Consider the following 114,887-nt stretch of genomic DNA (forward strand, 5'->3'; position numbering starts at 1 on the left):
ACCAGGACTTGTCGGACAGCGGCGGCGAACTCCAGTGGCCGCCGGACGGATCCGGGTTCAGGTTGACGCCGACGAAGCCGTATTCCCTCACGCATTTCTCCAGCTCGGCGATCGACGTGCGGATGTCCGCCCCCGGCGACTGCGGCAGCATGGCCGCGCCGATGAAGTGCTGCGGGAACAACTGCGCCACGCGATGGCAGAGCTCGTTGCAGATCGCCGCCCAGGTCTGGCTGGTGTTCAGGTCGCCGATGTGGTGCGCCATGAAGGAGGCGCGCGGCGAGAAGATGGTCAGGTCGGCGCCGCGCTCTTTCATCAGGCGCAGCTGGTTGCCTTCGATCGACTCACGCAGTTCGTCGTCGCTGATCTTCAGCTCCGACACCTTCGGGCCCAGTTCGGGCGTCTTCAGATGGGCGATCTGGCGGTTGCGCCACTCTTCCAGCGCCTTGGGCGCGGTCGTGTAGTGGCCGTGGCAGTCGATGATCATGCGGAATTCTCCTGAAAAAAAAGCGGCAGGCCGCCCACCGGGACGGCCACGCCGCGCAAACTAGAATCGATGGTTGATGCCCACCGTGTAGGCCAACTGGTGGCCCACGCCCGCGGTGTTGAGCGTGGTGACCACGGCCTGGCGATACTTGTTGTAGTCGGCTTCCACGTACAGCTTGGTGCGCTTGGACAGGTAATAGTCGAGGCCGACGATGGTCATGTTCTTGCTCTGCGCGCGGTCGGTCGAGACCGCCGTCTTGTAGAAGCCGCCGGTCAGCTTCACGCGGTCCGAGAACGAATAGCTGGCGCCGCCGAAGATGTTGCGCGTCACGGTGTTGGCCGCGGTGGCCGGCATCTGGATGGTGTCGATCATGTAACCGCCGGAAAGCGCGAACTCACCGAACTTGTAGGAGATCCCGGTCAGGTAGTAGTCCTCGTTGCGGAAGGCGGTGCCGACCTGGACGAAGCGGCGGTTGTATGACGCGCCCACGGTCAGGTCGCCGGCGTAGTACTGCAGGCCCACGCCGCGCGCCGAGCCGTTGTTGAAGCTGCCGGCGTTCTCGCCGAAGGAGTTCTCCAGTTCGAACTTGAAACCGCCGAATTCGCCGGTGTACTTCAGGTCGTTGGAGAAACGCGTGCCGCTGGAAGCCTGGGTCAGCGGGATCAGCGAGGTGTAGTTGAAGTGGAACGGGTCGTAGTCGGCGATGAAGTCGTGCGCGATGGTGTACTGGCGGCCCATGTCGATGGAGCCCCAGCCGGCCTTGATGCCGACGAACGACTGGCGCTGGAACAGCGTATTGGTGGTGTTGTCCAGGCCACCGGTGGCGAGGTTGAAGCCGTTCTCCAGCAGGAAGTGGGCGTCCATGCCGCCGCCCAGGTCTTCCTTGCCGGCGATGTCGATCTTGTTGGAACTGTTCCAGCCGTTCGATCCCATGTACAGCTTGCTGCCGCCGGCGTTGTTGGCGTTGCTCAGGTAGCGCACGCCGCCGTCGACAGTACCGAAGATGGTGACGCTGGATTGCGCATGAGCGGCCTGCATGGCCGGTGCGGCAACGGCGACGACGGCACAGGCGCGGATGATTTTTTTCATGTGAGTCTCCCCCCGCATGCCTGCCGGCATACGGCTAAGTGGTTGTTGGATTGTGTTGTTGGTGAAACTTGGATGGAGCGGCGTTCAGTGCCGCGCCATGACGCTCTTGATGGCGACTTCAGGTTCGATGTAGCCGGCGGCGAGTTCGCTCTGCAGGCGGTCGCGGTCCAGCGCCTTTTCCCAGCGCGCCACCACCACGGTGGCCACGGCGTTGCCGGTGATGTTGACGAACACGAAGGCCGAGGACAGCAGGCGATGCACGCCCAGCACCAGGGCGATCGAGGACACCGGAATCGCATTGGTCGAGGCCAGCGTCGCGGCCAGCACGGCGATGGCTGAACCAGCCACCCCTGCCCCGCCCTTGGAGGTGATCAGCAGCACCAGCAGCAAGGCCAGTTGCTGCTCCCAGCCCAGCGCGGTATTGGTGGCCTGCGCCAGGAACACCGCGACGGCGGCGAAATACAGGCAGGTGCCGTCGTGATTGAACGAGTAGCCGCCCGGCAGCACCAGGCCGACCACCGACTTCTCACAGCCCAGTTGCTCCAGCTTGCGCAGCAGTTGCGGGAACACGCTTTCGGAAGAGCTGGTGCCCAGCACCAGCAGCAGCTCGGAGCGGATGTAGCGCATCAGCCCGAGCAGCGAGAACCCGCTGAAATGGCACACCGGCCACAACACCAGCACGAAGAACAGCAGGCAGGTCAGGTAGAACTCTCCCACCAGCTTGCCCAGCGCCACCAGCGAGCCGACGCCGAATTTGCTGACGGTGAAGGCGATGGCGCCATAGGCTGCGATCGGCGAGATCTTCATGGCCAGGCCGATGATCCAGTAGACGCCCTGGGCGAAGCTGTCGAGCACGTTGAGCATCGGCTTGGCGCGCTCGCCGGCGGCGGCCAGGCCGAAGCCGAACAGCACCGACACGAACAGGATCTGAAGGATGTCGCCGTTGGCGAACCCCGACACCATGGTCTTGGGAATCAGGTTGAGCAGGAAGGTGCTGGTCGAGACGAAGTGGCTGGCCTGCGTGATGTAGCTGCTGGCCGCGCCCTTGTCGAGGGCGTTGACGTCGATGTTCATGCCCACGCCGGGCTGCAGCACGTTGATGGTCACCAGGCCGATCACCAGCGCGATCGAGGTCACCACCTCGAAGTAGATCAGCGCCTTGATCGCTACGCGGCCGACCTTCTTCATGTCGCCGGCGTTGGCGATGCCGCTCACCACCGAGCAGAAGATCACCGGGCCGACCACCATCTGGATCAGGCGGATGAAGGCGTCACCCAGCGGTTGCGATGCGTTGCCGATGTTGGGCCAATAGTGGCCGACGACGACGCCGATGACGATGCCGGCGAGAACCTGGAAGGATATGTCGCGATAGAACGGCTTCTTCGGTTTCTGTCGTGGGACGGGCAGGTCTTTCATGTCCACGTTGGAGCTCTCCTCAATAAGATGGTCGGTTTTTTCCATATCGCTCTTGATGGCGACTTGGGATGGGCCGCAGGCTGGCGCCTGCGTCCCGCGGTTCTGCTCAGCGCGCGTCGGCGCCCAGGTATTCCAGGCTGTCGGCGAAGATTTCGTCCACGCTGATCTTACGCGGCAACAGCTGCTGCCGCTCGCAATGGCGGATGATCATGTCCAGCGCGCCGCGCATGGCCTCGATGCCGTCCGGCACCCGCTTGCGCGCAGCCACCGGGTCGGGCGTGGCGTCCTTGCCCAGCCGCAACAGCCGGTAGACATCGCGCACCGCCTGCGGATGGGCTTGCGCTACGTCGCTGCGCATCACCGCCACATGGTTGGTCGGGTAGAAGCCGTGCTGGGCGTACCACAGCTTGTCGGCCGCGGCCGGATCGGGAATCAGCGGCGCGATGTCTTCATGGCTGGGCAGGTCGTTGCCGAAAATGGCGGCGTCGATCTCGCCGTCCAGCAGCATCTGCAGCATTTCCTTGCCGGCCGGCGCGCGCGTGACGAAGGCCGGATCGCGGTATTGCTCCAGGTGGCCGCCCTCGAAGGTGATCCATTCGATGCGCTCGCTGGCCACGCCGTAGGTGCCGTCCAGGATGGCGCGCACCCACATGCCGGTGGTCTGGGTATAGGCGCGCACGCCGACCCGCGCGCCGGGCAGGTCGATCACGCCCAGCGGACCGCGCTTGCGGTTATAGACGATGCAGCCCTGCTGCAGGCGCGCCGCCAGCACGGTGGGCAGCATGATCAGCGGCTTGCCGTAGGCCTTGGCCTGCAGGCAGGTGACGATGGCCATCTCGCTCACGTCGTAGGCCTGGGTGCGGGCCATCGGCGCGAAGGCGCGGTGGATGGGCTCCACCACCTGGCAATCCAGGCTCAGGCCGGGCACGCTGATCGCGCCGCTGATCAGGCCTTCGGTATGCGGATATTTCTTGAGCGCCGCGTTCAGGTGCAGCACGCCGTTTTCCAGTTTCATTGGCCGGCTCCCATGCGGGTCAGCTCGGGATAGATGGAGCGCGCGGTGTCGCCGAAGATCCATTTGCGGTCGGACTCGGACAGCAGCGCCAGGCCTTCCTGCGCCTCGGCCAGCAGCGACTTCAGCGAGCCCTCGGCCGAGGGGAAATTGGAGCCCCAGGCGATGCGTTGCGCGCCGAAGGCTTCCAGCACCCTGGGGAAGAAGGCCTGCGGCGTGGACAGCCCGCGGCCTGCTTCGGTGATGGTGCGGTTGGTGAGCTTGAGATACACGCCTTCATGCCGGGCCAGTTCGAACAGCGACTGCGCCGACGCGTACGGCGGGCCTCCGGCCAGATCGGGGCGCGCCAGGTGGTCCAGCAATACGCGCACCTTGGGGAACAGGCCCAGCATCTTCTCGAGCGCCGGGATGCCGGCCGCGGTCATCTGCAGGCAGATCGAGATGCCGTTGGCCTGGGCGTACTCCCACACCGGGAAGGAGCGCGGATCGTCCAGCCAGTTGGCCTGGCCGGGCATGGTGGTGCCGGTCAGGAACAGGCGCAGGCCGGACAGGCCGGACGACATCCAGTGCCTGAACTTGTCCACCGCATCGGGCGCCAGCACATCGATCGAGAACACGCCGCGGAAGCGGTCGGGATGCGCGTTGACGGCGTCGAGCACATAGCGGTTGTCGTTGCCGTAGGCGGTGGAGGCCTGCACCACCATCGCGTGGGCGATGCCGGCCTCGTCCATCGCCGCCAGCAGGTTTTCATAGTCGGCCGGACGGTGCGCCGACCAGTCCGACTGCTTGCCGCCGACCGGCGCCAGCGGATAGCGCTGGTGGTCGGAGGAAATGGCGTGGGTATGTGTATCGACGATGTCGTACATGGTTAAGCTCCAATATTCTCTTCGCTGCAAAAACAGGCAAAGTGTATTGAAGCGGGCTCCAATCGGCTAATTTCAACTGCGCCACATTCCATAAATTTATATTAAGCTTAACCTCCCGAAATACGATTCCGATCCGTGAGGAGAGCATGTCCGAAGAGAACCTGCGCCTGCGCCGCCTGGCGCTGTTCGACGCCGTCTGCCGCGAAGGCGGCATCAGCCACGCGGCCGAAGCGGTCGGCCTGACGCAGCCGGCGGTCAGCCTGGCCATCAAGAAGCTGGAAGAAGCGTTCGGCGCCGTGCTGTTCGAGCGCGGCTACGGCGGCAGCGACCTGACGCAGGAAGGCATGTTGCTGCAACGGCGCGTGCGCCGCATGCTGGAGCAGATCGAAAGCGCGGTGGCCGAGCTGCTGGCCGGCGGCAAGTCGCGCGCGCATGACGCCGCCTCGGTCTGCCGCCACCTGACCGACGCCCAGGTGCGTTGCCACATCGCCATCGCGCAGCTCGGCTCGGCCGCCGAAGCCGCACGCCAGCTGGGCATCTCGCAGCCGGCGGTGCATCGCGCCGCGCGCGAACTCGAGGCCACCGTCGGCGCCACGCTCTATCGCCGCCGCGTGCACAGCGTGTCGGCCAATCCGGTCGGCGTGGAGTTCGCGCGCCGGCTGGCCATCGCCCTCAATGAAATCAGCCAGGCCGCGATGGACCTGGTGGCCGCGCGCGGCCTGGCCAGCGGCCAGGTCTCGGTGGGCGTGCTGCCGCTGCTGCCGCAGCGCCTGCTGGCGCGCACCATCGGTCGGCTGCAGGAGGAATATCCCAACGTCGCGGTGACCATCCGCGAAGGCGCGCATGCCCGGCTGCTGGAAGACCTGCGCTTCGGCAAGCTCGACATCATCGTCGGCGCATTGCGCGAACCCCGGCTCGACGGCGGCGTGGCCGAGACCGAACTGTTTACCGATCCCTATGCCGTGGTGGTGCGGCGCGGCCACGCACTGGCCGGCCGCCGCAAGATTTCGCGCAAGGACCTCACCGCCTACGGCTGGGTGGTGCCGCAGCAGGACATGCCGCGCCGCACCGTGGTGGAGCTGATGCTGGCGACACTGCCCACGCGCCCGCGCGTGGTGGTGGAGACCAGCTCGCTGGCGATGATGATGGCGATGCTGGAAGAAAACGACTGCATCTCGCTGCTCTCGCGCTCCCACATCCTGTACGGCAATTACCGCAACGACGTGGTGGCGCTGGATATCGTGCCGCCCAAGGCGGAACGCACCGTCGGCTACACCACGCGCGCCGACTGGCTGGCAACCCCGGTGCAGCAGGCCTTCATCGAGCACCTGCGCGAGCAGAGCCGGATCGATCACTGAACGGCTCGGCTCAATTAATTGCATAATAATAGTTACAATCGCGCAGCCGCCCTGTCGTCGGCCCATCGCCGACCAACCTGAGAATCCACATGAAATCCACATGACACACGCCGCATCGCACCCGCTCGACCACCTGGTCTGGAACGCCCTGACCGGCAGGCAGGCGCATCTCGCCGTGGGTTCGCCGCGCGCGCTGCGCTTTCATCCCGACGTCGCGCCCTTCGCTGCGCTCTCCGAGACCTCCCCGCAGGCGTTCCAGGAGCTGGCTGCGCTGCTCGGCCCCGACGGCTTTGCGGTGATGCCGGTCCTCGCGCCGTTGCCGCAGGCGATGGAGATCGATGTCGAACCGGTGGGGGTGCTGTGCCAGATGGTGGCCGCCGATCCGCCGCTGGGCGACAACGGCGGCGGCGGAGATGCGCTGGCGCTGGTGCTGGGAGAGGCAGATGTGCCCGAGATGCTGGAGCTGACCGCGCGGACCAAACCCGGCCCGTTCGCCCGGCGCACGCGCGAGATGGGCCGCTACATCGGCATACGCGACGGCGCACGGCTGGTCGCCATGGCCGGCGAGCGCATGCAGGTGGAGGGATATACGGAGATCAGCGCGGTCTGCGTGGATGAAACGCATCGCGGGCAAGGCCTGGCCGCGCGGCTGATGAACCAGCTGCGGCGCGCCATCCTGGCGCGCGGCGATGCGCCCTTCCTGCACGTCTTCGAGCACAACCACGCGGCGCTGGCGCTGTACGAAAAATCCGGTTTCGTCACGCGCCGGCGCTTCCATCTCTGCCGGGTCACGCCTGCGGCCGGCCGCTAGGCCATCGCCCATGCACGCCTCAAGCCTCCTGGCGCCACTCCATGATGCGCGGCAGGCTGCTCTCGATCCAGTCGGCCAGCGCTTCGACGCGATCGGCGGCCTCCTGGCCCAGCGGCGACAGGGTGTAGTCCACGTGTGGCGGCACCACGTCGTAAGACTTGCGGATGATGAGCCCGTCGCCTTCCAGGTCCTGCAGCGTCTGCGCCAGCATCTTCTCGCTGATGCCGCCGATCTTGCGGCGCAGGTCGCTGAAGCGGTGCGTGCCGGCCAAAAGCGCCACCAGCACCAGCACGCCCCAGCGGCTGGTGATGTGTTTGAGCACTTCACGCGACGGACATTCGGCCGAAAACAGCTCGCCGCGCCGCATCCGCTCTTTCAGGGAAACATGCTCGGACAAGGGAACGGCGCTGGGTCGTGGTTTTTTCATGCGACGATTTTACACTAACTTTTTTGTACGTACTTACTAAAAGTTAGTTTAACCGGTAACCTGCGCTTTCTTTCACTTCACAGAACAGGAATCGCCATGATCGTCGTCACCGGAGCCACCGGCCAGCTGGGCCGCCTCGTCATCGCCGCATTGCTCAAGACCGTTCCCGCCAACCGGATCGTCGCCGCCGTGCGCAATCCCGCCAACGCCGGCGACCTCGCCGCGCAGGGCGTGCAGGTGCGGCGCGCCGACTACACCGACGCCGCCAGCCTGGACGACGCGCTGCGCGACGCCACCCGGGTCTTGCTGATCTCGTCCAACCAGATCGGCGAACGCCTGGCGCAGCACCGCGCCGTGATCGATGCCACCAAGCGCGCCAAGGTACAACTGCTGGCCTACACCAGCGTGCTGCGCGCCGCCGTCTCGCCGCTGGGACTGGCCGGCGAGCACCGCGACACCGAGCAGGCGATCAGGGAGAGCGGCGTGCCCGCCGTCATCCTGCGCAATGGCTGGTACACCGAAAACTACACCGCAGGCCTGGGCAATGCGGTGGCCGGCGGCGCCATCTACGGCAGCGCCGGCACAGGCCGCATCTCCTCGGCCGCGCGCCGCGACTATGCCGAAGCGGCGGCCGTGGTGCTGAGCGGCGAAGGCCATGCCGGCAAGACCTATGAGCTGGGCGGCGATACGGCGTACACGCTGGCTGAGCTGGCGGCGGAAGTGTCGCGCCAGAGCGGCAAGGATGTGCAATACCGCGATATCCCGGAAGGCGACTACAAGGCCGCCCTGCTCGGCTTCGGCCTGCCGGAGGAACTGGCGGCGCTGCTGTCGGATTCGGATGCGCAGGCGGCCAAGGGCGCGCTGTTCGAGGAAGGACGCCAACTGTCGGCGCTGATCGGACACCCGACGACGGCCTGGAGCGAGACGGTGGCGCAGACGCTGAAAACGCTCTGAGCACGGATCTTCCCCGCAATGAAAAATGCCGGCGCATTGCGCCGGCATTTTTTCTTCATGCGTATCTTCCGCGTGCGCTCAATGGTTGCGCTGCGGCTGGTCGTCGGGTTCGGCGCCGGGATGCGCCGCCAGGCGGCTCAGTGGCAGGCCGCGCCGCAGGTGGCGACGAAGCCTTGGACGACGCGGTTGAACATCGCCGGGTTGGTGACGTTCATGCCGTGCGAAGCGCCGGCGATGGTTTCGCGCGCGGCGCCTGCGATCCATTGCGCCAGCATCGCCACGTTGTCGCGGTACATGCGCGGGCTCTTCTCGCCGTCGATCAGCAAGGTCGGGCATTTCACGCGCGCGGCCATGGCCTGTGTATAAGATGGCAGCGGATCGAGGAACTGCTTGGGCAGCGTGCCGGCGTTGTCGGTGGCCATGGTGCGGAATCCCTGCGGGCTGCGCTTCCACTGGCCGGGCACGCTGACCGAATCGACGAAGAGCTCGAGACCGGCATCGATCTCGCCCGCCTCCACCAGCGCGGCGACCTTCTCGCGCAGGCGCGCGGTGGCCGCCGGCAGCGGCGCCACGGGCGTCTGGTCGAGCTGCAGCGCGCCGCCCGGATCGGCCAGCGTCAGCGACTTCACCAGGTGCGGATGCTCGCAGGCCAGCTGGAACGCCACGCTGCCGCCGCGCGAGTGGCCGACCAGGTGCACCGGGCCGAGATTGAGCGTCTCGATGAATTCGGCCAGTTCGGCGACGTGCTGCTTCCAGCTGAAGGTGCGCGCCACGCGGGCGTCGGCCAGCGGCCAGTAATGGCTCAGGCTGACCGAAATGCAGTGGAAGTTCTTCGACAGGACGGCCATCTGGCCATTCCAGTAACGGTAGTCGCACAGCGAGCCATGCACGAACAGCATCGGTTCTCCCGCGCCTTTGGCCACGAAGGGAACGGAGATTCCCGAGGGCAGCGTTGCAAAGCAGACATCAGGATCTACAAGGGTTGGCGAGGCGAGGCGTGCGTTCATGGCGATTGGGCGATTTCCTTTTTGCGTAATATGCCCGATGGGATTGCCCAAGAAAATCGCGTAATATTGATCCTTACTATCAATTTTTCTGATACATATGAAATCCCTCGACCTGGACGTGCTGGCGATGATGGTGGCGGTGGCCGACACCGGCAACATCAGCCGCGCCGCCGATGTGGTGAATCGGACACAATCGGCGGTGAGCATGCAGATCCGGGCGCTGGAGAACTCGCTGGGCAAGGAGCTCTTCATCCGCCGGCCGCGCAGCGTGGTGCCCACGCAGGACGGCGAGATCCTCTTGACCTACGCCCGCCGCATGCTGGCCCTGCGCGAAGAGGCGTGGGCCGCGGTGGTCAGGCCCGACGTCACCGGGCGCGTGGTGCTGGGCGTGCCGGACGACTACGCCTCCTCGCTGCTGCCGCCCATCCTGAAGAAATTCTCGGCCACCTATCCCAAGGTCGAGATCCAGGTGGTCGGCCTGCCCAGCGTGGCGCTGGCGCCGATGGTCAGGGACGGCTCGGTCGACCTGGTCTGCGGCACGCGGGTCAAGGGCCTGTCGGGCGAATTCATCCGGCACGAGCCCATGGTCTGGGCCGCCACGCCGGGCGCCAGCGAGATCTGGAAGGAGCGGCCGCTGCCGATCGCGGTGTTCCTGCCCGGCAGCGTGGCGCGCGAAAACGCCATCCGCAGCCTGGAGCTGGCGAAGATCCCCTACCGCACCTCGTATGAAAGCCCGAGCCTGATGGGCCTGCTGAGCATGGCCGAGGCCGGCCTGGCGATCGCGCCGCTGGCGCGCTGCGCGGTCCCGCAGCATTTCACGCAGCTGGGGCAGAACCAGGGGTTGCCGGAAATCGGCTCGCTGGAGGTCGTCCTTGCGCGCAGCGCCAAGTCCAAGCGCCCGCCCTGCGAGTTCCTGGCAGAGAAGATCCTGTCCGAGCTCAGGCGCTGAGGCGCCCTTGCCGATGCGGCATGATGCCGTCGCCGCACGACCCTGCGCACCACCAGGGACGGCAGAACATAGTAAGCTCCCAAAAATTGAAAGACGCCGGCTTTTTTGGCCAAGCCGGCCGCAACCGAATTGCCGAACTATTTATTAAGTCGAGCCGATGTATTAGCATCGCGCAATACCCGTCATCAGGGAAGCGAGATCCGATCGTGCTTCACCTGCCTTACTCTCCTGCGCTTTTATCTTTATCAATACCATGACACAAAACCTCTCAGCCGCCGAGCAACTCCTGCGTGACGCCGCACGCGAATACCACCGCACCCCGACGCGCGGCAAGATCGAGGTCCGCGCGACCAAACCCCTGTCCAACCAGCGCGACCTTTCGCTGGCCTATTCGCCGGGCGTGGCCTATCCCTGCCTGGACATCGAAGCCGATCCGCTGAAGGCCTTCGACTACACCTCGCGCGGCAACCTGGTGGCCGTGGTCAGCAACGGCACCGCCGTGCTGGGCCTGGGCAACATCGGCCCGCTGGCGTCCAAGCCGGTGATGGAAGGCAAGGGCTGCCTGTTCAAGAAATTCGCCGGTGTCGACGTGTTCGACATCGAACTGGCCGAGACCGACCCGGACAAGCTGGTCGAGATCATCGCCGCGCTGGAGCCGACCCTGGGCGGCATCAACCTGGAAGACATCAAGGCGCCCGAGTGCTTCTACATCGAGCAGAAGCTGTCGGCGCGCATGAACATCCCGGTCTTCCACGACGACCAGCACGGCACCGCCATCATCTCCTCGGCTGCCCTGCTGAACGGCCTGGAACTGGTGGGCAAGGACATCGGCGCGGTCAAGGTCGCCGTCTCCGGCGCGGGCGCGGCGGCGATCGCCTGCGTGGAAGTGATGATCGGCCTGGGCATCAAGCGCGAGCACGTCTTCATGGTCGACAGCAAGGGCGTGATCTATGAAGGCCGCCCGGGCGGACTGGACGCCTCCAAGCAGCGTTACGCCGTCAAGACCGAGGCGCGCACCCTGGCCGACGTGGTCAACGGCGCCGACGTGTTCCTGGGCTGCTCCGCGCCCGGCGTGCTGACCGCCGAGATGGTCAAGACCATGGCCGACAAGCCCATCATCCTGGCGCTGGCCAACCCGGAACCGGAAATCCGCCCCGAGCTGGCCAAGTCGGTGCGTCCGGACTGCATCATCGCCACCGGCCGTTCGGACTACCCGAACCAGGTCAACAACGTGCTGTGCTTCCCCTACATCTTCCGCGGCGCGCTGGACTGCGGCGCCACCAAGATCACTGAAGCCATGAAGCTGGCCTGCGTGCGCGAGATCGCCGACCTGGCCAAGGCCGAGACCAGCGCCGAGGTGAGCGCCGCCTATCCCGGCAAGGAACTGGTGTTCGGTCCCGACTACCTGATCCCGACCCCGTTCGACTCGCGCCTGATCCTGAAGATCGCCCCGGCCGTGGCCAAGGCGGCGCAGGAATCGGGCGTAGCCACCCGCCCCATCAAGGACTTCGCCGCCTACCGCGAAGAGCTGACCCGCTTCATCTACCAGACCGGCATGTTCATGCAGCCGGTGTTCAACACCGCCAAGCTGGCGCCGCAGCGCGTGGTCTACGCCGACGGCGAAGACGAGCGCGTGCTGCGCGCCGTGCAGTTCGTGGCCGACGAGCAGCTGGCCGCGCCGATCCTGATCGGCCGTCCGGACGCCATCGAAGCCGGCATCAAGAAGGCCGGCCTGCGCATCAAGCTGGGCCAGAACGTGCAGTGCGTCAATCCCGACACCGACCCGCGCGTGGCGCAGTACGCCGCGCAATACCAGGGCGGCGGCGAAGCCGACGTGCGCGCCAGCCGCAGCCTGCTGGCCGCGCTGATGGTCAAGGCCGGCGACGCCGACGCCATGCTGTGCGGCCTGGACGGCAACTACGACGGCCACCTGGCCCATGTACAGAACGTGATCGGCCTGAAGGACGGCGCGCAGGAATTCGCCGCCCTGAACGCCGTGCTGCTGCCCGAGCAGACGCTGTTCATCACCGACACCTACGTCAACGACACGCCCGACGCCGAGCAACTGGCCCGCATCGCGCTGGCCGCTGCCGAAGAAGTGCAGCGCTTCGGCGTGCCGCCGAAGGTGGCCTTCCTCTCGCACTCCAACCGCGGCAGCTCGTCGCGCCCGTCCGCCCGCAAGATGGCCGAGGCGCACCAGCACTTCCGCAAGATGGCGCCGCAGATCGAGTCCGAAGGCGAACTGCACGGCGACGCCGCGCTGTCCGAAAAGATCCGCGCCAACGCCGGCATGGCCGAAAGCGCGCTGACCGGTTCGGCCAACGTGCTGGTCTGCCCCAACCTGGACGCGGCCAACATCCTGTTCAACGTGCTCAAGACCAGCAGCGGCCAGGGCACCACGATCGGCCCCATCCTGCTGGGCGCGGCCGCGCCGGTGCACGTGCTGACGCCGTCGAGCACCGTGCGCCGCGTCATCAACATGACCGCGCTGGCGGCCGCCAAGGCCCAGGACAGCGAAAACAAGCGCGGCGCCTGATCTCGGCCCGCGCCGATGCCGGCCCCGGGCTTGCGGGCCCGGCGTCGGCTTGATTGGCTTGATCGGCTTGTCTGTCCGGCGTTTGCCGGGTCTGGAAGGAGACGTGAACCGGCGGCTTGCCCGCCGGTTCACAAGTTACGGGCCTGCCTTGCAGTCACCCGGTGATTCCGGGATCCCGTCGGGAATCCCTCTCCAGCGCCGTCAAGCGGCACCCCTCCCACCTCAGTCAATGGCAATTCGCCCTGCAACATGACAGGACGAATCGGCAAGCCGCGCGTCGGCGCTGTGCAATACAAGCGGAATCGAACGCGAGAGGACCTCGCGCACGGCGAGGTGCGTGCAGGCACGCTTTGAATGGAATCCGGAAGCCCCCGCTTGCGGCGTGCGCCGCCCTGGCCGGGCCATGAGGGCGCCGCGGCCAGGACGGCAACAACCGCCGTCCCGGCCGGGCAGGATCAATACTTGAACTTCGCCGTCAACAGGAAGGTGCGCGGGCTGCCGAAGGTGATCAGCGTCGCCGCCGGCGTGGTGCCCTGGATGTACTCCTTGTCGAACAGGTTCTTGATGCTGAAGTTCAGGCCCCAGGAATCCGCCTCATAGCCGGCATTCACGTCGAACACGTTATGCGATGCGAGCGCGACGTAGCTGGTGCCGCGTTGCGAGGTGCGTGCGCTCTGGAAGCGCGAACCCGCGCCCACGTTCCAGCCCATCTTGTTGGGATTGAAGTAGTACTGGGTGAACAGGCCGACGGCGTTGCGCGGCACCAGGTTGATGCGTTTGCCGATATCGCTGGTGGTCAGGCTTTGGGTGGTCTTGGCGTAGGGGATGTAGCTGTAGGACGCCGACACGTTCCATTGCCGGGTCACCGAGGCCGTGGCTTCGGCCTCGAAGCCCTTGGTGACTTGTTCGCCGGTCTGCACGGAGTAGCCCAGGGTGGCATCGGCTTCGGTCACGTTCTGGCGGCGCAGGTCATAGACGGCGACATAGCCTTGCAGGCGCTGGTCGAAGCCCTGGAACTTCAGGCCGGCCTCGGTCTGCTTGCCGGTCTCGGGTTTCAGCAGGGTGCCGTTGGCGCCCAGGTCGGTGCCCGGCATGAACGAGGTCGAGTAGCTGACATAGGGCGCGAAGGCGTCGTTGATGCGGTACATCAGCGAGGCGCTGCCGGTGAATGCCGTATCGTTGTTGGTCGCAGGAGCGCCGCCCAGCAGATGCTTGACGTCCACCCGCGTCCAGTCGTGGCGGCCGTTCAGGCCGATGATCCAGCGGTTGTCGATCTTGATCGTGTTGCGCAGGTACGCGCCCACATCCTGCGTGGTGGTCACGTCGCGGGACGCCGTTCCCGGACGGATCGAGGTGACGCCGTAGACCAGCGTGTCGGCATTGAACGCATTGATGTTGTCGACGCGCTGGTAGTAGTCGCTGCGCTCGCGCATGGTGTCCAGGCCGGCCACGATGTCGTACTTGACCCGGCCGAGGTCGAAGCTGCGCTGGAAGTAATTGTCCATCGCGATGTTCACGTCGTTCTTGTCCTGGTTGTTGATCTGGCGCGCGACCAGCGGGAACTTGGCCGCCCCCGACGCGAACACCGAATTGGTCCAGCTGCTGCCCTTGCTGACCACGAAGTTCTGCTTGAAGGTCCAGCCGTTGTCGAAGTAGTGCGTGTAATTGCTGCCGACGCGGTAGACGTCCACCTTGTAAGGTCGATCCGGCTCGCCGACGAAGATGCCGCGCCCGTATTTCTCGGACCAGTTCAGCGGCACGCCCTGGTTGCGGATGTATTCGCGATGCTGGTAGCTGGCGATGATCGACAGTTCATTGGCGGCGTTCAGGTCGAAGTTGTAGGAGCCGGCCACGTACTGGCTCTTGAAGTACACGTGGTCGGTGGGATCGTTCTGGTCCGACACGTGGGCCAGCAGGCGAAACGCGCCCTTGCTGCTGCCTTTGTTGGGGGCGATGTTCAGATCGACGGTGGCGTCTTTCTGCGCATAGCTGCCGTAGCTCAGGCCGGCGTTGAAGAAGGTGTCCGCCTGCGGCCGCTTGGTGGTCAGGTTGACCAGGCCGCCGGGCAGCGCCATCCCGAAGCCCACCGAGGTCGGGCCCTTGACGACCTCGATCGAGCTCAGGCCGAAGATGTCTTCCGCGCGCAGGACGTTGGTGGAATTCTGCGTGCGCAGGCCGTCGACATAGGTCTGCGCCGACGAAATCTGGCCGCGGATCATGAAGTCGTCCCAGCCGCGCCGGCCATAGGCGCCGGCGGTGACGCCGGCCACGCCGTCCAGGGCTTCGGCGACGCTCTTGGCCTGCCGCTCCTCGATCTGCTTGCCGGTGATCACGGTGACCGACTGCGCCGTCTCGAACAGCGGCGCCTCCGAGCGCAGCACGCCCGGCGCGCTTTTCGCGGTGTAATCCTTTTCGTTGTCCTGCTTCTTTTCACCGATGACCTGGATGGGCGTCAGTCCTCCGGTCGTATCGGTGGTCTGCGCCCAGGCCGACAGCGGCATTGCGGTCGACATCACGGAGAGGCCAAGAAGCACCTGCTTCTTGCGTTGGGAAATTTTTTTGGTCATGGAGAAATCCAGCTGCTGCTATCGAGAGTAATGAATAGGAAGGTGGCGGAGTCAGTGCGATCCCATCGCCCAGTCAACGGCGGCGTCGAACAGCCTGAGTCCGGAAGGGGAAAGGTTGGTGAAGGTCTCGTTGTCGAGGAAGAACATGACGCGGCGCGCCGGCGCCAGCGACTCGTAGTCCATCGTGGCGCCCTTCTCATAGCCGAAGATGACGGCCTTGTCCGGCTGGCCATAGACGGTGGCGATGGTGGAGGCGCCCAGGCCGGGCTTGCCCCAGTTCATGGCGGCCGGTTTCTCGTAGACGTTCGCCACGCCGGCCGGCAGCCCGGCCGCCAGGGGATGCGGCGCATTGACCAGCCAGACGTAGCGCTCCTTCTCCACCTTGCCGAAATCCACATCGACGCGCTTGGCGGTCATCCCCAGGTCGTCCAGCAGATCGCTCTCCCAGGTCAGCATGGGCGCGCTCACATTGCGGTAGGCGCCCAGCAGGTCGCGCGATCGCACGGTGGACGAGAGAATGACCAGGTCGTTGTCGCGCGCCGCGTCGACCGGGGCGTACTGGCTATGCAGCGTGACGATGTAGCCGCGCGCGGCGAGGTGCTGCTGGATCTTCTGGTCCACCGGCAGGCTCTTGCCTTCCATGCGCACGACCAGCAGCACCTTCTTGGCGGCGGGCGGCGTGGCGGACGGGTTGTCGGCGGCAAACACGCTGGGCTGCAGGAACAGCGAGGCCAGCAGCAGGGAGGCGAGGAATCTGAATGGTGTCATGAGGCTTTTCTGAAAACAGGAATGAAAAATCGGCCAGACTGGCATCGCAAGCCGATGCCTTGTCATGCGCGGGATCTGCCTGTTGTCCATCCCGTGCCGGATGGCTTGATGGATGCAGGCAAGCGCGGACATCGTCGAACCCCGGGAAATCCGCCCCGATACCTCCATTGCCAAGCGAGATTCAAAAAGGGGAACCGGCTGGCTGCAAAAAGATGAGAATTTTGAAGAGAGAGGCGCCGGACTGCGTCCGCAGCCGCTCCGCGCCGCAGGGCGCCCATGACCGCGAAGCCGCCTCCGGGCCGGGTCGCCGGACAACAAAGGGAAAAACCGGCAACAAAAAGGCCACCTCTCAGGGTGGCCTTCTTCTTTTCACAACCTGCCGCCGCTAGCCGCGATACCGGCCCGGCTTGTGCCACACGATCAGCATGGCGTTCATGGCGACGGTGCCCAGGATCGACCAGAGCACCTTGACCAGCGGCAGCGACGCCGCGGCCAGCGCGAACAGGACCAGGTCGAAGGCCAGCTGGCTGATGCCGGCATTGATGCGATAGCGCCGCTGGATCCACAGCGTGACGGCGCCGGTGCCGCCCATCGACGCGTTATGGCGCGCCAGGCACAGGATGCCCATTCCCAGGAAGGTGCCGCCGGCTATCGCGGCAAAGCCGCTGCCGACGCCCGAGACGTTCAGCCAGTGGTCGATGCCGGCCACCACGCCGCCGATGGCGACGCTGACGATGATGCTCTTGGAGGCGAAAAACCGTCCCATCGCCAGGAAGCTGAACACGATGAACGGGATGTTGATCAGGGGCACCAGCGGCGCCGGCGCCATGCCGGTGAGCTGGGAGCTGAGCAGGGCCATGCCGGCGATGCCGCCGGTGATCAGACCGCCCTTGGCCAGCAGGGAAATGCCCATGGCGGAGAACAGGACGCCGAGATAAAGACCGTAGATATCGTCCCAGGCATTGTGGGGGACGAGCTGAACCTGGCCGGATGCGTCGGGGGAATTTGCTGCGGTGCGATGCGAGGGATTTGCGCCATTCAGGGCGCTGCGCGGCGCCTCCGGGCGATCGCCCACGGAGTGGCGGCGGGTGCTGGAATACATGGTTTCCCTTGAAGGTTATCTGGGGAATCAAACTGCGACGCGTGGCGTTTGCTTGTGGCTTGGCGACGGTTGCGGCGAATCGATTTGCTGCAAGTATACATTTCTTTTACCTGCCCCTCGGACCTGCCTGGCCGGGCGCGCGCAAAAAAATGCGGACTGTCGCAAATCTGCCTAATGCCCGGAATCGGGCACAGATATCGGAAGGAAAGATTTATTTTTTGGCAACAAATACACTTCGCCAAACCACGGTCGCCCGCGCCAATCGGCGGGCGACCGTGCCCGCTCAGAAGGCGCTCTTGACCACGCCGCCGTCCACGCGCAGTGCCGCGCCGGTGGTGGCCGAGGCCAGCGGACTACAGACGTAGGCCACCAGCGAGGCCACTTCCTGCGGCGTTCCGAAGCGCTTGATCAGGGAGGTCGGGCGAACGTGGTCGAAGAACTCCGCCTCCACCTGCGCGAAGGTCTTGTCGCTCGAGCGCGCCATGTCTTCGACGAAATCGCCGACGCCGCGCGACTTGGTCGGGCCGGGCAAGACGCTGTTGACGGTGATGCCGGTGCCGGCCACGGTTTCCGCCAGTCCGCGCGACACGGCGAGCTGGGCGGTCTTGGTCATGCCGTAATGGACCATCTCGGTGGGAATCTGCACCGCGCTCTCACTGGAGATGAAGACGATGCGCCCCCAGTTGCCGCGCTTCATTTCAGGCAGCACCAGGCGCGCGAGACGCACGCCGCTCAGCACGTTGACGTCGAAGAAACGCAGCCAGTCTTCGTCGGGAATGTCTTCAAACGCCTTGGGCTCGAAGATCCCGAGGTTGTTGACCAGGATGTTGATGCCCGGATAACGCCGCACCACTTCATTGGCCGCCTCGGCCCGGCTGAGGTCGCCGGCGTAGCCCTGGGCCTGGCCGCCGGTCTCGGCGCGGATGCGCTCGACCGCCTCGTCGACGCTGGCCTGCGTCCTGCCGTTGACGATCACCGTTGCGCCCTCCCGGGCCAGGGTGCTGGCGATGGCGTAACCGATGCCTGCCGTGCTGCCGCTCACGAGGGCGAGCTTGCCCTCCAGTTGCAAATCCATGTCACTTCTCCTTGGTTGACTACGGAAAATGCTGCCAGGATCGGGCGTCTTCTGGTACATGCCATCTCGGCCGCCACGCCACTCTATCAGGAACCGGGCGCGCTCATTGGCCGGCCGCGCCGCCCGGCCGCAAGACCGCCTCCAGCTCGACGCCGGCCCGTTCGAAGCGTTCGACCAGGAAGTCCAGCAAGGCGCGCACCCGCGGCGCCATGTAGCGGGTGCGCTGGTAGAGCGCGTGCACCGGCGCGTCCGGGGTGCGCCATTGCGGCATCACTACCCGCAGCCGTCCTGCCTGCAGGTCGGCGCCGATGTCCCAGACCGATTTCATGGCGATGCCGTGGCCGCCGATGGCCCACTCGCGCGCGACGGCGCCGTCGTTGGTTTCGCGCGCGCCCGCCGGCGGCACGATGAAGGACTCGGTCTTGCCGTCGCGCTCGAAGCGCCATTCATTGGCCATGCCCGAGGCCGAGAACAGCACGATGCAGGCGTGGCGATGCAGGTCCGACGGATGCGCCGGCATGCCGTGCGCCGCTACATAGGCCGGCGCGGCGCACAGCACGCGGCGATTGAAGGCCAGCGGGCGCGCCACCATCGAGCTGTTCTGCGGCACGCCGAAACGGATCGCCAGGTCCAGGTCATCCTGCAGCAGGTTGGCGACGGCGTCGCCGAGGATCAGCGCGATCGTGATCTGCGGATGCAGGCGGTTGAACTCCTCCAGCCAGCCCTGCAGCACGTTGCGGCCGAAGTCCGAGGTGGCGGCGATGCGCAGCTTGCCGCTGACGGCGCTGCGCCCGGCCTGCAGCGCGGCCTGGGCGTCGTCCAGCGCATCCAGCGCCTGCTGGCAATGCGCCAGGTACAGGGCGCCCTCGGCGGTCAGGCGCAGCGCCCGCGTGGTGCGCTCGAACAGGCGCGTGTTCAGCGCAGCCTCCAGCTTGACCAGGCGCGCGCTGGCCGCGGCCGGCGACAGGCCCATCTTGCGCCCTGCCGCCGACAGACTGCCCAGGCCGGCGGCTTCGACGAAGAGGCGGATATCTCCCAGGTTTTGCGTCATCATTATTCTGTTTTTTTTGATAATGGTTCAAATACTAGACCAATTATCAATCCGATGGCGCATTCGCATAATGGACTCCAGTCAAAACCTTCCCGGAGTCTTTCATGCAAACCAATTCATCCCTGCTCGCCCCGCTCACCGTCGGCGAGCTCACCCTGCCACACCGTATCGTGATGGCGCCCATGACCCGCGCCCGCAGCGCGCAGCCGGGCGACGTGCCCACCGCGCTCAATGCCGCCTATTACGCCCAGCGCGCCTCGGCCGCGCTGATCGTCAGCGAGGCCGCGCAGATCTCGCCGCAGGGCAAGGGTTATTCCTTCACGCCCGGCATCTACAGCCAGGAGCAGGTGCAAGGCTGGCGCCTGGTGACCGCTGCGGTCCACCAGGCCGGCGGCCGCATCTTCCTGCAGCTGTGGCACGTGGGCCGCATGTCGCACCCCGACTTCCACGACGGCGCGCTGCCGGTGGCGCCGTCCGCCGTGCCCTTTGAAGGACAGATCTGGAAGGTCGACGCCGCCACCGGCGTCGGCGCCATGGTCGATTGCCCGACGCCGCGCGAACTGACGCGCGCCGAGATCGCCGCCATCGTCGACGATTTCCGCCAGGGCGCACGCAATGCCATCGCCGCCGGATTCGACGGCGTCGAAATCCACGGCGCCAACGGTTACCTGGTCGACCAGTTCCTGCGCACCACCTCCAACCATCGCGATGACGAATACGGCGGCACGCGCGAGAACCGCCTGCGCTTCCTGAAGGAAGTGGTCGACGCCGTGGCCGGCGAAGTCGGCGCGCATCGCACCGCGATCCGCCTGGCGCCCTTCCTGACCGCGCGCGGCATGGATTGCCCGGACATCCTGCCGACCATCCTGGATGCGGCCGCCTTCCTGCAAACCCGCGGCATCGCCTACCTGCACCTGGTGGAAGCGGACTGGGACGACGCCCCTGAGTTCACCGAAACCTTCCGGCAGCAGCTGCGCGGTCGCTTCGCTCGTCCCATCATCGTCGCCGGCAACTACGACAAGGCGCGCGCGCAATGGGTGCTCGGGCATGGCTATGCCGACCTGGTGGCCTTCGGCCGCCCCTTCGTCGCCAACCCCGACTTCCCGCGCCGCCTGACCGAAGACCTGCCGCTGGCCGACTTCGACGGCGCCACGCTGTTCGGCGGCACGGCGCGCGGCTACAGCGACTACCCTGCGCTGCCGGTCGCGGCCGCAGCCTGAGTTTCATCCACGCCTCATCGCATATTGCCTATCGCACACCCAACAGGAGAAACATCATGAAAGACAGCACAGTAGTGGTCATCGGCGGCCTGTCCGGCATCGGACGCGCAGTGGCGCAGCAGGCGGCCGCCGCCGGCGCACGCGTCATCGCGGCCGGGCGCAGCAAGGCCCCGGCGGATTTCCCGGACGCGATCACCGCGGCACAAGTCGACATCACCGACGACGCCTCGGTGGCCCGCCTGTTCGCCGGCATCGGCGCCTTCGACCACCTGGTCGTCACCGCCGGCCCGGTGATCGGTTCGGCCCGGCTGGCCGACCTGCACATCGACGACGCCATCGCCGCCTTCAACGTCAAGTTCTTCGGCCAGATGCGCGTGGCGCAACGCGCGCTGTCCCACATCAGCCCCACCGGCTCGATCACGCTGACCTCGGGCCTGCTGGCGCGCAAGGCCGCGCCCGGCGCGCTGGTCAAGGCGAGCATGAACGCCGCCACCGAGATCATGGCCAAGACGCTGGCCAAGGAACTGGCGCCGCTGCGCGTCAACGTGGTCAGCCCCGGCATGGTGGAAACCGGCATGTGGGGCGAGATGAGCGAAGCCGAGCGCAAGGCCATGGCCGCGCGCGCCGGCGCCCATCTTCCGGTGGGCCGGGTCGGCCAGGGCAGCGACCTGGCGCAGGCCTACCTGATGCTGATGCAGAACGGCTTCATGACCGGCAGCGTGGTCGACGTGGACGGCGGCGGTCTGCTCTGAGCCGGTCATGCGTTTCGACCACCTCACCATCGTAGCGGCGGACTGCGCCTGCCTGCGCAGCTTCTTCGTCGACGTCGCCGGACTGGAAGAAGGCGCGCGCCCGCCTTTCGGCGTGGCCGGACATTGGCTGTACCTGGACCGGCGGCCGGTGCTGCATTTGATCGAGCGACCGGATGCGCCGGCCGCGGACGGTATCCGCCCGAGCCGCCCGCCGGCGCGCATCGACCACATGGCGCTGCGCATCGAAGACGCGGTCGAATGGCAAAAACTGCTGCGCCGCCTGCGCGATCGCCGCATCCCTTACCAGCTCTCCGGGATGCATGCGCAGCAGGAGCAACAACTGTTCGTCACGCCGGTGCCTGAGGTCACGGTGGAGTTCGTGATCGAAGCGCAACGCCTCGGCTGAAACGTCATCGATGCCTTCCGTGTTGCACGGTTGGCAATGAATGGAAATGCAATTTTTTGGTGCCCCGCGTGCGCTCCCGAAAAATCCGGGATCAAGCGCCACAGGGGATTTTCTTTGTGTCAGTATCCGCGAGTCGTTCCATCCGGCACGACCAACATACGGGGGTTCAAATGCGTAATCTTTATGTGATGTTGTTATTCCTTGCTTCTCTGCTTCCTTTCCCATCCAGCGCCGCGACGAAATCCTTTACGTTCCCGGCCGGCTTCAAGACCCAGAAGATCACCACCAACGGTACCCGCCTGCACGTGCGGGTCGGCGGCCAGGGGCCGGCGGTGGTCCTGCTGCACGGCTACGGCGAGACCGGCGACATGTGGGCGCCGCTGGCCGCCAAGCTGGCGGCCAACCACACCGTGATCGTGCCGGACCTGCGCGGCATGGGGCTGTCCGACCATCCGCCCGGGGGCTTCGACAAGAAGAACGAAGCGCTCGACATCGCCGGCGTGCTGGACAGCCTGAAGATCGACAAGGTCGACGTGGCGGCCCACGACATCGGCAACATGGTGGCCTATGCCTTCGCCGCGCAGCAACCCGAGCGCGTGACGAAACTGGTCCTGATGGACGCGCCGGTACCGGGCGTCGGTCCCTGGGAAGAGATCCTGAAAAGCCCCCTGCTGTGGCACTTCCGCTTCGGCGGACCAGACATGGAGCGGCTGGTGAAGGGACGCGAGCGCATCTACCTCGATCGCTTCTGGAACGAGTTCTCGGCCGACCCGAAACGCTTCGACGAAGCCTCGCGCCGACACTACGCGAAGTTCTACGCCTTGCCCGGCGCGATGCATTCCGGCTTCGAGCAGTTCCACGCCTTCGACCAGGACGCCATCGACAACAAGGCCTACCTGGCCAAGGGCCTGCTGCCCATGCCGGTGCTTGCGGTGGGCGGAGAGAAGTCCTTCGGCACCACCATGGAAACCGTGGCCCGAGCAGCGGCCAGCAATGTGCAGGGCGCGGTCGTTCCCAACGCCGGCCATTGGCTGATGGAAGAACAGCCGCAGGCGACCGTGGCCGTGATCGTGAATTTCCTGCAATAAACGCCTGTCCGCATGCGCCCCGCCCCGTCATCGGGCGGGGCGCGCGCATCTTGCGCATCTTGCGCGTCGCGCGCTGCCGGCCGTTTTGGCAGAAGCGGTAATCCCCTCTCCTCCCTCCCTCTTCCCAAAGACCATCGGCCTCCCGGCCCAAACGTCGCCCCACATGGCCTGATCGCGAGCGCCGCCGTGCGGCCGCGGCCTCAGACTGGCAACTAACGAACAGCCAGGATGAAAAACCCGTCATGCCCCATATCGAAGTGGTCAAGGTCTTCACGTCCGCCGCCGGCGGCGGCAATCCCGCGCCCATCGTCATCGCGGCGGATGGACTGGACGATGCCCAGATGCTGGAGATCGCGCGCACCCACGGCCACGAGAGCGGCTTCGTGCTCGCGCCGGACGATCCCGCCCAACACGACCTGCGCCTGCGCTTTTTCGTGCCGCGCCATGAAATGAGCATGTGCGGCCACGCCACCCTCGGCGCGGTATGGCTGCTGGCCAGCCGCGGCCTGCTGGACGCCGAGCGCCTGTCGATCCAGACCATGAGCGGCACGGTGCAGGCCTTCCTGACGCAGCAGCCCGACGGCACGAAGTCGGTCGAGATCTCGCAGCCGGCCGGCACCGTGGACCCGATACCGCACCCGGAACTGCGCGACGAGATCCTGGCCGCGATGGGCTTGCAACCGTCGGACGCGCTCGAGCTGCCGTTCCTGAACGCCTGCACCAGCCGGATCAAGACGCTGATTCCCCTGCGCAGTCCCGCCGTGCTGGACGCCGCGCGCCCGGATCCCGAGGCCGTCGAGCAGCTGTGCGAGCGCATAGGATCGACCGGCTTCTACCCCTTCGCGGCCGACCCGGCCCAGCCGCGCAAATTCGACGCGCGCCAGTTTCCCAAGTCCTCCGGCTATCCGGAAGATGCCGCCACCGGCATCGCCGCGGCCGCCCTCGCCTTCGGCCTGCTGCATTACGGCATGGCCGCCGCGGATGCCCGCCCGCTGCTGGTGCACCAGGGGCGCGCCATGGGCTGCCCGTCCGACATCCATGTGCGCTTCGACCTCTCCGGCGGCGCGCAGGCCTATCCGGCCGGCTGTTACCTGGGAGGCTCGGTCGAGCCGGCGTCGATACTGCTATAGTAGGCAGGGGCATCGCTGATGCCCCTGTTTCCTATCGTTATCGAGATCCGAGATGCCGACCAGCGAGCTCGCCGCCCATGTAACCCGCCGCTCCCACAAGATGCCCGCCATGCAGTCCGATGTCCTGCATTGCGAACTGAGCAGCGGCGCCGGTTACGTGATGGACTGGCATGCCCACGACTGCCATATGCTGTTGCTGCCGCGCCGCGGCAGCCTGCTGCTGTCCACCGAAGACAGCCGCACCGGCATGCGCCTGTCCAGCCTGTCGTTCTCTGCCGTGGGCATCGACATCGGGCACGCGACGGCTGCCACCTGCAGCGAAGAAAGCCATCTCACGCTGTACGTCGAGCCCGACTACCTGCGCCGCTACGGCCCCGGGCATGCCGGGACGGACCTGCTGGCGGCCATCTCCGGCCACGGCCAGTGGTCCCGCAGCGATGTGCTGGACGCCATCCTCGTGCTGTACGACCGCATCGAAGCCTCGATGCCATCGCCCCTGATCGACGCAGAAGAACAGCGCCGCCGCCTGCGCCACCTCAACCACCTGCTGTTCGAGGAATGCATGCGCATCGTCGCGCGCACCGAGCGCATCGACGCCGCCGGCAGGAACGGCAACAACGCCCTGCTGATCCGTCAGGTGCAGCAGTTCATCGACGAGCATCTGGAAGAGCATCACGACATCGACATGCTGTGCCGGCAATTCCACCTGTCGCGCCGGCACCTGACGCGGCTGTTTCGCGAGATCGCCCGCGAGAGCGTGGTCGACTACGGCAACCGCCGGCGGGTGGAGCGCGCCCAGCGCCTGATCCACGAGCGCGGCATGTCGGTGCTGCAGGCGGGCCTGGCCGTGGGCATCGACTCCCCGTCCTACCTGGCGCGCCTGTTCAGGAAGCACCTCGGCATACTCCCCAGCGACTGCCGCAAGACGCATTGAGCGCGCCCCCGCCGGCCTGCACGATGGCCCGGATGTGACATCCCATGGCCCGATCGTGCGAGCCGCGCAGGCTTGCCGGCTGCACACTGGACGCCACCCCGTCGCAAACGATGCGGGTTCGCGTATCCGATCTGTGTCCACCCGCGCCCGCCCATGACGACCTCCTTCCAAGACTGTGCCACCGCTTCGCATCCGCCCTCCGGCGCAGGCGATCGCGCGCCTGCGGCGCTGCGCTTCGGGGAGCGCCAGCAACACGGCGGGGCGAGCGTCTATCGCAAGAGCTACGACGGCACGGCCAGGCTGCAGATTCCCGGGCCATCTTCAGGCGCCGGATTCCTGCTCGGCGTGTCGATGACGCCGGAGCATCGGCGCAGGATCACGCGCGGCGAGCTGGCGGGACTGCATCTGTTCTCGCAGGGGGACATCTACCTGCGCGACCTCGAAGACCCGTACGCCGCCGAAGTGGATGCGCCGTTCGACTTCACGCTGCTTGAATTCTCAAGGGATTTTTTCGAGGCCATGGCCGATGAGCGCATCGAGCCCGCCACGGTGGCGTTGAGCCCGGTGGCGGCCAGGCGCGACCCGGTGCTGCCGCACCTGGCCTGCGCCCTGCAGCCGTCGCTGGCGCGGCCGGCCGAGACCTGCGCCTTGTTCGTGGAGCAGATCCTGGTCGCGATGGGGGCCTACCTGGTGCATGCCTATGGCGGCTTCGTCCCGGCGCAGACCCAGCCCGGCCTGCTGTCGAAGGTGCATGAAGAGCGCGCCAAGGCGATGCTGCTGTCCAAGGTGCGCGGCGAATGCTCGATCCCGGACATCGCGCGCGAATGCAATATGTCGGCCAGCTATTTCATGAAGGCCTTCAAGAAGACCACGGGCCAGACGCCGCACCAGTGGATGCTGTCGCAGCGCCTCGCGCGGGCGCAGGACTACCTGCGCAACTCCACGCTCTCCCTGGCCGAGGTCGCCACCACCTGCGACTTCTATGACCAGAGCCATTTCAACCGGGTGTTCATCCAGGGCACCGGCATGTCGCCCGGCGTGTGGCGCCGGCAGGCCGCCTGAAGACGTCGGGGGCACTTCGTTTCAACTGAAATATTGAGCGCCGCCGCTGACATGGAACGGTAACCGGCGCGGCGCAAGATACTCCCATACCGAAACGAAACGCAACGCAACGCGACGCAAAATCGCGCCACGCCGGATCGGTCAATCAACGTCGGATCACCCTGGGAGAAAATATCATGCGCATCATCACCGCCATCGCCTCTTTCGTCGCCCTGAGCGCCTTCGCCACCGCCGCCCGCGCCGACAGCATCTTCACCGGCGCCACGGACTACGAATCGCCGCTGGCCATGATCCTGCACGTGGGCGCCCGCCTGATCGGCCGGATGTTCTGAACGGCCGCTGCGCAGTCAGCCCCCTGAAAGCCAAGAGGCCGGACGATCGTCCGGCCTCTTGACGTTTCATGACGGCAATTGCGGCCGCGGATCAACAGGAGGAGCGTTCCACCGCTTCCGCGTTTTCCGACACCGGGAACTCCTCATGCACCGGCTCCCGCTCCTGGCCCGGCAACAGCGCGTTGAGCAGCACCGCGGCCATCGCGCCCACCGTGATGCCGGAGCCGAAGATCTCGCGGATGAAGTCCGGCATCTGGGCCAGCAGGCTGGGACGCATGGTCACCGCCAGGCCGCAGCCGATCGAGACGGCGACGATCAGGCTGCTGCGCCTGGAATCCGCCGCCTTGCCCAGCATGCGCACGCCGGCGGCGATGATCATCGCAAACATCATCAGGCCGGCGCCGCCCAGAACGGGTTGCGGAATGGTCACCACCAGCGCGCCCAGCACCGGGAACAGGCCGGCCAGCACCAGCAGCACGCCGGTGAGCGCGACCACGTGCCGGCTGGCCACGCCGGTCAGGGTCACCACGCCGACGTTCTGGGCGAAGGTAGAGACCGGCGGGCTGGAGATCAGCGCGGCCGCGGCGGAGCCAATGCCGTCGCACAGGATGCCCCGGCTCAGCGCCTTGCCCGAGATGTCCACGCCGGTCGCCACGCCCAGCGCCATGAAGGTGCCGGTGGTCTCGACGATCGTCACCAGGTAGGCCAGGGCCATGGCGGCGATACCCGACACGGGAAAGCTCACGCCGAAGAACAACGGCTTGGGCAGGGCGAAGACAGGCGCCTGCCGCACCGGGGCGAAATCGACGACACCCAGCAGCACGCACACGGCATAGCCGATCAGGATCCCCAGCACGATGGCCGACGCCGAGACGATGCCGCGCCCCCATTGCACGAAGGCAATCACCAGCGCCAGCACGAAGCCGGCCACGGCCAGCGACGACAGGTCGCCGTAAGCTTGCCCGCCCATGCCCTGGGCCGCCCAGTCGACCGCCACGGGCGTGAGCGACAGGCCGATCATGGCCACCACCACGCCGGTCACGGTATGCGGGAAGAATTTGCGGATGGTCGGCATGAAAAAGCTGCCGGCGATCATGATCAGCGAGGCCGCCATGGATGAGCCCAGGATCCCCGCCACGCCGTGCTCCATGCCCACGCTGATGCCGGCGCCCACGAAGGTGAAGCTGGTGCCCATCACGCAAGGCAGGCGGATGCCGATCGGCCCGACGCCCTTGCACTGGATGATCGTCACGATCCCCGAGCCCAGCAGCGCCGCATTGACCAGCGCGATGGTCGACGGCGAATCCAGGTGGAGCGCGCCGGCCAGCACCAGCGGCACGGCGATGATGCCGCCCAGCGCGGCCAGCAGGTGCTGTACCGCAAGGATGAGGGTCATGGGCGTCGGAGGTCGGTCCTCGACGCGATAAAGCACTGCATTCATTTTGTCTCCTGCTCTCGATATATTTTTTAGTCCTCCTTTTTACCTTGTCTTGATGCCGGGGATTATCAGTGCGGGGCAATGCCGCCCATACGAAACGACGAAGGCGCGGGAGGATGTAAAGAGATAGGCCAATTTCTTTACAAGATGGCCGCGCGCCGCCGACATCGCGGCGCGAACACATGCGAAGGACAAAAAAAATGCCCCCGATCAGCATCGGGGGCAGAACCAAATCCCACAGGATTCAGGAGACGTGGAAAGGATTCTAGCGAGGGCCCGCGCGCTGCGCGATCAGGCGATTCCTGATGGCGGCCCGGTACGGCTTCGCGGCGCGGCCGACGCCTGCATCGGCGGCCGGCTTGCGCGGGCGCGATCCAAATGGCACAACGGGCGCGCCAATTCGGAAAAACCGCCGGATGTTCCGGTAGACTTAGGCCTCAGCGAAATTACGCAGATTTTTTCCTTTTTGATCAACACCAGAACAAGAACAACCCGCTCGTCGCCGAGGCGACGTTATTGGAATCACATTTTCGATTCCGGAACAGGATCCACACCTTGAATAGCCCCGCCCCAGAAGAAGTGCTCGTGCCGGTGCCGGCCCCGGCCGCGCTTGGCCATCTGATCCGGGCCGACCAGCTGACCGCCGTACGGCAGACCGTGCTGTTGTCCATCCCGGTCAATGCGGCACTGGGGATCATCTCCACCCTCGTTGCCTGGAGCGCCGGCAAGCTCGCCATCGCGCTGGTCTGGCTGGCCTGCTCGGGCGTCATCAACCTGCTGCGCATCCTGGCCTGCCGCATCCCGGTGGCGCGCATCGCCGCCTTGCCCGTGGTGGCCCGCCTGCTGGGCGGCCCGCGACACAACGAGGTGGACGTCAACCTGCGCGTGCACTGGATCCTGGCGCTGCTGTCGGGGATCGTATGGGCCGGCGTGCCGGCCCTGTGCGAGGGCTACACCACGCCCGAGACGCTGTTCTACCTGACCTGCGTATGCGGCATCACCGCCGGCGCCGTCACCCACGGCTTCGCCTACGCCCGCATTCCGATCTGCTTCATCACCCCGCCGCTGCTGTCCATCATCGCCTGCCTGGCCTACCAGGGCGACACCACGCGCCTGGCCCTGTCGCTGGCGGTGCTGCTGTACCTGGCCGCGCTGATCCGCGGATCGCGCGTGAGCGAAAAGCTGGTCTCCGACAGCAGCGCCTCCAAGAACCGCGCCAATGCGGCGACGCAGGCGCTCAAAGTCGCCCACGAAGACCTGGCCAGCTTCGCCGAGAAGATGCAGTACCAGGCCGAGCACGACCTGCTGACCGGCCTGCTGAGCCGCGCCGGCTTCATGCACAAGGCCCTGGCGCTGACCACGCGGCGCGAGCATCCGCTGTGCATGATGTTCCTCGACCTGGACGGCTTCAAGGTCATCAACGACGCCTACGGCCACGACGCCGGCGACCAGGTGCTCATCGAAGTGGCGCAGCGGCTGCACGACTGCGTGGCCGGCAAGTCCATCCTGGCGCGCCTGGGCGGCGACGAGTTCGTGATCGTCTACGCCGCCGCGCCCGACGCCGAGCTTCCCGACGCGCTGGCCTCGCGGCTGATCGAGGCGATCGCCAGGCCCTACTCGCGCATGGCCCATCGCCACATCGGGCTGAGCATCGGCATCTACCTCTCCGGCGAGGATGACATCAATGAAATGCTGGTCTGCTCGGATGCCGCGCTGTATGAGGCCAAGCGGCGCGGGCGCAACCAGTTCCGCTTCTTCAACGAGAAGCTCAACGCCCACCTGCAGATGAAGCGCGACGTCGAGCGCGACCTGGCGCCGGCGCTGAAGAACCGCGAACTGCAGGTCTGGTTCCAGCCCATCATCCGGCGCAACGGCAGCTCGCCCGACGGCTTCGAGGCGCTGCTGCGCTGGCATCACAAGAATCATGGCTGGATCGCGCCGCCCGACCTGATCGAGATCGCCGCGCTGGCCGGACAGTCCGAGGAGCTGCTGCACTTCATCGTCGGCGAAGTGGTGGAGATGATCCGCTTCCTGCACGCCGCCGGCCGCACCGAGCTGCGGGTGGCGATGAACATCTCGCCGCGCGAACTGGAGCGCATCCTGATCGACGACCTGGTGGCGCTCAGGCTGAAGGAGTTCGGCCTGCCGGCCGAGATGCTGGAAATCGAGATCACCGAAGAAACCGCCATCGACCTGCAGGCGGCCCGACAAACCCTGTCGGCGCTGTCCGGGCTGGGCGTGAGCCTGGCCATCGACGACTTCGGCGTGGGGTATTCTTCGCTGGGCTTCCTGCGCCAGATGCGGGTCTCGCGCGTGAAGATCGACCGCAGCTTCGTCACTGACCTCAGCAACAGCGCCGAGAACCAGGCGCTGGTGCAGGCGGTGCTGCAACTGTCGGAGTCGTTCAACTTCCAGGTGGTGGCCGAGGGCGTGGAGAGCATCGACGACCTGCGCATGCTGCAGGACATGAACTGCCCGGCCATGCAGGGCTACTATTTCTCGCCGCCGATGCCGGCCGAAAAGGCCCGCGAATGGCTGCGCGACCCGGCGCTCGCGCTCTCGCCCTGAGGCGAGATCAGGCGGCCAGGAACGGCAACACGCGCTCCAGCAGCGCCTGCGGCGCTTCTTCCGGAATGTAGTGGCCGCAGGGCAGCGCCTCACCGGTGACCTGGGGTGCATAGGCCTGCCACTCGGCGAGGGGATCGAAGCATTTCTCGATCACGCCGTCCCGGCCCCACAAGGCCAGGAACGGACAGGCGATCTTCTCGCCCGCCGCCAGCGAGGTCCGGTCGTGCTCCAGGTCGATCGTGATGCCGGCGCGGTAGTCCTCGCAGATGCCGTGCGCGGTGCCGGGGAGGGACAGGCAGCGCAGATACTCGGCGTAAGCCTGCGGCGTGAACGGCGCCAGTCCGGCGCTGCGCGCGCCGATGGTCTGCTTCAGGTAGAGGTCGGGGTCACAGCGGATCAGCGTTTCGGGGAACGGCGCCGGCCGCACCAGCATGAACCAGTGCCAGTACGCCTTGGCAAAATCCAGCGAGGTCTTCTCATACATCGCCAGCGTCGGCGCGACGTCCAGCGTCACCAGCCTGCGCACGGCCGCCGGATGATCGAGCGCCATGCGCGCGGCCACGCGGCCGCCGCGGTCATGGCCGATCACGGCGAACTCGGGATGCCCCAGGGCGCGCATCAGCCCGATCTGGTCGAGCGCCATGCGGCGCTTCGAATAGTTGGCATGACCGGCGTCGCCCTCGGGCTTGTCGCTGTCGCCGTAGCCGCGCAGGTCGGACGCGACCACGGTGAAATGCCGGGCCAGTTGCGGCAGCACCTTGTGCCAGATCATCAGGGTCTGCGGATGGCCGTGCAGCAGCAGCAGCGCCGGCCCCTGCCCGCCCTTGACGGCCCGGATCCGGATGCCGTCGACTGTCGACGATACGTCGTTGAAACCTTCAAGCATGATTGCCTCCCTATCTCGGATCGAGTCTAATTCATCACCAACTCGATTTGGTTTCCACAAAAGCAATCTGGAATTAACTTCCAGGAACCAATCCTCCAGGGAGGGAGATGAGGCATGGACGGCTTTTCCGATCTCAACATGTTCGCGCTGGTGGCGCGCCATGGCAGCCTGGCCGCCGCGGCGCGCGAGCTGGGCGTGACGCCGCCGGCGGTCAGCAAGCGGCTGGCGCAGGTGGAGCGCCGCCTCGGGGTGCGCCTGGTCAACCGCACCACGCGCCGCCTCAGCCTGACGCCGGAAGGCGAGCTTTACCTCTCCAGCGGCACGCGCCTGCTGGATGAGCTGGCGACGCTGGAACAGCTGGTCACCCGCAGCCGCGAGGAGCCGGCCGGCCTGCTGCGGGTCAACGCCTCGTTCGGTTTCGGCCGCACCCATGTCGGGCCGGCGGTGGCCGACTTCCAGGAGCGCTACCCGGCCATGCGCATCCAGCTCCAGCTCACCGACCGGCCGGCCAGCCTGCAGGAGGACGGCTTCGACGTCGGCATCCGCTTCGGCCCGGCGCCGGACGCACGCCTGAACGCGCGACTGCTGAGGACCAACCGCCGCATCGTCTGCGCCTCGCCCGCCTACATCGCCCGGCACGGCAAACCGTCGACGCCGGCGGAGCTGGCCCGGCACGCCTGCCTGGTGCTGCGCGAGAACGAGGCCGCATACGGCGCCTGGCATTTCACGCGCCGCAAGCGCGCCGAGACGATCAAGGTGGACGGCGCATTGGCCAGCAACGACGGCGGCGTGGTGCTGCAGTGGGCGCTCAGGGGGCGCGGCATCGCGGTGCGCTCCGAATGGGAGATCGAAACCCACCTGGCGCGCGGCGAACTGGTCCCGCTGCTGGAGGACTGGTCGCTGCCCAATGCGGACATCCACGCCCTCTATCTGGAAAGAAACCAGCTGTCGATGAAGCTGCGCAGCTTCATCGACTTCCTCGGCGAATCCCTGAAAAAGACGGTACGCTAGGCGCGCGGCAGCCTTGGGCCGCGTTCTTCCGGCCTGTGCTGCCTGCCGCTGCGCGCAGCGGGATGCGGCAAGGTGAAACTCCTTCAACAATAAAAAACATGACGCCATGACATTGCAACCATTCCGGGCAACCCGACGCCTCGCTTCGCCTCTCCTTCCGGTACGCTCCACGCTTGGAGTTCTGCGCACCGCATGGCGCGTGGCAGGCATCTGCGCGATCGCCGCCTTGTGCCTGCCGCCGTCCGCGTCGGCGATGGAGCTGGCCAGGTACGACAACACCATCATCCTCTCCGGCCCGGTCAACGGCTCCGAATGGGCCATGGTCAAGGACGCCTTCGCCGCCAACCCGCATATCGACCTGGTCATCCTGCGCAACTCGCACGGGGGCGAGGCCGGAACCGGATATGAAATCGGCGAGTTCTTCCGCCAGCGCGGCGTGACCACGGCCGTCTCGGGCTACTGCGTCTCCTCCTGTTCGCGCATGTTCCTGGGCGGGAAGAACCGGCTGTTCACCGACGACTATCCGCTGGACCAGACCCGGGTCGGCTTTCACGGCCACTATGACGCCCAGGGCAACCTGAACGGCGCCTCGGTGATCCGCGACGGCCTGTACGAATGGATCATCCGCTACTCCGACGGCAAGGCCGATCCCGAGCTGGTCAAGCGCTGGATCGCCATCAGGAAGAACAAGGGCGCGGCCAATTTCTTCCATCCCGACCTGGCGGCCACGCTGGGCAACAGCGTCTTCTTCTGCGACGGCATGCAGCGCCAGAAGATCACCAGTTGCGAAGCGATCCCCACCGATGCGCTGCAGCGCGGCGTGATCACCGACAAGCGCCGCATCTCCAGCCCCGACCAGGCATCCCTGCCCTCGCGGGCGCGCGCGAACGCGTTCCCGCCCAGCGGCTACGCCGACATCGATGAACTGGACAAGCTGCCGCTGGACGCCCGGCCGGGCGTGGAGCAATACCAGCGCTACCTGGCCGCGCCGACGCCCAAGGCGTTCGCGGTCGCACCGACGCGGCGCCACTGGGGCTGGAATTCGGGATCGAAGGAAGACGTCAACGCGCAAGCCCTGAAGCGCTGCGAAGAGCGCGCCGGCCAGGCCTGCGTGCTCTACAGCGTGGACGACAACGTGGTCTACCAGCAATAGCTCAGATGCCGCTGAACCAGTTGTAGCCCTGGTCCTCCCAGTAACCGCCGGGGTTCTGGTTGCTCACGTAGATGGCCACGACATGCTTGGGGTTCTTGAACCCGAGCTTGGTCGGCACGCGCACCTTGAGCGGATAGCCGTAGGAGGTCGGCAGCGGCTCCTTGCCGAAGTCGAGGGCCAGGATGGTCTGCGGATGCAGCGCGCTGGGCATGTCCAGGCTGGAGTAGTAACGGTCGGCGCATTTAAAGCCCACGTACTTGGCCGACAGGTCGGCGCCGACGGCCTGCAGGAAGCGCTTCAACGGCACGCCCGACCACTGGCCGATGGCGCTCCAGCCTTCGATGCAGATGTGGCGGGTGATCTGCCCCTGCTGCGGCAGCGCGCGCAGGCGCTCCAGCGTCCACGGCCGCTTGTCGCCGACCAGGCCGGAGACCTCCAGCTGCCAGTCGGCGCCGTCGATGTCGGGCGCGTTGAACTCGTCGTAGAAGGCATTGAAGGGGAAGGGATGGGTGATCTGGCTCGCCGCGTAGGTCGGCGCCAGCTTGTCGCCGCGAAACAGCAGCGCCTGGACCCGGTCATTCCAGCGCGACATGGCCCACAGGGCCTTGTCGACGCTGTCGTTGTCCTGCAGGTCGCAGCCCGCCAGCATGGACAGCGCGCCCAGCGACAATGCCGAGCGCAGCACCAGCCGGCGCTCGACCTTCACCAGCGCCGTGCGGTGATCGGCCAGCCGGATCTTCTCCGGCGCGCGGGAAATATCGTCCTTGTCGCTCATGATGCGCCCTCCTCGGCCCGGCCTCGCCCGGTCACCATGGGCAACAGGGTGCTGGGCACGATGGCCACCAAGGCCAGGTGCACGAGGACGAAGCCGGCGATGCCGGCCATCGCGGCGAAATGCACCTTGCGCGCGAAGTCGAAGCCGCCGAACAGGTCGACCAGCCAGTCCAGCTGCACCGGTTTCCAGATCGACAGCCCTGACAACACCACCAGCACGCCCAGCAGCATCACCGCCCAGTACAGCAGCTTCTGCACCGCGTTGTAGATCCCCGGCCGGTGCGCGAGACGAAAGCGCAGCGCCTGCGCCGCGTCGCTCACCACGTCACGCGCGCGCAGCGGCAACAGGTGCCGGCGGAAATGACCGCTGGCGGCGCCATAGGCGAGATAGAACAGGCCGTTGGCCACCAGCAACCACATCGCCGCGAAGTGCCAGGCGATGGATCCGCCCAGCCATCCGCCCAGGGTCATCCAGGCCGGAAACCTGAACCCGAAGATCGGCGACGCGTTGTAGATGCCCCAGCCGCTGGTGAGCATGCAGGCGATGGCAAAGGCATTGAGCCAGTGCGCCACGCGAACCGCCAGCGGATGGAGCAGGATCTTGCGGGGCATCGTCTACCCTTCTTACATCGGCGGCGTGACGCCGTTCTTGCCCACGCTGACCGATGCCGCGGTCAGGCTGCCGTCGGCGTTCTTGCGGGCGCGCACAACCACCTTGGCGCCGGCCACCAGCATGGAGCGCTCGCCGGCTTCGATGTTGACGATGGGCACATCCTCGGGCACCACGATCTTCTTCTCACCGCCTTTGTACTTCAGCGTGAGTGTGCGGCCGCTGCTGGCCACCACGTCGCCCACGGTGCCGTTGGTCATGGTGCTGTTGGGCGCCAGGTCGAACGGGCGATGACCGTCGCCGGTGCCGGCCATGGCCGGCGGGAAGACGTGCACCTCGAGCGCCTTCTGGGAACCGTCCGGCTGCGGAATGCCGGCGGCGCCGATATAGCTGCCCGGCTTGATGTCATTGATGTTGGCCAGCGAGATCGCCGCCACCCGGGTGTCCTTGTCGAGCGCGACGGTCTGCTCGCCGCCGCGGTTGCTCTTGACGACCAGTTTGTCGCCGCCCACCGAGACGATGGCGCCGCGGATGCCGGTCATGGCAGGCGCCTGCGCCATGGCGGCGGATGCGGCCAGGCCGCCGGCGACGAGCGCCGACATCATGACGCCATGGAAGAGTTTGCGAATGGATGTGCTCATGGGAGGGGGACCGCGTGAGTTGAGGATCGTCCATCCTAGAGAGCCAAAGGAGTCATTCGGGTGACATTTTCATGACAAAAATGTCATCCGGTGAAAAAACCGAGCCGTTGGCTGAAGCGAATGGCGCGGGCGGCGGTCAATGTCGATGCGGCAAACGAGAGGAGCAATAATGAGAGAAGCAATAAAAGGACAACGCCCACATGAAGCGGGCGATTGCATTCAGTAACAGGGAATGTCCAGCCATCTGCGCGAGCGAACGGAGGCTGCCGCCCGCGCCCTGCGACCTCAGCGCACCATCTGATCCGGCGCCATGCCTGCAGAGCGACTTGGCGACTGGCGTCCCGCACCGGACAGCACCTTCTCGACATCGTCCGCCAGCGCCGGCTTGGTCATGTGGCAGTCGATCCCCGCCGCGCGGCTGCGCGCCCGGTCCTCGTCGGTTCCCCAGCCGCTCAGCGCCGCCAGGTAGACGCCGCCCAGGGCCTCGTTGGAGCGGATATCGCGCGCCAGGTCGAAACCATTGAGATACGGCATGCCGATGTCCAGGAACATCACATCGGGCCTGAACTCAAGCGCGGTCGCCACCGCCTTCGGCGACTCCAGCACGATGCCCGTGGTGTGGCCCAGGTTGTTGAGCAGCAAGGCGAGCGACTCGGCGGCATCGACGTTGTCATCGACGATGAGAATGCGCAAGGGATCGACGGCCACCTGGCCGCGCGCCGGCTCGCCGCCGGCCGGCGCTTCCGGCACGGCCAGCACCGATGCGGGCAGGCGCAGCGTAAAGACCGATCCGGCATCATCGCCGTCGCTGGCCACATCGATCCTGCCGCCGTGCATCTCGGCCAGGTGCCTGGCCAGCGCCAGGCCAACGCCCAGTCCCGTCTGCGATCGCTCCGAGCCTTTGTCGACCTGCGTGAAGAGATCGAAGATCCGCGGCAGCATGCTCGCCGGGATGCCGATCCCGTTGTCGATCACACGCACCGATATCGCGTCGTCCGCCACCTCGGCGACCAGCGCTATCTGCCCGCCATGCGGCGTGTACTTGGCCGCGTTGTTCAGCAGGTTGCTGATGACCTGCGCAATGCGCGTCTCGTCGACCTCGAGCCAGACCTCGTTGCCGGGCACCGTGACGGTGAATTTGTGGCTGGCGGCGTTGATCAGCGGACGGCTGGTCTCGACCGCGCTGTCGATGATCGCCCCCAGCGACACCCGTCCCGGCTTCAGGGCGACCACGCCGCGGCTGATGCGCGACACGTCGAGCAGGTCGTCGATCAGCCGCACCATATGCCCGAGCTGCCGCTCCATCATCGGCAATATGCGCGCCTCCTGGCCGGGCTTGCCGATCTTGAGCAAGGTCAGCCCGGTGCGGATCGGCGCCAGCGGATTGCGCAGCTCGTGCGCCAGGGTGGCGAGGAATTCATCCTTGTAGCGGTCGGCTTCCAGCAGGCTTTGCGTTTGCAGCTGCAAGGCCTGCATGGTGGTGTTGCGTTCGATCAGGTCGGCCGCCTGCCGGGCGATGATGTCGAACAGGCGAAGATCGCGCTCCTTCGGTTCATGGCAATGGGTCCAGTGCGTGGTGATCATGCCCACGAGGTTGCCGTTGCGCGTGAGCAGCGGCGTCGACTGCGCAGCGCGCACGCCGGCCTTGCGGAAGGCCTCGAGATCGTCGCTGCCGACGATGTAATCGCAGTTCTCGAAGTCGCGCACGATCACGCGCTTGCCGGTCTCCAGCGCCTTGCCGCAGGTCGTGGCGCGCCCCGGATAAACCCATTGCCAGAAGCGGACGGCGTCTTCATTGAGGCCATGATGCGCGATCAGCTCCAGCTCGCCGCGTGCGCGGTCATAACGCTGCATGCTGCCGAAATCGGAGCGCATCACCAGCGTGGCCGCGTCCACCAGTTTCTGGTACAGCGCATCGACCGAATCTTCATCGGCCATCATGGAGCTGATGCCGTGAAGCAGCCGCGCATCCTCGAGCTCGATCTCCAGCTGGCGCTTCTGCGCTTCGACGATGGCCAGCGCCTCGCGCAGCTCGGCGGTCTTGTCTTCGACCTGCGGCACGCGCGGCGCTTCGCTCCTGCCCGATGCCGCAGCCGCAGAGTGAACGAGGGGATCTTGCATCATTTGAACCTTTCGCACCGCATCGCGGGCTTGCTGATATGGCATGAGGTCTGAGCCTGATGACGTTTCTCATCAAACTGCACCGGCGGCCGGCCAGCGACGCCTGGTGCAGGCTTCCGCCACGAAAGCCCCGATCCGGCTGATTATGCCATCTCCGCCCGGCGGCATGTACGCCGGATGGCTTGCATGCGCGCCGGTGGGCTGCGATGTGGCGGATATGCAGGTTCAGGCGGTCCGCTCCTTGCCCGGAGAAAGCGACATGCCATTCTGACAACCATTCTTGACGCGGTACTTTTCCATTTAAAATCGATTGGCGACGGGCCATGACAGCGACAATTAATCGATTTCAATTGCAGACAGCAATTTTTCGCAGCCTACGAATTCAACGTTTGCCACCTGGAACTTCGTTATCGGCAGAAAAAAACAATACACATAGGTTCGTATATGGCAACAGACTTTCTCGTCTTCTGGATAACACACCCTTTGGGCATCGCGATTTTCTTTATTGCCATGCCCTTAATCTGCTGGCGTTTAGTTCGAAGTGAAAAAAATCTATCTCGACGAATCAGACCGTATGTCTTGGCCTTTACATCGAGCATCGTCGGATTAATCATCCTTTGTTTTCTTACATCGTTAATGGACTTCGGTAGTCGTGCTACTGGCCCCGTGAACGAACTTGGCCGTTGGGCGACGATACTAGGCTGGACGATTCATCTCAGCATCTTGCTTAGTGTGTTCGTATTGCCGCTGATCGGTTTGATAGCAGTACCTGTTGCGGCACTACTTCTGCGGTTTCAGCGCTTTGAGATGAGAAACATCGTTGGCGTGCTGGTGTTTTTCTGGGCGATTCTGACTTTTGCAGTTTGGTCCTTCCCAGACAATAGCTGGGCAGAGTCGCATCGTTTCGGCTCATTCGTCTCTTATGGTCAGGCGATTGCATGTGGAGTGGCATTTATCGCCGTACCGTTCTTCTTTACACTCTATTTCATGAAGAGCAGAAACTTCTTGACTACAGATAGTTCGCTAGGAAACAAGTAGTTTGCTTCCGGCCTGGAGCTGACGTTCATCAAGGACATGAGGCAGTACGTCTCCGAGAGAAAAACATGAGCAATCGCACTTTTGCCTGTCTGCACTGTAAAAACTGCAGCGCAGAGATCAAAATATCGATGCATTTCACTGCCCTCTATGCGGTCGAGAGAGTATTCGAGTTCACTGGAAGCTGCATGTCCCATCACCCCGAAAGAAGAAAAAATGGGACTCATTCTGGGATAGATATCTTCTTGAGTTACGGCAGATTGAAGAATACAAGTCCAACAAAGATATCAGTGAACTACGCTTGCCTCTTTTGAATATTCATTTGCGGAGATAGCTTTTTAAGACATTGCTAGCCGAGGTCGGCGTCCGGCCAAAAGACGACTATTGCAACGGAAAATCCATATCTCAGCCGTCCGTATTGTTATTCTTTCTTCTGTCCATCCTGAATGCCTAAATCAAATACTGAAATATCCATTCTAAAAAAATCGAAGTGGCTTGGTATAACCGCGGGGTGGCTGGCACAACTTGGATTGACAACCTTTCTTCCTTTCGTCGCGCTCATGGCCATGCGGCTTTGGTCACTGACAATAGAGGACTCGTCAATATGGCTTGAGTATCCAAGTGATACAACGCATCCTGGCTGGTATGTACTTCAGGCTTCGATAGCGTTGGGCTCATTCTTCGCAGGCGTTCTTGCGGCTCTTCTTTCCCCTAAAAGGTCCATAATTGTTCCTGTTGCGCTCGTTCTCTTGAGTCTTTTGGGAACGGTGTTCGAACAATTACCTCTTCCGATGTCTACCTTGATTTTCTTGATTTGGATGGGCGGGCCATGTGCAGGGTTGATTTTCGGATACGGGGTTATTCGATCACTCGAACAATCCCGCATGAAATGAGGACTTCGGATCGTAAGAAAATGTCCGTTATCGGCCAGAAGCTGACGAGGCCATTTGGAGCGTGACGGTAGATTAACTATGGTCCAATATTCTAAGAGATTCAAAATTCAATTTTTCCTAGCCGCCTTTTTAATGGCGGCTGCTTTTATCTTGTTTTTTATCATTCTCTATTTTGGCGCGAATCAGTTTTTAGTCGCGCTAGAAATTGGTGTCGTTATTATCAACATCATCAATATTTTTTCCTTTGTTCTTTTAGGATGGATGCGTTCAAAGTAAGCCTTTTTTAAATGCTTGCACTGTCTGGTAAGGAACATGGACCTTCATAAGGTCCGCTTCCGGTCAAGAACAGACTTCTATTCAGATGAAAATAAAGCTCACCCTGATCTTTTCCATCTTCGTCGTGACAATCCAATGGTTGACGGTGGTCAGCTTCATAGATCGTGCATATTCGTCATGGCTCAAGATGGGGGACAGGACCGTATCGTCCAGCATCGGTGGGGTAATATTTTTCGCTGCCTGTTCGTTGCTGTGTATTGCCTACCTCATGCGGTTGAACGATGAGTTACAAAAAGCCGGATCATCCTGGCGATACATCAGTCAGGCTTCACTGTTGATGGGTATGGCTGGGCTGCTGGTTTTCTTTGGCATGATCGGAACAGCGATTGTAGTCCTTCGCTGAAGATGTCCGCTTGCGGCCAGATGCCGACCTTCCATGCAGATCCACATGCTGAATTCATGAATAACAGAAGATCGCTATTTCTTTCCATCGAAGCAGTGGCTTTGGGTGGTCCATCGTCTCTTTTGTTTATTTTCGGACTTCCTTATATCGTGGGAGGATCCATTTCTGAACTGGTCGAAGGCCGACTAACTGGCCCTATCGGTGCTGTAGGCAGTGCATGGACGCTATTGCAGTTCTGGAGCTTAGCGTTTTGTACGATTTCTCAGCGCCCATACCGGTTCGGACTGGGATTTGGCCTCGGTGTCGTCGGTTCCATTGGTGGAATCGCTGTGATGCACGTAGCTATGCCATATTGGTTTTCAGCAGCGTTGATTGGACTCCCCTTTTTCGGAGCTATCCAAGCAGGTCTTGATTCGAAGGACGTTGGGACAGGTTCGTTAGGGCATTAACGTCCGCAATCGGCCAGAAGTGGTCGTTTCAACTTTTCAAATAGTTTGGGTGGTACATGAGAGCAGAGGAAATGATAAACGGCTATCTTTTGTCCATCGATTGGGAGGACAACAGGAGCTATGCGGCCATAAATATACTTACGGTTGAAGGAAAAAAAATTCGAATCGACGCAGTAGCACTGGGCGTCAATGATGTGCAAGTTTCCTTTCATTACGTCAGTTTCCGAGCGGGTCTCCACACTCATTATGGAAGAGCGTGTCTTGGCGAGATTGAGGGAGGGAATATTTCGACCGATCGCCTGACTCTAGAAGGAGACTTCGGTTGCTTTGATGTAGTCGCAGGTCGCATCGAAATAACCGCGTGTGATATGCATGAATAACGTCCAGGTGAAGTAGTTTTCCAAACCTCGGCACCAGCGATCATTCGCACAATTCAGCTATCAATTAAAAGTCCGCTTTCGGCCAGAAGCGGACCACAATATCGGCAAGAAGAATCCAAGACCAATATCGTGCCCTTCGATCAAAACACTTTCGCTGTCATAGCAAATTCTTTCCCCTCATATCTGAAGGCATCCGCAGAATTGCTTGTTGAAAAAACTCTTCCAATCACTTTCTCAAGTGGACCTTTAATCGAAGTAAAGGTCGCAGCAGAAAATCTCAAGCTACCCGTCCGGATTTATCAGCAAGTCGACGAGCAAGTGTTCAGGAATCTTCCTGCAGAGGCGAGTACTTTGTACTCATGCATATTGACGAGGCACTCTGATGGTTATCTTCGCCAGCGTCACTTGGCACAAATTTTCAATCGAAAACAACCGTGGATCGCCCCGTTTGTAATTCGATTGGCAAGTGAATACGTCGTCGAAATTCTCTACGACATAGAAAACAATTTTGATCGCCTCGATACTGCAATGTACGCCCGATTCTTGAGAGAAAATCCGGCATTCTATGCACAGGCAAAAGCGAGGATGATTAGCTATTGGGATTGCTACTATCGTGGGACTTGTAAATACAAGAACGACTACGTTGGGTTCCGGTTGTTTACTCGCTGGGATAGACTTGTCCAGGAGTCCAAAGCGATACCAGAATAAATGCGTTCGGCCATAAGGCCTGACTGGTTAGAAAGACGAATCGTGATTACAAAAGAAAATGCCCCTATTGGATGGACTTTGCTGATGTCTGAACTGGAGGATGCAAAAGAACACCTCTCCACTTTGATCGAAGATATGCGCCGGGATCCGGCATATGGCGCAGCCAATCTACGGATTGATCTTGGACATGTTTTTTCGCATCTCAACAGGGCATGGCATCGCCGGGACATTCGCGAAGACCTGAGTGAAGTGGAATGGAAGAAGGCGAGCCAGTTTCCCTCGGATATTGAACCGATATAAATGGTTGGCTGACGGTGACACGCTGATCAGGAATCCATCGTCAACAAGCGGCCGGGAATGGAAAGTGTGATTCGGCTTCGGGCAATAAAACAATTATTCGGAAATACAGATTAAATGAGATATGCCATTCTGACCTTTGCAATCACGTTCATTGCAAGTTCAGCTGCAGCGCAAGCGATTCCCGTATGCAGCAAAGCAGACGAAACGCGCTGGCAAGCGGTCACGACCCGAGAAGTGGCGCCGACGGTGTTTTATCCGCCTCAGGCACGTGAAGAGGAGCGAGAAGGCACAACACGCGTCCAGTTCACGATCGACAAAGACGGAAGAGTTTCTTCAGCGACGATTCTGTCGACGTCAGGTTATCGGGATCTTGATACGGAAGCCGTACGTGCCATTATCTCCAAGGTCTATCCGCCGATGGTCTGCGGTGGGATTGCACAGGAACATACAACGGCACGGTCCATCAATTTCCACCTGAATCCCGAACCGGCACCACCGGCTCCACCTCTCGGCGCAGCCAAGCGCGCAACGATTAATTCGATATTGAGAAAACTGCCGCCCAACCTGCTGCCGACAGCCTATGCGGTACAACTTGTCGACAAAATCCCGAGGCGGCTTCAAATGGAGTATCCCTCGATTCCGCCCGAAGCGCTGAAGCAGATTGTCGAGGAGGTTCGACTGCAACTTGAGGCCGCCCGAAAGAACACATCGGAGGTGAGCGAAAGCTTGGTTCAATATTTCAACAGGCGGTATAGCGAGAGTGAGTTGATCTTGCTTGAACAGCTCGTCAATCAACCCGGAGGAGAAACCTTGCTGAAGAAACTCTCTGCGCTGTTCCAGGATCAGCGAGCAGTTGTCGTACGTTGGAACGACAGTGTGGTCGAGCGCAGCCTCTCGGACGCGCTAGGACGACAAAAAGAACAAACGTCCAATGCAGAATGGTTGGAACGGGGAAAGTAACCTCGCGCGCAGACCAATTGCGATGTCCCAATTAGCCCAATGGCGAGCTGCAAAAAAATGAGAGAGAAAATGTTCTCTAAGGACGTAATCTCCCTCCCCTCGTCCGGGATGGTGAAATGGGCGATCTTCAACACCATTATCCCTCCTGGGCCTTTGGAGCGTAGTGGCTTTGCTTTGGATCGTTGCGATTCTGATTGATCACGGTCTAGGCCTGCGGCTGATCTCGCCTGATTATTCTTAAGTGTGAGCGTCTGCTACCGGCCAAGTGCTGACCTAGTCGGCAGCCATTACCTCATTAAAATGACTCCATGAAGAACTCATCCCTAGCGTCCAGATCTGCTTTAGCGGCATTCGCCATTGGCCTTGCAATATTGGTGCTGCTAGACCAAATGGACTTGGAAGCCATTTTGATTATGGCGCTTCCTCTATTCTGTACGGCAGTAGCGGCGGCGTTTTTTGGGCGCAATCTTTCACGTCCTTGGGTTTATTCATTTTCCATCGGTGTGGCGAGTTACGCTTGCTATTTCATATTGGACTCGTATCTGGGAATTTTCTCGATACCTATACCCAAAGATGGAATTTATCACCGAATAGTTGGGGAACCTGGCGTTCTCGTCCTTGGTACTTTTAACATCTGGCCGCTTTGCGTTTTTTTTATTTCAGTCATATTTCTCGCCTATATGATTTGCCGCGTCTTCACTAAGAGGGCGGTTCAGAGATGATTTCCTTATAAAAAGATAGGTTCGCAATCGGCCGCCAGACATCGACTCCGGTGAAACACACTAGCAAGTCCATATTTCTACAATGAAAAAATTAAAATACGGGGATGTTGTCGAGATCAAGACGAAGAACGGGTTGGCTTATGCGCAGTACACACACAAGCACAAGCAGTTCGGAGCTCTATTACGGGTATTCAGCAATATCTACACTAGTCGGCCTGGCAATCTACCAGAGCTCATAAAGCTTGAGCCCACGTTTATCTGCTTTTCCCCGCTTGGTGCTGCGGTGAATCGTGGCATTGTTTCAATTGTGGATTGCGCTGCTGTGCCGTTGGAGGCACAAGCGTTCCCAACTTTCCGAGCAGGGATCATTAATCCGTCTACCAAGAAAGTGGATGTGTGGTGGCTATGGGACGGCGAAACGGAATGGCGCGTCGGGGAAATAGACGCTGAGCAAAGAAAACTCCCAATTCGAGGAGTGTGGAACGATACGCTATTGATCGAACGAATTGAGTCTGGATGGATGTCAAACACAGATCCACGGTAGCGAGCGCAATCATGTCCGCAATCGGCCAGAAGCGGACGTTAGTCAAAGCATAAGAGACCAGGATTTCTGTAAATAAGATATGTCAGCCATGCTTAAGACCACCCGTATCTTCGCAGCGTTTTCTGCGGTGACGGCTCTTTGCGTCGGATATCTTCTCTGGGCTAATCCAGACTATGTTCCGTCGGCAGATGGAGCAAAAGAGCAGCTATGGGCGATGGATGACATGCGCGCTCATTGCAGCTGCGACGATGTGGTACTGGTAGAGAAAATAGCCCCGATAGCCGATTTTTCATATCAAGAAAAAAAGGGGCGCCTAGAGAAGCATCCCTCCCCTGGCTATTGGTCCTTTATTTTCAGACTGAACAACGGAAAACGCTTTTCCGCAAACGTCTTACCGTTCGGCTATGCCCCCGTGTTTGTGGGGCGCTATTCTGAAATAGTTGAGGAAGGCACCTGAGTCTCTTGGCGCTCTAAGCTTGTCAGAAATCGGCCAGGAGCAGACATCACGGATAGCGGGATAATAAGAAAATTCAGACAAGGTGAGTAACGCTTTGGAAATTGGCGACTAGTTGATGAAAATTGCGTACATCCTATTAATGGCCTTCGGTTTAATCATGTCTTCTGGCTCTCATGCAGCGAGCTTTGACTGTGAGAAGACCATAAATCCAGTCGAAGAGATCATTTGCGAGCAACAAGAAATTTCTGACTTGGATGACTTGCTGGACCGCACTTATAAGACAGTCTTGCAAATATCGACCAAGACCATCTCATTAAAAGCCGATCAATGGAATTGGCTTACAAATGTCCGCAATCGCTGCAGCGATGCAGCGTGCCTCACTGATGCCTACGAGGCACGTATTTTCGAACTTGAAGATAGATGGGAAAAACAAACCAATGCACTAAATGGCATGTTGGTGCGTGATAAGGCATCAAAGGCCAAGCCATTTGAAGGCAATTGGAAGTCATGCCAATTGTTCAAAGCGGAAGAAATTTGCTCCTCATATCGACTCATACAGAATGGAAAGCGAATTTGCGGTGAGTTAGAGCAATGGGCAACTTATCGTATCTATGAAGGACGCCTCCAGGCGACGATCCAAAGCGCGAATCGAGCTTCCGTGGAATTGTTTTGCGGCCCAGGTAGCGAAACCAAATGTACATACGAAAACGGTGCACAGGAGAAATGGGAGAAGGTGAAAAGTTCATTATCCGTTTGCGGGAATCAACTGTTCGATACCACTCCAGCCAAGCCGTGCGATGCATTGACCGCTAATAGAGGTTTTCGCTATCAAACATTGACAAGTAAGGAGCGGGAGGAAATCCTGTCGCAACCTTGGGCAAATAGGTGCATGAATCAGCATGAATAAATAAGCACGAATGACGGCGATCGCCCAGAAGCCGACATCGATGACACTTACTGAATTAATGGGAGGGGGAAATGAAGTATCAAATTGCGCTTTTATTGTCTTTTGGCTTGTGCGCTACCGCCAATGCTCAGCGAATTGCTCAACCAAGCATGGACATTGTTAGCATCGCTAATCAATTTATCGTATCCGGGGTTGCAGCAAAGAAGTGTTCTCTAATCGATGCCGCAACGGAGCAAGCGTTTCGAACAAATTTCCTTGCCGTTTCCATACGAAAGATTCAGGTTTTGAAGGAGCGCAATCCGCAGTTAACAGATGATCAAATAGCAGAACAAGATAAAGAATCCACGGAGCAATATAGAGCTAGGGCAGAACAAGTAATTTCGCAGTATGGTTGTCAGTCCCCAGCAGTCCAAGAACTAATTCAGCGTTACAAAGCACAGGCGGCCTGGAAGATCGGCGGTTAGTTCGAACAGTACTGGACACTATGCGACCAGAAGCAGTTACTGCACAACCGCCATTTGCAGAAGGATGACTATGAGTAGACTTGGAGTGATTCTATGCATCATGTAAGCGGTCATCATTGTGCTTTGTGGTGGGATGGCATCCGGCGCTGACCCAAAAGGAAAATTTGTTTTTCTACAGCTGCCACTGGTTCTTCACGACGCATTGATCTTCAAGTTGGGCTTGCACCGCTATTTCGAGAAAATGTCGTGGCTAGAAATTTACCTTGCCCTCGTCTCACCTACTTTCATCTTTCTCTATGGCGTCGGTTTTTTCATCGAAAAAATTGGCTCGGCCACTGAATCATATAAAAGCTCCTGAATTCAGCATTGCGGCAGGAAATCTATTCGCTTGCCAGCAAACTGAAATCTGAAAAATTCCAGAGGCCGCAAACATGCATATTTCGGATGCTTCTGGACACCTGGTTCGGTCTGAGCTGGACACTCAGATCGGAACCAGATGGACACTGTTGCGGAAGCCTGGACAAGCAGTCCGGCAACGCGAGCGTTAAAACGGTCACATGGACAGTTATTCGGCAACGTGGACTATTTAGACTTCAGCAAGAGATTTCTTGCCCCGCAACTTTCTCATTGATTCCCCTTTCAGCTGGATCTTGTAAGCCTGGTGGACCACACGATCCAAGACAGCGTCTGCTATCGTGGGGTCCGGGAAGAAACCGTGCCATTGTTCCACGGGATACTGGCTGGTGATGAGTACCGAGCCCGTACGTGAGCGCCTGTCAACCACGTCGAGCAGCACTTGCGCAGCTGCTGGTGTCATCTCTCCCATTCCGAAATCATCCAAGATGAGCAGTGCCGGTTTGTAAAGTTGCTCCTTGAGTGACGGGAGTGAACCATCGAGTTGGCCTTCGACGACAGCACTGTACAGATCTGATACGCGATGGAATGCCACAGACATAGCTAGCCGGCACGCCTGCTGACCAAAAGCCGAGCCAAGCCACGTTTTTCCGACGCCTGTGGCACCGAGAATGATCAAATTCTGATGCCGAGAGATCCAGCTACAAGTCGACAAGGCGGCAACAAGCGTCTTATCAAGCCCGCGCGCTGCACGGCCATCCAGATCCTCTAGAGAAGCCGCCTCTGGAAAATTCGCGCTCTTGATCAGCCGATTTAGCTTGCGCGACCTCCTTGATGCGCTCTCGGCTTCAAGAAGCATTCCCAGACGGTCATCGAAGGCGATGTTCTGCAGCTTGGGTTGCTGACTTTGTAGTTCATAGGCCTCGGCCATAGCTTGGAGCTTCAAGTCACGGAGCTGGATGGTATTTTGTGGTTGGCTGCTCATATTCATTCTCCGAAGTATTCAGGGCCGCGCACATTGTCATGTGTGGGGCGTGATTCACCGTTCTGCTGCTTGGCCGGCCGCAAGTCGACGTTCGTCTTGAAAATCGACTCAACATTGCGAAGGCTTGTAATGTTCGCCCTCAACGCATACGTACAAACCGCCTCGAAGCGTTCGTTCCCATGTGTTCGCGCCAGGCTTCTCATCCGTTGAGCAGCGCGAAGTCCGTTCGTCGGATCTCGTCGATCATGGAGGTGATAGGCGATCATCTTGCTGGCGTTAGGACCGATACCTTCCGCCCAATGAATTAGGTCTGCTGGTTCAGACTCAGTGACGGCTATATGTGAAAGAGGCCTGTGCTCCCGCTCAGTCACTGTTGCGCCTTGCTTCGTCTGGACGACGTGCAATGCGATCCGGCGGCCAGCCAGGAAGATTTCAAGGATGGTCTGGGTGAACCTCAGATCAACGCGATTTCCCGAGAGGTAGTAAGGTACAGAGTAAAACGCACCTTGGTGCTCTACGTGGTAATCCTGACCAACTCGGACCTGATATTTCCAGTCACACAGCTCAAAGGAACGCTCCGGCAATGGGCGCAGCTTGTCCCTTTCCGTGTCTTCCATCCATTGGTGCCGGCATCCGTCCAGTTTCTTAAAACGATGATGATTGAGCTTTTCGCTCAGGGCGTGAAGCTCGGTATTGAGCTCGTCGAAACTAAAAAACTTTCGGTGCCGCAGCCGGAAGAAAAGACGTTGAGCAATCTGGACACCAACTTCGGCCTTCGGCTTGTCTTTCGGTTTGCGACTCCTGGTCGGCCGTGCTGCCGTGCCGTAGTGAGCCAGGCAGTCCCTGTAGCTAGGATTGACGACAATGCGATCACGCTCTCGTCGCCACACCGCAGCTTTTAGGTTGTCGCTCACAACCCAGGCTGGAGCGCCACCCATGTACTCAAAGCACTTGATGTGACAATCCACCCAATCAGCTGTTTTTTGACTAGGTACTGCATAGATAAATGTGTAATTGGAATAGCCAAGCACACCAATGAAGATCTGCGCCTCTTCGATGGCACCGGTTTCGGCATCGTGGACATCGATCGTCCGACCAGCAAAATCCACAAACAGCTTATCGCCCGGAAGATGGATGCGCCGCATGACGATATGTAATTTCTTGATGTGCTTACGGTACCCAGAGGTGAACTGCGTGTAGCCAATGCCGGCGGGCTCGGATTCACGCCATTCCTGCCAGATATGCTCTAGGGTGGCGTCTTCTGCCTGCATCTCTTGATGCACCCATTCCCAATTGGGAGCCGGCTTCGGGGCGGCAGCACTACGGTCGTGAGTACCGATCAGGGTACGCCACTGGTCATCATCGACATCTTTGATGTCACTCCAATTAAGCGTCGTTGCTCGCAGTTTATTGCGCAAGACACCCACGGTCGTGGGGGAAATGCCAACGGTGTCGGCGATGACTCGGTCTGAGCTGGATAGCTCATAGAAGTGCAGACGCGCTATCTCTCGCTGCAAATAGATTTCTAGCCTCATAGGCATCTTCCAAGCAGCGCAGGAGTAGCGCCGCAAAAGGGTGAGCATTCCCCTTACGCTCTCCTTGACAGGAAAGACGTTGCAGCCGATACTCCTCCGCGAGATCTGAGATCTTTTCGGTTACGGCCGACGATAAAGCCCGAGTCTGGTCACTCGGGCTTTTCGCTTTTTAAGGGGGGATTTTTGTTCTTAGTTTCTGACTAGGTGAAATCTCCTCAAGTAATTGATGGCCGTGATGCAGAAACATCGCCAGCAGCGGCATCAAATTGCTGTCCACGTTGCCGAAACGCCGTCCACATTGCCGAAACGGCGCTATTGGACGGTATCCAAACAATCGGTGGCTCATCCTACGCAGAACGTGTCACGAAAACTACTAGGCTATCTGGACATTTGAAATGCCTTTTCACCTGGACGATCTTGATCTCGACAACATCCCAGATCCCTACCAGTCAGTGCTAAGACACATGGCCACAGCGGTCGAAAGCCGGGCTGTCACGCCGGCTGTTGCGATCAAAGTGATTCGCGAACATGTAGTACCGCTTCTTTCCGAGGTGCACAGGCCTCTGGTCTCCATTCAGGGCCAGCCCTCCTGGGACAAGATCCAGACCCTCTACCCCAAATTGGTATTTGCTTCTGAACTCCAGCAGGAGCAACAATTGGCCGCGATTGGCCGGATGATTGAGTTGTTTGTCAGGCATACGGCCAGGCCACCGCGGGAAATTGAATTTCCGTCGTTTATTGAGGTTTTCTCCTTCCACCGACTGTGCGGCTACCTCGGAGTCCCTGTTGCCAGGCCGTTTTTAGAAACCGATGACGGCGCGGGGGATCTCTACCGGTTCTGCAAGTACTGCTGGTTTCCTGTCAGGCGCAAGGACGTATGTGCCTTTCATACGACCCGTGTTGATAGGGCCGTAGCCATCGACAATCAGCCGGCGTGTGCACATGTTTCCGTCAAACAAGCGCAACGCTTGAGAGCAGTCTTTGAGCAGCAAGTGCTGACGCTTACCTCTAAGGACGAGATGGAATTTCACGAGTCAGGCTTCGACCTGCCTGTGCTTCTTCCGCCATCTGGCTTATCTCAATGGCTGGATGCGCGACGTCCTCACTTGGCTACCCTGGTGAGGAAGCAGACCGGCTTGTCGGCCAATAATCTTCGTAGTCTGTCAGCCGTTCTTTATGGCGAAGAACTTGGCGCTGAGATCGTTGAGGCAATAGGTGGAGCGGTTCATTTGTGGACGCCGATCACAACTAGAGCCGAAGGATGGCTGGCTGCGTGGGCGGCCAGATCGCCGAGAGGCGGAGCTCGTAGGCGCGGATTTAAGCTTTTAGACGTGTAGAAAGAAGTCACCCCAGGCGGGGTTTCCGGCCAAAAAAGCACGTGTCCCTGGGGGCAGGTTTTCGCAGAGGTGGCACCGGGAGGCTCGCAACGTAACGCTAGCGCGAATACGGCAAGGTAAATATGGTCCCTGTAAAAGCTCACCTTTCGAGCCTATCGGTACCATTAGAACGATTGCCGTTTCCTGCATTTGCTACAGCTTTGCTTGATTCATCCGCTTCGATAGCTCAGCCGCCTCTTCGCGACGCTCACTGTATCTATCCGTGAGGTAAGGCGAAATGTCTCTTGTTAGAAGTGTGAACTTAAAGAGCTCCTCCATCACGTCGACCACGCGCTCGTAGTATGGCGACGGCTTCATCCTGCCGGCGTCATCGAACTCCTGATAGGCCTTCGCCACCGATGACTGATTAGGAATGGTCAGCATACGCATCCAGCGGCCGAGGATCCGCATTTGGTTCACGGCGTTGAAAGATTGCGAACCACCAGACACTTCCATGACGGCCAAGGTCTTGCCTTGTGAAGGACGGATAGCCCCTTGGGTCAGCGGGATCCAGTCGATCTGGGCCTTCATGATGCCGGTCATGGCGCCGTGGCGCTCAGGCGAGCACCACACCATGCCTTCGGACCAATTGGCCAGCTCACGTAGCTCAACGACCTTCGGATGTGTCTCCGGCTCACTATCTGGCAGCGGCAAGCCGCGCGGATCAAAGATCTTGACCTCGCCGCCCATCGCTTCCAGCAGCCGGGCCGCTTCCATGGTCAATAACCGGCTATAAGAGCGTTCACGAACAGATCCGTACAGCAGGAGAAAGCGCGGACGGTGGGTCGATGCGCCAATTTTCGAGAAGTCACCGATCGCCGGCATCTTGAACTGGCTGGGATCGACGTTAGGCAGATCAGTTACCTGGTGCGACACGTTGGCCCTCCGCATTGATCACGACTTCGCCGTCTTCCTTGGTGAAAGCGCCTTGTTGCGGGTTCGGGAGGATGTCCAATACCAACTCGGACGGACGGCACAGCCTAGTTCCCTTGGTCGTCACGACGAACGGCCTGTTGATCAGGATGGGATTGGCCAGCATTGCATCCAGTAGTTGATCGTCGGTCAAGGTAGTGTCATCCAGACCCAGCTCAGCATAAGGCGTGCCTTTCTGGCGGATGGCCTCACGAACCGTCAGGCCGGCATCCTGAATCATCTTGACCAGCTGCTCGCGGCTGGGCGGATGCTGAAGGTATTCAATCACGGTCGGCTCTTCGCCGCTGTTGCGGATCATGGCCAGGGTGTTGCGGGAGGTCCCGCATGCAGGGTTGTGATAGATGATCGTCATGGTGAGGTCCTATTGTGAAATCGGCTCTGATTGCGGGCGAATCGCCGCCGTAGCGAAAAAGAAGAGAATTGCCCCCGTCGCCGCTATGGCAACCAGGGCAGCTATGGCACCGGGATAGCCGCCCCCGACGCTATACAGGAGCGAGGCGACGAACGGACCGGCTGCGAAAGCGATCGTGACCGGCGTTGCCATCGCGCCGCTGATGGCGCCGTAGGCCTCACGGCCATACAACTCAGCTGGCAACGTCACTCGAACGATGGTCATGACGCCGTTGCCCATGCCGTACAGGATGGCAAACAGTCCGTAGAGCACCAGCCATTCAGCTGGGGCATAGAGCAGAAGCAAAGCGACTGGCAGCAAGGAAATGGCAAACTGGCCCGTCTGCCTGGTGCTGGCCTTCTTCCCGATCGTGGTCTCCAGGATTCGGCCCAACACCTGCATGGGGCCAATCATCGCTCCGATTGCGGCGGCATAGTACGGCGTCATTCCTCGATCATGCAAAATCGACATCAAGTGCAACGACATTGCCGAGAACACCAGGGCGTTCAAGGTCACGGCCGCCGTCACTGCATAAAAACTCGGTTGCCTTAGCACAGCCTTCAGATCCCAATCCTTATTGGCGGCGGCCTTGGTCTTCTGAATAGACTTGGCTGCTGGAAGCAGCATATGAACCGGCAGGCAGATCACCAGGTTGGCTACCGCGTAAATCTGCCACGTCGTCCGCCAGCCATACTGCTCCAGCAACCATTGGGTCAACGGCCAGGCGACGGTACTGGCAAAGCCACCAAAAAGCGTCAACATCGTGATGGCGCGGCGGAAATCCGCCTGGAAGACCTGGGTCAACACGGCGAACGCCGGCTGGTATAGCGTCGCGCTCATGGCCAGTCCGATGACCGCCCAGATAAGATAAAGCCCCAGCGCATCGTGAACGAAAGACATGGCCGCCAGCATCAACGCGGCCAACACGGTTCCGGCGCCCATCAGCAATCGGCCACCGATGCGGTCAATGATGCTGCCGGCCAGCGTCGACATCAGCCCGGAAATGAGCAGCGCAAGGGAATAAGCTCCGACCACGACTGGCTTGGAGAGCTGCAGCTCAGTCTGCATCGGCTGCATCAAGATCCCGTAGGCATAGAACATCGAGCCCCAGCCGACAATCTGGGTCAGCCCAAGCGAAGGGATCAGCCAGGTCGATTTGCAGGCCTCCACTTCAGCTCCCCACTCGCAGTGCCAGGGCAGACAGCGTCACCAGCAGGACGGGCAGCGTCAGCATCGCGCCCACCCGGAAGTAATAGCCCCATGAGATGTGGATACTCTTCTTGTCCAGCACATGCAACCAGAGCAAGGTCGCCAGGCTACCGATGGGGGTGATCTTGGGACCAAGGTCGCTGCCAATGACATTGGCGTAGACCATTGCCTCCTTCACCACGCCTTGGGCTGTGGTGGCGTCGATCGACAGTGCGCCCACCAGCACCGTCGGCATGTTGTTCATGATCGACGACAGGAAAGCCGTCAAGAAGCCGGTACCGAGGGCAGCGCCCCAGACGCCGTGCTCTGCAAAGCCGTTCAGCACGCTTGTCAGGTAGTCCGTCAGGCCCGCATTGCGCAGCCCATAGACAACCAGGTACATCCCCAGCGAGAAGAACACGACCTGCCAGGGCGCACCCTTGATGACCTCGCGCGTGGAAATGACATGGCCTTTGCCAGCAACTGCCAAGAGGATCAGTGCACCAACCGCTGCTACGGCGCTGATGGGCACACCGAGGCCTTCCAGCCAGAAGAAGCCCACCAACAGCAGCGCAAGCACCCACCAGCCGGCAACGAACGTTGCTCGATCATGGATGGCAGCGACGGGATCCGGAACCTGGGTCAGGTCATAGGTTGCGGGGATATCGCGACGGAAGTAGAGGAAGAGCACGATGAGCGTCGCCACGACTGACACGATGTCGACGGGGATCATGACCGAGGCATATTCTGCAAAGCCGATCTTGAAGAAGTCCGCCGAGACAATATTCACCAGGTTGGACACCACCAGCGGCAGGCTGGCTGTGTCGGCGATGAAGCCGGCTGCCATGACAAAGGCCAGCGTCGCCTGGGGCGAGAATCGCAGCGCCAGCAGCATGGCGATGACGATCGGCGTCAGGATCAGCGCGGCGCCATCGTTGGCGAACAGGGCGGATACGGCTGCGCCCAACAGGATCAGCAGTACGAACAGCATGCGGCCGCGACCACCACCCCACCGCGCTACGTGCAAAGCTGCCCACTCGAAGAAGCCGGCCTTGTCCAGTAGCAGGCTGATGATAATGATGGCGATGAAGGTACCCGTGGCGTTCCAGACGATGTGCCAGACAACCGGGATGTCCGAAAGATGAATGACGCCGGCAGCCAAAGCCACGGCCGCACCAGCGCACGCACTCCAGCCAATGCCGAGCCCCTTGGGCTGCCAAATCACAAAAATCAGGGTGAGCAGGAAGATGACAAAAGCGGCCAGCACTTTCTTTCCTTGGTCGAAGAAGAGGAGTCAGGGAGGCAGGAGCCCAATGGCTCCTGCCGTAAGGTTTAAACCGGGGTGGCGCCGATAGCGTCCATCTCTCGCTTGATCGAGGTCTTTTCAAGCGTGTGGAACGGCAGGCTGGCAAAGATGTTCACGCGGGTCATGATCTGACGCGCAACCTTCGAGAATACGGCGCGCTTTTGCTCGTCGGTACCGGTAGCAGCCGCAGGATCTTCGAATCCCCAGTGGGCCGAGATCGGTTGTCCAGGCCAGATCGGGCATACCTCGCCGGCGGCGTTGTCGCAAACCGTGATGATGAAGTCCATCTTGGGGGCATCCGGTGCCGCGAACTCATCCCAGCTCTTGCTGCGCAGGTCATTCAGCGGATAGCCAGTCGCGTGGATCTGTTCCAACGCCAGCGGATTGACGGCGCCGGCTGGATGACTGCCTGCGCTGTAGGCGTTGAAACGGCCTTTGCCCATGGTGTTGAGCAGTGCTTCGGCCATGATGCTGCGAGCCGAATTGCCGGTGCAGAGGAAAAGAACGTTGTAGGTCTTCTGTTGGCTAGTGGACATGGTGACTCCTTGGCGTGAAGGCATGACGGTTCCAGGCGTTGATTATTCGGTAGTAGTGGCTGGCTCGCAGCATGCGGTTACCGGCGAGCACACATTGCCGCCGCAGCAGTTCTCGGTGAGAAAGCCCAGAACATCGTTCATGGCGGTGTAGTTGGCGGCATAAATGACGAAGCGCCCCTCCTGGTGCGAAGTCACCAGACCAGCGTGCGAGAGCTCTTTCATGTGGAACGACAGTGACGATGGAGCAATGTCCAGGGCTTCCCCGATCTTGCTGGCAGCGCTGCCTTCTGGCCCCACCTGTACCAAGTGACGGAAGATGGCCAGGCGAGATTCCTGGGCCAAAGCAGCCAGTGCGGTGATAACGGTCTTGGTTTCCATAGCAGCTCCAATCAATCCAATGATTCAATTATTATTGAATAATCGAATTAAAACAAGAGAATGTCAGATTTTTGTGGCAGTAGTCCGGAATCGATCAGGAGCACTCATCGTCGATGCCTATGACGGTATCATCGCCGAACGTCGGTTACGTTCCAAAAATCACATATCTCATAGATAGGGGGGAAGCAATGTCGCTGGAAATTCAGGACCACATCTCCGTCGCCGAAAAATTAGGACAGCTGGGAGTTCGCGTTCCTAATGGCCTGGCCATCCTGCCAGTAAACATCGCGGCGGCGAACGAAATTCAGGACCTTCGACAATTTGTTGAATCAGATACGGTAAAAGCGCTCTGGCGGATCAATGACATCAAATTCGTCGAGATATTCGATGAAAACCAGGAACCGCCTTATTTGCAGCAATACGGCTTTGAATGGTTCGGACCGACGCTGTTTGTTACCGCGGGCTTACTTGCTCAAGATCCGAACGTATTGTCTGTGACCCTTGGGTTGATCACCAACTATCTGTATGACCTGTTCAAGGGAGCTAAAGGCGGTACGGCGTCTCTCAACGTGGTTTTCCAAGAGTCCGATGGAGCCTGCAAAGAAATTCGTTATAACGGACCGTGCGATGGACTGAGTCAGATCGCAGAGATAGTGCGCGAAATGGGGAAAAAAGATGGCACTGTCTGACGTAGGGAAAGGGGCGCAGCTGACACTCAACGAGGCTATTCAATATTTCAATGCCGGCATCGAGAAGGCCGAAATTTATCTTAGCCCGGCCAGAGATAGCAAGTTGCAGCTCGCGCGCTGCCATGAAATGGACTTTTTGCAGCAGCAAGCGACGCGTATCAAAATTGATGCTATTCAGCAAAATGACGAGAACGTAGCGAATCTTTTCCTTGCATTTGAATGTGCGATAGGAGCTGTGCGCGCAGAACTCTTGATGTGGTTGCTCCTCAAGCAAGAAAAGCCTAACAAAGCATGGGACCAACTGATTTCGGCCCAAATTGCTTGCTTAGATGCGACGCGCGCTCATACTGGTTTTTCTCATTGCTCTGACCGTCTTCAAAAACTACAAAACATCGAAGAAACAATATTTCCGCCGCAAGTCTTTCTCAGCGCGGGATTTGTTGCTCAAGCGCTCGAATGCTCTATCTGCCGCCAGCGCTATGGAACGTGCGGACATTTACGTGGCAAACCTTATATGGGGATGTTTTGCGAGGTAATACATCGCGGCATTCAAGGGGATCATGTTGCGATAGTCGAGGTGCCTGCGGACAAGCGCTGTCGCATTGTGTCGTTTAAGACTAAAGATGGTCATAGAGATAGGCTCTCGTGGGACATTACCCCCTATGCAGCAGGTGAGACGCATGAGGATGGAGGGCCTTTGCATGCGAACACCATTTTTATGTCTTTGAATCGATATCCTTACTTGACCAGTTCAAGAAAGGTCTTAGACACGGAAGCCAGTGAAACCGAACAGGCTCAATCGGCTTGACCCGAGGCTTTTTACCGACCATGGCCTCCTGCTCAGAACCCTACGAGCTTCATCGCGGCACTTGCCTATTTCAGTGATGGTGGACACTTGGTTCGGCGACGTGAACGTTTCTAGTTCAGTCGAGCTGGACAGCTGGAAGACCATAAAACTACTCAGCGCCGATAGCCTACCTCTCTAAGATGCGCGCAACCAGCCAGTAGAGGCCCTACAGATATAAATGAAATGTGCAGTAATATTCGGTGCTGCTGCCGAGGGCCAAGCGTCTGGAGCGAGGCGTCTCGCTCGAAGGGATTGAGTCGAGTCACCTTTGCAGGCTAGAAATTTATTTCCAGTAATGCAAGATGAAAAAACGGAGGCCGGAAATAGAAAAAGCCCGCCAGAGGCGGGCTTTCGCTTACGTTTTGCCTGAAACTCGACAGCCGACTAGAACCGTTTTCGGGGATGAGGGCTGCCAGGCGATTGAGGTGAATCTTATCACACCGCGTTTAGGACTGCTATCGGCCAATATCAGACTTCTGATGCATCGCTCTGCCCAGATCGCTACTGCACCGTCAAGCTCGTTTCGGTTTGAGTGTCCAATTCAAACCGAACTGGGTGTCCACTAGCCTCCGAATATGCAGCACTCAACCAAAGGAGTTTTTCCATGACGATTACCACCTTCTTGTCCAGTCAAGAATTCTCCCAAGATGCACTCAAGGCCCTTGATGCCACTGTTAATGGGCCTGTCTTCATTGCCGACTGCGGCGCCACTACTCATGTCCTGCTGAGTTTTCAGAGTTATCAGGAGCTACTCGCCCAGCGTTCCAATATTGCGGTCTCGCTGGGAGCACCAGACGTGGCAGATATCGAGTTCGATGCTCCGCGCCTCGATATCCAGTTACGGAAGGCTGACTTCGGATGAAAATCGGTCGAGAACCTATGTTTGAAAATAAATTAGCCCGCGCATGCGGGCTAATTTATTTGATGCATTCCAACTGTCCACAAAGGTGAACTGAGAGTGTCCACGTGGCCGAACCGGATGTCCACCATCACTGAAATACGCAGCAAACAGCCGGAATCTCTCCTTCATGGCGGCAGGCTCGATACCGGAGCCTGTCCTGCATCGCCCTCCTGCCTTCACGGCACATCGAGCTGCCCACTTCATTTTTCTTACATAGACGTGTAAAGGCCATGCCGCCCTGAGGCGGCATGGCCACTTTGCGTGCGACTACGCAGACAGTTTTTGCATTTCCACGATGAGGTCAGCCTTGCCTTCGAAGCCGATGCCGGGCAGGTCTGGCATGGTGATATAGCCGTTGTCGACCTTCACGCCGTCGGGGAAACCGCCGTATGGCTGGAACAGGTCCGGATACGACTCATTGCCGCCCAGGCCCAGGCCGGCCGCGATGTTGAGGGACATCTGATGGCCACCGTGCGGGATGCAGCGGCTTGCCGACCAGCCGTGCTCCTTGAGCATTTCCAGCGTACGCAGGTATTCGACCAGGCCATAGCTCAACGCACAGTCGAATTGCAGCCAGTCGCGATCCGGGCGCATGCCGCCGTAGCGGATGAGGTTGCGTGCGTCCTGCATCGAGAACAGGTCTTCGCCCGTCGCCATCGGGTTCTTGTAGTAGTTGCGCAGCGTAGCTTGCAGCTCAAAGTCCAGCGGATCACCGGGTTCTTCGTACCAGAACAGGTCGTACTGGGACAGTGCCTTGGCGTATTGCACGGCGGTATCGAGGTCGAAACGGCCGTTGGCGTCGACCGCCAGCTTCTGCCCATCCTGCAGGACGCTCAGGATGGAGTCGATACGGCGCAGGTCTTCGTCCAGCGAGGCGCCTCCGATCTTCTTCTTGACCACGGTGTAGCCGCGGTCGATGTAGCTGCGCATCTCGTCCTTCAGCTTGTCGTGGTTCTGATTCGGGTAGTAGTAGCCGCCGGCAGCGTAGACAAAGATCTTGCGGTCGGGCTTGCCGTCGCCGTAACGGTCAGCCAGCAGCTGGAACAGCGGCTTGCCTTCGATTTTTGCGACCGCGTCCCACACGGCCATGTCGATGGTGCCGATGGCGACCGAGCGCTCGCCATGGCCGCCGGGCTTTTCGTTGGTGAACATGGTCGCCCAGATCTTGTGCGGGTCCAGGTTGTCACCCTTGTCATTGACCAGCGAGGCTGGGTCCGCTTCCATGATGCGGGGAATGAAACGCTCGCGCATCAACTTGCCCTGGCCATAGCGGCCGTTGGAGTTGAAGCCGTAACCGACGACCGGCTTGCCGTCACGAATGACGTCGGTGATGACGGCCACCAGGCTCAACGTCATCTTGCTGAAGTCGATGTAGGCGTTACGAATGGGGGAACTGATCGGTTTGGTTACTTCACGGATTTCGACGATTTTCATTGGGCTCTCCTCAACATCGCCCGAACTGGCGACATGGTCTTTTCTCGGGAGCCCCTAGATTATTGGCGGATTGCTGACCTATACTTCACCTTAAATCAGTTGATTATTAACTTACGGTGAAAAACGACTTTTCGTCCGATCTGGAGTTCTTCGTACTGCTCGCCCGGCATGGAAGCCTGACGGCAGCTGCCAGGGCGCTCGACATCACGCCTCCCGCCGCCACGAAGCGCCTGACCTTGATGGAGGAACGGCTTGGCGTTCGCCTGGTGAATAGAACGACCCGCAGCGCCAGCCTGACTCAGGAGGGAGAGACCTATCTTTCTCACGCGACGCGGATTCTGGAGCAGTTGAGCGAGATGAGGGAGGCCGTCACCCGCAGCAGCAGCGAGTTGCGAGGCCAGTTGGTCATCAACGCCACGCTGGGGTTCGGTCGAACCACTATCGCGCCGTTGGCGTCGGAATTTGCCAGGCTCCATCCCCATGTCGAGGTGGACGTGGAGTTGACAGACCGGCCGGTCGACCTGATTGAAGGCCGTATCGATATGGCCATTCGCTTCGGCGAGTTGCCGGACAAACGCCTGAATGCGCGTCGCCTGATGAGCAATCGCCGGTTCCTGTGTGCCTCGCCACGGTATCTGGAGCGCTTCGGCGAGCCCAAGACCCTCGCAGACCTGGCCCAGCATCGCTGCATCATCCATAAGCAGAACGACGATGCCTATGGCATATGGCGCTTCATGCATGACCAGCACAACGAGGTGATGAAGGTGAAAGGCGCCATGGCCAGCAACGATGGCGACATCGTCCTGGGCTGGGCAATTGACGGTCACGGCATCTTGATTCGCTCGGAATGGGACCTGGCCAAGTACCTGGAGAGCGGCCGCTTGAAAGTGGTTCTTCCTGAATTCAATCCGCCGTCTGCGGACTTGTATGTTTATTATCTGAACAAGAAGAATCAAAGTGCGCGCGCCAGGGCATTCATCGACTTCCTTGCGGAGAAATTTAAGAAACGCAGGGCCTCGAATCTTCCCCCCGCTGATTCCTAGCGCTCACTGAAGATGCTCCCCGGCCTGGGATCGCGCTTGATCTGGGATCGGCCAAACACGGACGACAGAATGCAGCATCTACGGTCCATCGCGCAAACTATACGGCGACCTGGCCCGTGCCCGGACATGCCCACGGGAGCAGAGCCACCGATATTGCGCCCCATGCCCATGTGCGCCGGTGGCGATGACTCACATCCGTTTTGAGTGCGTACATTCCGTATAAACTACAACGTTATGTCCGAATCCAACATCGTCTCGATAAAATTGCGCTCGCGCCTGGCGCTGATCGCCCTGCTCGCCCTGGTTCCCTTGCTGGTCTTTTCAGCACTTGCTGCAAAACGATTGAGCGACGGCACGCGCGAGAGCGCCATCAGGGCCATGCGGGAGACTGCCGGCGCCACCTCGCTGATCATCGACCGCGAACTACAAGGGGCGGTGTCAGCGCTGTTGGCCCTGTCCCGCTCGCCTTTGCTGATCGACGAAAAATTCGCGCAATTTTATGATCAGGCGAAATCGACTGCGTTCGGTGAAATTGGATGGGTGATCCTTTATTCTCCGGACGGCTCACAGGTGCTCAATACCCGCATGCCGTATGGCGCGCCGTTGCTGATTCGCCCCTCGCCGGATGAATTGATCCCCATCATCTCTGCCAAGGGCGTCCACATATCCGGAATGGTGTGGTCGCACGCGCTGAAGAAGCACATTATCTTCATTGACGTTCCTGTCATCACGCGCAGCGGGAAGAGTTTCGTCTTGTCGCAAGCGGTCTATGCCGAACATTTTTCCCTTGCCTTTAAAGAGCGGGATATTCCTGCGAGCTGGGTCGTCGGCGTGTTCGACAAGAATGGATTGACGATCGGCCGAAACGTGCGGGCGGATGAATTTGTCGGGAAGGCAGCCAACGCGGAGACGGTGGAAGCCATACGCTCTCAGTCAGACCGTATTCGCAGGCACACGGTGCGAGGAAACCTCGAGGTGTACGACGTCCTCAACCGCTCGGCCTTGTCGGGCTGGACCGTGGCCGTGGGAGTGCCTGCGGAGGAAATTGACGGCCAGGTCCGTGAGGCCGGCTATATCGCGGCGGGAGGGTTACTGCTGGCGGTCGTTGTCGCACTCATCGGCGCCGGGGTAGTCGGACAGCGCTTGGCTGATTCGATAGAAGCTGCCGCCGCTGCCGCCGCCATGCTGGGGAAAAGCGAAAACCTGCCCATGATGAGACGGTCCGGCACGCCTGAAATCGACCATCTGCAAGACTCTATCCTCAGCGCGTCAGCCAAGTTGAAAGCCGCGGAAGCTCGAAACGCCGAACTTCTCGACTCGGAGAGGACGGCAAGGAACGCCGCGGAGGTCGAGAACAAGCGCAAAGACGAATTTCTGGCGATGCTGGGGCATGAGCTGAGAAATCCGTTGTCGGCAATCACCGTCGCCGTTTCTCTGCTCAAGATCAGAATCGGCAACGATCCCGCATTGCGCCGGCCAACCGATATCATCCACCGGCAGAGCGATCACCTGCGGTCTCTGCTCAACGACCTGCTTGATCTCAGCAGAGTCGTCTATGGCAAGGTTCAGCTGGAAACGCATCCGGTGGATCTGGGCACGCTGGTTGCCGCGTCCATCAAATCCATGATGGATACGTCGCGGCTCGCCAAACACCGGTTCTCCTACCGTACGGAATCAGTCATGGTCGACGCCGACCACACGCGCATGGAGCAAATCTTCAGCAATCTGATCGACAATGCCACGAAGTACACCGATGAGGGAGGGACGATCGAGGTTCTGGTCACGGCAGACCAGGGAATGGCTTTGCTGCGGGTATCGGACACGGGCGTCGGTATTGAACCGGAACTGCTTCCTTATGTTTTCGACGTGTTCGTCCAGGGCAACAATACATTGGCTCGTACCGAGGGAGGAATGGGCATAGGGCTCAGTCTGGTGCAAAAGCTGGTCGCGCTTCATGGCGGGACGGTCGTGGCCCGCTCCGCCGGAAGAGGAAAAGGGAGTACGTTTGAGATCCGGCTTCCGCTGCTGGCCAATGACACATCGGCGACGTTGGCCGCGCCGGCCAATATCGATTCTTCACTCAAGGGCATTAAGGTATTGCTGGTGGAAGATCAGGATGATCTGCGTGAAATCACCCATGCCCTCCTTGCGGAACTAGGCCTGGAAATCCGCTCTGCCTCCAATGGCAAGGAGGCGCTGGCAGTCGCCGCGATTCACCAACCCCAGGTCGCGCTGGTAGACATCGGCCTGCCCGACATGAACGGCTATGAACTGGCCGCCGCCCTTCGCAACACCATGCAACCAGCATCGATACATCTTGTCGCCTTGACGGGTTATGGGCTTTCCGGCGACAAAGATCAGGCCGCTGCGGCAGGTTTTGATTTGCACATGACAAAACCGTTGCCCATGGAGGAATTGCGGCGCTACCTGAGTGAGATGAACAATCGAACTTGAATAATCCCGCTGGCGGTGCCGTGCGACATGGCAGCGCTGACCAACCCAAGATTCGCGGATGCAGTCGGAGGACAGCGAATGAACAATGAGCGAAAGATCAGTCAGGCTCTTGCCGAGTTCTCAGAGTGGGCAATGCCGTGGGCATACCTCCAGGATACGTTGGCGGCCAAGGAGCTTACCCAAGAAGAGCGAACGCTCATCAAGCAGATATGGAACGAGGCCTGTTCTTCCGCATATTGGACGCTCTCAAGCATGCCATCCGACATCGCCAGGGCAACAGCAGGGCTGAAAGCCAGTTTTCCTTGGCTAAGTGATGGCGCTATCCTTAACCTCACTCGTGCAGCTTCGTATCAATGGAATTAAACCTTCGAAGCAAGAATAGAGAAGCATGTTTTCGGACGTCGGCGTTCGGCCAGAAACAGACATTCGGATACTCTGGCCATTGATCAAGGCCCATTGATCTGAGCAGGGCTACTTCTTGCAGCCATTCGGTATCTCAACCAGCCGCCGGTCGGGGCCAGACAAAATCCTGCCCACAAATTTACTGCGTTGACAGCAGTGGGTATCGTGGCAGCAAGTCTTGATCGGCAAGGCGAATCTCGATGTCATGGGCGAGGTTGATATGCTCGGGATTGTTCACGTCCAGGATGCCATCGGTGATGCTGATCACGATCGTACCCAGGCGTTTTCCGTCTACATCCAGCACGGGCTCGAGACGATGAGCTTCTGGTACTTCGCTTGGCGTTAGCGCGCGGGGCAAGTAGAGCATCCATCCGACGCTGGGTTTATCGTAAAAGACGGGTTCATACTTGGCCGGCTGTATGAAGAGCGCCTTCGGTGAGTACAGGGCTACGCAAGTTTGGATGAATCTCGCGGCAGTTTTCCAGTCATGCCATTCATCAATGTCATCCAGCGAAATACTGATAGTTTCCAACGCAGGCTGAGGCGTGTTGTAGCCGATGGACAGTGACGCGCGATGTCCTTTTTCGAGCTGTCCGTTCCACAAGGTGCAGGACCTCGGATGGCTTTCACCCTTGCGGCTGTAACGTTCCCGGTGAAACGCCAGCAACGCGGGTCCTGCTTCGGCATTTTCGAATGCGGGATAACGGAACGATCCATCTTTGTCTCCAGTGGCGAGCAGCCACTCTTTCGGCATCAAGAGTGAATCGATACCGCCCAGCAGCTCAAGAATCTGGTAGGCCGCCCTCATGCGATCACCCAGCGTCTTTTCCTGTGACCACGGTTGGTAGAAAATTTCGATGCTGTAACGATTCATATCGATCAGGGTTGAAGGTGAACATTGATATCTGCGCCTATTCTTTTGAGGATAGGGAGCATGTACTTGTAAGTGGCCGGTTGTTCAAAATACCAACTGTACTTCACCGGTGGGCGGGGCATAGCGAGAGGATTTTGCGCTTTTGCATCTTCCATCATGCGCTCGAGGATATCTCGATGAAAGGTGTATTTGACGTCCAACTCGTCATCGAAAATCCAGTCGTGGCCTGCTTTGGCTTCCATCAAATGACACTCTGCCAGCTGAAAGCCATCAAAATTCTTACCAAGGTACGTCCATTCTTCAATGTAATTATCGGTAAGTACCATGCCAGTTATCCTGGCTTGATAGACCATCCAATTCTTTTGCTTGGGAAAGCTTCGTCTGAAAATTGCACCGGATGCTGGCGGACATTTCTCGCACTTCTCTTTTTCCTTGGCTTCTGAGGTAACTTGTGCAGTTGGCGAGGCCTTTGCCTGGTCAGCTTCCTGGCGTCGCTTGTCGATTTCTTCTCCGACGATCACCCCGCCAGTGCCGCCTAGAATTGGCGGCAACGCACGAAGAATATAAGGGGCAGCACGTTCGGCGACCACCGTCCCTATTCTGACTGCTATGCCTGCCACTATTGTTCTCCTTTCAGGCGCCGTGCGTGCTCTCTCAAGAGCGCATCGAAATCGTCAAGCCGTTGCTCTGGCGTGGCGCCTGGTCGAGTCAGGTAATGGCGGATCATCTCGTCCGCGAACATACCCGGGCCGTCGGCCTCGAGATACATCATGTAAACCATGTGGGGCGTGGATGTGAAGCCGAGTTGTTGCGCAGTGTCGTAAGCGGTCTGCATGCGCGCAATGATTTCGGTGCGCCCGGGATCGGTCAGCATCTCCGGTCGCTTGGCCAGGAACTGGTCGGCCACGGCCGCCACGAAATTCTGTGTATCGCGTGCCAGGAAGGTCTGGTATTGGGCGTTAGTGAGCGTCAGCATGGTGGCGGGCAATATGGACGCGACGACCATCGAGCAGCAGGTGCCACTCGACAATGTCGCCGAAGAATTCGCGGCGTTGCGTCTCATTCAGGTCTCGACCAAGCGTTGCGAGCACGCGTGGATCCCAGAATCGCAACATGGCAATCCGATCATCAGGCAATCGCAGATTCAGGCGATCACCCAACATGGCGCCAAGGGCATCTATCGCCATTGGCGAAATGATCCATGTCACAGCCGGAGCCTTGGCTTCAAGTCGCCCGATGGCACTCCACAGCTCGGGCGTGGCATGTTGCGGGTCGATGAGCCACGGACCTGCCTCGGAAAGCATGTCGTCGATCGTGCCAGCCAACAGCGACAGGACGCCTGGTTGGCCAGGAAGGGGGGCATGCGACGCGTTGCGGTGATATAGCAGGCCGTCGATGAGCGCGTGCAGGCGAAGGTCAGGGAGGTCGGTTCGCAGCGCTTCCAGGTGCGTCATGAGGTCGGCGGCCATCGTCAATCTCGCACGATCATCGTTGCCCCGGCCGTGGCGGCCTTGGCCATGCAGCTGAGGCAAATGCCACTGTCCTTCAATGCTGCGGCTGCCGCGGTGGCCATAGGTACGGCGCCGGCATGGGCCGTCGGGCCTGAGGTTGCTTTCTCGGCGTGGGAGGTCAGGGCCTGGCTGGCGATCAAAGTCGCTCCACAGGCCGTGCGGTCACCTTCACGTGCCGGGGCTTGTCCGAGCGAATTCATGTCGCCGGCCCCGCTGGTGATGGGGTAGGTGCCTTTGCATTTGGGGCATGTGGTCAGATCGCCCACACGGGCAACCGCCTTGCCATAAAGAAGAAATGACTGGTCGCCGGTGATGACGGTACCGCCATGACTTGTCTTGTCACCAACAACAATGAAGGATCGGCTCACGCTCACTCCGCACTTAGATTTAGGCAATTACACCAGAGCATCTATGAGGCGATTCGATATGAAAGAACGGTCGAGGTTCCCATTTTGTGGGAATTGAGTTTTGAGGGCATCGGAATGTCGGAGGGAGCAGCGCCTTCCGGCAGGCGGCCACCTCGTGACGTCCGGTGCGGCTAGCAACATCGCCCTCAGTAGCATCGGTAATGCTGCGAGTTACGGTCTTTGATCTCTTTGGTTGACAGTGATAAAGCCCTCATGTGCGGGCTTTACTTGGTAGTCTGCGCAGAATTGAACGGCCGGTATCGGCCACAAACCGACATTCATAATTCACTCGCAGTGACTGCCAATTACAACTGCCAGAGTCCTTGAAACCGATATGAAAATCAAACGCATCATCACCAATATCGCCGCTGCCGAACCACATAAGGCGGACGCTTTTTACCGAGACATTCTCGGCCTCAATCTGGCCATGGACCACGGTTGGATTCGTACCTACGCGGGCTCCACCAAGATGGATGTACAAGTCAGTGTTGCCAGTGAAGGCGGTTCCGATACTCCGGTGCCAGGCCTTTCCATCGAGGTCGATGATCTGGGCGAGGTGCTGCGTCGTGTGCAGGCGGCAAACATTCCCTTGGAGTACGGCCCGGTCAGCGAACCGTGGGGCGTTCGCCGGTTCTTTGTGAAGGATCCGTTCGGCACACTCATCAACATCCTCGAGCACGAATAACGAACTCTACGAACTGCTCGTTGGAGAAGATCCAGCCGAAGGCTTGATCGAAATGTTCCGGGGTGCGTAGTTCATTCGGTTCCCAATCGACCAGAAGCAGGCACCTGCATAAATCGGCGCCTGTCGATTAAACCGAAAAATTGCCCCTACCCTTTTGCCCCTCATCTCCCCGCCTTCCTGAGGCTGCCATACGGATACACCCCTTCCCCTCCCGGTTCTCACAAGTCCAGGCACATCTTCGGAAAGCCGACTCATCCAAGGCGCGGTTGCGCGGAATCGGATGTAGCGACGCACCATGCTTCGGGGTTCTGCAATACAGGGCCGCACCTCCACATTGGTGCTAAGTCATTGATTTTATGAGGCCAGAATCCAAGCAACGACCGAATCTGGCCACCGACAATCCCCAAAAACACTATCACCCGATAACCAAATCTCATCCCAAGCGGCCTATTGGTCTTACCAATAAACTGGTATTATCCAATCCGCAAAACGACAAGGCCCGCATTCCGCCCGGTATGGCCGCGGCTGGCGCCGGCGCCGATTTGAGACAACTTATCTTCAAAAAGGAAACACGATGAAATTACTCCGCTACGGCCCGGTCGGGCAGGAAAAGCCCGGTATCCTGGACCAGGCCGGCAAGATTCGCGATCTGTCCGCCCACATCAAGGACCTCAACGGCGCCGTGCTGGACGATGCTTCCCTGGCCAAGATCCGCGCGCTGGATATCAACAGCCTGCCCGTCGTCGACGGCAGCCCGCGCATCGGCGCCTGTGTCGGCAACATCGGTAAATTCATCTGCATCGGCCTGAACTACGCCGACCACGCCGCCGAATCCAACCTGCCCATCCCGGCCGAACCGGTGGTGTTCAACAAGTGGACCTCCGCCGTGGTCGGTCCCAACGACGACGTGAAGATTCCGCGCGGCTCCAAGAAGACCGACTGGGAAGTCGAGCTGGGCGTGGTGATCGGCAAGGGCGGCGCCTACATCGACGAGAAGGATGCGATGTCCCACGTGGCCGGCTATTGCGTGGTCAACGACGTCTCCGAGCGCGAGTACCAGATCGAACGCGGCGGCACCTGGGACAAGGGCAAGGGCTGCGACACCTTCGGCCCGATCGGCCCCTGGCTGGTCACCCGCGACGAAGTCGCCGATCCGCAGAAGCTGGGCATGTGGCTGGAAGTGGACGGCAAGCGCTACCAGAACGGCAACACCAGCACCATGATCTTCGGCGTGGCGCATATCGTGTCCTACCTGTCCCGCTTCATGAGCCTGCAGGCCGGCGACGTCATCTCCACCGGCACGCCGCCGGGCGTGGGCATGGGCGTCAAGCCTGAAGCCGTGTTCCTGCGCGCCGGCCAGGTCATGCGCCTGGGCATCGACGGCCTGGGCGAACAGCAGCAGAAGACCGTCAACGCGTAAGCAGCAGCGCGCAAAGCGGCACCCACAATAAGAACGATGCGCAGGCCCACGCGGCCTGCGCCTACCTCAAGATCATGAGAAGGAGCACACAATGAATCATTACGACTTCCAGGGCCGCAGCGCCATCATCACCGGCGGCGCCCAGGGTTTCGGCTACGCCGTCGCCGAACGCCTGCTGCAGGGCAAGGCCAAGGTCGTGCTGTGGGACATGGACGAGAAGGCGCTGGCCGAGGCCCGTTCCAAGCTGGAGCCGCTGGGCAATGTCGAGACCATCAAGGTCGACATTTCCAATGAAGCCGACGTCAAGAAGGCCATCGAGGCGACCGAGAAGGTCACCCAGTCCATCGACATCCTGGTGCACAGCGCCGGCATCGCCGGCCAGAACAATCCGGTGGCCGACTACTCGCCGGAAGAATGGCGCCGCGTCATCGACATCGACCTCAACGGCGCGTTCTACGTCAACCAGGTGGTGGTCCAGCGCATGATCGCGCAGAACTACGGCCGCATCGTCAACATCGCCTCCATCGCCGGCAAGGAAGGCAACCCGACCGCGTCGGCCTACAGCGCCGCCAAGGCCGGCATGATCGCCCTGACCAAGAGCCTGGGCAAGGAAACCGCGACCAAGAACATCGCCGTCAACGCCATCACCCCGGCCGCCGCGCAAACCCGCATCCTGGAGCAGTGCACCCAGGCGCACATCGACTACATGCTGTCGAAGATCCCGCGCGCGCGCTTCGTGAAGGTGGAAGAGCTGGCCGCGATGGTGGCCTGGCTGGTGTCGGAAGAAAACTCCTTCACCACCGCCTCGGTGTTCGACTTGTCGGGCGGCCGCGCCACCTACTGATGCCAGGCCTGCGCCGCGCAGGGGAAGAGGCGCGGCGCCGGTGATTGCAGGCACAAACCAGGCAGCACACAACAAGTATTAGAAATTGCAGCACCGGCGCACGGAGTTCTTCCGTGCGCCAATCCAATACCCACAATAACAAGCGACCTCCGCGTACCGTGCGGCGGCGATGGACTTTTTGCGCCTTCGGTTTTAACCAAAAGCCTTTCGAGGAGAGACACATCATGGCAGCAGTACCTTACCCGGCCACCGCGTCGGACCTACAAGAATCCAACCTTTACCGCAGAATCACCTGGCGCTTCGTGCCCTTGCTGATGATCTGCTTCGTGTTCGCCTACCTGGACCGCGTCAACATCAGCTTCGCCAAGCTGCAGATGCAGACCGACCTGGGTTTCTCGGACGCCGTCTACGGCCTGGGCGCGAGCATCTTCTTCGTCGGCTATTTCCTGTTCGAAGTGCCGAGCAACATGATCTTGCACCGCGTCGGCCCCAAGCGCTGGATCGCCCGCATCATGGTCACCTGGGGCATCGCCTCGGCGGCGATGATGTTCGTCTCCAATGAAACCAGCTTCTACGTGCTGCGCTTCCTGATCGGCCTGCTGGAAGCCGGTTTCGTGCCGGGCGCGCTGTACTTCTTCACCAACTGGTTCCCGTCGGTGCGCCGCGGCCGCATCAACTCGCTGTTCATGGCCGCCATCGCCGTGTGCGGCATCATCGGCGGCCCGCTGTCGGGCGGCATCATGAAGTGGACCCACGGCATGGCCGACATGCACGGCTGGCAGTGGCTGTTCCTGCTGGAAGGCATTCCCTCGATCCTGCTGGGCGTGGTGTGCTACCTGGTGATCGACGACAAGATCGAAGACGCCCGCTGGCTCAAGCCTGAAGAAAAGAAGCTGCTGATCGACCGCCTCGCGGCCGAACCCAAGAGCGAAGCCGTGCACTCCTTCGGCGCTGCGCTCAAGCAACCGACCACCATCGTCATGTCGCTGATCTACCTGGTGCTGGCTTCGGGCATCTACGGCCTGGTGTTCTGGATGCCACAGCTGATCAAGACCGCCGGCACCGACGACACCTTCATCATCGGCCTGATCTCGATGCTGCCCTACATCTGCGCGGGCCTGGGCATGATCTTCATCGGCCGCAGCTCGGACCGCACCGGCGAGCGCCGCTGGCACCTGGCCTGCTGCGCGCTGCTGGGCGGCATCGGCTACGCGGCCGCGGCCTACTTCGGCAACAACACGCTGATCCTGGTGATCGCGCTGTCGGCCGCCGCCACCGGCATCATCGCCGGCATCGGCCTGTTCTGGATCCTGCCCCCGCGCGTGCTGTCGGGCGCCGCGGCTGCGGCCGGCATCGCGCTGATCAACTCGGTCGGCCAGCTGGGCGGCATCATCACGCCCTACATGGTCGGCAAGATCCGCGACATCACCGGCAGCGCCGCCATCGGCCTGTACGTAGTAGCGCTGGAATGCGTGGTGGGCGCTGCCCTGCTGCTGTGGGCGCTGCCGCGCCGGATCTACTTCCGCGAGCCGGCGCAGAAATGATGCGACCGTGGCCGATGCATGGCAGACGTGGCCGGGAAGCGGCCGCGCCTCCCGCGGTTCAGGCTGCTCACTGCCTGCCGTTCACCAGCCGTCAATGCCCGGCGAACGCCACCGGATGAGCAGCGCCCACGCTCAGGACCTGCACGCCCACGCGGGCGTCACTTGCCCTGCCGCGTCGAAACGATATTGCCCCTGCAGCCAGCCCCAGCCGAACAGGGTCAGCATGCTGTTGTAGTAGTTGAACTCGCCGTCGCCGTCCGCGCCCGCCTTGGGCGTCGCGCGCGACCAGGCTTGCCACTTGTCCTGCACCAGCTTTTCCTGCGCCGCCAGGGAATCGGCGGCGCCGGCCGCCTTGAGCCACGGCAGCACGGCGGCGGAAAAGCCCACCGGTCCGCGGCCTTCCGGCGCGCCGGTCACGGTGTTGAATTTTTCCGGTGGGCCGCCGTAGGCGGCGATCGCCTTCGTCATCGGCGCCAGCGCCGCGCGCAACGGCCCGGCCAGCGGGTCGCCGTCGTCGGTCACGCCGGCCCACAGGTAGACGCGGATCGCGTCGTAGCTGCCCAGCACCGAGCGCTCGGTATCGGGCTGGAAGCCCTTGCCGGCGTCGTAGATCACCCAGTCCGGCGCGAAGCCCTGCGGCGAGGATTGCGTCACCAGCTTCAGCGCGCCCTGCGCCATCGCCGCCCACGGGCCGGCCGGGTCGACCCCGGCGAAACGGCGCAGCAACGGCAAGGGCAAATAGCTCGGGTTGAGCCGCCAGCGATCCTTGCCGGCGTCGAAGCCATAGGGGCCGGGCAGCAGCATCGGGCCCAGCTCGCCCATCGCGCGCACTTCCTGCGCCTTGACCTGATTGAGCAGCATCATGCCGGCTTTCAGGTATTGCGGCATCTGCCACAGCCGGCTGGCTTCCAGCAAGGCATAGGCAAACCAGAGATCGGCGTCGGAGGCGGAATTGGGATCGATCACGCCGAAGCTGCCGCCCTCGCGCCTGCCCCACTGCCAGGCCGGCAGCTTGTCGGAACCGGCGCCGAGGTTGTCGCGGCTCCACTGCCAGATGGCGGCGAAGCGCGCGCGGTCGTTGGCCGCCAGCGCGAAGAACATGCCGTAGGACTGGCTCTCCGAGGTGCTCTGCTGCTCGGGCACGGAGAAATCGACGATGCGCCCGTCGGCCTGCACATGGCGCCGGGCGAAGGCCTCCCATTGCGGCCAGCCCGCGGGACAGCCCTGGGCGAAGGCCTCAGCGGCCTCGCCGGGCAAAAGGTTCACGAGAACCAGCGCGGCGCCCGCCTGCAGCAGGCGCCGCCGTTTGAGTGAGAGTGGTGTCATCGTCCATCGTCCAGCTGTCCGGAGAAATCACGCGTGGTCTTCGGCAAATCGCGGCTGAAGACGGCCGCGCGATCCTCGAAGAAGTAACGAACGAACAGCATGGCCGCGTATTGCCGGTCGCGTCCCGGCGTGACGTTGAGGTCGCCGAGCACGCCCAGCTGCCAGCGCGGCGCCAGCCGCCTTACCGCTGCCAGCTGCAGATGCGCATACATGCCGTTGTCGCTGCCGCCAGCATAACCGCAATTGACCGAGGACGCCGCCACGCCGCGGTAGGGCGACGGCAGGCAGGCCGCGGCCGATTGCGAGGCGCTGTTCCAGCCAAGCTCCAGGTTGCCCGACAGCTGCGACTGGCGCCCCTCCGGCGTCATGAACTGCGAGGCGACGCCGGCGCTGACCGAGCGCTGCGGGCTGTAGTAGCCGCCCAGTCCCCAGCCGAACTGGTTCTGGTTGTTGGCGTAATGCAGGTAATGCAGCGCCGGGCCGACATTGAAGTAATCGAAACCGGACAGCTTGAGGTCGTAGCCCGCGCCCAGGTCCAGCGCAAGCGCGCTGTTGCCCTGCACGTTGTGGCCGCTGAAGTCGGCCAGCTCGGCGTTGGCCGACACGCTCCAGCGCGGCGCGGCCTGCACCAGCGCCTTCACGCCAACCGCGTTGCGCCGCACGTCGCCCCACCAGTCGCCGGTGCCCGGCAAGGCCTGGCCGCGCCAGGACAGCAGCGAATCGCGCACCGGGTTGCTGCCCACATAGGCCGACCAGTTGCCCCACTGCGTCTGCTGGCCCAGCGCCGCCTGGACATGCAGGTCGGTGCCGCCGGCGCCGCCGTCGGTGACGCCGGCCGCGGCCTGCCAGGCGAGCCGGCCGAGATCGGTCAGCCAGACGCTGTCTTCGGCGCCGAACCAGAGCTCGCGCACGTTCTGCAATCCCGATTGGGTGGCCGAGGCCGGCACGCCCAGCGCCTGCGCCACCGGATCGGGGCTGATCGGCGCCGCGTCCAGGCGCAGGTTGCGTACGCGCAGGTCGTACTGGCGCGTGCCGTTGTCGCCGCCGAACCATTGCGCGCGCAACGCCGGGGCCAGCGTTTCCAGGTGGCCCTGGCCGTCGGCGCCGGCGTGGTTGGAATAACTGAAGCCGGCCGTGACCGATGCCGCGCGGATGCCTTGCAGCCCATCGGGCAGGTAGCCCTGCACGCTCTCGCGCAACTGCGCAGCGTCGTCGGCGGGCTGGGCGTCGATCTGCGCCTCGGCGCGCTGGCGCAGGCTGTCGGCCTGGACGAATTGCTTCTGGTAGTACAGCTGCTGGCTTTGCAGCGCCGTCACGTAGACCGACAGCGGCGCCTGCTTCGACTCCGGGGCGGCGGCCAGTTGCGCCAGCCGGCCGCGGGCGTTCTCGGCCAGCGCCCAGCCCTCGGCCATGCGCGCGTCGCGAGTGGCGCGGTACTGCGACGCAAAGAGTTGCGCAGCCTGTTCATAGCGCTCGCTGCCATAGAGGTTCCAGCCGCGCAGCGCGGCGGTCTGCTGGCGGCTGGCGCCCTGCCGTTCGGCCTCGTCCAGTGCGGCCAGGCTGGCGGCATAGTCCTTGGCCTGGTTGTAGCGGTCGGCGCGCAGCAGCTCCAGGCGGGCGCGTTGCGCCTTCGCGCGCGGATCGGCGGCCAGCGCGGGGGCGGCCAGCAGCTTCTCGGCGCCGGCGATGTCGCCCGCCTGCAGGCGGATCTGCAGCAGGCCCAGCTGCGCATCCACATTGGCCGGCTGCCATTGGTGCGCGCGGTTGAACCAGACGGCGGCCTCGGCCAGGTCGTTGTGCGCCAGCATGATCCATCCCACCAGCGCGGCAGCGGCGGCATCCTGATAGCCGCGTATGCCGTCGGCGAGCGCCGGCGCCAGTTGCGCGGCATCGGCGCCGGCCGGATCGAGCGCGGCCAGGCGCGTGAGCAGGCGGTCATAGACCAGGCGCTGGAATTTGGCGTCGCTGTCGGCGTCGCGCGTGCCGGCGGCTTCGGCGGCGATGAGCCGGTCGATCATCTCGCTGTCCGCGCCCAGGTTCTGCTGCGCCATATAGAGCGTGGCGATGCGGTTGGCTGCCGGCGTGCAGTCGGGGAAGACCGAGCGATAGAGGTCGAAGGCCGCGTCCTTGCGGCCGGCGCGGGCGAACAGTTCGGCCGCGTTCCACAGCCGGTCGATGCGCGCGCAGGAGAAGTCCTGCGGATACTGCGCGATCAGCGCCTGCAGCTGCGAGGAGCTCAGCGGCCCGACCGGGCCGCTCCTGGCGTAGGCGAACAGGCGCTCGATCTCGCCTTCCTTGTTCAACCGCGCGCGCTCGGCCAGCAGTTGCGCCGAGGGTGTCCATGCCCGGTCCTGCGCGCGGGCGCGCGCAAGCTGGCGATCGAAACCGGCCAGGTCCTTGTGCCGCAGCAGCTCCCACAACGGACGTTCGTCGACGCCGGCCGGCGCGGCGGATGGCGCCGCGCCCTCCTCCTGCGACCCGGCCTGGCGCGGCAGCAAGGCCTGCTGCTCGCGGCGCCGGGTTTCAGCGGCGTCGCGCCGCGACTGCTCGCCGCGCAGCTTCAGATCCTGCTGCACGCTGCGGGCCGCGCGGGCGCCGTCGCCCTGCACAACCCGGGCGTCGCCCTGTCCGCGCCTGAGCTCGAACTGCTGGGCCTGGCGCTGCACGCCCGTCACATTGCCCTGCTGCTGCGCCTGCACGGCGGACCAGGGCAGGCCCGCAGCCAGCCCCAGCAACAGGGCCGGGGGCAGCGCGGGATAAGTCACTCGCCTCATGCGTCGCATGCTCAGATATCGATGTTGCGGTTGCCCTGGCGACGGCGCAGGTGGGCGCGCAGCTGTCTCCAGCACAGCCATGCCAGCACCAGCAGCGCGAGCACCACCAGGCCGTACCAGGTCCACGGGTATTTGGAGGCCATGTAGCCCAGGTACTCGGCCTTGCCTATCGTGCCTTCATCGTAGGTCGGACCGATGCGCTGGGTGGCGACCTCGGCCTGGCCGAAGGACACCAGCGAGACGTCGCCGGCGATGTTGTTCCAGTAGGCCGGCGACACCAGCAGCGCCATGCCCTGCTGCAGCTGCTCGGGCGTGGCCGAGGCGAACACGGTGGCGGTGCGGTCATCCAGCGCGGCCGACCGGAACTGCATCACCAGCAGTTGCTGGTTGAGCCGGGCGTCGCCGGAGACGACGGTGTTCAGGTAGCTCGAATCGGTATTGCTGCGGTTGGTGCCGGCGATGGTCTGGAACTGCTGGCGGAACCAGTTCGACTCGCTGGTGGGCGTGGCCATCGGGATGGAGGCGCCGGCGAAGCTGAGATTCTTCTCCAGCGTCCATGGCGCGCCTTTCATCATGCCGGTCGGCAGGTTGCCGACGGCGCCGACGATGAGCGCATGGCGGTTCACCGTGGGCTTGCCGAAGGTCACCTGGGCCGCGCCCAGCGGCACGGTCTGCTTCTGCGCGACCTTGGCCAGCAGCGTCCAGGCCGCGCCGATGGTGGCGCTGTCGCGGCCGGCCACCACCAGCGCCAGCTGGCTGCCGTCGCTGTGCGTGACGTACGGGAAGGCGTTGCTGGAGAAGCGCGACAGGTCGGGCAACTGGGCGAAGCGGTACATGTAGGGCACCTTCACCGAGGAGTCGTCGAACAGGCTCATGTTGAGCGGGCCGGTCTGGTCGCACTGGCGGTTGGGCATGATGATCGGGCGGAACGACAGCACGTTGTTGCCCGGCCTGAAATGGCGCAGCGGCAGCGTCAGGCGGTAGTTGTCATAGAAGCCGCCCTGGCGGTCCTCCACCGAGATGGCGCGCTGGAACACGTCGTTCAGGTACAGGTTGATGACCATGCTGGAATTGATCATCGCGCCCTGCGAGAAATTCAGGTGGAACTCCATCTGCGCGTCTTCCTGCGCGTAGACGTCCGGCGGCAGGTTCACGTTGACCTCGGCCGGCGCGACCGACGTGATCGGCGAGGTGTTGAATCCCAGCTGCTTGAAGCTGTAGATGCCCTGGGTGGACACGTTCGCCTGCGGCAGGTAGTTGGGCAGCTCGGGCGGCGTGAAGTCGGCGATGTTCCATTGCGCCTGCTGCGGGAACTCCAGATGCTGCCAGGCGAACACCTGCGCCGCGCGGCCGACTTCGCGCTCGTCGTTGCCGGAGACGATCAGCATCACGTGCTGGCCGTCGGGCATCGGGTAGATGCCCAGGAAGCTGCCCTTGATCTGGGCGGCGATCCTGGCGTCGATGTAGGGCTTGATCTGCTCCAGCGTGCCCACCAGCACGTTGTCGGCGTTGCCCAGCCCGGCCAGCGCCAGCCCCGGCACCGGGCCGGCGCCATTGCCGGCCTGCGCGTCCACCTGGGCGATGGCCGGCAGCACGTAGCGCAGCTTCAGGCCGATGCCCTGCGCCACCATGCCGCCGGCGGCGAGGTCGTCATCCGAACCGGGATGCCTGGCGGTGATGATGTTGAATTTCTGCGCCACATGCTGCTTGGGATCGAACAGGTCGTTGAGGTCCGACAGCAGCGGAGCGGCCGGCTTGAGCTCGGCCTGCAGGCGCAGCGTGGATTGCGCGGTGTCGATCTCGGTCCACAGCTCGGGCGCGTTGGGATCCTCGCACTGGCTTTCCTGGCTGTGCTGGGCCACGCGGAAGATCAGCTGGTTGTAACCCGGCTTGAGCAGCTCCACCGGCAGCCGGATGTCGGCGGTGATCTCCGGCTGGCGCGCCGACAGCTGCAACTGGGCGATGCTGTGGCCGTTCAGGCGCACCACCAGCTGCGAGCGGTTGTTGAGCCCGATGGAATTGGTCGACACCAAGTGCAGCACGGCCGACTTGATGGTCTCGCGGCGCGACAGCGGCAGACTCAGCATGGATGCGCCGTCCAGGCGCGTCAGGCGGATCGGGCCGGGCTTGCCGCCCAGGTCGGCCAGATGGATGTCGCGCGTCTGCGATTGCGGCTGAGGCTGGGCGCTCGCCGCCGGCACAGGCGCCTTGACTGGTCCCGCCGTTGCCGCCGCAGCGGGTACGACGGGCGTGGCGGATGCAGCGGGCGCAGCCGCCGGCTGTGCACGGGCGGGCCCATGCAGGCCGGCCAGCAACAGCGCGGCGACGGCGACGCCGTGGAAGGCGAAGGAAGGAAAGCGACGGGTAAGGCTCTTGCTCGAAGTCATCGATGGCTCCGGGTTCACTGGATGAGATAACGGTAAAAACGCTTGAGGCGGTAAGGCAGCGTGGCGACGAAACGGGTCGCCAGGATCGGCGCCACCACGCGCCGGTGCAGATAACTGCTCAGTCCCTTGCAGAACAGCACGTACTGGCCGCCGGCATGCACCGTGCCCAGCCGCACCAGCAGCGCGATGCCGCCGAAGATGCCCAGGCGCTGGTTGCGGCTGGCGCGGAACGCGGCCCAGCGGCTGCTGTCGCCCGAAGACAGCGACACCGACTCGGACATGCCGTGCACGCTGCGGTCGGTAAAGCGCACGCCGACGATCAGGCTGGTCTTGTCGCGCGAGGAAAAACTGCTGCGCACTTCGATGGGGATCAGGCTCTCGTGGCCCATCGCCCGGTTGTAGATGCGCAGGTGGTTCATCTCCAGGTCGACTTCCTGTCCCAGCGCATTGTCGAACTGCAGCTGCGCGCCGCCGGCCGAGATGTCGATCACGCGGCACAGCAGGGGCGCATGCCAGACGGCCTCGGCGACGGCGGCCTTCGCCGCGCCTTGCAGGCGCAGCGTCGCGCCCTCCTCGATGGCCTCGGCCAGCACCTGCGGCGTGGAGGACGACGTGGTGATCTTCATGGCCTCGGCCGGCAGGTCCACCGGCACGCGCGGCGTGGCGCGCCGTTGCTTGCGTTCGTACAGCACGCCGATGCAGGCGTTGAGGATGATCAGGTTGAGCAGGTCCCAGCACAGCGCCGAGACGATCACGTCGCGGTGCTCATGCGCATGGAACAGCTTGACCAGCCCCACCACCATGGTCAGCACCACCGCCGCGTAGACGAAGTAGAACGGCCCCGCCAGCTGCGACACGGTGTCGTGCTCCAGGTGCTCGCCCTTGGGCGTGACGTTGAAGCTGGGCGCGCGCGGATTGCGGATCACCATGAAGATGGCCTGCAGCGAGAACAGCGACTGCAGCATCTCGTAGAGCTCGGAAATCAGCGTCCAGCGGTAGCGGCCGAACAGGTAGTCGGAGGTGAGGATCGCCCCCACCATCGCCGGCAGGCCGTAGGCGAAGAACTCCGGAATGCTGGCGTTGTAGAAGCGCAGGCCCAGCACCAGGTAGGCCATCGGCGCCAGCAGCAGCATCACGCGCGCATAGCTGAAGAACCAGTAGAAGGTGTTGGAGAAGTAGCACAGCTTCTGCGGGATGGTCATGCCCTTCATCATGAACACGTTGCGCAGCAACAGCAGCTGCACCATGCCCTGCGCCCAGCGCAGGCGCTGCACGATGAAGCTGGAGAAGGTCTCGGGCTGCAGACCGGAGATCAGCGGTTCGTTGAGGTAGGCGCTGCGGTAGCCCTTGGCGTGCAGCTTCATGGCCGTCTCGGCGTCCTCGGTGATGGAGACGCCGCCGATGCCGCCCACTTCGTCCAGGTGCGAGCGGCGGATCACCGCGGCCGATCCGCAGAAATAGGCGCCGTCCCAGAAATCCAGGCCGCGCTGGATCACGGCGTAGAACATCTCGTTCTCCGGCGGCATGCGGCCGAACATGTCGAGGTTCTTTTCCACCGGATCGGGGTTGATGAAGAAGTGCGGCGTCTGCACCAGGTAAAGCTTTTCGTCCTGCTGGAAAAAGCCCACGGTCTTTTCCAGGAAATCCACGGTCGGCACGTGGTCGGCGTCGAGGATCAGCACCAGGTCGCCCTGGCAGTGCGCCAGCGCTTCGTTGACGTTGCCGGCCTTGGCGTTGCGGTTGAATTCGCGGGTCAGGTAGTGGCCGCCGTGGCGCGCGGCCAGCTCCTGCAAGTCGACATGGCGCTGCTGCGCCTCGGCCGCCTTGGCCGGCGAGGCCTGGGTGCGCTTTTGCACGGTGCCGCCGTCGTCGAGCAGGTAGACGCGCAGATGGCTGGCCGGGTAACGCATGTCCAGCGCCGCGCGCAGCGTGACTTCGAGCAGCTCGGTCGGTTCGTTGTAGGTGGGGATCAGCACGTCCACCGTGGGCAGCTTGCCCGGCGTGGTGTCCAGCGGCAGCGGCTCGCGCTTCAACGGATAGACGTTGACGAAGAAGCTCAGCAGCGCGATCGAAATGCCGTACACCTCGGCGACATACAGCGCGACCATGAAGATGAAGTCGAACAGGTTGTCGTAGGCCAGCGTATTGAAGGTGCGCCACCACAGGTAGCGCAGCAGCAGGAAGCTCGACAGCAGCAGGAAAAACACGCGGAAGCGCCGCACATAACCCAGCGAGCGCATCAGCAGCATCAGGCCGACCGCAGCGCCGGCCATCACGAACTGCGCCGCCAGGTCGACCCGCACCGCGATGGCCGGCAGCAGCACCAGCGCCACCGCCGCCCACAGCGCCAGCACGCCCAGGCGCTCCGCCAGCCGCTTGCCGCCGCGGGCGGGCACGGTCAGTCTTTGATCGTCGTCAGCATCTTGCTTGGCCATGGTCGCCTGTTGTTCTTCGCTGTTCGGTGCGGCTTTGCCGCCGGGCGTCCGAGGCTAACACTCCCTCGACGGCCGTTTCGCATTGCAGCAGGAAAACTTTTGGTAAATTTTATTTAAGCTATTCAGTAAAAGGTGGAATTTCAAGCCACATCAATACGAATAGACACTCACAAAAAAATTGCGAAATAGACAAACTATTCCTCACCGCGATTTTGCAAGCCGGCCGGAAGCCTTCCTATCGGGATTTCCCTGATATCGCCCCGAGCGCTGTCCGCCCAAGCGAAGGAATCCCGTGACGAAAAATGGACGGTGGCATTGTCGCGCGGCAACCACACCGGCGCCATGACGAACCGACGGACGCAAAAAAACCGGACCCGCGTGAACGGGCCCGGCTTGCGGTTGCCGAGTTCTGGCGGCGGCGCCCGGCCGCTCAGCGCTGCAGCGCGGGCAGCTCCGGCGTGATGTCCACGGCCGGACGGCCCAGCGGCACGGCATAGGCCTGCGCCTCCTGCGCGGCCAGCTTGAACTGGCTGACCACCTCGGACAGACGCGCCGCCTGCTCCTGCATGGCCTCGGCGGCGGCCGCCGCCTGCTCCACCAGGGCGGCGTTCTGCTGGGTGGTCTGGTCCATCTCGGTGATGGCCAGGTTGACCTGGCTGATGCCGTCGCTCTGCTCGCGGCTGGCGGCGGTGATCTCGCCGACGATGTCGGCCACGTGGCGCACGCTGGCCACCACTTCACCCATGGTGCTGCCGGCGCGGCCCACCAGCTCGCTGCCGGAACCGACCTTGGCCACGGAGTCGTCGATCAGGCCCTTGATCTCCTTGGCGGCCGAGGCGCTGCGCTGGGCCAGCGAGCGCACTTCGGAGGCCACCACCGCGAAGCCGCGGCCCTGCTCGCCGGCGCGCGCCGCTTCCACGGCGGCGTTCAGCGCCAGGATGTTGGTCTGGAACGCGATGCCGTCGATCACGCTGATGATGTCGACGATCTTGCGCGAGGATTCGTTGATCGACCCCATGGTCTGCACCACTTGCGACACCACTTCACCGCCCTGCTGCGCCACCGACGAGGCCGAGGCCGCCAGCTGGTTGGCCTGGCGGGCGTTGTCGGCGTTCTGGTGCACGGTGGAGGTGAGTTCTTCCATGGCCGAGGCGGTTTCTTCCAGCGAGCCGGCCTGGCGCTCGGTGCGCGCGGACAGGTCGAGATTGCCGCCGGCGATCTCGCGCGAGGCCGTGGCGATGGCGTCGGTGCCACTGCGCACCTGGCCGACGATGCGCGCCAGGTTGTCGGTCATGGCCTGCAGCGCGTGCAGCAGCTTGCCGGTCTCGTCGCGGCGCGCGGCCAGGTCGGCGTCGATGCGGGTGGTCAGGTCGCCCGCGGCGACCGACTCGGCGGCGTTGACCGCGCGCTCCAGCGGGCGCGTGATGCCCAGCGCCAGGCGCCAGGCGAACAGGCAGCCGCTGGCCACCAGCAGCACCGCCAGCGCCAGCATCAGGTTGCGGCTCTGCTCATAGATGGACTGGATGTCGCCGGCGATGCCGTCGATGCCGGCGCGCTGCACGTTGAGCAGCTGCTGCAGCAGGTCGAGGTAGCCCTTGGCGGCCACGTCATAGGGGCCGGCCAGGATCTTGGCCGCCTCTTCGGTCTGGCCCTCGGCCTTGGCCTTGGAGATGGCGTCGCGGTACTTGATGTAGTCCTTGCGCACGGCCGCCAGCCTGGTGAAGACGTCCTTTTCCTTGTCCGAGCTCAGCAGCGCCTCGATGGCCTTCTGCTGCTCGGTCGACTGGCGCGTCGCGGTTGCCGCATCCTCGGCGAAGAAGGCCGCCAGGCTGGGATCCGAACTCTTGGCGATGGCCGTGGTGCGGCGCACGCTGGTATGGATGGTGCGGTACCAGTCCGACACCAGGCGCTCCTTGAGCAGGGGCTTTTCCATCATCGACTCGGTGGCCGCGGCGATTCCGTGCAGGCGCCAGATGGACAAGGCCACCACCACGCTGGCGGCGACGAGGATGAAGGCGAAGCCGAGCGCCAGGCGACGGCCAATCTTCATGTTGGCGAAGTAATTCATGGTTCCCCTCTGCGGAAAATCGATCGTTGTATTTGGGAAGGATGGCGGGCGGGCCGGTCTTGTTGTGGCGCCCCCGTTGTGGACCGGGGGCATTGTGCTTGCCGCCGCCTGCAAGGCCGGCAGCGGCCGTTCCCGCGCGGTGGTATTTTGGCCAAAAAGGCCGCCGGGCAGGTATTCGTATTTCTACCTAGCATGTCTGGCAACATCCGCGCATCCCCCTGCTGTCCGGGCTCGCCCAATAAAAAAGGATGCCGCGGCATCCTTTTTCCCTGTCACTTTGCGGCAACAAAATCCTCGATGGTCTGGCTGGCCGGGAAATACACCGTGAAGGTGCTGCCGTGGTCCGGCACCGACTGGATGTCCAACGTGGCGTGGTGGCGCAGCAGCACGTGGCGCACGATGGCCAGCCCCAGGCCCGTGCCCTGGGTCTCGCGCGAGCGGCTCTTGTCGACCCGATAGAAGCGCTCGGTCAGGCGCGAGATGTGTTCCGGGCTGATGCCGATGCCGGTGTCCTGCACCGAGAAATGCGCGCCCTTGTCGTCGCTGGCCCAGCGCAGCATGATGCTGCCGCCTTCGGGCGTATAGCGCACGGCGTTGGTGACCAGGTTGGTGAAGGCGCTGCGCAGCTCGTCGACGTTGCCCTTCAGGTCCGGACCGGACACTTCCAGCGTGACGCTCTGCTTGCCGGCCGACAGCGCGCGCGCCTCGCCGGCGATGCCTTCGAGCAGCGGCTGCACGCGCACCACTTCCGAACGCAGCGGATAGTCGATCGACTCCAGCCGGGTCAGCGTGAGCATGTCGTCGATCAGGTTCTGCATGCGCTGGCCCTGCTCGGTCATCAGGGTCAGGTGCGCGGTGCGGGTCTGCTCGTCCAGCTTGGGCTGGGCCAGCGCGATCTCGAGGAAGCCGTTGATCACCGTCAGCGGCGTGCGCAGCTCGTGCGAGGCGTTGGCCACGAAATCGCGGCGCATCATGTCGATGCGCTCGGACTCGGTGGCGTCGTGGGTGACCAGGATCTGGCGACGGTTTTCGAACGGAATGATCTGCACGATCAGCTTGCGCTCGTGCAGCGCCAGCGTCAGCGGCTGCTCGTAGCGGCCGAGGATGATGTAGTCGATGAAGGCCGGGTTGCGGATCAGGTTGGTCACGCGCATGCCCTTGTCGCGGTCCAGGCGCAAACCCAGGTGCTGCTGGGCGGCCGGGTTGCACCACTCGAGGAACAGCACGTCGTCCATGATCGCCACGCCGTCCGGCAGCAGGCTCATCGCCTGGCGGAAGCGCGCCAGCCATTCGGTCAGCTCGGCCTGGTTCTTCTCGTCGTCGCGACGCATGCGGTACAGCCGCGCGTAGACGTCGGTCCAGGCGCCCCAGCCGTCGGGCAGGCGCGACTGGCCGGAGTCGTCCAGCCAGCTGGAGAGCCGCAACAGGTAATGCAGGTGGGCGATCATCATCGCCCCGACACCCAGCACCGCCGTGACCAGGCCGGCGATGGGGCCGAAGAAGAAGCCTACGATTCCCGCTCCCGCCAGGCATAACACCAGGCGCAGGACGGCGGGAATCCAGAACAGCAGTTGTGGACTCATTGATCTCGCAAGAAAACGTGGAGGCGCGGAGGCACCGGGGCCCTATTGTCGCCCAATAATAGGCTTTTTTATTTGGTCGACAGCATGTAACCGACGCTGCGCACGGTCTTGATCAGGTATTCGGCATCCCGCAGCGCCTTGCGCAGGCGCAGCACGTGCACGTCCACCGTGCGTTCCTCGATCACCACATGGTCGCCCCAGACGCGGTCCAGCAGCTGGCTGCGGGAAAACACCCGGTCCGGATGGGCCAGAAAGAACTTCAGGAGCTTGTACTCGGCGTGGCCGATATCGATCTTGCCGCCCGACAAGGTGACCGAGCAGCTGGCCGGGTCGAGCGTGATGGGGCCGGCGGACATGATTTCCTGCGCATGTTCCGGGCTCTTGCGGCGCAGCAGCGCCTTGATGCGCGCGGTCAGCTCGCGCGGCGAGAACGGCTTGGTGATGTAGTCGTCGGCGCCGTTGTCGAGGCCGGCGATCTTGTCCTCTTCCATGCTCTTGGCGGTCAGCATGATCACCGACAGCTGCTGCAGCTGGCGGTCGGCGCGGATGCGCGAGAGCAGGTGCAGGCCGCTGCGGTCAGGCAGCATCCAGTCCAGCAGGACCAGTTGCGGCGCGCGATGCTGGACGAAATCCCAGGCGGCGGCGGCGTTGTTGACGACGAAACTGGACCAGCCGGCTTCCTTGAGCGTGAAAGCAATCAGCTCGGCAATCGACGGTTCGTCTTCGACGATCAGGATAGTGGTCATTTGATCAGATTCTTCTCAGGTTGCGGGTCTCCCTCCGCATATCGGCTTCGCGCGGGCCGGCAGCTCGTGGAGGCTGGCCGCCGGTCGTCTTCCGCGCGATTCTTCCGGATACCGCTCTTTCAGTCTTCGTCCTCGTCGATCACGCGGGCGGCGCCGAAGTCGGTGTGGCGGATGTCCTTGCCACCCACCACGTACACCACGTACTCGGCGATGTTCTTGGCATGGTCGCCGATGCGCTCGATGGCCTTGGCCACCCACAGGGTGTCGATGGAGCCGGAGATGGTGCGCGGGTCTTCCATCATGAAGGTGATCAGGCTGCGGGTGATCGAACGGAAGCCGTGGTCGATGCTGGCATCCTGCTTGATCAGTTCCAGCGCCTGCTTGTCGTCCAGGCGGGCGAAAGAATCCAGCGCGCTGCGCAGCAGCTCGCCGGCCTGCTCGGCGATCAGGCTCACGGTCTCGTAGTGCGAGATCAGGCCGATGCCGCGCTTGTGCAGGTGGATCGCGGTGCGCGCGATCTTGGTGGCTTCGTCGCCCACGCGTTCCAGGTCGGTGATGATCTTGATGGTCGCCATCACGGTGCGCAGGTCGTTGGCGGTCGGCTGGCGACGCACGATCAGGTGGCTGCAGGCGTCATCGAGTTCGACTTCCAGGCGGTTCACCGCCTCATCGTCCTTCATCACGCGCTTGGCCACTTCCAGGTTGCCGGTGCGGAAAGCCGCAATCGCATCCTGGAACTGATGTTCCACCATGCCGCCCATGGCGAGCACCTTGGAACGGATTTCTTCCAGATCTTGGTCGTACTGCTTGGAGGAGTGATCGCCGGTCATGTGACGTCCCTAATTAATTGAATTCTGTAAAAAGTAAGTGCCCTGACTACTCTGTGGAATCGTCGTATCGGCGTAGCGAGCGCTTCGAATTCGCGCCGAGAAGCGCAGCCGTACGGTTGTACGGCGAGCATCGCAGGCGCGAAGTCGGAGCGCGCAGTAGCCGAGACGACGCTTCAATCAACCAAAGCGGCCGGTGATGTAGTCTTGGGTTTCCTTGCGCACCGGATTCATGAAGATCTGGTCGGTCTCGCCGAACTCGACCAGCTCGCCCAGGTACATGTAGGCGGTGTAATCCGAGCAACGCGCGGCCTGCTGCATGTTGTGGGTCACGATGGCGATGGTGTAGTCGTTCTTCAGCTCGCCGATCAACTCTTCCACCTTGGCCGTCGAGATCGGGTCCAGCGCCGAGGTCGGCTCGTCCAGCAGCAGCACTTCGGGCTTGACCGCCACGCCGCGCGCGATGCACAGGCGCTGTTGCTGGCCGCCGGAGAGCGACAGGCCGCTCTTGTGCAGCTTGTCCTTGACTTCACCCCACAGCGCCGCCTTGTTCAGCGCCCATTCGACGCGCTCGTCCATCTCGCCCTTGGGCAGGTTCTCGTACAGGCGGATGCCGAAGGCGATGTTGTCGTAGACCGACATCGGGAACGGGGTCGGCTTCTGGAACACCATGCCGACCTTGGCGCGCAGCATGTTCAGATCCTGGCCCGGTTCGAGGATGTTGTTGCCGGCGTAGACGATCTTGCCCTCGGCGCGCTGGCCGGGGTACAGGTCGTACATGCGGTTGAAGGTGCGCAGCAGGGTCGACTTGCCGCAGCCCGAGGGGCCGATGAAGGCGGTCACCTTGCCTTCATAGATGTTCAGATTGATGTTCTTCAGGCCCTGGAATCCGCCGTAGTAAAAATTCAGCTGCGAGATTTCGATCGTGGCCTTCTTGCCCGCAGCGGCGTTGGCTGCGGATGCGGTCGATGCCGGGGTTGCCATTTGAGCAGTAGTCATGTCGGTCACTTGAAAAATTAGCCGGGGATTTGTTGCTTGAACAGGGTACGGGACAGCACGTTGAGCAGCAGCACGCTGAAGGTGATCAGCAGCGCACCGCCCCATGCCAGCGAGACCCAGTTGTCATACGGGCTCATGGCGAACTGGTTGATCACCACCGGCAGGTTGGCGATCGGACGGTTCATGTTGGTGCTGAAGAACTGGTTGTTCAGGGCAGTGAACAGCAGCGGCGCGGTCTCGCCGGAGATGCGGGCCACCGCCAGCAGCACGCCGGTCACCACGCCGGCCTTGACGGCGCGCAGGCGCACGATCATGGCTACTTTCCAGCGCGGCGCGCCCAGGGCGAAGGCGGCTTCGCGCAGGCCGTTGGGCACCAGCTTCAACATGTTGTCGGTCGTACGCACCACCACCGGAATGGCGATCAGCGAGATCGCGAAGGTGCCGGCCCAGCCGGAGAAGTGGCCGACGTTGGCCACGTAGATCGCGTAGATGAACAGGCCGATCACGATCGACGGCGCCGACAGCATGATGTCGGTGACGAAGCGGGTCACCTGGGCCAGCTTGCTCTCTTCGCCGTATTCGGCCAGGTAGACGCCGGCCAGGATGCCGATCGGGGTGCTGATCAGAGTGCTCAGGCCGACCATCATCAGGCTGCCGACGATGGGGTTGAGCAGGCCGCCGCCCTCACCGCCGGGACCCGGGGTGTTTTCGGTCAGCATGCCCAGGTTCAGCGCGGTCACGCCCTTGAACACCAGGGTCAGCAGGATCCAGGCCAGCACGAACAGGCCCAGGCCCATGGCCAGGAAGGAGAACAGCATGCCGACGCGGTGTTGCATCAGGCGACGGCGATACACCGGATTCATGGCCTGCGGCTTGTCGGCGCCGGCGACTGCGGTTTGTGTGGTTTGGCTCATTATTTGGCTCCTTCCTTGCGCGCCATGCCCATCAGCATGATCTTGGCGACGGACAGGACGATGAAGGTGATGACGAACAGGATCAGGCCCAGTGCGAACAGCGAGGAAACGTGCAGCTTGCTGGACGCCTCGGCGATTTCGTTGGCCAGGGTCGAGGCGATCGAGTTGCCGGCGGCGAACAGCGACCACGACAGGCGGTGCGAGTTGCCGATCACGAAGGTGACGGCCATGGTCTCGCCCAGCGCGCGACCGAGGCCCAGCATCACGCCGCCGACCACGCCGGTCTTGGTGTACGGCAGCACCACCTTGCGCACCACTTCCCAGCGGGTGCAGCCCAGGCCGTAGGCCGATTCCTTCAGCACCGCCGGCACCACTTCGAACACGTCGCGCATCACCGAGGAGATGAAGGGAATGATCATCACGGCCAGGATCAGGCCGGCGGTCAGGATGCCGATGCCCATGGTCGGGCCGGAGAACAGCACGCCGATGCCGGGGATCTGGCCCAGGGTGGCTTTCAGGAACGGCTGGCCGTATTCGGAGAACAGCGGCGCGAACACGAACAGGCCCCACATGCCGTAGATGATGGAGGGCACGCCCGCCAGCAGCTCGACACAGGTGCCCAGCGGACGGCGCAGCTTGGCCGGGCAGATTTCAGTCAGGAACAGCGCGATGCCGAAGCTGACCGGGAAGGCGATCAGGAGCGCGATGATCGAAGTCGACAGCGTGCCGACGATGGCGATCATGGCGCCGAATTGCTCATTGGTGGGATCCCACTCCACGCGCGTGATGAAGCCCGGGCCGAAAGCCTGGAAGGCCGGCGCCGCGTTGATGAAGAGGGAAACGATGATGCCGCCCAGCATCAGCAGCACGGACAGTGCGAAGATGAGCGTCACCTTGTGGAAGAAGAAGTCTTGCAGTCGCTGCCTGCGCATGACGGCCATCAGCTTCTGGTGCGCAGCCTGCGCACTTTCAGTATCTGTCGCGGATTTTTTTACTTCGGTGTTCGACATAGCCGTGGTGGAATAATTTGCGCTCATTTGAATTCACCATTAAAACGGGCCATCGCCGCGAATGCTCTGCTTCTCAGAGTTGCTCGTTTTCGCTGCGATGGCCCGTGTGCTTCGTATGGGGAAGCTTGCTTTCTGCTTTCCTGCATGGATGCCGGGTTACGGCATCCCTTCAGATCGGCTTGACAGTGCGATTACCAGATCGCCTTGCCGCTGCCGTCCTTCAGGTTGGCCTTCCAGGAGTCTTCCACCAGCTTGGTGACCGAAGTCGGCAGCGGGACGTAGTCCAGGTCGGCTGCGGACTTGCCGCCGTTCTTGTAAGCCCAGTCGAAGAACTTCAGGACTTCCTTGCCCTTGGCGCCGTCGCCAGCCTGCTCCTTGTGCAGCAGGATGAAGGTGGCGCTGGAGATAGGCCACGAAGCCTTGCCGGCAGCGTCGGTGAAGTCGACAGCGAAGCCCGGGGTCTTGGCCCAGTCGCCGGCGGCGGTAGCGGCCTTGAAGGATTCGTCGTCAGGCGACACGAAGTTGCCGTCCTTGTTCTTCAGTTGGGTGAAGTTCAGCTTGTTCTTCTTCACGTAGGCGTACTCGACGTAGCCGATCGCGCCCTTGACCTTCTGCACGTTGGCGGCGACGCCTTCGTTACCCTTGCCGCCCACGCCGGTCGGCCACTTCACTGCGGTGCCTGCGCCGATCTTGCTCTTGAAGTCAGCGTTGGCCTTGGACAGGTAGGAGGTGAACACGTAGGAGGTGCCCGAAGCGTCCGAACGGTAGACGACGGTGATGTCGTCGGCCGGCAGCTTCACGCCCGGGTTCAGGGCGGCGATTTCAGCGGCGTTCCACTTGGTGATCTTGCCGGCGTAGATGTCGCCCAGCACTTGGCCGGACAGCTTGATCTGGCCCGGGGTCACGCCGTCCAGGTTCACGACCGGAACCACGCCGCCGACCACTGCCGGGAACTGGGTCAGGCCGGCTTCGGACAGCTCTTGCTGGGTCAGCGGAGCGTCGGAAGCGCCGAAGTCGACGGTCTTGGCCTTGATTTGCTTGATGCCGCCGCCGGAACCGATCGATTGGTAGTTCAGGCTGTTGCCGGTCTTGGCCTTGTATTCTTCAGCCCACTTGGCGTACACGGGATACGGGAACGATGCGCCCGCGCCGGTGATTTCTGCTGCATGCACAGCACCGCCGAAGGCGAAAGCGCCTGCCACTGCGGCTGCGATTGCAACAGACTTAATCAGTTGGTTGAAACCCATTTCTGATACTCCTATGTTTTTGAACGGTTTGAGCGTCACTGAGACATCACGGTTGGTGGGATGCACTTCTCGGACAGGGCGAACTTTAACCAGCTAATGTGACGAGTTTATGACGGGGCATTGTCAGTTTGCTTCCGACGGACAATTGCTCATCCGCACCTGTCATATTTCCCGAATGGCAACTTTGCACAGCCTGCCGCGCTTTCGCCGCCGCTTGCGGCAGTCCCCGCCGGCTGCGGCTTGCGGCCTGGGCCGGGCACAAAAACGGGGGGTTTTATGACATTCAATTTCCCACAGGAAAGCATTGGCAAATAATTAAAAGATGGAAACGTTTCCATCGAAGAAATATGACAAAGGGGCTTTTGTTCTGTCATAAACTTGTCATACCTCCTCAATACACTCCGGGCAAATTCATATACTCCCCGGGATGACCTGGATGGACAGGAACCGTCAATGATCAGAAAAGCAAAACCGGAAAACAGCCCGCAACCTGAACTTCCAGCCAATACGATCTACCTCAATCGCGAGCTGTCGCAGCTGGCCTTCAACCGGCGCGTGCTGGCCCAGGCCGAAGACCGCAGCGTGCCGCTGCTGGAACGGTTGCGCTACCTGTGCATCTGCAGCAGCAATCTCGACGAGTTCTTCGAAGTGCGCATCGCCAGCCTGCTGGCCAACCGCATCGAAGGAGAGAACATCGATCCACCCGAGCTGCGCGCGGCGCTGGAGCGCACCGGGGTCGAATGCCACCGCATCGTGTCGCGCCAGTACCAGCTGCTCAATGAGGAAATCCTGCCGCAGCTGGCCGCCAACGGCATCCACCTGCTGCGCCACGAAGACCGCAACGAGGCCCAGCGCGCCTGGGTCAAGGGGTATTTCGAGCAGCACGTGCGCCCGCTGCTCACGCCCATCGGCCTGGATCCGGCCCACCCGTTCCCGCAGGTGGTCAACAAGAGCCTGAATTTCATCATCGAGCTGTCCGGCAAGGACGCCTTCGGCCGCGGCACCGGCATCGTCATCGTCAAGGCGCCGCGCGTGCTGCCGCGCGTGATCCAGCTGCCGGCGCACCTGTCGGCCAAGGGCACGACCTCGTTCTGCCTGCTCTCCTCGGTGATCCACGCCCACATCGCCGAACTGTTCGCGGGACGGGAAATCACCGCCTATTCGCAGTTCCGCGTGACGCGCAACAGCGACCTGTGGGTGGACGAAGAAGAAGTGAAGAACCTGCGCCAGGCGCTGGAAACCGAATTGCAGAGCCGCCAGTTCGGCGTGGCGGTGCGCCTGGAAGTGGCGGCCAACTGCCCCGAACACCTGGCGCAGTTCCTGCTGAACCAGTTCAACATCGAGCGCAACCGCCTGTATGCGGTGGAAGGCCCGGTGAACATGGTGCGCCTGTCCGAGATCGTCAACCTGGTGGCCCAGCCCGAGCTGCGCTTCCCGCCGTTCTCGCCCACCCTGCCGCACCAGCTGATCAGCGAAAACATCTTCAGCGTGCTCGACAAGAAGGACGTGCTGCTGCACCACCCCTTCCAGTCCTTCCAGCCGGTGGTCGACTTCATCCGCAGCGCCGCGCACGATCCGGGCGTGGTGGCGATCAAGCAGACCATCTACCGCACCGGCATGAACTCCGACCTGATGGAAGCGCTGATCTACGCGGCCCAGCACGGCAAGGAAGTGACCGTGATCGTGGAGCTGATGGCGCGCTTCGACGAAGAGGCCAACATCAACTGGGCGGTCAAGCTGGAACAGGCCGGCGCCCAGGTCGTATACGGCGTGGTCGGCCTGAAGACGCACGCCAAGCTGGCGCTGGTGATCCGCCGCGACGACGCCGGCCTGCGCTTCTACGCCCACCTCGGCACCGGCAACTACCATCCCAACACCACCAAGTTCTACACCGACTTCGGCCTCTTGACCTCCAACCAGGAGCTGACCGCCGAGGTCAACGAGGTGTTCATCCACCTGACCAGCCTGACCAAGCCGCGCAGCCTGACCCACCTGTGGCTGGCGCCGTTCTCGCTGCAGAAGGAGATCATCCGCGCCATCCGCAACGAGGCGCAGATCGCCCGCGAGGGACGGCCGGCCCGCATCATCGCCAAGATGAATGCGCTGCTGGACGAGTCGGTGATCCGGGCGCTCTACGCGGCCTCGGCCGACGGCGTGAAGATCGACCTGATCGTGCGCGGCGCCTGCGCGCTGCGCCCGGGCGTGGCCGGCCTGTCGGAAAACATCAAGGTGCGCTCCATCATCGGCCGCTATCTCGAGCACTCGCGCATCTATTACTTCCGCAACGACCTGGCGCACGACGTCTATCTGGCCAGCGCCGACTGGATGAACCGGAACCTCTTCCGCCGCATCGAGGTCGCATTCCCGGTGCTGGACAAGTCGATGAAGAAGCGCGTGATCACCGAGGGCCTCAATCCTTACCTGAAAGACAACACGCACTCCTGGCATCTCGATGCCAACGGCGTCTATACCTTGAAGAAGGCGCGCAGCAAGCAGCATGCTTTCAGCGCCCAGCAGCACCTGATGACCACTCTAGGCATTCCGGCCCTGCCGCCGGAAGAATGAGGATGCCGCCAGCAAGCATTTCATGAACAGGAGCCAGCGATGGATTTGATTTTGTGGCGGCACGCGGAAGCGGAACTGGGCGAACCCGACGAGGGGCGCGCCCTGACGCCAAAGGGACACAAGCAGGCGGGCAAGATGGCCGAATGGCTGGACCGCAACCTGCCCGAGAGCTGCCGCATCCTGGTCAGCCCCGCCACGCGCACGCTGCAGACGGTCGAGGCGCTGGGCCGCAAGTACAAGGTGCACCCCGAACTGGCGCCCGACAAGAGCGCGGAAGATTTGCTGCGCGCGGCCAACTGGCCCGACAGCCGCGAACCGGTGCTCATCGTCGGCCACCAGCCCACGCTGGGCCTGGTCGCCGCGCAGCTGATCGGCGGCCAGCCGCAGGAATGGTCGCTGCGCAAGGCCAACGTCTGGTGGATCGCCCAGCGCGAACGGGGCGACGTCACCACCAACTACCTCAAGGCGGTGATCGCCCCCGAGCTGCTGGCCAGCTCGGGCAAGCACCATCATCACCGCTGACGCAACGCCGGATTCGCCCATGAAAAACGCCGCCTCCCGGGCGGCGTTTTTCATGCAGGCCGCAGGCTCAGAATTGCTCCCAGTCGCCCTCGTCGGCAAGTTTTCCCGTCTGTGGCTTTGACGCGGCTTGCGCCGCCGCTTGTGAAGAAGATGGTGAAGACACGTGTGAGGACGGCCTGTCCGCGGCAGGCAGCCTGGCCGCAGTGCGCGGAGCATTGGATGAAGCCAGGCCCCCGGCCTGCGCCGGCTTGACAAGCGCGGTCCGCGCCGGTGCGGGGCGTTTGGGCATCGCAGCAACTCCCTGGCCTGGCTCCGCCTCGCCCAGCTTGAAGGTCCCGACCACTTCCGTCAGTTGCCCGGCCTGGTGCGTGAGCGACTGCGCGGCGGCCGCCGCCTGCTCCACCAGCGCCGCGTTCTGCGAGGTGGTCTCGTCGATGCTGGCGATGGCGGTGTTGACCTCGGCGATGCCGGCGCTCTGCTCCTGGCTGGCATGGGAGATCTCTTCGACGATGTCGGTCACGCGCTGCACGCTGGAGACGATGTCGGTCATCGTGGCGCCGGCCTGCGCCACCAGCCGGGTGCCGGTCTCGACCTTCTCCACCGAATCGGCGATCAGCCCCTTGATCTCCTTGGCGGCGCTCGACGAGCGCTGCGCCAGGCTGCGCACTTCCGAGGCCACCACAGCGAAGCCGCGTCCCTGCTCGCCGGCGCGCGCTGCCTCCACCGCGGCGTTCAGCGCCAGGATATTGGTCTGGAACGCGATGCCGTCGATCACGCTGATGATGTCCACCACCTTTTGCGACGAGCTGTTGATGGAGCCCATGGTCTCGACCACCTGGCTGACGACGGCGCCGCCCTCGGCCGCCACCTGCGAGGCCGACGCCGCCAGGCGGCTGGCTTCACGCGCGTTGTCGGCGTTCTGCTTGACGGTGGCGGTGAGCTGCTCGATCGAGGCGGCCGTCTTCTCCAGCGAACTGGCCTGCTGTTCGGTGCGATGCGACAGGTCCAGGTTGCCCGAGGCGATTTCCTCCGCCGCCGAGGAGATCGCATGCGTGCCGCTGCGCACCTGGCTGACCACGCGCTGCAGGCCGGCGTTCATGGCCTTGAGCGAGGCCATCAGCTGGCCGGTCTCGTCCCGGCTCGCCACCTCGATGGCCACCGTCAGGTCGCCTTCCGCCACCTGGCCCGCCACATGCACCGCCTGCCGCAGCGGCGTGGCGACGATCCTGGCCAGCCAGAGCGCCAGGATCACGCTCAGCAGCAGGCATGCGACCAGCAGCGCGGCGATCATCGCCAGCGAGGAGCGGTAGACGGTGTCCGCCGCGCGGCCAGCCTCGCGGCTGCCCTCCTTGTTCAGGACGACCAGCTTGTCAGCCGCGTCGAACACCTCCCGGTAGTGGCGCGCGCCTTCGCCGCGCATCAGGTCCAGCCCCTGTTCGCGCCTGCCACCCTCGAAGGCCTGAGCGACCGCCGCCTGCACCCGCTTGTAGTCATCGAAGGCCTGCTTCAGGCGCCGGTATTGCGCCTGCTCTTCCGGCAGCGGGGCCAACGGGCCGAACGCCACCAACTTTTCTTCGAACAGGGCCAGCTGGGCGTCCACCTGCTTCTTGTAGGCCGCGTCATCGGTGCCGGAGGAACTCAGCCGCAGCAACTGGTTGCCGCGCACGCGGCTGATCGCCACCTCCATCTCCAGCGCGATCTGCACGCTGGGCAGCCAGTTGTCGGCCATGTCGGTGGTGGAGCGGTTGACCTTCTGGATCTGCAGCAGGGAGAACAAACCCAGGATGCAGGTGAGCGCGAGGATCAGGAAGAAAGTCAGCGCGAGCTTGATGGAAATCCTCAGGTCATAGAACCATCGCATGGTGTCTCTCCTCGTTGGCGGGATGGATGCGGAATGCGCGGGAAGGCGCGCAAGGAGCATCCATTCTGCGGCGCAGGCGGGAAATTGCCACTCGAATAATTTCTAGTTTTATCTTGTTTTTATGCGAGCCAGGCGACGAAAACCGGCGGCAAATAAAAACGGCCCGGGTTGACCGGGCCGTTTTCATCCAGACAGACCAGCGCCGACAGCGCCGGGGAAACTCAGAAGGTTTCCCAATCGCCGTCGTCGCTGGCCGGCAAGGCCTTGCCGGCGGGCGTCTTCGCCACCGCGGCCACGGCCGGCTTGGCGGCGACTGCCGGGCGGGATACCGGACGCGGCGCCGCCTTCGGCTTGGCTGCGGACGGCGAGGCGAAGACCACGGATGCCGCCGGCGCGGCGTAGCTGCGTGCGGCCGGGCCCTTCTCGATGATGCGGAATGCCGACACTTCCTGCATCAGGTTCTGGGCCTGCTGCTCCAGCGCCTTGGCGGCCGCGCTGGCTTGTTCCACCAGCGCGGCGTTCTGCTGGGTCGCCTCGTCCATCTGCGACACCGCGCGCGAGACCTGGTCGATGCCGGCGCTCTGCTCGCTGGAGGCCGACGAGATCTCGCCCATGATGTCGGTCACGCGCTGCACCGCGTTGATCACTTCGCTCATGGTGGTGCCGGCCTGGCCCACCAGTTCCGAGCCGGCTTCCACCCGGTCCACCGACAGCATGATCAGGTCCTTGATCTCCTTGGCGGCGCTCGACGAGCGCTGCGCCAGCGCCCGCACTTCCGAGGCCACCACCGCGAAGCCCCTGCCCTGCTCGCCGGCGCGCGCCGCTTCCACGGCGGCGTTCAGCGCCAGGATGTTGGTCTGGAAGGCGATGCCGTCGATGATGCTGACGATGTCGGTGATCTTGGCCGAGCTCTCGCGAATTTCTTCCATGGTCTGCACCACGCGGCCGACCACGGCGTTGCCGTCGGCGGCGATGGTCGACGCGTTCACGGCCAGGGTCGAAGCCTGGCGGGCGTTGTCGGCGTTGTGCTTCACGGTGCTGGTCAGCTCCTCCATGCTGGAGGCGGTTTCTTCCAGCGAGGCCGCCTGCTGTTCGGTGCGCGAGGACAGATCCAGGTTGCCCGAGGCGATCTCGCGGGTGGCGGTGGCGATCGCGTCGCTGCCGCTGCGCACGGCGCTGACGGTATGCGTCAGGCTCTCCTGCATGTGCGCCAGGCCGGCCAGCAGCTGGCCCATTTCATTCTTCGAATGCACGTGCACCTGCTGGGTCAGGTCGCCGGCGGAGATGGCGTCGAAATGCTTCAGCGCGCGGCCCATCGGCTCGGCGATCGCGCGGCGCAGGGACAGCCAGCTGTACAGCGCCAGCAGCAGGCCGACCACGATGGCCACGCTGGAGAAGGTACGCGAAGCTTCATAGCGGCGCGTGGACGCCTCCAGGCTCTGCGCCGCCTGCTCGCCCTCATACTTGCTCAATGCCTGGCCGTCGGTCTGCATCGCGGTGTAGATGGTGCCCACCACGCGCGCCTGGTCGCCGATGGCCTGGCGATCGCCCGACTTGATGGCTTCGGCAAACTTGACCAGCGCCTGCTCGGTCTTCTCGATGCCTTCGGACACCTTCTTCACCAGCACCTTGCCGTCTTCGGTCTGCGGCAGCTCGGTGTACTTGGCCCACCATTGCAGCGCTTCCTTGCGGCTGTTGGCGTCCATGCCCATCATGCGCTCGGCCCAGGCCGGGTCGTTGGTCAGCGCGGCCTGGTCCAGCGAGGTGCGCTGGCGGCCGATCCAGATCAGCACGTTGTCGGCGGCGACCGTCTTGGGAATGCGCTCTTCGGTCAACTCGCGGTTGATGCTGACCGCGGCGGACATGCCGAGCAGGCCGGACGCGCCGATGGCGACCAGCAAGATGGAAAGGATAAGGATGGCGATGGCGAGCTGCGCCTTGATGGATATGTTTTTAAGCGACATAGGACGTTGTTCCGGTGGATGAAGAGGATGCGCGGCAAACCGCGCCACAGCCCCAAGGCCGCGTGTACCCGCGGCGGCCGCTTCAGTCCCCTCCGGAACACGGCGTAGATTCCTTGGCTGAACACGTCCCGGCTCCCGCCCCCGATGACAGGAAAAACCAGGCCGCATTCCGGCTGCTCTATCTTAACGGCAACATTCTGAAAATCTTCAATCCTCACATCTGTACCGCCCCGCACGGCGGCACAGAAACAACAAAAAAGCGCCGCGGGCGGTGGCCGGCGGCGCTCAATTGAAAACTTGACTTTCAGTCAAGTCATGCGGACATCCCGATCAGAACTCCTCGAACTCGTCATCCCGCGCCAGCGCCGCCGGCTTGCGCGGCGCTGCGGCCGGCAGGCTGGGCGCGGCCTTGACCGGACGCGCGACGACCTCGATCTCCGCCGGCGCATTGACGGTGCGCGCCGGCGCCGCCATCAGCGGCGCGGCGGCCTGCGACGACATCTTCAGCTTGAAGATGGACACCGCATGGGCCAGCGCGTCGGACTGCTCCTGCAAGCTCTCGGCGGCAGCCGCGGCCTGCTCCACCAGCGCGGCGTTCTGCTGGGTGATCTCGTCGATCTGGGCGATCGCGTTGTTGACCTCGGCGATGCCGGCGCTCTGCTCCTGGCTGGCGGCGGTGATCTCGCCCATGATGTCGGCCACGTGCTTGACCGAGCTGACGATCTCGCTCATGGTCGCGCCGGCCTCGTCGACCAGCTTGCCGCCGGCGTCGACCTTGTCCACCGAGTCGCTGATGAGCTGCTTGATTTCCTTGGCGGCCGTGGCCGAACGCTGCGCCAGCGAGCGCACTTCGGAAGCCACCACCGCGAAACCGCGGCCCTGCTCGCCGGCGCGCGCGGCTTCCACCGCGGCGTTCAGTGCGAGGATATTGGTCTGGAAGGCGATGCCGTCGATCACGCCGATGATGTCGACGATCTTGCGCGAGCTTTCCTTGATCGAGCCCATGGTCTCCACCACGTCGCCCACCACGCGGCCGCCCTTGGTCGCATAGTCGGACGCCGACACCACCAGCTGGTTGGCCTGGCGCGCGTTCTCGGCGTTCTGCTGCACGGTGGCGGTGAGCTGCTCCATCGAGCTGGCGGTCTCTTCCAGGCTGGAGGCCTGGGACTCGGTGCGGTTGGACAGGTCGACGTTACCGCGCGCGATCTCATGCGAGGCGACGGCGATGATGGCCGCGCTCTCCTTGACCTCGTTCAGGGTCGAGGCCAGGTTGGACTGCATCGCGCCCAGCGCGTTGACCAGCGTGGCCGCCTCATCGCGGCCGCGGTCGTGGAAGTCCTGCGTCAGGTCGCCGCTGGAAATGGTCTCGGCGATGCCGCCGGCGCGCTTGAGCGGATTGACGATGGAACGGGTGATCACGAAGGTGAAGAAGAAGCCCAGGCCCAGCGTCAGCACGCCGATCACCAGCATGCCCACCTGCGCCTTGCGGTAGCTGTCCTTGGCGTCGGCGTGGGCGGCCTTCATGTCGTCCTGCTGGAACACCGCCAGGGCGCCGACGCTGGCCATCCATTTTTCATGGGCCGGCAGGAAGTCGCTCTTGAGCAGCTGGGCCGCGTCGAAATAATTGCCGCTGCCGACCTGCTGGCGGATGGTGTCGACGATGGGGAACAGCTTCTTGCTCTCGGCTGCGGTCGCGCCCAGCAGCTCCTTGCCGCGTCCGGTGGAAGACAGTTCGTTGATCTGCTTCTCGAAGTTCGCATAGGCCACCAGGATCTTGCCCAGATGTTCATCTTCGGCCTTGCCTTCGGCGGCGTCGGTGGGCGTGACCACCTTGCGCAGCGCCAGGGCCAGCTCGCTGCCGGCCTCGCGCATGTTCATCGCGGTGGTCATGGCGGCGACCTTCTTGTCGATCACGTATTCGCTGCTGGCTTCCAGCTCGGCCATGCGCCACAGGCCGATGGCCAGCAGTGCGGCCGCGCACAGCAGGATGAGGCAGAAGCCGAAAGCCAGGCGGGTGCCGATCTTGAGATTTTGAATCATGGATGTGCTCTTCCTCTGTAAGAACCACGACGTGTTGCAGACACCACCCGGCGACGCCGGCGCGCTCTTGCTGTTCGCCTTCCCTGTCAATCAGCACGATTCATGCCTGCCGCCGCAATGGAAGCGGCATCAGGCGCGAACGCATGCGGCGAAATGCGGCAAGCCGGAAACCGGCGGCCGCAGAGCATCTTTTCGTCTGTATGGATTAGCCGGAACGCAGCATATGACGCTGGCGGGTGCCGCTGCAACTCGCAAACGGCTGTTCTTGTACGGCTCCGACGAGCGGCATCTTAGAAGAGCCCAACTGCCCCAGCAAATGCTTTGTCGGCATGCATTTATGTGGCTTTTGCATAGTTTGCTCAAATCGGGGCATGCGCCCCGAATGGGGGCATGAAAGTCGCATTCGGGGCGCGCCGGCGGCCGGCGCCGCACGACGCAAACCCGCGCGCACATTGACATTCGGACAACGCGTGCGCGATCGCGCGTGCCGGCGCGCGACCGTGCCGACGGTATCAGAATTCTTCCCAGTCGTCGCTGCCGCCGGATTTTGCCGTGGCCTTGGCGGGCCTGGGCGCGTCATGCTTCAACGCCGGTTTGGCGACAGGTTTGACAGCCGGCTTCGGGGCGGCGGCGATCTTCGGCGCGCCCTTGGGCGCCGCCTTGGTGGCCGCTGCGGCCGGCTGCTTCGGCGCAAGCGCCCCGGTGGCCGGCGCAGCTGCAGGCGCGGCCGATACCGGATGCGGCGCGTCGCCGTCGCCGGTCCTGAACACGCTCACCGTGCTCCACAACAGCTCGGCCTGTTTCTGCAGGCTCTCGGCCGCGGCCGCCGCTTCCTCGACCAGCGCGGCGTTCTGCTGCGTGATCGATTCCATCTGCGAGATGGCGTCGTTGACCTGGGCGATGCCGGTGCTCTGCTCCTGGCTGGCCACGGTGATCTCGCTCATGATGCTGGCGACCTGGCGCACCGAGCCGACGATCTCGCCCATGGTGGCGCCGGCCTCGTCGACCAGCTTGCCGCCGGCGTCGACCTTCTGCACCGAGTCGCCGATCAGCTCCTTGATCTCCTTGGCGGCCGAGGCGCTGCGCTGGGCCAGCGAACGCACTTCGGAGGCCACCACCGCGAAGCCGCGGCCCTGTTCGCCGGCGCGCGCCGCTTCCACCGCCGCGTTCAGCGCCAGGATGTTGGTCTGGAAGGCAATGCCGTCGATCACGCTGATGATGTCGACGATGCGGCTGGAGCTGTCCTTGATCGCGCCCATGGTCTGTACCACGCTGCCGACCACCTCGCCGCCGCGCGCGGCCAGTTGCGACGCCGAGTTGGCCAGCTGGTTGGCTTCGCGCGCGTTCTCGGCGTTCTGCTGCACGGTGGAGGTGAGCTCTTCCATCGCGCTGGCGGTCTCTTCCAGGCTCGAGGCCTGCGACTCGGTACGGCGCGAGAGGTCGGCGTTGCCGGTGGCGATCTCGCGCGAGGCATGCTGGATCACGTCGATGCTGCTGCGCACGTTGCCGACGATGCCGCCCAGGCTGCCGGTCATCTCGTTGAGCGAGCCCAGCAGCTGGGCCGATTCATCGCGTCCCGGCGCCTGGCTGCGCGCCGTCAGGTCGCACGCGGCCACTCGCCGCGCCATCTCCACCGACTCCAGGATGGGATGAGTCACTGAACGGCTGACAAGCACGCCGAACCATGCCGCCACCAGGGCCAGCAACAGGATGCAGCCCAGCACCGCCATCTGCCCGCGGCGCAACGCCTGGTTCTGCTGGTCCAGCTGCGCGGCCAGCACTTCGGTGACCTGGCCGATGGCCTTGAACTGCTCGTCGATGGCGGTGGTGAACTGCTTGAAATAGTCGGCCGAGGCGAAGCTCACCTGGTCGGGCAGCAGGATCTGTTCGCGCGCCAGCTTGATGGCGCCGCTGCCGAGCTGGTTGGCGTTGTCGAACGTGGCGCCCAGCTTGTCCCTGAGCGCGGGATTGGCCTCCACCGCCTTGGCGAAGGACTTCTGCGCGGCGGCCAGCTTGTCCTGCGCGCGCTCCAGCATGGCCACCAGATCCAGCCGGTCTTCGCGCTTGACCTCCTTCTTCAGCAGCAGGCCGGCGCCGCGCGCGCGGGCGCGGCCGAGGTCCTCGGTCAGCGAAGGCATGGCGATGAAGGCGGCGTTGATCAGCTGGGTGCTGTCGAAGTCCGGATCGATGGTGTACTTGAAGTAATCGAGCACCCGCTCGCTGATGTCGAACAGCCCGGCCACCACCGCGCTATGCGCGGCGAAGCTGGCGGGCGCGGCGATGCCCTTGCCGGCCACGGCGTCACGCACCCTGTTCCAGGCTTCGGTCTGGGCCCGCAGCGCCTCGCCCACCTTGGGCTGGTCCTTTTGCATCTTGCCCAGGGCCTCGCCCAGCGCCTGCAAGGCTTTGTCGACCTCCTGCGCCTTGGCCTCGCGGGAGGGGGCGACGCCGGCATCCCCGTTGAGCAGCACGGCCGACATGCCGCGATGCTGCTGCATCAGCTGCACCGTGCGCAGCAGCCGACGCACCGGCTCCACGCCTTCAATCTCCATCTTCTTGAACGCGATCACCCGCTCGGTACTGGTGACGTACAAGGCTGTCGGCACGCCGAACAGGATCAGGCCTATCGCACCAAGCAAAGCAAACTTTTGCCAAAGCATCAGGTTGGCCAACAAGCGTTTCATCGCATTCCCCCGGTTGAACTGTCAAAAAAGAACCGTCTATGCGGATGTGTGCCCTTGCCTCCGTGTTCTATTTTTCGCTGCGGGGGAGGATGTCAAAGGCCCGAATAAACGTTTCAGTTTTAGCAAATTCCGTTCCAAAGACAAGGTGGCCACCCGCAAAGCCTTGCCGGTGGCGGAACCTCAGAAAACCTCAAAATCGGGAAATGAAAACGGCGGCGATGCGCCTGTCGATGTCGGGCAACATCATTGGGATTCTGGCAACCCGTGGCGAGACGATGCGGCCCGCCGGTGGACGGGCCGCAAGGAGAGCGTGGCGTGGCCTGGCCGGCCTGGGCTCAGCGCGACTCGGGCGCCGGCTTGATGCCCGCCAGCTTGGCCTGCCCCGGACGATGCGCCAGGTGCAGGTGCTGCAGGAACTGCAGCGTGGCGGACTCCCACGAACGGCTTTCGGCGTGGGCGCGCACGATGTCCTTGTCCAGCCGCAGCGCCTGCAGGCAGGCTTGCTTGAGGTCGTGCTTGAGCACGCCGGAGACGCCGTTGTCGACCACGTCGATCGGTCCTTCGACCGGATAGGCGGCAACCGGAATGCCGCAGGCCATGGCCTCCAGCAGCACCAGGCCGAAGGTATCGGTCTTGCTGGGGAAGACGAACACGTCGGCGCAGTTGTAGTAGGCCGGCAACTCGTCATGCCCCTTGGCGCCGAGGAAGCGCACCTTGGGATAGCGCTGGGTGAGCTCCTCGAGCTGCGGACCGTCGCCCACCACCCACTTGGTGCCGGGAAGGTCGAGCTTGAGGAAGGCTTCGATGTTCTTTTCCACCGCCACCCGCCCCACGTAGAGGTACAGCGGACGCTCGATGCAGGCGTGGTCTTCCACCGCCGGGCGGAAATGCGCGGTGTCGACGCCGCGCCCCCACAGCACCACGTTGCGGAAGCCCTCTTCCTCCAGCGCCAGCTTCATCGCCGGCGTAGGCACCATGACGGCCTGCGAGCGGCCGTGGAACCAGCGCAGCAGGCGATAGGTGATCGCGCGGGGCAACAGCTTGCGCGCGGCCAGGTACTCCGGGAAGCGCGTGTGGTAAGCGGTGGTGAAATTGAGCTTGCGGCGCACGCAGTAGCGGCGCGCGGCCAGCCCCATCGGCCCTTCGGTGGCGATGTGGATGCAGTCGGGCTGGAAGCGCTCCAGCGCCTCCGAGATGCGCGCATACGGCTGGTAGGCCAGGCGGATTTCGGGATAGGTCGGGCAGGCGAAGGTGCGGAAGTCGCGCGGCGTGAGCATCATGACCTCGTGCCCCGCCGCGCGCAGGCAGCGCACCGTGGAGCGCAGCGTGTTGACGACTCCGTTGACTTGCGGTTCTCCCGCGTCGCTGATGATGGCAATGCGCATAAAACTGTCGATACTTGTGTCAGGCAAGGATGAGGTCCTTGGCGGCTGCCTTGGCTTCTTTCGCTGCTTTTTTGAGTTGCATGATTTCACCCCAGGTCACCAGGCGCAGCGCGCCGCTGGGATCTTCGACCAGTGCGGTCAGGCTTTCCACCCAGTCGCCGTCGTTGCAGTAGGTCACGCCGCCGATGTCGCGGATCTCGGCCTTGTGGATGTGGCCGCAGATGACGCCGTCCAGGCCCTTCTTCTTGGCCTCGTCGGCCAGCGCGTCCTCGAACGAGGTGATGTAGCTGACCGCGTTCTTGACCTTGGACTTCAGGTACTGCGACAGCGACCAGTACGGCAGGCCCGCGCGCGCGCGCCAGCTGTTGAACCACTGGTTGAACTTGAGGATCATGGTGTAGAGCGAGTCACCCACGTAGGCCAGCCACTTGGCGCAGGCGATCACGCCGTCGAAGCGGTCGCCGTGCAGCACCAGCATGCGGCGGCCGTCGGCGGTGACGTGCACCAGTTCATCGCGGATCTTGATGCCGCCGAAGTCGAGGTCGATGAACTGGCGGATCACTTCGTCGTGGTTGCCCGGCACGAAGATGACGTTGGTGCCCTTCTTGGCCTTCTTCAGCACGGTCTGCACCACGTTGTTGTGCGGCTGGTCCCAGTACCAGCGACGCTTGAGCTGCCAGCCGTCGATGATGTCGCCCACCAGGTACAGCGTCTCGGACTCGGTGGCGCGCAGGAACTCCAGCAGGCGTTCGGCCTGGCAGCCGGTGGTGCCAAGGTGGATATCGGAAATCCAGATGGTGCGAAAACGCAGCGGGTCGCGCCGGCCTTCGTCGTCGGCGGGCTCGTTGCGCTCGTCGTTTCCGCCCAGGTCCGCGAACAGACCCTGGGCGTTTTCCATGAACTGTTCGCGTGGCTTCATGCGGCCCTCGTTTCCTTGAGGTAGTGGCGGGCGTAGCGGCTGTCGAGCTTGGCCAGCGGCAGCAGCAGGAAGAAGTCGGCCGAGTGGAAATCAGGATCCCATGCCGGTTCGCCGCACACCCAGGCGCCGCTGCGCAGGTAGCCCTTCAATAGCGGCGGCACCTGCGGCTCGTGGCCGGCTTCGCGCTCCTCGATCGGGAACGGCAGCTTCGGCGCGACGCGATAGTCGGGCGGCGCCAGGTTCTTTTCCTTGAAGGCGTGGTACAGCGCGGCCGCGTTGTGGCCGCCATCGGCCAGGCTCACGCTGGCGCAGCCCATCAGGTATTCGCAGCGCTCCTTGCGCATGTAGGCGGCCAGGCCTGCCCACAGCATCATGATCACGCCGCCGCTGCGGTAGTCGGGATGGATGCAGGCGCGGCCGGCCTCGGCGATCACGCCGCGGATGTTGTCCAGGCGCGAGAGGTCGAACTCCTGTTCCGAGTAGAACTTGCCCATGCGGCGTGCGCCGTGCGGGCTCAGCACGCGATAGGTGCCGACCACGCTCAGGGTCTTGCTGTCACGCACGATCAGGTGATCGCAGTAGTCATCGAACTCGTCCTTGTCGAGGCCTTCGTTGTTGGCCAGGGCCGACAGGTTCATGGCTTCGATAAAGACCTTGTAGCGCAAGCGCTGCACTTCACGCACTTCTTCCGGGGTGCTCGCGAGGCTCAAGCTCAGCTTGGAAAAACTCGGATTGGCATCGGCAGGAATGGTAAGCAGTCTCATGCATCGTCCTTTATGGTTCATGGGATAACGGTGCACAGACTAACGATCGATTATTTCAGCCACATGACGCATCGAGCAACTTTGGCGGCACAACAACATCAAGGCCCGCAGCGTTACAATTGCATGACAAAGACGGCGCAGGAGACCCGGTCCGCAGGCAGGAAGACTGCCTGAAGAATGGTGCGCCGCCTGGGTTTCAGCGAAACGGCATGTGGCGTATGCGAGCCCCCGAACTTTGCCGGCGAGGCTACATCGAAACGGCATCCGGGAGGTTTTTCCCGCCGCCGCGCCGGCTGCGCGCGCAAGGATCGCGCCGCGAATTTCGCCGTCACCGCCGGCTCACGGCATCGGCCCACCGGACGTCAGTCAGGTGTCAGCCGGATGTCAGCAGATATCCAGGCCGATAGTCAGCCCGATATCTAGCCCGATAGCCAGCCAGATAGTGAGCCCGAGATTCAGTTTCATTTTGCAATGTCCATCAACTCGAACCAACAAAGGAAACATATGCTACTCAAGGATAAAGTCGCCCTGATCACCGGCTCGGCCAGCGGCATCGGCAAGGAGATCGCCGTCGAATACGCCAAGCAGGGCGCCAAGGTCATCATCGCCGACCTCGCGCTGGAAGCCGCCAAGGCCACCACCGACGAAATCGTGAAGGATGGAGGCACCGCCATGGCCGTGGCCATGAACGTCACCGACGAGACCCAGGTCGACAAGGGCGTGGCCGACGCCGTCAACACCTACGGCGGCCTGGACATCATGATCAGCAACGCCGGCATCCAGATCATCAGCCCGGTGGTCGACCTGACGCTGGACAACTGGCGCAAGATGCTGGCGATCCACCTGGACGGCGCCTTCCTGACCACCCGCGCGGCGATGAAGGCGATGATCAAGCAGGGTCGCGGCGGCTCCATCATCTACATGGGCTCGGTGCACTCGCACCTGGCCTCGCCGCTGAAGGCGCCCTACGTCACCGCCAAGCACGGCTTGCTGGGCCTGGCCAAGGTGGTGGCCAAGGAAGGCGCCAAGGACAAGATCCGCTCCAACGTCATCTGCCCCGGCTTCGTGCGCACGCCGCTGGTGGAAAAGCAGATCCCCGAGCAGGCCAAGGAACTGAACATCAGCGAAGAGGACGTGATCAAGAAGGTGATGCTGAAGGACACCGTCGACGGTGAATTCACCACCACCCAGGACGTGGCACAGACCGCCGTGTTCCTGGCCGCCTTCCCGACCAATGCGCTGACCGGCCAGTCGGTGGTGGTCAGCCACGGCTGGCATATGCAGTAAGCCGGCGCCGCCGCAGACCAAAGCCGCCTCCGGGCGGCTTTTTTGTTGTCGCCGCGGCGCTCGTAACATGCCGCAACAACTTCGGCGCGAGGCGTCATCCGGCAGTCATATTGCAGGCATAAGGTGAAACGCCGCCCTGCCCACGGAGACCGCATGGATGACAAGACCCTGCAAGCCTTTCGCGCCTGCGTCAACGAGACCGCGCCCGAGCGCCGGCGCGTGCGCCGGCTGGTGGCTTGCGGCCAATGGCGCGAGGCCGAGCCCGACGGCAAGCGCGCGCTTTCCTACGCGCTGCGCCAGCGCAACCTGGGCGCGCCGGGCGGTCCCGAATCCATCATCGGCGACACCGAGGATTTCCTGCGCGCCAGCTTTCTCCCGCAAGGAGCCGCGGTGGCGCGCGCCGTGGCCTACGTCGAGGTCAACGCCGGCAACGCCACCGAAATCGCCACCGGCTTCATGGTCAGCCCGCGCCTGTTCATCACCAACCAGCACGTGATCGCCGACGCTGCCGCCGCGCGCGGCACGCAGGTGACCTTCTTCCGCGAGCTCGATGAACGCGGCGTGCCGCGCCCGACCACCACCTTCCTGCTCGACCCCGACAGCTTCGCGCTGTTCTCCCCCGACGACCAGCTGGACTACGCGCTGGTGGCGCTGGGCCCGCGCCAGTCCGGCGACGCCTCGGCCGCCGACCTGGGCTTCTGCCCGCTGTCGGACCAGCCGGACAAGCACGTCATCGGCATGAACACCAACATCATCCAGCATCCGTCCGGCTGGATGAAGATGCTCAGCCTGCGCAACAATACGCTCACCGCGCGCACCGAGCACACGCTGCTCTACGAGACCGATACCGAGCAGGGCTCGTCCGGCTCGCCGGTCTTCAACGACGACTGGCAGCTGGTGGCGCTGCACCACTGGGGCGAGCCTTTCCTCGACGGCGGCGCGGCGCAGGCCGGCAAGAACAAGGCGCGCGCCGGGGCCGCCGCCGATACCCCTGCCGTCCCGCGCAACGTCAACGAAGGCGTGCGCATCAGCGCCATCTACCGCGACCTGGCGGCGCGCCTGGATGGATTGCCCGCCGCATGGAAGCCGCTACTGCGGGAGGCGCTGAACTACCAGTCGGCCGCCGCTCCCGCCGACGGGCGCAGGCAGCTGTCGCCGCCGCACGCCGCTCCCGATTCCGCTTCCGAAGGCCTGCCCCTCACTTCCATCGCAAAGGACGCCCGCATGAGCCACACCAACGACAACGCCGCCAGCTTCACCATTCCGCTGGAAGTCACGGTGCGCGTGGGCGGCGCCGGCGGCAGCGCCGGCACGGCCGCTGCCAATGCCGCTGCCACTGCCGGCTCGCAGGCGATGCCGCAGCGCCGCCTGTCCCCGCCGCCGCAGGCGCGCGGCGCCGAAGCGGTGCGCATCGACCAGGACTACGGCAACCGCGGCGGCTACGACGCCGCCTTCATTCCCGGCGTGAAGCTGCCGCTGCCCAAACCGGATGACAAGCTGGCGCGCCAGATCGCCGCCCTGCGCGCCGATGAAGCCGATGCCGCCGGCGGCGAGCTCAAGTACGAGCACTTCAGCCTGAAGCTGATCAAGGGCAAGCGCATCGCCGCCTTCACCGCCACCAACATCGACGGCGCCACCTATCTCAGCGTCGACCGCGGCACCGGCCGCGCAAACGAGGCCGAGGGCGACACCTGGTTCCAGGATCCGCGCGTCTCGGCCAGCTTTTACCTGGGGCAGGACTTTTATTCGGCATGGTCGACCTACTTCGACCGCGGCCACCTGACGCGCCGCTCCGATCCCAGCTGGGGCACGCCGGAAGAAGCCGAGCGCGCCAATGCCGACACCTTCCACTTCACCAACTGCTCGCCGCAGCATTTCCGCTTCAACCAAAGCGCCGTCTACTGGCAGGGGCTGGAACGCTACGTGCTGGAAAACGGCGTCCTGGCGGCCAGTTCGAAGGGCCGCATCTGCGTGTTCCAGGGGCCGGTATTCAATGACCAGGTCGACCTGTGGGCCGACGATGTGCAGATTCCGTCGGCCTTCTTCAAGATCGTGGTGTGGAAGGGCAAGGAAGGCCTGAAGGCGGTGGGCCTGCTGGCCGACCAGTCCAAGCTGCTGTCGGAAACCCGCCATAGCCTGGGAGCGCCGCAGGATCTACCGTCGGTGGATGTGAACCATTGGCGGGTGGGCATCGCCGACATCGAGAGGATGACCGGGCTGGATTTCGGCGCCAAGGTGCGCGGCGCCGACACCATCAAGGATGGCGACCAGCCTCGGGTGGGCGAAGCGCGACTCCTGGTGAGCGCCTTCGACCAGATCAAACTGTAAGGCCTCGCCTCAGAGCACCGTCTCCTGCGCCACGCTGCGCGCCATGGCCGCGGCCGCGCCCAGGTAGCCGGCCGGGTCGGTCAGTTGCGCCAGCTTATCCATGCCCAGCTTGGCGACGATCTCCTGATGGCGCGACAGGACCGCCAGCAAGGTCTCGCCCTTTTCGATCGCCTCCTTGCAGGCCTCGTAGACCACGTCATGCGCGTGCTGGCGGCCGATGGCAGGCGCCAGTCCCATCATCACCGCCTCCGCCACGATCAGGCCGCCGGTCAGGTCCAGGTTGCGGCGCATGCGCTTGGCGTCCACCGTGAGGCCGCTCAGCATGAAATGCGCCTGGTGCAGCGAACCCGCCATCAGCATGAAACTCTCCGGAACCGCGCTCCACTCCAGGTGCCAGGGGCCGGTGGCGCGTTCGAAATCGTGCATCAGCGCGTCCAGCATCAGCGCGGCGCGCTCGCGCAACATCTTGGCGGCGGCGAACATCAGTTCGCTGGAAATCGGATTGCGCTTCTGCGGCATGGTCGACGACGCCCCGCGCCCGGGCACGAAGGGCTCGGCCAGTTCGCCGAACTCGGAGGCGCACATCATCATCACGTCCATCGCGATCTTGCCCAGCGAACCGCCGATGGCGGCCAGCGTGGAAACGATCTCGGCCAGGCCGTCGCGCGCCACGTGCCAGGTGATGGCGGGGTTGGACAAGCCCAGTTCGGCGGCGAACGCCGCCCGCACCTTCAGGCCGTCGTCGCCGCTGCCCAGCGAGGCCAGCGTGCCGGCGGCGCCACCGAACTCCACCATCAGCGCGCGCGGCTTGAGCTGCTGCAGGCGCTCGGCGTGACGGTTCAGCGCCGACAGCCAGACCGCGCAGCGAAAGCCGAACGTGACCGGCAAGGCATGTTGCAGGTGGGTGCGGCCGGCGGTGACGGTATCGGCGTGCTCGGTTGCCAGTTTCTTGAGCGCGCCGCGCACGGCGTCGAGCTGCGTCTCGATGATGGCCACGGCGTTCTTGCACTGGATCATGGTGGCGGTATCCATGATGTCCTGGGTGGTGGCGCCCCAATGCACGTAGCGACCGGCCTCGCCGCATTGCGCGCTGATCTGCTTGACGATGGGCAGGATGGGATAGCCGACGATCTCGGTCTCGGCGCGCAGCTGGTCGACGTCCAGCCGGTCGTAGGACGCCGCTGCGGTGATCTGCCGCCCCGCCTCCGGCGGGATCACGCCGACCTTGGCCTGAGCGCGCGCCAGGGCGGTTTCGGCGTCGATGCAGGCGGTGATGTAGGCGCGGTCGTCGAACACGGCGCGCATCGCCTCGGTGCCGAACATGTCGCGGAAAAGGGAAGAATCGAAAACGGTGGTTGCCATGTCTGAGTCCTGTTCTGTGTTCCGTGCCGTGACGCGCGGATAATTATGTACGTACTTATTATAAGTTCGAACATAATAGGCAGGACACCGCAGGATGTCAACGCGGCCCGGCGCCCGCAGGCCCCGGAGAAAAAGGGTGAGCGAGGCCGGGCTCCGGCCGGAACCGGAACTGCAAGAAGAAATTGCCTTGATCGGCCCGGGGCGCGAACCCTCTGCCCGGCCTGAATGCGGAACTACGCGGAACGGTGGGGAAAGGTCAGCGCTTCAGATTGAGCGCGTAGGTAAAGCGATCGGCCGGGAACACGCTGACGGTGACTTCGAACACCTCGCCGTTCTGGTCCAGGTAATGGCGCGTGATCTCCAGCGCATGCGAATCGGCAGCCACCCCCAGCGCCTGGGCGAAACGTTCAGGAACGCCGACGGCGCGGATCTCCTGCTGCAACTCGGACACCACCCGGCCGTATTTCTCCTCGACCGCCTCGCAGATCAGGCCCGTGCTCTTGCGCAACTGGCGCCGGATGCCGGAGGCGACGGAATGATCGAGGTAGACATCGGTCCAGCAGATCGGCGCATCCGGCTTGGCCGGATCCACCCGCAGCATGGCCGCGCGCAGCCAGCGATGGCCGGCGTCGCAGCGCAACTGGGCCGACAGGATGTCGTCGCTCTCGATCTCGTCGATGGACTGGATATGGCGCTCGGTGACCGCGGCGAACTGCACCAGGTCTTCCACATTCGAAATGGATTGCTCGAAAGGCCGTTGCGGCTTCAGGGCCTCGATGCGGATGCCGGCGCGCTTGCGGCGCGAGATCAGGCCAAGGTCCTGCACCATCTGCAGCGCCGAGCGCACCGTCGAGCGGCTCACGCCGTATTGCACGGACAGCTCGATTTCGCTGGGAAGGGCCGCGCCGATGCCGAGTTTTCCGGTGGAAATTTCATCGATGAGCTGCTGGGCGAGCTCGGCGTAGCGCGGTTGCATAGAGTTTTGGGCGGTTGGCGGGGAATCGCGCCATGGTAGCGGCTGCGCCCCTGTTTGCCAAGCGGACACACCGCGCCCACGGCCACGGCGCGTGGGCGGAACGAAGGCGCAGTCGCGGTTGACGCTCTCGAAAAAAAACAATATAGTCCGGACATATTATAAAGTCCGTACATATTAACCAGACTAGGAGGCAACATGTCAGCAACACCCACCACCGGCGAGGCGCCGGTCGGCCAAACCCGGCCAGCCCGGCGCAAGCCCTGGTACTACCGCCTGGGCCCGCAGATCTTCGTCGGCATCGCTCTCGGCATCGCGCTGGGTTTCATCGCGCCCAAGGCGGCGATCCCGATGAAGGTGCTGGGCGACATCTTCCTCAACCTGATCAAGACCATCGTCGCGCCACTGGTCTTCCTCAACGTGGTGCTGGGCATCGCCGCCGCCGGCGACCTCAAGAGCGTGGGCCGCATCGGCCTGCGCGCCCTGCTCTACTTCGAGATCGTCTCCACCATCATCCTGGTGATCGCCATGGTGATCGCCAATGTTTCGGGCGTCGGCGCCGACCTGCATCTGGTGCCGGACGCCGCCGAAGCCGCGGCCGGCAGCGCCAAGTACGCCAAGTCGGGCACCACGTTCTCGCAGTTCCTGCTGTCGATGTTCCCGCACAGTTTCTTCGGCGCCTTCGCCGAAGGCGCGCTGCTGCAGATCCTGGTGATCGCGGTGCTGTTCGGCGCGGCCGTGCTGGCGCTCAAGCCGGAACAGCGCAAGGGCGTGGAGTCTGCCCTGCACGGCATGTCCGACTGCTTCTTCAAGCTCACCGACATGATCATGAAGCTGGCGCCGATCGGCGCCTTCGGATCGATCGCCTTCGCCATCGGCAACAGCGGCATGTCGGCCATCCTCTCCCTGGGCTACCTGCTGCTGGTGATGTACGCGTCGCTGGCGCTGATGATCGTGGTGGTCATGGGCGTGATCATGCGCCTGTACGGCTTCAACATCTTCCTCTTCCTGCGCTATTTCAAGGATGAGATCGTACTGCTGTTCGCCACCGCCTCCTCGGAGAGCGCGCTGCCCAGCCTGATCGACAAACTGCAGAAACTGGGTTGTTCCAGGCAATCGGTCGGGCTGGTGCTGCCCACCGGATATGCCTTCAACCTGGACGGCACGGCGGTCTACATGTCGCTGTGCGTGCTGTTCCTGGCCAATGCCTACGGCATCAACCTCACCTTCGAACATCAGCTGGGCATCATCGCGCTGATGATGATCACCTCCAAGGGCGCCGCGACCGTCTCGGGCGGCACCTTCATCGTGTTCGCCGCCACCGTCACCGCCGCCGGGGTACTGCCGGTGGAAGGGCTGCCGCTGCTGCTGGGCATCAATCGCCTGACCTCGCAGGCGGTGTGCATCTGCAACGCCATGGGTAACGCGGTGGCCACCATGGTGGTGTCCAAGGTCTGCGGCGAGTTCGATCCCGCGCCGATGCGCTCGGAATACGCCCGCGTGCTCGGCCGCCCCGCCAACGCCGCGATCTGAGCCTCCCTTTTTTAGAACAGAAACAGACAGAGAAGAAAGAACCTCATGAGAATCACCGATATCCGCGACCTCTCCATCAAGATGGAAGGCAACATCGCCAACGCCTTCGTCAGCTTCGCCGAGCACGACATTTCCCTGGTGGCCCTGGTCAGCGACGTGGTGCGTAACGGCCGCCCGCTGGTGGGCTACGCCTTCGACTCGATCGGCCGCTTTGCCCAGTCCGGCATCCTGCGCGAACGGATGATCCCGCGCCTGCGCCGCGCGGCGCCCGAGTCGCTGCTGTCGGAAGACGGCAAGCTGTTCGATCCGGCCAAGGTGCTGCAGGCCATCATGCGCAACGAGAAGCCCGCCGGCCACGGCGACCGCGCTGCCGCTGCCGCCGCCATCGAGCTGGCGGTGTGGGACCTCAACGCCAAGATCCTCGACGTGCCGGCGCATGTGCTGATCTCGCAGGCCTTCGGCGGGCGCGGCAAGGCCGACGGCATCGAGGTCTATGCGGCGGGCGGCTACTATTACGCCAACGAAAGCGGCGCCACCCTGAAGGACGAACTGCAGTCCTACGCCGACATGGGCTTCTCCAGCTTCAAGATGAAAATCGGCGGCGCCTCGCTCAAGGAAGACATCGCCCGCATCGAGTCGGCGCTGAGCGTGGTGGATGGCGACGGCAGCCGCCTGGCGGTCGACGCCAACGGCCGCTTCGACCTCAAGACCGCCCTGGCCTACGCCGAAGCGATTGCGCCCTACAAGCTGCGCTGGTACGAAGAGATCGGCGACCCGCTGGACTATGACCTGAACCGTCGCGTGGCCGAAGCCTATCCGGGTCGCATCGCCACCGGCGAGAACCTGTTCTCGGCGCAGGACATCAAGAACCTGGCCCTGTACGGCGGCATGCGCCGCGGCCTCGATTACTTCCAGATGGATCCCGGCCTTTCCTACGGCCTGACCGAATTCGCGCATGCGGTGGCGGTGCTGGAAGAGCTGGGCTACGAGCGCAGCCAGGTACATCCCCACGGCGGCCACATGATCAACCTGCACATCGCGGCCGGCCTCGGCCTGGGCGGCTGCGAAGCCTATCCCGGCGTGTTCCAGCCGTTCGGCGGCTACGCGCCGGAGTGCTCGCTGGGCGGCGGCAGGGTGCATCCGACCCAGGCGCCGGGCTTCGGGCTGGAGCAAAAGCGCGAACTTGCGCCGTGGCTGGAAAAGATCGTCGGCTGAGGCCTTCCTTGGCGTGACCAAACGGCGGGCGTCGCGGATGCGGCGGCCCGCCGTCTTTTTCGGCCATGGCCCGCATCGGCTATCATGGCGGCATCCCAACCGCAGCGCCGCCTGTTGCCATGGCAACGAAACCTTCCCCCTCCACCGCCGACATCCACTTGCGCAGCTATCGCGAAGAACCGCTGGCGCACAGCCACGACTTTCCGCAGCTGGTGCTGCCGCTGTCGGGCCGGCTGGAGCTCGACATCGCGGGCCGCCAGGGCCTGGCCGACGCCGCCACCGGCGCCTTTGTCGAACCGGGCGCCACGCATGCCACCAGCGCGGCGGGCGCCAATCGCTCCCTGATCCTGGATCTGGCGCCGGCCATGGTGGGCGCGCAACTGATGGAGCAGCTGGTGCTGCGCCCGTTCATGCCGCTGCCGCAGGCGGCCGGCAAGCTGGTGGAGTTCATGGGCCTGATGCTGCAACAGCAGCAGAAGATCGCGGCGGCGCAATTGCAGCACTGGGTGCCGCTGCTGCTCGACACGCTGGCGATGACCGCACCGCGTGCGCACTCGCGGCTGCATGTGCTGATGGCGAAGATCGAGGCCGAACCCGGCCTGCCGTGGTCGGTGGCGGAAATGGCCGCGGCGGCGGCGATCAGTCCCAGCCGCCTGCACGAGTGGTTCCGGCAGGAAACCGGCGACACGCCCCGCGCCTGGCTGGCCGAGACGCGGATGAAGCGCGCCTGCGAACTGCTGCGCACCAGCCCCCTGCCCTTGTCGGAAGTCGCCCTGCGCTGCGGCTATGCCGACCAGAGCGCGCTGTCCAACGCCATGCGCAAGCTGCGCCACACCACCCCGGCCGCCTACCGCCGCGCGCAGCAGACGCCGCTGCCGCTGGAGTAGGCTGCTCGCGTGCTCATCTGCGCGCTTATCTGCGCGCTCCTCTGCGTTTTTATCCTCGCTTCAATTGTCAGCCGCGCAGGCATTGCGTGAAGTAAGCCGCAAAGTGCAAGTAGTCCGGCGTGGGCAGTCCCTGCTGCTTGGCCTGGTCGTCCCAGCGGCGCAGGCGCACCGCGTCGGCCGCATGCGCACGGGCGATGAAGGCCTGGGCCTGCGCCTCGTCGAAGATCCCGCCCTGCAGCTGCAAACTGCGCACCGAGTCCTCCGACAGCATGGAGAAATACGCGGCGTCGGTGGCGCACAGATAGCGCTTGGCGTCGACATGCAGGGCGATCGGCGCCAGCACGTCGTCGCCGAACAGCTGGCGCAGGAAAGGCAGGATGCGGTACTGGTGCAGGTCGTCGATGCCGGCCATGGTCGGGGTGTCGCCGTGGTCTTCCAGCATGTGGCCGAGGTCGTGCAGCAGGCTGGCCACGATCAGGGCCGGCGCCGCGCCGTCGGCTTCGGCCAGCGCCGCCGACTGCAGCGCGTGCTCCAGCTGGGTGACCGGTTCGCCGGTGTATTGGGTGTGGCCGTGCCGCTCGAACAGCAGGCCGATGTCGTCCAGGGTCAGGGCCATGGTGCGCCTCGGTCGATAGGGATGCGTTGAAAGCGGCCACTATAGTCCGCCCGCGCTTCAGTTTGATGACAGGCGCGTGACACCGGCCCTGAAAATCGCCGCAGCCAAGCAAAAACGGCGAACCTTGCGGTCCGCCGTCTTGCACTGTTTCACTCCACCGCTGCGGGCGCACGGCCCGCAGCGCTTACATCACTTGAGGTCGAAACGATCCAGCTCCATCACCTTGGTCCAGGCCGCCACGAAGTCGCGGGCGAACTTTTCCTTGGCGTCGGCGCTGGCGTAGACCTCGGACAGCGCGCGCAGCACCGAGTGCGAACCGAACACCAGGTCGACGCGGCTGCCGGTCCACTTGACGGCTCCGGTCTTGCGGTCGCGGCCTTCGAACTCTTCCGGCGACTTGGCCCTCCACTCGACGCCCATGTCCAGCAGGTTGACGAAGAAGTCGTTGCTCAGCTGGCCTTCACGCTGGGTGAACACGCCTTGCTTGCTGCCGCCGGCGTTGGCGCCCAGCACGCGCAGGCCGCCGACCAGCACGGTCATCTCCGGCGCAGTCAGGGTCAGCAGCTGCGCACGGTCGATCAGCAGGTCTTCCGCGCGCACGGCGTAACGCGCCTTCTGGAAGTTGCGGAAGCCGTCGGCCAGCGGTTCCAGCGGCACGAAGGAATCGACGTCGGTCTGCTCCTGGGTGGCGTCGGTGCGGCCCGGGTTGAAGGGCACCGTCACGTTCACGCCGGCGTCCTTGGCGGCCTTCTCGACTGCGGCGCCGCCGGCCAGCACGATCAGGTCAGCCAGCGAGACGGTCTTGCCGCCCTTGCCGAACTCGGCCTGGATGCCTTCCAGCGTCTTGAGCACCTGCGCCAGCTGGGCCGGCTGGTTGGCCGCCCAATCCTTTTGCGGGGCCAGGCGAATGCGCGCGCCGTTGGCGCCGCCGCGCTTGTCGCCGCCGCGGAAGGTCGAGGCCGAGGCCCAGGCGGTGGACACCAGCTGCGGCACGGTGAGGCCCGAAGCCAGTACCTTGGCCTTGAGCTCGGCGATGTCCCGGCCGTCGATCTGCGCGCCTTGCGCCTTGGGCACCGGGTCTTGCCAGATCAGTTCTTCGGCCGGCACTTCCGGACCGAGGTAGCGCGAACGCGGGCCGAGGTCGCGGTGGGTCAGCTTGAACCAGGCGCGGGCGAAGGCGTCGGCGAACTGGTCCGGGTTCTGCAGGAAGCGGCGCGAAATCTTTTCATACGCCGGGTCCACGCGCAGCGACAGGTCGGTGGTCAGCATGGTCGGCAGGCGCTTACCATTGCCCTGCGGATCGGGGATCACCGCTTCGGCGCCCTTGGCCACCCACTGGTGGGCGCCGGCCGGGCTCTTGGTCAGCTCCCATTCGTAGTTGAACAGGTTCTCGAAGAAGTAATTGCTCCACTGCGCCGGAGTCTGGGTCCATGTGACTTCCAGGCCGCTGGTGATGGCGTCGCTGCCGGCGCCGCTGCCGAAGCTGCTCTTCCAGCCCAGGCCCTGGTGTTCCAGGTCCGAGCCTTCCGGCTC

General features: G+C 62.9%; 103 protein-coding genes (1 of these 103 running past the window's edge). 48 read left to right on the plus strand and 55 right to left on the minus strand.

What is annotated here, in order from left to right:
• From CEJ42_RS20505 to CEJ42_RS20525, 5 genes are all read right to left on the minus strand, one after another.
• Window positions 1-484: amidohydrolase family protein (locus CEJ42_RS20505; RefSeq protein WP_129587797.1), on the minus strand; the 484-nt coding region annotated here is incomplete at its 3' end.
• Window positions 485-544: 60 nt separating this feature from the next.
• A complete protein-coding gene (locus tag CEJ42_RS20510; RefSeq protein WP_079215915.1) occupies window positions 545-1,573 on the minus strand; it encodes a porin in 1,029 nt (342 codons plus the stop codon).
• Window positions 1,574-1,657: 84 nt separating this feature from the next.
• The gene (gene dctA / locus CEJ42_RS20515) at window positions 1,658-2,995 is read right to left on the minus strand and encodes a C4-dicarboxylate transporter DctA (RefSeq protein WP_088752446.1); all 1,338 of its coding nucleotides are present in this window, start codon (window positions 2,993-2,995) and stop codon (window positions 1,658-1,660) included.
• A 100-nt stretch (window positions 2,996-3,095) separates the two neighbouring features.
• Window positions 3,096-4,004, minus strand: a complete 909-nt coding sequence (locus tag CEJ42_RS20520) for a substrate-binding domain-containing protein (RefSeq protein ID WP_088752361.1) — start codon at window positions 4,002-4,004, stop codon at window positions 3,096-3,098.
• The gene (locus tag CEJ42_RS20525; protein WP_079215920.1) at window positions 4,001-4,867 is read right to left on the minus strand and encodes an amidohydrolase family protein; all 867 of its coding nucleotides are present in this window, start codon (window positions 4,865-4,867) and stop codon (window positions 4,001-4,003) included. The genes CEJ42_RS20520 and CEJ42_RS20525 overlap by 4 nt, the downstream gene beginning before the upstream one ends.
• Before the next feature lie 146 nt (window positions 4,868-5,013).
• Between CEJ42_RS20525 and CEJ42_RS20530 the strand changes: the two genes are divergently transcribed.
• Complete coding sequence (locus CEJ42_RS20530) at window positions 5,014-6,225, plus strand: LysR family transcriptional regulator (protein ID WP_088752362.1); 1,212 nt, start codon at window positions 5,014-5,016, stop codon at window positions 6,223-6,225.
• A 100-nt stretch (window positions 6,226-6,325) separates the two neighbouring features.
• Complete coding sequence (locus CEJ42_RS20535; RefSeq protein WP_088752363.1) at window positions 6,326-7,036, plus strand: GNAT family N-acetyltransferase; 711 nt, start codon at window positions 6,326-6,328, stop codon at window positions 7,034-7,036.
• Window positions 7,037-7,055: 19 nt separating this feature from the next.
• Here the strand turns inward: CEJ42_RS20535 and CEJ42_RS20540 are convergent, their stop codons facing one another.
• On the minus strand, window positions 7,056-7,463 hold the full coding sequence (locus CEJ42_RS20540; RefSeq protein ID WP_088752364.1) for a winged helix-turn-helix transcriptional regulator: 408 nt from the start codon (window positions 7,461-7,463) through the stop codon (window positions 7,056-7,058).
• Between the two features lie 96 nt (window positions 7,464-7,559).
• Between CEJ42_RS20540 and CEJ42_RS20545 the strand changes: the two genes are divergently transcribed.
• Complete coding sequence (locus CEJ42_RS20545) at window positions 7,560-8,417, plus strand: SDR family oxidoreductase (RefSeq protein WP_088752365.1); 858 nt, start codon at window positions 7,560-7,562, stop codon at window positions 8,415-8,417.
• A 137-nt stretch (window positions 8,418-8,554) separates the two neighbouring features.
• On the opposite strand, the gene CEJ42_RS20550 is transcribed toward CEJ42_RS20545, so the two are convergent.
• Complete coding sequence (locus CEJ42_RS20550; RefSeq protein WP_088752366.1) at window positions 8,555-9,424, minus strand: alpha/beta fold hydrolase; 870 nt, start codon at window positions 9,422-9,424, stop codon at window positions 8,555-8,557.
• A gap of 97 nt (window positions 9,425-9,521) precedes the next feature.
• Between CEJ42_RS20550 and CEJ42_RS20555 the strand changes: the two genes are divergently transcribed.
• Together CEJ42_RS20555 and CEJ42_RS20560 are read left to right on the plus strand one after the other, a co-directional pair.
• Window positions 9,522-10,373 (plus strand): LysR family transcriptional regulator, encoded by an 852-nt coding sequence (locus tag CEJ42_RS20555; protein ID WP_175354852.1) that lies wholly within the window; start codon window positions 9,522-9,524, stop codon window positions 10,371-10,373.
• Between the two features lie 253 nt (window positions 10,374-10,626).
• Window positions 10,627-12,909: an NADP-dependent malic enzyme gene (locus CEJ42_RS20560; protein WP_088752367.1), complete on the plus strand. Its 2,283-nt coding sequence runs from the start codon at window positions 10,627-10,629 to the stop codon at window positions 12,907-12,909.
• A gap of 455 nt (window positions 12,910-13,364) precedes the next feature.
• On the opposite strand, the gene CEJ42_RS20565 is transcribed toward CEJ42_RS20560, so the two are convergent.
• The 5 genes from CEJ42_RS20565 to CEJ42_RS20585 all read right to left on the minus strand — a co-directional run bounded on the left by CEJ42_RS20565 (window position 13,365) and on the right by CEJ42_RS20585 (window position 19,472).
• Complete coding sequence (locus tag CEJ42_RS20565; protein WP_088752368.1) at window positions 13,365-15,476, minus strand: TonB-dependent siderophore receptor; 2,112 nt, start codon at window positions 15,474-15,476, stop codon at window positions 13,365-13,367.
• A 51-nt stretch (window positions 15,477-15,527) separates the two neighbouring features.
• Entirely contained in the window at window positions 15,528-16,244 is a 717-nt protein-coding gene (locus CEJ42_RS20570) for a hypothetical protein (RefSeq protein WP_088752369.1), read from the minus strand.
• 385 nt (window positions 16,245-16,629) lie between these two features.
• Window positions 16,630-17,346, minus strand: a complete 717-nt coding sequence (locus tag CEJ42_RS20575; protein WP_079215936.1) for a DUF6198 family protein — start codon at window positions 17,344-17,346, stop codon at window positions 16,630-16,632.
• A gap of 283 nt (window positions 17,347-17,629) precedes the next feature.
• The gene (locus CEJ42_RS20580; protein WP_088752370.1) at window positions 17,630-18,421 is read right to left on the minus strand and encodes an SDR family NAD(P)-dependent oxidoreductase; all 792 of its coding nucleotides are present in this window, start codon (window positions 18,419-18,421) and stop codon (window positions 17,630-17,632) included.
• A gap of 103 nt (window positions 18,422-18,524) precedes the next feature.
• A complete protein-coding gene (locus CEJ42_RS20585; RefSeq protein WP_088752447.1) occupies window positions 18,525-19,472 on the minus strand; it encodes a LysR family transcriptional regulator in 948 nt (315 codons plus the stop codon).
• A gap of 104 nt (window positions 19,473-19,576) precedes the next feature.
• On the opposite strand from CEJ42_RS20585, the gene CEJ42_RS20590 reads away from it, so the two are divergent.
• The 8 genes from CEJ42_RS20590 (at window position 19,577) to CEJ42_RS25090 (ending at window position 26,396) form a co-directional block, all read left to right on the plus strand.
• Window positions 19,577-20,692 carry an alkene reductase gene (locus CEJ42_RS20590; RefSeq protein WP_088752371.1) on the plus strand — a complete coding sequence of 372 codons (1,116 nt, stop codon included), beginning with the start codon at window positions 19,577-19,579 and terminating at the stop codon, window positions 20,690-20,692.
• 56 nt (window positions 20,693-20,748) lie between these two features.
• Window positions 20,749-21,444, plus strand: coding sequence for an SDR family oxidoreductase (locus tag CEJ42_RS20595; protein ID WP_088752372.1), 696 nt, complete (start codon window positions 20,749-20,751; stop codon window positions 21,442-21,444).
• 7 nt (window positions 21,445-21,451) lie between these two features.
• Window positions 21,452-21,850, plus strand: coding sequence for a VOC family protein (locus tag CEJ42_RS20600; RefSeq protein ID WP_088752373.1), 399 nt, complete (start codon window positions 21,452-21,454; stop codon window positions 21,848-21,850).
• A 170-nt stretch (window positions 21,851-22,020) separates the two neighbouring features.
• A complete protein-coding gene (locus tag CEJ42_RS20605; RefSeq protein WP_088752374.1) occupies window positions 22,021-22,938 on the plus strand; it encodes an alpha/beta fold hydrolase in 918 nt (305 codons plus the stop codon).
• A 242-nt stretch (window positions 22,939-23,180) separates the two neighbouring features.
• Window positions 23,181-24,068 (plus strand): PhzF family phenazine biosynthesis protein, encoded by an 888-nt coding sequence (locus tag CEJ42_RS20610; RefSeq protein WP_088752375.1) that lies wholly within the window; start codon window positions 23,181-23,183, stop codon window positions 24,066-24,068.
• A 109-nt stretch (window positions 24,069-24,177) separates the two neighbouring features.
• Entirely contained in the window at window positions 24,178-25,002 is an 825-nt protein-coding gene (locus tag CEJ42_RS20615; RefSeq protein ID WP_165774482.1) for an AraC family transcriptional regulator, read from the plus strand.
• Window positions 25,003-25,155: 153 nt separating this feature from the next.
• Window positions 25,156-26,064, plus strand: a complete 909-nt coding sequence (locus CEJ42_RS20620) for a helix-turn-helix transcriptional regulator (protein WP_088752377.1) — start codon at window positions 25,156-25,158, stop codon at window positions 26,062-26,064.
• A 176-nt stretch (window positions 26,065-26,240) separates the two neighbouring features.
• Window positions 26,241-26,396 (plus strand): hypothetical protein, encoded by a 156-nt coding sequence (locus CEJ42_RS25090; protein WP_165774483.1) that lies wholly within the window; start codon window positions 26,241-26,243, stop codon window positions 26,394-26,396.
• A 91-nt stretch (window positions 26,397-26,487) separates the two neighbouring features.
• Here the strand turns inward: CEJ42_RS25090 and CEJ42_RS20625 are convergent, their stop codons facing one another.
• Window positions 26,488-27,837 carry a uracil-xanthine permease family protein gene (locus CEJ42_RS20625; protein WP_088752378.1) on the minus strand — a complete coding sequence of 450 codons (1,350 nt, stop codon included), beginning with the start codon at window positions 27,835-27,837 and terminating at the stop codon, window positions 26,488-26,490.
• A gap of 552 nt (window positions 27,838-28,389) precedes the next feature.
• Here CEJ42_RS20625 and CEJ42_RS20630 point away from each other — a divergent pair.
• Entirely contained in the window at window positions 28,390-30,402 is a 2,013-nt protein-coding gene (locus CEJ42_RS20630; protein ID WP_243397913.1) for a putative bifunctional diguanylate cyclase/phosphodiesterase, read from the plus strand.
• A 7-nt stretch (window positions 30,403-30,409) separates the two neighbouring features.
• Here CEJ42_RS20630 and CEJ42_RS20635 read toward each other — a convergent pair whose 3' ends face one another.
• Window positions 30,410-31,288 carry an alpha/beta fold hydrolase gene (locus CEJ42_RS20635; RefSeq protein ID WP_088752380.1) on the minus strand — a complete coding sequence of 293 codons (879 nt, stop codon included), beginning with the start codon at window positions 31,286-31,288 and terminating at the stop codon, window positions 30,410-30,412.
• A 114-nt stretch (window positions 31,289-31,402) separates the two neighbouring features.
• On the opposite strand from CEJ42_RS20635, the gene CEJ42_RS20640 reads away from it, so the two are divergent.
• Together CEJ42_RS20640 and CEJ42_RS20645 are read left to right on the plus strand one after the other, a co-directional pair.
• Entirely contained in the window at window positions 31,403-32,299 is an 897-nt protein-coding gene (locus CEJ42_RS20640) for a LysR family transcriptional regulator (protein ID WP_079215961.1), read from the plus strand.
• 199 nt (window positions 32,300-32,498) lie between these two features.
• Window positions 32,499-33,452 (plus strand): DUF4189 domain-containing protein, encoded by a 954-nt coding sequence (locus tag CEJ42_RS20645; protein WP_243397914.1) that lies wholly within the window; start codon window positions 32,499-32,501, stop codon window positions 33,450-33,452.
• Between the two features lies 1 nt (window position 33,453).
• On the opposite strand, the gene CEJ42_RS20650 is transcribed toward CEJ42_RS20645, so the two are convergent.
• The 4 genes from CEJ42_RS20650 to CEJ42_RS20665 form a co-directional block, all read right to left on the minus strand.
• Window positions 33,454-34,227, minus strand: coding sequence for a molybdopterin-dependent oxidoreductase (locus CEJ42_RS20650; RefSeq protein WP_088752381.1), 774 nt, complete (start codon window positions 34,225-34,227; stop codon window positions 33,454-33,456).
• Window positions 34,224-34,838, minus strand: coding sequence for a cytochrome b/b6 domain-containing protein (locus tag CEJ42_RS20655; protein ID WP_088752382.1), 615 nt, complete (start codon window positions 34,836-34,838; stop codon window positions 34,224-34,226). Before CEJ42_RS20655 ends, CEJ42_RS20650 begins: the two co-directional genes overlap by 4 nt.
• A 12-nt stretch (window positions 34,839-34,850) precedes the next feature.
• Window positions 34,851-35,477, minus strand: a complete 627-nt coding sequence (locus tag CEJ42_RS20660) for a DUF5666 domain-containing protein (RefSeq protein WP_079215967.1) — start codon at window positions 35,475-35,477, stop codon at window positions 34,851-34,853.
• Window positions 35,478-35,762: 285 nt separating this feature from the next.
• A complete protein-coding gene (locus CEJ42_RS20665) occupies window positions 35,763-37,601 on the minus strand; it encodes a hybrid sensor histidine kinase/response regulator (RefSeq protein WP_165774484.1) in 1,839 nt (612 codons plus the stop codon).
• Between the two features lie 441 nt (window positions 37,602-38,042).
• Here CEJ42_RS20665 and CEJ42_RS24800 point away from each other — a divergent pair, with 441 nt between their 5' ends.
• The 12 genes from CEJ42_RS24800 to CEJ42_RS24840 all read left to right on the plus strand — a co-directional run bounded on the left by CEJ42_RS24800 (window position 38,043) and on the right by CEJ42_RS24840 (window position 46,096).
• On the plus strand, window positions 38,043-38,636 hold the full coding sequence (locus CEJ42_RS24800; protein WP_129587798.1) for a hypothetical protein: 594 nt from the start codon (window positions 38,043-38,045) through the stop codon (window positions 38,634-38,636).
• A 1,251-nt stretch (window positions 38,637-39,887) separates the two neighbouring features.
• Window positions 39,888-40,205, plus strand: a complete 318-nt coding sequence (locus tag CEJ42_RS20675) for a hypothetical protein (protein WP_088752385.1) — start codon at window positions 39,888-39,890, stop codon at window positions 40,203-40,205.
• 20 nt (window positions 40,206-40,225) lie between these two features.
• On the plus strand, window positions 40,226-40,654 hold the full coding sequence (locus tag CEJ42_RS24805; RefSeq protein ID WP_129587799.1) for a hypothetical protein: 429 nt from the start codon (window positions 40,226-40,228) through the stop codon (window positions 40,652-40,654).
• Window positions 40,655-40,725: 71 nt separating this feature from the next.
• The gene (locus tag CEJ42_RS24810; protein ID WP_129587800.1) at window positions 40,726-41,034 is read left to right on the plus strand and encodes a hypothetical protein; all 309 of its coding nucleotides are present in this window, start codon (window positions 40,726-40,728) and stop codon (window positions 41,032-41,034) included.
• A gap of 129 nt (window positions 41,035-41,163) precedes the next feature.
• Entirely contained in the window at window positions 41,164-41,742 is a 579-nt protein-coding gene (locus CEJ42_RS24815) for a hypothetical protein (RefSeq protein WP_129587801.1), read from the plus strand.
• On the plus strand, window positions 41,743-42,042 hold the full coding sequence (locus tag CEJ42_RS24820; protein WP_129587802.1) for a hypothetical protein: 300 nt from the start codon (window positions 41,743-41,745) through the stop codon (window positions 42,040-42,042).
• Between the two features lie 114 nt (window positions 42,043-42,156).
• The gene (locus CEJ42_RS20680) at window positions 42,157-43,002 is read left to right on the plus strand and encodes an energy transducer TonB (RefSeq protein ID WP_088752386.1); all 846 of its coding nucleotides are present in this window, start codon (window positions 42,157-42,159) and stop codon (window positions 43,000-43,002) included.
• Window positions 43,003-43,310: 308 nt separating this feature from the next.
• The gene (locus CEJ42_RS24825; protein WP_129587803.1) at window positions 43,311-43,724 is read left to right on the plus strand and encodes a hypothetical protein; all 414 of its coding nucleotides are present in this window, start codon (window positions 43,311-43,313) and stop codon (window positions 43,722-43,724) included.
• 82 nt (window positions 43,725-43,806) lie between these two features.
• On the plus strand, window positions 43,807-44,268 hold the full coding sequence (locus tag CEJ42_RS20685; protein WP_088752387.1) for a hypothetical protein: 462 nt from the start codon (window positions 43,807-43,809) through the stop codon (window positions 44,266-44,268).
• Window positions 44,269-44,356: 88 nt separating this feature from the next.
• Complete coding sequence (locus CEJ42_RS24830; protein WP_129587804.1) at window positions 44,357-44,725, plus strand: hypothetical protein; 369 nt, start codon at window positions 44,357-44,359, stop codon at window positions 44,723-44,725.
• A 115-nt stretch (window positions 44,726-44,840) separates the two neighbouring features.
• Window positions 44,841-45,632, plus strand: coding sequence for a lysozyme inhibitor LprI family protein (locus CEJ42_RS24835; RefSeq protein WP_129587805.1), 792 nt, complete (start codon window positions 44,841-44,843; stop codon window positions 45,630-45,632).
• A gap of 71 nt (window positions 45,633-45,703) precedes the next feature.
• On the plus strand, window positions 45,704-46,096 hold the full coding sequence (locus tag CEJ42_RS24840; RefSeq protein ID WP_129587806.1) for a hypothetical protein: 393 nt from the start codon (window positions 45,704-45,706) through the stop codon (window positions 46,094-46,096).
• Between the two features lie 586 nt (window positions 46,097-46,682).
• Here the strand turns inward: CEJ42_RS24840 and istB are convergent.
• On the minus strand, window positions 46,683-47,435 hold the full coding sequence (gene istB / locus CEJ42_RS20695; RefSeq protein WP_088752389.1) for an IS21-like element helper ATPase IstB: 753 nt from the start codon (window positions 47,433-47,435) through the stop codon (window positions 46,683-46,685).
• Between the two features lie 2 nt (window positions 47,436-47,437).
• Window positions 47,438-49,018, minus strand: coding sequence for an IS21 family transposase (gene istA / locus CEJ42_RS20700; RefSeq protein ID WP_088752390.1), 1,581 nt, complete (start codon window positions 49,016-49,018; stop codon window positions 47,438-47,440).
• Window positions 49,019-49,365: 347 nt separating this feature from the next.
• Here istA and CEJ42_RS20705 point away from each other — a divergent pair, with 347 nt between their 5' ends.
• Window positions 49,366-50,307 (plus strand): hypothetical protein, encoded by a 942-nt coding sequence (locus CEJ42_RS20705; RefSeq protein WP_088752391.1) that lies wholly within the window; start codon window positions 49,366-49,368, stop codon window positions 50,305-50,307.
• Between the two features lie 192 nt (window positions 50,308-50,499).
• Here CEJ42_RS20705 and arsH read toward each other — a convergent pair whose 3' ends face one another.
• The 6 genes from arsH to CEJ42_RS20735 form a co-directional block, all read right to left on the minus strand.
• Entirely contained in the window at window positions 50,500-51,237 is a 738-nt protein-coding gene (gene arsH, locus CEJ42_RS20710; RefSeq protein WP_165774485.1) for an arsenical resistance protein ArsH, read from the minus strand.
• Complete coding sequence (gene arsC / locus CEJ42_RS20715; RefSeq protein ID WP_088752392.1) at window positions 51,203-51,631, minus strand: arsenate reductase (glutaredoxin); 429 nt, start codon at window positions 51,629-51,631, stop codon at window positions 51,203-51,205. The genes arsH and arsC overlap by 35 nt, the downstream gene beginning before the upstream one ends.
• Window positions 51,632-51,640: 9 nt before the next feature.
• A complete protein-coding gene (locus CEJ42_RS20720) occupies window positions 51,641-52,840 on the minus strand; it encodes an MFS transporter (protein ID WP_088752393.1) in 1,200 nt (399 codons plus the stop codon).
• Between the two features lies 1 nt (window position 52,841).
• Window positions 52,842-54,125: an arsenic transporter gene (locus CEJ42_RS20725; protein ID WP_088752394.1), complete on the minus strand. Its 1,284-nt coding sequence runs from the start codon at window positions 54,123-54,125 to the stop codon at window positions 52,842-52,844.
• Between the two features lie 65 nt (window positions 54,126-54,190).
• The gene (locus CEJ42_RS20730; RefSeq protein WP_008328786.1) at window positions 54,191-54,700 is read right to left on the minus strand and encodes an arsenate reductase ArsC; all 510 of its coding nucleotides are present in this window, start codon (window positions 54,698-54,700) and stop codon (window positions 54,191-54,193) included.
• A gap of 42 nt (window positions 54,701-54,742) precedes the next feature.
• Window positions 54,743-55,078, minus strand: a complete 336-nt coding sequence (locus tag CEJ42_RS20735) for an ArsR/SmtB family transcription factor (RefSeq protein ID WP_207760464.1) — start codon at window positions 55,076-55,078, stop codon at window positions 54,743-54,745.
• 188 nt (window positions 55,079-55,266) lie between these two features.
• On the opposite strand from CEJ42_RS20735, the gene CEJ42_RS20740 reads away from it, so the two are divergent.
• The 3 genes from CEJ42_RS20740 (at window position 55,267) to CEJ42_RS20745 (ending at window position 57,476) form a co-directional block, all read left to right on the plus strand.
• On the plus strand, window positions 55,267-55,767 hold the full coding sequence (locus CEJ42_RS20740) for a hypothetical protein (RefSeq protein WP_088752395.1): 501 nt from the start codon (window positions 55,267-55,269) through the stop codon (window positions 55,765-55,767).
• A complete protein-coding gene (locus CEJ42_RS24845; RefSeq protein ID WP_129587807.1) occupies window positions 55,754-56,575 on the plus strand; it encodes a hypothetical protein in 822 nt (273 codons plus the stop codon). Before CEJ42_RS20740 ends, CEJ42_RS24845 begins: the two co-directional genes overlap by 14 nt.
• A 643-nt stretch (window positions 56,576-57,218) precedes the next feature.
• Window positions 57,219-57,476: a prevent-host-death protein gene (locus tag CEJ42_RS20745; protein ID WP_088752396.1), complete on the plus strand. Its 258-nt coding sequence runs from the start codon at window positions 57,219-57,221 to the stop codon at window positions 57,474-57,476.
• A 306-nt stretch (window positions 57,477-57,782) separates the two neighbouring features.
• Here the strand turns inward: CEJ42_RS20745 and CEJ42_RS20750 are convergent, their stop codons facing one another.
• Window positions 57,783-58,949: a mandelate racemase/muconate lactonizing enzyme family protein gene (locus CEJ42_RS20750; protein WP_079215979.1), complete on the minus strand. Its 1,167-nt coding sequence runs from the start codon at window positions 58,947-58,949 to the stop codon at window positions 57,783-57,785.
• A 116-nt stretch (window positions 58,950-59,065) separates the two neighbouring features.
• On the opposite strand from CEJ42_RS20750, the gene CEJ42_RS20755 reads away from it, so the two are divergent.
• The 3 genes from CEJ42_RS20755 (at window position 59,066) to CEJ42_RS20765 (ending at window position 62,809) form a co-directional block, all read left to right on the plus strand.
• On the plus strand, window positions 59,066-59,992 hold the full coding sequence (locus CEJ42_RS20755; protein ID WP_088752397.1) for a LysR family transcriptional regulator: 927 nt from the start codon (window positions 59,066-59,068) through the stop codon (window positions 59,990-59,992).
• 234 nt (window positions 59,993-60,226) lie between these two features.
• A complete protein-coding gene (locus CEJ42_RS20760; protein ID WP_088752398.1) occupies window positions 60,227-62,446 on the plus strand; it encodes an ATP-binding protein in 2,220 nt (739 codons plus the stop codon).
• A gap of 27 nt (window positions 62,447-62,473) precedes the next feature.
• Window positions 62,474-62,809 (plus strand): hypothetical protein, encoded by a 336-nt coding sequence (locus CEJ42_RS20765; protein ID WP_129587808.1) that lies wholly within the window; start codon window positions 62,474-62,476, stop codon window positions 62,807-62,809.
• 178 nt (window positions 62,810-62,987) lie between these two features.
• On the opposite strand, the gene CEJ42_RS20770 is transcribed toward CEJ42_RS20765, so the two are convergent.
• The 5 genes from CEJ42_RS20770 to CEJ42_RS20790 are packed head-to-tail and all read right to left on the minus strand — an operon-like array spanning window position 62,988 to window position 65,601.
• Window positions 62,988-63,722, minus strand: a complete 735-nt coding sequence (locus CEJ42_RS20770) for an Imm52 family immunity protein (RefSeq protein WP_243397915.1) — start codon at window positions 63,720-63,722, stop codon at window positions 62,988-62,990.
• 5 nt (window positions 63,723-63,727) lie between these two features.
• Window positions 63,728-64,342, minus strand: a complete 615-nt coding sequence (locus tag CEJ42_RS24850; protein ID WP_129587809.1) for a Tox-REase-5 domain-containing protein — start codon at window positions 64,340-64,342, stop codon at window positions 63,728-63,730.
• The gene (locus CEJ42_RS20780; protein WP_088752401.1) at window positions 64,342-64,698 is read right to left on the minus strand and encodes a hypothetical protein; all 357 of its coding nucleotides are present in this window, start codon (window positions 64,696-64,698) and stop codon (window positions 64,342-64,344) included. The genes CEJ42_RS24850 and CEJ42_RS20780 overlap by 1 nt, the downstream gene beginning before the upstream one ends.
• Window positions 64,682-65,191, minus strand: a complete 510-nt coding sequence (locus CEJ42_RS20785) for a DUF4123 domain-containing protein (protein WP_243397916.1) — start codon at window positions 65,189-65,191, stop codon at window positions 64,682-64,684. The genes CEJ42_RS20780 and CEJ42_RS20785 overlap by 17 nt, the downstream gene beginning before the upstream one ends.
• A gap of 2 nt (window positions 65,192-65,193) precedes the next feature.
• Window positions 65,194-65,601 (minus strand): PAAR domain-containing protein, encoded by a 408-nt coding sequence (locus tag CEJ42_RS20790; RefSeq protein WP_088752402.1) that lies wholly within the window; start codon window positions 65,599-65,601, stop codon window positions 65,194-65,196.
• 373 nt (window positions 65,602-65,974) lie between these two features.
• Here CEJ42_RS20790 and CEJ42_RS20795 point away from each other — a divergent pair, with 373 nt between their 5' ends.
• The 4 genes from CEJ42_RS20795 to CEJ42_RS20810 all read left to right on the plus strand — a co-directional run bounded on the left by CEJ42_RS20795 (window position 65,975) and on the right by CEJ42_RS20810 (window position 70,133).
• On the plus strand, window positions 65,975-66,325 hold the full coding sequence (locus tag CEJ42_RS20795; protein ID WP_088752403.1) for a VOC family protein: 351 nt from the start codon (window positions 65,975-65,977) through the stop codon (window positions 66,323-66,325).
• Between the two features lie 574 nt (window positions 66,326-66,899).
• A complete protein-coding gene (locus tag CEJ42_RS20800) occupies window positions 66,900-67,745 on the plus strand; it encodes an ureidoglycolate lyase (protein ID WP_079215991.1) in 846 nt (281 codons plus the stop codon).
• A 91-nt stretch (window positions 67,746-67,836) separates the two neighbouring features.
• Window positions 67,837-68,589 carry an SDR family NAD(P)-dependent oxidoreductase gene (locus tag CEJ42_RS20805; RefSeq protein ID WP_088752404.1) on the plus strand — a complete coding sequence of 251 codons (753 nt, stop codon included), beginning with the start codon at window positions 67,837-67,839 and terminating at the stop codon, window positions 68,587-68,589.
• Window positions 68,590-68,813: 224 nt separating this feature from the next.
• On the plus strand, window positions 68,814-70,133 hold the full coding sequence (locus tag CEJ42_RS20810; protein WP_079215996.1) for an MFS transporter: 1,320 nt from the start codon (window positions 68,814-68,816) through the stop codon (window positions 70,131-70,133).
• A 132-nt stretch (window positions 70,134-70,265) separates the two neighbouring features.
• Here the strand turns inward: CEJ42_RS20810 and bcsZ are convergent, their stop codons facing one another.
• The 12 genes from bcsZ to pstS all read right to left on the minus strand — a co-directional run bounded on the left by bcsZ (window position 70,266) and on the right by pstS (window position 88,449).
• Window positions 70,266-71,459 (minus strand): cellulose synthase complex periplasmic endoglucanase BcsZ, encoded by a 1,194-nt coding sequence (bcsZ, locus tag CEJ42_RS20815; protein ID WP_088752405.1) that lies wholly within the window; start codon window positions 71,457-71,459, stop codon window positions 70,266-70,268.
• Window positions 71,456-74,233 carry a cellulose synthase subunit BcsC-related outer membrane protein gene (locus tag CEJ42_RS20820; RefSeq protein WP_129587810.1) on the minus strand — a complete coding sequence of 926 codons (2,778 nt, stop codon included), beginning with the start codon at window positions 74,231-74,233 and terminating at the stop codon, window positions 71,456-71,458. The genes bcsZ and CEJ42_RS20820 overlap by 4 nt, the downstream gene beginning before the upstream one ends.
• Window positions 74,234-74,244: 11 nt before the next feature.
• Entirely contained in the window at window positions 74,245-76,620 is a 2,376-nt protein-coding gene (locus CEJ42_RS20825; RefSeq protein ID WP_088752407.1) for a cellulose biosynthesis cyclic di-GMP-binding regulatory protein BcsB, read from the minus strand.
• A gap of 14 nt (window positions 76,621-76,634) precedes the next feature.
• A complete protein-coding gene (gene bcsA, locus CEJ42_RS20830; protein ID WP_088752408.1) occupies window positions 76,635-79,055 on the minus strand; it encodes a UDP-forming cellulose synthase catalytic subunit in 2,421 nt (806 codons plus the stop codon).
• A gap of 430 nt (window positions 79,056-79,485) precedes the next feature.
• Complete coding sequence (locus CEJ42_RS20835) at window positions 79,486-81,123, minus strand: methyl-accepting chemotaxis protein (RefSeq protein WP_088752409.1); 1,638 nt, start codon at window positions 81,121-81,123, stop codon at window positions 79,486-79,488.
• Window positions 81,124-81,395: 272 nt separating this feature from the next.
• Window positions 81,396-82,706: a phosphate regulon sensor histidine kinase PhoR gene (phoR, locus tag CEJ42_RS20840; protein ID WP_079216007.1), complete on the minus strand. Its 1,311-nt coding sequence runs from the start codon at window positions 82,704-82,706 to the stop codon at window positions 81,396-81,398.
• A gap of 68 nt (window positions 82,707-82,774) precedes the next feature.
• On the minus strand, window positions 82,775-83,452 hold the full coding sequence (locus CEJ42_RS20845; protein WP_079216009.1) for a response regulator: 678 nt from the start codon (window positions 83,450-83,452) through the stop codon (window positions 82,775-82,777).
• 119 nt (window positions 83,453-83,571) lie between these two features.
• Window positions 83,572-84,282 (minus strand): phosphate signaling complex protein PhoU, encoded by a 711-nt coding sequence (gene phoU / locus CEJ42_RS20850; protein WP_079216011.1) that lies wholly within the window; start codon window positions 84,280-84,282, stop codon window positions 83,572-83,574.
• Window positions 84,283-84,459: 177 nt separating this feature from the next.
• Entirely contained in the window at window positions 84,460-85,263 is an 804-nt protein-coding gene (pstB, locus tag CEJ42_RS20855) for a phosphate ABC transporter ATP-binding protein PstB (RefSeq protein WP_079216013.1), read from the minus strand.
• A gap of 32 nt (window positions 85,264-85,295) precedes the next feature.
• Window positions 85,296-86,192, minus strand: coding sequence for a phosphate ABC transporter permease PstA (pstA, locus tag CEJ42_RS20860; protein ID WP_079216015.1), 897 nt, complete (start codon window positions 86,190-86,192; stop codon window positions 85,296-85,298).
• Window positions 86,192-87,202 carry a phosphate ABC transporter permease subunit PstC gene (gene pstC / locus CEJ42_RS20865; protein WP_088752410.1) on the minus strand — a complete coding sequence of 337 codons (1,011 nt, stop codon included), beginning with the start codon at window positions 87,200-87,202 and terminating at the stop codon, window positions 86,192-86,194. The genes pstA and pstC overlap by 1 nt, the downstream gene beginning before the upstream one ends.
• 191 nt (window positions 87,203-87,393) lie before the next feature.
• Window positions 87,394-88,449 carry a phosphate ABC transporter substrate-binding protein PstS gene (pstS, locus tag CEJ42_RS20870; RefSeq protein WP_088752411.1) on the minus strand — a complete coding sequence of 352 codons (1,056 nt, stop codon included), beginning with the start codon at window positions 88,447-88,449 and terminating at the stop codon, window positions 87,394-87,396.
• A 453-nt stretch (window positions 88,450-88,902) separates the two neighbouring features.
• Here pstS and ppk1 point away from each other — a divergent pair, with 453 nt between their 5' ends.
• Together ppk1 and CEJ42_RS20880 are read left to right on the plus strand one after the other, a co-directional pair.
• Window positions 88,903-91,014, plus strand: a complete 2,112-nt coding sequence (ppk1, locus tag CEJ42_RS20875) for a polyphosphate kinase 1 (protein WP_088752412.1) — start codon at window positions 88,903-88,905, stop codon at window positions 91,012-91,014.
• A 39-nt stretch (window positions 91,015-91,053) separates the two neighbouring features.
• Entirely contained in the window at window positions 91,054-91,536 is a 483-nt protein-coding gene (locus CEJ42_RS20880) for a SixA phosphatase family protein (RefSeq protein ID WP_079216023.1), read from the plus strand.
• A gap of 67 nt (window positions 91,537-91,603) precedes the next feature.
• Here CEJ42_RS20880 and CEJ42_RS25410 read toward each other — a convergent pair whose 3' ends face one another.
• A complete protein-coding gene (locus CEJ42_RS25410; protein WP_088752413.1) occupies window positions 91,604-93,397 on the minus strand; it encodes a methyl-accepting chemotaxis protein in 1,794 nt (597 codons plus the stop codon).
• Window positions 93,398-93,618: 221 nt separating this feature from the next.
• Window positions 93,619-95,361 (minus strand): methyl-accepting chemotaxis protein, encoded by a 1,743-nt coding sequence (locus CEJ42_RS20890; RefSeq protein ID WP_088752414.1) that lies wholly within the window; start codon window positions 95,359-95,361, stop codon window positions 93,619-93,621.
• Between the two features lie 113 nt (window positions 95,362-95,474).
• Here CEJ42_RS20890 and CEJ42_RS24855 point away from each other — a divergent pair, with 113 nt between their 5' ends.
• Entirely contained in the window at window positions 95,475-95,654 is a 180-nt protein-coding gene (locus tag CEJ42_RS24855) for a hypothetical protein (RefSeq protein WP_129587811.1), read from the plus strand.
• Between the two features lie 37 nt (window positions 95,655-95,691).
• On the opposite strand, the gene CEJ42_RS20895 is transcribed toward CEJ42_RS24855, so the two are convergent.
• Window positions 95,692-97,401, minus strand: coding sequence for a methyl-accepting chemotaxis protein (locus tag CEJ42_RS20895; protein WP_088752415.1), 1,710 nt, complete (start codon window positions 97,399-97,401; stop codon window positions 95,692-95,694).
• Between CEJ42_RS20895 and CEJ42_RS24860 the strand changes: the two genes are divergently transcribed.
• The gene (locus tag CEJ42_RS24860; protein ID WP_129587812.1) at window positions 97,400-97,795 is read left to right on the plus strand and encodes a hypothetical protein; all 396 of its coding nucleotides are present in this window, start codon (window positions 97,400-97,402) and stop codon (window positions 97,793-97,795) included. The genes CEJ42_RS20895 and CEJ42_RS24860 overlap by 2 nt on opposite strands.
• Window positions 97,796-97,913: 118 nt before the next feature.
• On the opposite strand, the gene CEJ42_RS20900 is transcribed toward CEJ42_RS24860, so the two are convergent.
• The 4 genes from CEJ42_RS20900 to CEJ42_RS20915 form a co-directional block, all read right to left on the minus strand.
• On the minus strand, window positions 97,914-100,085 hold the full coding sequence (locus tag CEJ42_RS20900; RefSeq protein WP_088752416.1) for a methyl-accepting chemotaxis protein: 2,172 nt from the start codon (window positions 100,083-100,085) through the stop codon (window positions 97,914-97,916).
• A gap of 335 nt (window positions 100,086-100,420) precedes the next feature.
• Window positions 100,421-101,470, minus strand: coding sequence for a glycosyltransferase family 4 protein (locus tag CEJ42_RS20905; RefSeq protein WP_088752417.1), 1,050 nt, complete (start codon window positions 101,468-101,470; stop codon window positions 100,421-100,423).
• 19 nt (window positions 101,471-101,489) lie between these two features.
• Window positions 101,490-102,389 (minus strand): UDP-2,3-diacylglucosamine diphosphatase, encoded by a 900-nt coding sequence (locus CEJ42_RS20910; RefSeq protein ID WP_079216035.1) that lies wholly within the window; start codon window positions 102,387-102,389, stop codon window positions 101,490-101,492.
• Entirely contained in the window at window positions 102,386-103,153 is a 768-nt protein-coding gene (locus CEJ42_RS20915) for a GNAT family N-acetyltransferase (RefSeq protein WP_079216037.1), read from the minus strand. Before CEJ42_RS20915 ends, CEJ42_RS20910 begins: the two co-directional genes overlap by 4 nt.
• Window positions 103,154-103,657: 504 nt before the next feature.
• Here CEJ42_RS20915 and CEJ42_RS20920 point away from each other — a divergent pair.
• Window positions 103,658-104,440, plus strand: coding sequence for a 3-hydroxybutyrate dehydrogenase (locus tag CEJ42_RS20920; RefSeq protein WP_088752418.1), 783 nt, complete (start codon window positions 103,658-103,660; stop codon window positions 104,438-104,440).
• A 153-nt stretch (window positions 104,441-104,593) separates the two neighbouring features.
• Window positions 104,594-106,768 (plus strand): DNA/RNA non-specific endonuclease, encoded by a 2,175-nt coding sequence (locus CEJ42_RS20925; protein ID WP_088752419.1) that lies wholly within the window; start codon window positions 104,594-104,596, stop codon window positions 106,766-106,768.
• 9 nt (window positions 106,769-106,777) lie between these two features.
• Here the strand turns inward: CEJ42_RS20925 and CEJ42_RS20930 are convergent, their stop codons facing one another.
• Both CEJ42_RS20930 and CEJ42_RS20935 read right to left on the minus strand, forming a co-directional pair.
• Window positions 106,778-108,130 (minus strand): class-II fumarase/aspartase family protein, encoded by a 1,353-nt coding sequence (locus tag CEJ42_RS20930; protein ID WP_088752420.1) that lies wholly within the window; start codon window positions 108,128-108,130, stop codon window positions 106,778-106,780.
• A 256-nt stretch (window positions 108,131-108,386) separates the two neighbouring features.
• Window positions 108,387-109,106: a GntR family transcriptional regulator gene (locus tag CEJ42_RS20935; protein ID WP_088752421.1), complete on the minus strand. Its 720-nt coding sequence runs from the start codon at window positions 109,104-109,106 to the stop codon at window positions 108,387-108,389.
• A 195-nt stretch (window positions 109,107-109,301) separates the two neighbouring features.
• On the opposite strand from CEJ42_RS20935, the gene CEJ42_RS20940 reads away from it, so the two are divergent.
• The 3 genes from CEJ42_RS20940 to CEJ42_RS20950 all read left to right on the plus strand — a co-directional run bounded on the left by CEJ42_RS20940 (window position 109,302) and on the right by CEJ42_RS20950 (window position 112,738).
• Entirely contained in the window at window positions 109,302-110,636 is a 1,335-nt protein-coding gene (locus CEJ42_RS20940) for a cation:dicarboxylate symporter family transporter (protein WP_079216047.1), read from the plus strand.
• Between the two features lie 45 nt (window positions 110,637-110,681).
• Entirely contained in the window at window positions 110,682-111,851 is a 1,170-nt protein-coding gene (locus tag CEJ42_RS20945; protein WP_088752422.1) for an enolase C-terminal domain-like protein, read from the plus strand.
• Between the two features lie 119 nt (window positions 111,852-111,970).
• Window positions 111,971-112,738, plus strand: coding sequence for a helix-turn-helix transcriptional regulator (locus CEJ42_RS20950; RefSeq protein WP_088752423.1), 768 nt, complete (start codon window positions 111,971-111,973; stop codon window positions 112,736-112,738).
• A gap of 67 nt (window positions 112,739-112,805) precedes the next feature.
• Here CEJ42_RS20950 and CEJ42_RS20955 read toward each other — a convergent pair whose 3' ends face one another.
• Together CEJ42_RS20955 and katG are read right to left on the minus strand one after the other, a co-directional pair.
• Window positions 112,806-113,354: a phosphonate degradation HD-domain oxygenase gene (locus CEJ42_RS20955; RefSeq protein WP_088752424.1), complete on the minus strand. Its 549-nt coding sequence runs from the start codon at window positions 113,352-113,354 to the stop codon at window positions 112,806-112,808.
• 189 nt (window positions 113,355-113,543) lie between these two features.
• Window positions 113,544-114,887, minus strand: partial view of a catalase/peroxidase HPI gene (katG, locus tag CEJ42_RS20960; RefSeq protein WP_088752425.1) — the 3' portion only. The gene runs 897 nt beyond the window's last position; the window shows 1,344 of its 2,241 coding nt (coding positions 898-2,241); its start codon lies beyond the right edge, outside the window — the gene reads right to left on this strand; the stop codon is at window positions 113,544-113,546.

Origin of the sequence: Herbaspirillum robiniae (assembly GCF_002213415.1) — a bacterium.
Classification (GTDB): Bacteria; Pseudomonadota; Gammaproteobacteria; order Burkholderiales; family Burkholderiaceae_D; genus Herbaspirillum; species Herbaspirillum robiniae.

Coding starts and splice junctions, on each gene's coding strand:
- CEJ42_RS20510 (WP_079215915.1), bottom strand. CDS start 1,573: ATGAAAAAAATCATCCGCGCCTGTGCCGTCGTCGCCGTTGCCGCACCG.
- CEJ42_RS20520 (WP_088752361.1), bottom strand. CDS start 4,004: ATGAAACTGGAAAACGGCGTGCTGCACCTGAACGCGGCGCTCAAGAAA.
- CEJ42_RS20525 (WP_079215920.1), bottom strand. CDS start 4,867: ATGTACGACATCGTCGATACACATACCCACGCCATTTCCTCCGACCAC.
- CEJ42_RS20530 (WP_088752362.1), top strand. CDS start 5,014: ATGTCCGAAGAGAACCTGCGCCTGCGCCGCCTGGCGCTGTTCGACGCC.
- CEJ42_RS20535 (WP_088752363.1), top strand. CDS start 6,326: ATGACACACGCCGCATCGCACCCGCTCGACCACCTGGTCTGGAACGCC.
- CEJ42_RS20540 (WP_088752364.1), bottom strand. CDS start 7,463: ATGAAAAAACCACGACCCAGCGCCGTTCCCTTGTCCGAGCATGTTTCC.
- CEJ42_RS20545 (WP_088752365.1), top strand. CDS start 7,560: ATGATCGTCGTCACCGGAGCCACCGGCCAGCTGGGCCGCCTCGTCATC.
- CEJ42_RS20550 (WP_088752366.1), bottom strand. CDS start 9,424: ATGAACGCACGCCTCGCCTCGCCAACCCTTGTAGATCCTGATGTCTGC.
- CEJ42_RS20555 (WP_175354852.1), top strand. CDS start 9,522: ATGAAATCCCTCGACCTGGACGTGCTGGCGATGATGGTGGCGGTGGCC.
- CEJ42_RS20560 (WP_088752367.1), top strand. CDS start 10,627: ATGACACAAAACCTCTCAGCCGCCGAGCAACTCCTGCGTGACGCCGCA.
- CEJ42_RS20565 (WP_088752368.1), bottom strand. CDS start 15,476: ATGACCAAAAAAATTTCCCAACGCAAGAAGCAGGTGCTTCTTGGCCTC.
- CEJ42_RS20570 (WP_088752369.1), bottom strand. CDS start 16,244: ATGACACCATTCAGATTCCTCGCCTCCCTGCTGCTGGCCTCGCTGTTC.
- CEJ42_RS20575 (WP_079215936.1), bottom strand. CDS start 17,346: ATGTATTCCAGCACCCGCCGCCACTCCGTGGGCGATCGCCCGGAGGCG.
- CEJ42_RS20580 (WP_088752370.1), bottom strand. CDS start 18,421: ATGGATTTGCAACTGGAGGGCAAGCTCGCCCTCGTGAGCGGCAGCACG.
- CEJ42_RS20585 (WP_088752447.1), bottom strand. CDS start 19,472: ATGACGCAAAACCTGGGAGATATCCGCCTCTTCGTCGAAGCCGCCGGC.
- CEJ42_RS20590 (WP_088752371.1), top strand. CDS start 19,577: ATGCAAACCAATTCATCCCTGCTCGCCCCGCTCACCGTCGGCGAGCTC.
- CEJ42_RS20595 (WP_088752372.1), top strand. CDS start 20,749: ATGAAAGACAGCACAGTAGTGGTCATCGGCGGCCTGTCCGGCATCGGA.
- CEJ42_RS20600 (WP_088752373.1), top strand. CDS start 21,452: ATGCGTTTCGACCACCTCACCATCGTAGCGGCGGACTGCGCCTGCCTG.
- CEJ42_RS20605 (WP_088752374.1), top strand. CDS start 22,021: ATGCGTAATCTTTATGTGATGTTGTTATTCCTTGCTTCTCTGCTTCCT.
- CEJ42_RS20610 (WP_088752375.1), top strand. CDS start 23,181: ATGCCCCATATCGAAGTGGTCAAGGTCTTCACGTCCGCCGCCGGCGGC.
- CEJ42_RS20615 (WP_165774482.1), top strand. CDS start 24,178: ATGCAGTCCGATGTCCTGCATTGCGAACTGAGCAGCGGCGCCGGTTAC.
- CEJ42_RS20620 (WP_088752377.1), top strand. CDS start 25,156: ATGACGACCTCCTTCCAAGACTGTGCCACCGCTTCGCATCCGCCCTCC.
- CEJ42_RS25090 (WP_165774483.1), top strand. CDS start 26,241: ATGCGCATCATCACCGCCATCGCCTCTTTCGTCGCCCTGAGCGCCTTC.
- CEJ42_RS20625 (WP_088752378.1), bottom strand. CDS start 27,837: ATGAATGCAGTGCTTTATCGCGTCGAGGACCGACCTCCGACGCCCATG.
- CEJ42_RS20635 (WP_088752380.1), bottom strand. CDS start 31,288: ATGCTTGAAGGTTTCAACGACGTATCGTCGACAGTCGACGGCATCCGG.
- CEJ42_RS20640 (WP_079215961.1), top strand. CDS start 31,403: ATGGACGGCTTTTCCGATCTCAACATGTTCGCGCTGGTGGCGCGCCAT.
- CEJ42_RS20650 (WP_088752381.1), bottom strand. CDS start 34,227: ATGAGCGACAAGGACGATATTTCCCGCGCGCCGGAGAAGATCCGGCTG.
- CEJ42_RS20655 (WP_088752382.1), bottom strand. CDS start 34,838: ATGCCCCGCAAGATCCTGCTCCATCCGCTGGCGGTTCGCGTGGCGCAC.
- CEJ42_RS20660 (WP_079215967.1), bottom strand. CDS start 35,477: ATGAGCACATCCATTCGCAAACTCTTCCATGGCGTCATGATGTCGGCG.
- CEJ42_RS20665 (WP_165774484.1), bottom strand. CDS start 37,601: ATGATGCAAGATCCCCTCGTTCACTCTGCGGCTGCGGCATCGGGCAGG.
- CEJ42_RS24800 (WP_129587798.1), top strand. CDS start 38,043: ATGGCAACAGACTTTCTCGTCTTCTGGATAACACACCCTTTGGGCATC.
- CEJ42_RS20675 (WP_088752385.1), top strand. CDS start 39,888: ATGAAAATAAAGCTCACCCTGATCTTTTCCATCTTCGTCGTGACAATC.
- CEJ42_RS24805 (WP_129587799.1), top strand. CDS start 40,226: ATGCCGACCTTCCATGCAGATCCACATGCTGAATTCATGAATAACAGA.
- CEJ42_RS24810 (WP_129587800.1), top strand. CDS start 40,726: ATGATAAACGGCTATCTTTTGTCCATCGATTGGGAGGACAACAGGAGC.
- CEJ42_RS24820 (WP_129587802.1), top strand. CDS start 41,743: ATGCGTTCGGCCATAAGGCCTGACTGGTTAGAAAGACGAATCGTGATT.
- CEJ42_RS20680 (WP_088752386.1), top strand. CDS start 42,157: ATGAGATATGCCATTCTGACCTTTGCAATCACGTTCATTGCAAGTTCA.
- CEJ42_RS24825 (WP_129587803.1), top strand. CDS start 43,311: ATGAAGAACTCATCCCTAGCGTCCAGATCTGCTTTAGCGGCATTCGCC.
- CEJ42_RS20685 (WP_088752387.1), top strand. CDS start 43,807: ATGAAAAAATTAAAATACGGGGATGTTGTCGAGATCAAGACGAAGAAC.
- CEJ42_RS24830 (WP_129587804.1), top strand. CDS start 44,357: ATGCTTAAGACCACCCGTATCTTCGCAGCGTTTTCTGCGGTGACGGCT.
- CEJ42_RS24835 (WP_129587805.1), top strand. CDS start 44,841: ATGAAAATTGCGTACATCCTATTAATGGCCTTCGGTTTAATCATGTCT.
- CEJ42_RS24840 (WP_129587806.1), top strand. CDS start 45,704: ATGAAGTATCAAATTGCGCTTTTATTGTCTTTTGGCTTGTGCGCTACC.
- istB (WP_088752389.1), bottom strand. CDS start 47,435: ATGAGCAGCCAACCACAAAATACCATCCAGCTCCGTGACTTGAAGCTC.
- istA (WP_088752390.1), bottom strand. CDS start 49,018: ATGCTCACCCTTTTGCGGCGCTACTCCTGCGCTGCTTGGAAGATGCCT.
- CEJ42_RS20705 (WP_088752391.1), top strand. CDS start 49,366: ATGCCTTTTCACCTGGACGATCTTGATCTCGACAACATCCCAGATCCC.
- arsH (WP_165774485.1), bottom strand. CDS start 51,237: ATGCGGAGGGCCAACGTGTCGCACCAGGTAACTGATCTGCCTAACGTC.
- arsC (WP_088752392.1), bottom strand. CDS start 51,631: ATGACGATCATCTATCACAACCCTGCATGCGGGACCTCCCGCAACACC.
- CEJ42_RS20730 (WP_008328786.1), bottom strand. CDS start 54,700: ATGTCCACTAGCCAACAGAAGACCTACAACGTTCTTTTCCTCTGCACC.
- CEJ42_RS20735 (WP_207760464.1), bottom strand. CDS start 55,078: ATGGAAACCAAGACCGTTATCACCGCACTGGCTGCTTTGGCCCAGGAA.
- CEJ42_RS20740 (WP_088752395.1), top strand. CDS start 55,267: ATGTCGCTGGAAATTCAGGACCACATCTCCGTCGCCGAAAAATTAGGA.
- CEJ42_RS24845 (WP_129587807.1), top strand. CDS start 55,754: ATGGCACTGTCTGACGTAGGGAAAGGGGCGCAGCTGACACTCAACGAG.
- CEJ42_RS20745 (WP_088752396.1), top strand. CDS start 57,219: ATGACGATTACCACCTTCTTGTCCAGTCAAGAATTCTCCCAAGATGCA.
- CEJ42_RS20750 (WP_079215979.1), bottom strand. CDS start 58,949: ATGAAAATCGTCGAAATCCGTGAAGTAACCAAACCGATCAGTTCCCCC.
- CEJ42_RS20760 (WP_088752398.1), top strand. CDS start 60,227: ATGTCCGAATCCAACATCGTCTCGATAAAATTGCGCTCGCGCCTGGCG.
- CEJ42_RS20765 (WP_129587808.1), top strand. CDS start 62,474: ATGGCAGCGCTGACCAACCCAAGATTCGCGGATGCAGTCGGAGGACAG.
- CEJ42_RS20770 (WP_243397915.1), bottom strand. CDS start 63,722: ATGAATCGTTACAGCATCGAAATTTTCTACCAACCGTGGTCACAGGAA.
- CEJ42_RS20780 (WP_088752401.1), bottom strand. CDS start 64,698: ATGCTGACGCTCACTAACGCCCAATACCAGACCTTCCTGGCACGCGAT.
- CEJ42_RS20785 (WP_243397916.1), bottom strand. CDS start 65,191: ATGGCCGCCGACCTCATGACGCACCTGGAAGCGCTGCGAACCGACCTC.
- CEJ42_RS20795 (WP_088752403.1), top strand. CDS start 65,975: ATGAAAATCAAACGCATCATCACCAATATCGCCGCTGCCGAACCACAT.
- CEJ42_RS20800 (WP_079215991.1), top strand. CDS start 66,900: ATGAAATTACTCCGCTACGGCCCGGTCGGGCAGGAAAAGCCCGGTATC.
- CEJ42_RS20805 (WP_088752404.1), top strand. CDS start 67,837: ATGAATCATTACGACTTCCAGGGCCGCAGCGCCATCATCACCGGCGGC.
- CEJ42_RS20810 (WP_079215996.1), top strand. CDS start 68,814: ATGGCAGCAGTACCTTACCCGGCCACCGCGTCGGACCTACAAGAATCC.
- bcsZ (WP_088752405.1), bottom strand. CDS start 71,459: ATGACACCACTCTCACTCAAACGGCGGCGCCTGCTGCAGGCGGGCGCC.
- CEJ42_RS20820 (WP_129587810.1), bottom strand. CDS start 74,233: ATGAGGCGAGTGACTTATCCCGCGCTGCCCCCGGCCCTGTTGCTGGGG.
- CEJ42_RS20825 (WP_088752407.1), bottom strand. CDS start 76,620: ATGACTTCGAGCAAGAGCCTTACCCGTCGCTTTCCTTCCTTCGCCTTC.
- bcsA (WP_088752408.1), bottom strand. CDS start 79,055: ATGGCCAAGCAAGATGCTGACGACGATCAAAGACTGACCGTGCCCGCC.
- CEJ42_RS20835 (WP_088752409.1), bottom strand. CDS start 81,123: ATGAATTACTTCGCCAACATGAAGATTGGCCGTCGCCTGGCGCTCGGC.
- phoR (WP_079216007.1), bottom strand. CDS start 82,706: ATGAGTCCACAACTGCTGTTCTGGATTCCCGCCGTCCTGCGCCTGGTG.
- CEJ42_RS20845 (WP_079216009.1), bottom strand. CDS start 83,452: ATGACCACTATCCTGATCGTCGAAGACGAACCGTCGATTGCCGAGCTG.
- phoU (WP_079216011.1), bottom strand. CDS start 84,282: ATGACCGGCGATCACTCCTCCAAGCAGTACGACCAAGATCTGGAAGAA.
- pstB (WP_079216013.1), bottom strand. CDS start 85,263: ATGGCAACCCCGGCATCGACCGCATCCGCAGCCAACGCCGCTGCGGGC.
- pstA (WP_079216015.1), bottom strand. CDS start 86,192: ATGAGCCAAACCACACAAACCGCAGTCGCCGGCGCCGACAAGCCGCAG.
- pstC (WP_088752410.1), bottom strand. CDS start 87,202: ATGTCGAACACCGAAGTAAAAAAATCCGCGACAGATACTGAAAGTGCG.
- pstS (WP_088752411.1), bottom strand. CDS start 88,449: ATGGGTTTCAACCAACTGATTAAGTCTGTTGCAATCGCAGCCGCAGTG.
- ppk1 (WP_088752412.1), top strand. CDS start 88,903: ATGATCAGAAAAGCAAAACCGGAAAACAGCCCGCAACCTGAACTTCCA.
- CEJ42_RS20880 (WP_079216023.1), top strand. CDS start 91,054: ATGGATTTGATTTTGTGGCGGCACGCGGAAGCGGAACTGGGCGAACCC.
- CEJ42_RS25410 (WP_088752413.1), bottom strand. CDS start 93,397: ATGCGATGGTTCTATGACCTGAGGATTTCCATCAAGCTCGCGCTGACT.
- CEJ42_RS20890 (WP_088752414.1), bottom strand. CDS start 95,361: ATGTCGCTTAAAAACATATCCATCAAGGCGCAGCTCGCCATCGCCATC.
- CEJ42_RS24860 (WP_129587812.1), top strand. CDS start 97,400: ATGGATGTGCTCTTCCTCTGTAAGAACCACGACGTGTTGCAGACACCA.
- CEJ42_RS20895 (WP_088752415.1), bottom strand. CDS start 97,401: ATGATTCAAAATCTCAAGATCGGCACCCGCCTGGCTTTCGGCTTCTGC.
- CEJ42_RS20900 (WP_088752416.1), bottom strand. CDS start 100,085: ATGAAACGCTTGTTGGCCAACCTGATGCTTTGGCAAAAGTTTGCTTTG.
- CEJ42_RS20905 (WP_088752417.1), bottom strand. CDS start 101,470: ATGCGCATTGCCATCATCAGCGACGCGGGAGAACCGCAAGTCAACGGA.
- CEJ42_RS20910 (WP_079216035.1), bottom strand. CDS start 102,389: ATGAAGCCACGCGAACAGTTCATGGAAAACGCCCAGGGTCTGTTCGCG.
- CEJ42_RS20915 (WP_079216037.1), bottom strand. CDS start 103,153: ATGAGACTGCTTACCATTCCTGCCGATGCCAATCCGAGTTTTTCCAAG.
- CEJ42_RS20920 (WP_088752418.1), top strand. CDS start 103,658: ATGCTACTCAAGGATAAAGTCGCCCTGATCACCGGCTCGGCCAGCGGC.
- CEJ42_RS20925 (WP_088752419.1), top strand. CDS start 104,594: ATGGATGACAAGACCCTGCAAGCCTTTCGCGCCTGCGTCAACGAGACC.
- CEJ42_RS20930 (WP_088752420.1), bottom strand. CDS start 108,130: ATGGCAACCACCGTTTTCGATTCTTCCCTTTTCCGCGACATGTTCGGC.
- CEJ42_RS20935 (WP_088752421.1), bottom strand. CDS start 109,106: ATGCAACCGCGCTACGCCGAGCTCGCCCAGCAGCTCATCGATGAAATT.
- CEJ42_RS20940 (WP_079216047.1), top strand. CDS start 109,302: ATGTCAGCAACACCCACCACCGGCGAGGCGCCGGTCGGCCAAACCCGG.
- CEJ42_RS20945 (WP_088752422.1), top strand. CDS start 110,682: ATGAGAATCACCGATATCCGCGACCTCTCCATCAAGATGGAAGGCAAC.
- CEJ42_RS20950 (WP_088752423.1), top strand. CDS start 111,971: ATGGCAACGAAACCTTCCCCCTCCACCGCCGACATCCACTTGCGCAGC.
- CEJ42_RS20955 (WP_088752424.1), bottom strand. CDS start 113,354: ATGGCCCTGACCCTGGACGACATCGGCCTGCTGTTCGAGCGGCACGGC.